A 98,997-nucleotide genomic window follows, 5' to 3' on the forward strand; every position below is an offset into this window, starting at 1 on the left:
TGTTCGTTGGTCATAGGCTTGAGCGCGAATGCGGCTATCTTTGCCAGGGTATCTAGGGCTTGCGACAATGTAGGCTGGCGTGGGTATGTCCGCTTCCAACATGTCCCGCAGCAGGGCAATCTGCGAGTTCACCCGCGAACGCAGATGATCTGCTAAGCGCTTGTCAAAGATCTCCATTGCTTCCCGGCTGCCACCATAGGAGATGACTTCCCTTCCTTCAGATCGGTGGGCACCTCGACCCCTTCCTCGACGAGCAGCAACAACGGTTTCTGCATACCCACTGCATAGCCTACTTCATAAAACACATTAGCGCTAGGGGTGCTAATTTCGGCAATTACCAGTTCTGCCCTTTCAATCAGCAAATGAATCTTGGCCAGCAAATCATGGCCTGCGCCATGCACATCGTCGGCGCGAATCGCCGTAAGGCCCACCGCCTGATGCACCACCTCGCGGATATGCACGAAAAAATCCCACCTGGACTTGTAGGGCATCACCACGAAAACATAGGGCTTGCCCTGGGTAAGCTCTTCAACGATATGCCCAAGAGCATACGATGATTCTTCTCTACGCATAATAACTTCCCTCCTTTAGAGCGCCTTACCGCATAACCCGGCTATGGAGTCGGAGCGGACGGCCTGCAAAGGTCCGCTAGATTTGGGCATGCCGGCCGACATGGTTCGTCCCCCAGGAATTGCTGCCATTCCTTTAGGGTGAGGTTGCGATTGGCAACGCGACAGGCACGGGCTTGCCATGAATCCAGACTCACATCCCAGAGTACGATGGTGCCATCTAGGCTGCCAGACACCAAGGTGCGGCCATCCGGGCTGAAAACTACACTGTCTACAGCAGACCTGTGGCCAATAAGCGGCCTACCTATGACGTGGCCGCTTTTCACATCCCATAGGATAATAGAGTTGTCCTCCGTGGGCGGGGCTACCTGGCCGCTGCCCGATGCCAATACTTGACCATCTGGACTGAAGGCCACACTATGCACCCCTACGCTATGGCCCTTGAGAGGCGAGAAAATAGGTTGACCGGTCGTGGTATTCCACAAAATGACAGTAGAATCTCCTCCGCCTGATGCTAAAATATAGCCATCCGGGCTGAAAGCAACGTTGTTGACCCAAAAACTATGCCCGCGCAATGGTTGGCCAAGTGGCATCCGTGTGGCAACATCCCAAAGGATGATCGTTCTGTCCATGCCACCGGAGGCCAGCATCTTCCCATCTGAGCTGAATGCCACGCCTTGTACCTCTGCAGTGTGACCGGTTAATGGCTTACCTAGCGCTTGGTGCGTAGCGATATCCCAAAGGATGATGGTTTTGTCCGCGCTGCAGGAGGCTAACATCTGCCCATCCGGGCTGAAGGAAACGCCCATGACCGATCGTGTATGGCCTGTCAAAGGTTCGCCAATGGGTTGCTGGATCGCAATATCCCAAAGCATGACAGTGTTGTCCTCGCTTCCAGATGCCAACATCTGGCCATCTGGACTGAAGGCAAGGCTGGTTACGAAGGACTTGTGTCCCTTCAAAGGCTGGCCAACGGCTTGGCCTGTCACAGGATTCCACAAGATGATGGCATAATCCTTCCCCCCTGAGGCAAATGCTTTGCCATCAGGGCTAAAAGCGAGGCCCCCGGTATAACCAGCCTGCCTGATGACAAGCCGGGCAAGTGGTTGGGACAAAATCTGCTTCGTGTCCCATAACATAATCAAGTTCCCGCTGCCTGCGGCCAGTGTTGCTCCATCAGAACTGAAAGCTATAGTCGGCACTCCTTCGGCATGCCCAGTGACCAGCGCACCCAACGCCTGATGCGTATGCGCATCCCACAATGTTACCGTGCCATGTCCGCTACCTGAGGCCAACGTTTCTCCGCTGGCATTGAAAGCTAGGCTGAACACCCCATCGGTGTAACCAATGAGAGGGATCTCACTTATTGCATCCCCAGATGAGACATCCCATATCATGATGGCGTCATCAGCATCCCCACCTGACAACAGCGTCTGCCCGTCTGGACTGAAGGCTATGCAAGTCACATAATGGCTGTGCCCCTCCAGGCGTGGCATCAGTAGCTTGCAGGAGGCAACGTCCCAAAGAACAATGGTGCGATAGGCGCCTGCTGCCAATATGCGTCCATCCGGGCTGAAAGCGATTTCCTGCACCATTCCCCAGTGAGGCCCAAGCGGCTGACCAAGCGCTTCTCCCGTTGCTACGTCCCATAGAATCACAGTCTGGTCATCGCTGCCAGACGCCAACGTCTTCCCATCTGGACTGAAGGCGACACTGAGCACATGGTGTTTATGTCCCTGAAGGGGAGCAAGGAGAGGCAAGCCAGTCCCTACATTCCACAGGATAATGGAACCGTCGGAACTGCCTGACGCCAGCATTTGTCCATCCGGACTGAAGGCCACGCTGTTAACTGCGTCAGTGTGCCCAGTGAGGCATCGTCCGCTGGATTCAGGATGCGCTATGTCCCAGAGCATAACGCTGCCATCCGCACTGCCTGAGGCCAGCATATTTCCTTGCGGACTAAAGGCCACGCTGAACACGTAAGAGGTGTGGCCATGCAGAAAAGCAATAAGCCCCGGGCTGTGCTCTAATGCATCAAGCAAGCTGGCTCTAGCTTCTACCGTATCGGTAATGCGGCTGGCCTCAACAGCCAACAGCAGCGCTAGGTCAAGCTGGTCAGAAAGGTAAGTTCGCGCCTGCGCTGCCAACTGGCGAGATAAAGCGATGCGACGCTGTTGTTCTGCATTATCCTTCTGCTGGATTGCCTCAGCTTGCGCCGTAGCGCGTACTCTGGCTTCCTCAACAGCAATAGCCTTCGCCTCCAGTGCCTCGTTGCGCTGGCTCCAGGCAACCAGTGCCAGAACGGTTGACACTACCAAGCCCAATGACACCGCAGCAAGCGTGGCCCTCTGCCGCTTTGTTGCTGTCTTGCGGCTGGCAAGGATGTACTCCACATGCAGCGGAGTTGGCGTGGGTGCTTTTGTCGCGCCTTGGCTCAACCATTCCTCTGCCTCCTGGAGATCTCTGCCGCGCAGCGCAAAGCTATTGTCCTGCCCTTTACTGTCCCACTCTTTAGCGCGCACGAGGAGCCGCGTATGCGCGCGCACCCAGTCGAAATCCGCTTGAATCGCTCGCACTAGCTTGTCGAAAGCCTTCTGGAAATCGTCCTGTTCGCGGAAAAATATCCAATTGAGCGAAGCTATTTCAGGTGGCAGAATTTTGGGGTCTATATCATGCAACAGCACGGGTACCAATCGTTTGTGGTTCCTGAGGCCGTGCTCGATCTCTCTGCGGCAGACCTCCGAATGGACCGACGTCTGGCTGACAATGAATACCAGTATATCAGCCCCTTCAATGGCCCGATACACCTCTACCAGCCAATCTGCACTGGGGGGAATGTCCTCCCAATCAACCCATATGTCAAGACCCCTGGCTTTCAAGGCTTCGTAGAGCACACGCGCAAAAGCAATATCTTTTCGTGAATAAGAGATAAAGACGTCTGACATTTGGTTGCCTCCCAGGCTTTGTTCTTAATGTCCTCTCCAATAAGGAGGGCTTAGCAACCTTGCGCAGCCACTTCACTGTTCCAGCTTCTGGTGCAATTGCTGGTAGTATTCCTCATCGGCAGGGGAAATGTAGATACCGGCTCGCTTCATGCCGGAAAGGATTTCATACGCTCGTCGCCACCACTCAAGGGCTGCGGGGTCACCAGAATGTTCCAGGACATCCGCGATCCAGCAACAAGCTACCCACAGGTCACGCTGCCATTCGGCGTTGGAGGGATCGGCTGCAGCCAGCCGTTCGGTTATGGTGAGGCTGGCACGGTACTCAGTCAGCGCACCTGCCAAGTCCCCCTGCGTCTGCAACACGCGTCCTATGTCCTGGTGGCTGACCGCCAGGTCCTCTTGCCACAGGTCATTGGAAGGGTCAGCCGTCGCCAAACGCCCCAAAATTGTCAAACTGGCGCGATACTCCGTCAGCGCACCCACCAGGTCCCCTTGCACTTGCAACGTCCCACCTACCTTGCTGTGGCTGACTGCGAGTTCACGCTGCCAAAGAGCGTTGCTCGGATCCTCTGCCGTCAGACGTTCCATAATCACTAGGCTGGCTCGATATTCTACTAGGATGTCCAGCCGCCCCGTCGGCTCCAGTAGTTCCCGTAGGTCATACAACAGGAACTCCAGCACCGACTCCGCCTCTAGACGCGACCGCCTTCTTCCGCTGCTCGTTGGCATACCACGCCAGTCCGGCAAACACCAGTACCAGAACCAAAGCCACCGCCACTGTCATCTGCAGGCGACGAATCTGGCGCTGCGCATCGCGCTGCTTCAGTACATCAAAACTCACCCCCAGCATCCCCGCCAGCAACTTGAGCTTGGCATTGCTTTTACCATCGCCTTATGGACGGGCATCGGCTGCGATGGGCTCGATCTGCTTCAGTGCCGCTGGAAAGCACTCCTGTGCATTGCCACTGTGAGGTTCGCCATCCACGACCAACGCCAGGACGCGGTCGCTGCGTCCTAACTCGCCAAATACCTCGATCTCGCGATTCACCCACTTAGACTGTGCCGCATGCGGCGAGCAAACAATGATCAGATAGCGCGAGGCGCGCAAGGCGTTCCCGATTTCGCGCCCCAGGTCGGCAGTCGCCGCGAGTTCCGCGCGGTCGAGGAAAACGGGGTGGAAACGCTTTGGAGCAGGCTCCCTCGCCGGCGTTTCGTGACCGACCAACTGCGCTGGTATACCATAGGTCTCAATGGCGCGGTGCAACCACCTGGCCCACCTTTGGTCCTTGCTGCTGTAACTGATGAATGCCCAGCATCGGTATTCCTGAGCAGCGTGTGTTGTTTCAGACCTGGACAATTCCTTTTCAGTAAAAAGCCTTCCATCGGGCCTCTAGTTCAGACGGTACACTTGTAGCCCAGCCCGTGCGAGGACGCGCGGCAACTCGCAAACCATATTCCGATCCTTTTCTTTCTCGTATTCAGGCAGCTCCTCCCAGGGAACCAGGATTGGGCTGGTCTTTCGCTTCATGTTTTTGGGACCTAGAGCATAGGTCCAGCCCGCACGTAGCCGCTCTTCGACAAAGCGCTGATGCTCCATCTGTGCCATCCGCTCCACTTCTTCCGCTGTAAACTGGAACCGTTCCGCATCCCAATCGGTTAATGGTGCTATACCATAACCGACCGCCTTTAACTTCACCATAATGTGCTCCGCCTGGCACCGGTTCGATTCCCTGAGCTCCTCTGGCAATTCCTCCCAAGGGACCAAGGAAGGGTTAGTTTCAGGAATCTCACCTAATTCTTGCTGATGCCGCACATAGCTCTCGTGAATGGCGCGAGCCAGTATTTCATGCGTACCTCCGAGGATCAGCTCTGGGCTGCAGGTCCGATCCAACAACCCAAACGCATGCAGTTTGTCGCAGTCATCCCCTTGGGAACCGCGCAGAAGCATTGCCAACCCACTCTCATGTGCCATGCGCACCACAATGGGAATTCGTCGCCCTCTGATGCACTGCAGCAGCGCCAACCCCGCTCTCAGGCCCAGAGAATCATTATCCAAGCACACATATATTGCCGTTACATCGCAGCGCCCCTCAGAATCGAACAAAAATGGGGCTTGCTCGAACTCAGGCCAGCGGATATCCATTTGCAGAGCAACTAACTCGCAGGCATTCCTCAATTTCGGATAACGTAGGTATAGCAACTCCGCTTTACGCTTTGCTTCCCAATCCACGATACTCATCCGCAAAGGGCCATTGCTTGGTGCATATTTGCTCCACCAATCTCTGGCCATATGAACCACTAGGCTCTCCCCCATACGCCCCAGCCCAACGACCAGCACATGGGGCTGATGCATCAATAAGCCGTCCATATTAGTGAAGGGTGGGTGTTCCTGCAAAAGAAGGCGTGCTCCGCGGTCGAAGATATTGAATAACTCCAGCCGATACGAAGGAAATGGTGCGATTTCTTGCTCGCGGAGCAAGTGGTACAGTCGCGGATCCACGATATGAACAAAGCACTCTACTGGACGTCCTTGTCGCTGTGTAGCCAGCTCTTGCACGCGAACAGCAACTTCGGCATTTGTGCTGTCATCTCCACAGACAGAGAGCACATACTTCGCTTTAGGCACTCCTGCCCACCGTAGTAACTCGCGCTCCCTGGCGTTCCCTAGGACCACGATTGCGTCTTCTTCCCGGCATAGTGCGATGAAGTCGTTGCCCTCGTCCTGCTCGATTACTACTACATGTTCTCCTTGCTGCAGAAATCCTCGGGTCAGGAGCAAACCCATGCGTCCCAACCCGCAAATCACCACATGATCGTGCATAAAACGCAGGCGCAACGACTGTAGTTGCTGATAAAATAAACTCGCCAAAGCCTGCCAGACAGTATAAGCAGCAATTGCCGGTGCCAGCAGCCGCGCTACTTGCAACTCCCAACTGATCGGTGGAGAGACTGCGCCAGATTGCAGAGGAAAAAGCTGCAAAGTAAGGTAGAGGAGATCAAGAGATGAACGTACCTGACCGAGGTCTGCAAAATGCTTGATGAATCCAACGTACCCCAGACACAATGTCACCAGCCATAGTCCGAGCGCCACAAACCACTGATGTTCATACCATTTGTGCAGAATCTTTCGCAAGATTGTGTGCCATCCTTCCTGCATTCAATACATCTGATTTTCCGTGTCCACCCTGCACTCTCGACCTTTCGCTTCTCTTTTACCTCAACACTTTGGCACTCAAAGTGCTGAATATAAGAAAAACGATTGCGTCAAGAACGCGATTGAGGAGGCACTGCTCACTATTTGATGCCATAATGGCTGCCGAGTTTGGAACTGACTGTGAATTACCTGGCTAAACATGGGGATAAAGAGCTTGCCAGATTCACGCGCACGCATTATTTCGTGCCTTGCCTGGTCGGAGCTAAGCGAGTGTACGGAGACAATGAGCACAACACTAGCAAGTTGTTCGAGAGCTCGTCCTGTTTGCACCACATAGGAGATACTAGGGATGCTAGCTCGTTCATGGTACCAAATGGCATATTCGCCTGCCTCCCAGCCCTGTGCGATCTCCAATGCAACTTGGGCAGTTTTTTCCATGTGCCTGATGAAAATATCGGCCATTGGCCGCTCCTATCGCGCCGCAATGGGCCGTGGCAACTAGATAATTTCCACGGAGAAGATCTTAGTATCGCATCAACTCAACGATACACGATGTAGATATTATCATATGTTCAGAATCACGTCAACTTTTCGTGGTATGCAACCGAAAATCAAGTTTAGCAAATTCCATATTCGTTCGATATCAATAACTGATTAATGTACCTTAATAGTAACAGTAGAGGATGTTAACAAGTGGAGAAAGGTTTCTATTTCTTCACAGTTCTCGGTCGAATACCATTCTTAGTGTTTATGCGGAGCGAGTACTACCAGGGGTAGGCGGACATCAACAGAGCAGAAAACGAGTTGTGCACACAAGCTGTGGATAAATGCAGAACAAAGTGCAGTATGGCGCAAAGTTATGAATTGCAGAATACCACGCTAGCACTTGAGAGGATGTAGAAATTGCACCCTACAGTTAGGGGAGCAACGCGCTAGAGAATATGGGGCAAAAGAATTCCAAGGGGATAGTTACCCCCAATAGCGATGTAGTTATCCACAATAATCAGGTAGTTATCCACAAGCTATGGCTAATGGGTTGTGGATACACGCTCTTTGTACAATTTCTCTCTAATAGCAAACACCTCTCGGCGCAACTGGTCATCCTCTTCTATGCCGATCTGAATTTTCTCACAGCCATAGAGCACAGTTGTGTGATCTCGCCCGCCGAGCATTTCACCGATCTGAGGAAAAGAACAACCGAGCTCTTCTTTCAGTAGGTACATAGCTACTTGACGGGGAAGGGCAATGGAGTGACTGCGCTGTCGGCTCTTTAACAAATGTAGATCTAGACCGTAATATTCACAGACCGCTTCCAGCACTTGATCAGCCGTGAGCGACTCAGCCCGTGTCAGGATTCCCCTTAGTGCTGCAGCTGCCATCTCTACAGTGGGTGGTACCTTGGTCAATACAGCGTGTGCAACCACTCGATTGAGCGCTCCTTCGAGTTCACGTACGTTGCTTGGAAACTTTCCGGCAATGTAATCAATCACCTCAGGTGGGACTTGAACAGACTGTAGTTCAGCTTTTGCACGCAGGATAGCAATGCGAGTTTCTAGGTCAGGAGGCTGTATGTCAGCGATAAGACCCTGTTCGAATCTAGACTGAAGGCGTTTTTCCAGTGGCTTGATGGCCCGTGGCGGACGATCACTGGACAGCACGATCTGTTTTCCTGCCTGGTAAAGCGTGTTGAACGTATGGAAAAATTCTTCCTGCGTGCTCTCTTTACCAGCGATGAATTGAATGTCGTCGATAAGCAGGATATCAACCTGGTTTCGATATTTAGCCCGGAACTCTTCTGTACTCTGTGCGCGGATAGCGTTGATCAACTCATTGGTGAAAGTCTCGGAGGAGATATATAATACAAAGGGAGTGGTGGCCAGGGCCATATTGCCAATAGCTTGTAACAAATGGGTCTTGCCTAAGCCAACACCCCCATAGATAAAAAGAGGGTTATACTTCTTTCCAGGGTTTTCTGCCACAGCTCTGGCGGCTGCGTGTGCCAATCTATTTGAATTGCCAACGACAAATGCATCGAAAGTAAGCTTCGGATTCAGTCCTGTATACTCAAGTGATCGTTCTGAATGCCTTGTCTTTGGCGTTGTATTGGCAATGTGAGCCGAGAAAATAGGGGCTTCTTCAGGTTGAATCTTTAGAGGCGCCTTTTCCTGCGCGGTTTTCCTGCCATGCCGTGCATGGACGATAAACTTGACATCTACTGTGTGGCCGACGATGCCTATTAGGGTGCGTTTGATGGTGGTGAGCAGTCGGTTCTCTAACCAGTCTTTGGCATAGGCGTTGTGCACTCCAATCACAAATATTCCATCTTCATAGCTAATCACGTGGGTGTTTTTGACCCAGGTATCAAAGGTGGATTTGGTTAACTGCAATTGCAACTCACCGAGCACTGCTTGCCATGCCTGATCTGCGTTCATAATCGTGTCTCCCTGCCGTTTGCTTTCATCAAGTAAAACACAATCAGAGAGCCAGGGTTTGCACAGAATACCTGTCTAATGGCGACAAGAAAGAAGAGCAAAATGAGGAACATAATTGCTCTATGAAAACGTCTATAATTATGAAGGACGCGGAAAGGAGTCCCTCCACTACACTGCGTACGATTGTAAACTGTGGGCTTCTTTTTGGCAACGCCAGACCAGCCGCTACTAGCGCCTCTTATCAAGTTGTATCTTAAGCAGGGATACAACCTGTAGTAGGTTAAAACGAAAGCTAACCTAATTGTATAGTTTTCGCTTTTGGTAACTTGGGTAAAAGATGCTTATCTAATTTTAAGAATTCTTATCGTCAACGTTGGGGAGGAGCGAGTAGTTTTTCATTATCACAGTCCAGACTTGGAAGTCTAATTCATCATCCTTTTGGTACAAATGCGCCGATTCATATTCATAGTTTTCATTCTATCATTTATATCCCTGGTAATGGCGCTCCTTTTCATGTTGCATCCTCGGCAGGTTCGTGGAGTAGTCAGCGATGCACTAACTGGTGAGGGCATTTCTGGTGCGGTTATTCAAACTGATGAGAGTACCCACTATTCGGATAGAGGAGGCAGCTTCGCTTTGGGCTGGGTACACGGCATGCGAACCATTGCTGTGTATGCGGATGGTTATCAACCTGTGCAGATAGAAGCGCCCAAAGAAAGATTCCCTGGCGAGACTGTTCATTTGACTGTATCCTTAACGCCAACCATTCTATCAGGGGTAGTGCGTGATGCCGAGACAGGGGTTCCTTTACCAGGTAGTGCGATAGCGGCGGGACTTCTTTCTAGTATTGCCGATGAACAGGGGTACTATGTCCTACAAAGGCTCAAAACAGGGACAGTACTAAGTGCATCCATGCCAGGTTATGAGCCTTGCGCCACGATTTTCAATGGACAGAAAGCACAAGATTTTGCCCTACAGCCTACAAAGACCAAAGTAGAGGTATTGGACCTTTACTCCGGACAACCTATTTCTCATTCGCTCGTGCTATGTGGTTCTGCCCAGTTCGTAACGGACGAAGATGGCATCGTGATTATCAAGCGTCTGCTCGATGGAGCGCATCTCTCTATCCAGGCTGCTGGGCATGAGGCAGTGGATTATACCTACAATGGGGACGATGACATTTCCGTCAGGTTGCGACCGAACACGCTCAAGGGCACAATCAGAGATAGTACAGACGGTCATCCCCTAGCTGGTGTCGCAGTGACGGTGATCTCAGCCGGCGAGGTGGTTACTTCTACAATCACCGACGCAGATGGACACTATGCTCTGCAAGATTTGCCTGCTTCGTCTATACTCGTCGTTGCAGCGGTGGACTATGATCGTTTGGAGATGCCGATTGGCCCGGTCACGGAGATGGACATCAATCTGCAGCGATTCGAGGTCAAGGGGATCTATATGCCCTTGGGTCTTTTGACCAGTGAGAAAAGGGTACGCGAGCTCATCGAACTAGTGGAACGCACGGAGCTGAACGCAATTGTCGTGGATGTGAAGAATGACCGCGGTTGGCTGGCCTATCCCAGTGCTTTGCCCAAAGCGCAGCAAAGCGGAGCGTATCAACCCAAAGTAATGGATATCAAGCAATTTCTGGCACTTTGCAAGGAGAAGGGAATTTACACCATTGCCCGACTAGTAGTTTTCAAAGACTCAACCCTGGCTGCTGCTTATCCAGAACTGGCAGTCCATAAACCTGATGGCGAGTTATGGGTTGATTTCGAGGGTTCAGCATGGCTCGACCCCTTTCTGGCAGAGGTGCAAGATTACAACATTGCCATCGCCAAGGAAGTGGCTATACTCGGCTTTGACGAGCTACAATTTGACTATTTGCGCTTTCCATCGGATGGGGACGTGAGTACGCTCCGATATGCGCAAGAGAGCACACCGGAATCGCGTTGCAAGACCATGCGCGAGTTCTGTGCTCGGTTACGCAGCGAGCTTGAACCGCATGCGGTGCTGCTATCGGCAGATCTCTTTGGATTGACCGTCTGGGTCTCACCAGAAGAAGACATGGGCATTGGGCAGCGGGTCATTGACATCGCTCCCTACATGCACTATATCTCGCCCATGCTCTATCCAGCGACTTTTGCCAGTGGCAGCCTGGGCTACGAGGAACCTCTCTTATATCCCTATGAAGTAGTCTATCGCAGTTGTATTGAGTTGACTAATCGCACCAAGACTCGCGTGCGTCCCTGGCTGCAGCACTATTCGTGGAACAATGTAACCTACGGCATAGAAGAGATGCGCTTGCAAAAGCAAGCAGCAGCCGATGCCAAGACCTATGGTTGGATGTTCTGGAACGCAGCTGGCAGATATGAAGAACAGTCTTTTGATATGGCGAAAAGGGAGTAATCGGGTTCAAGCTAAGCTGGACATGAGTTTGTGCAGGGCTTCCATGGTCGGCTCGATCACATAGGGCTTGCCCACAGCCTGGATAGCGCTCTGCACATCCTTGAGTCCGTTGCCCGTGACCAGCACCACAATTCTTTCCTCGGGATTGATCTGTCCTTGCTGAAGCATCTTGCGTAGGCCGGCAAATCCGGTTGCTCCCGCCGGTTCAGCAAAGATCCCCGCACCCTTTCCCAGTATGCGTATGGCTTCCAGTATCTCCTCGTCGCTCACGGCGACGAATTGCCCACCTGTTTGCCGCACAGCACGCAGCGCTTTTATGGCATCGCGAGGCACGCCCACGGAGATGCTGTCGGCGATGGTATTGGGTACAATGGGGGTAATCGTCTCCGTTCCCTCCTGCCAGGCCTTGACCAAAACCGCGGAGCCTTCCGCCTGTACTCCAATGAGTTGTGGCAGACGTTCGATGAACCCCAAAGCATATAGATCCCTTAGCCCTTTCCACAGTCCGCCGATGATGCAGCCATCACCCACTGAGACAAAGATCTTGTCCGGGGGTTGCCATCCCAATTGCTCGCAAATCTCCAAGGCAGCGGTCTTTTTCCCTTCGGACAAGTAAGGATTATAGGCGGTATTGCGACTGTACCATCCGTACCGGGCGGATGCTTGCAGGCACAGGTCGAAGGCCTCATCGTAAGTGCCGCGCACCATAATGACATTCGCACCAAAGACGAGCAATTGGGCTACTTTCGCCTGCGGAGCGCGCTCTGGGACGAAGATATACGTGGTCAATCCCACGCTGGCTGCCAGCCCGGCCAGGGATGAGGCAGCGTTACCGGTAGAAGCAGCGGTCATGATGTCTTTGCCGTGTTCCCTCGCCTTGGCAATGCCTATGGCACTGGCACGGTCTTTGAACGAAGCAGTGGGGTTGCGTCCATCATCTTTGATATAGAGATGCATTAGTCCCATCTGTGCTCCCAAACGAGGTACGTAGTAGAGCGGAGTCCAGCCTACCTGCAAATTGGGAATCCATTGCCGGTCTGCAATGGGCAATAGGTCGGCATAGCGCCAGATGGAATAGTCGCGATTATCGGCGAGATGTGCTTTGGACATGCGCTGTCCAATAAGCCGATAGTCGTAAACGACATCGAGGATGCCCTCGTTGCCATGTTTGGGGCAGACATACTCTACCTCATGCACCGCGTATTCTGCGCCGCAGAGCACACATTTCAATCCCAAGACGTGTTTCAATGCTCAACCTCCTTTCTGTCCGAATTATAGATGCTGTACACCGTGTGTCAATTGGTCACAGAGCCGCATTTTGCAAAAGCACAATTCTTGTGTAAGATTTTGGCACTCTGAATCTGGAGGACATCAGTGCCAATTGTGGACGTGGAACGATCAGGAGCTCTCTCAGTCGTCCTTATGTCCATACTGATATTGCACAGCCCTTGTTGGTGGAATCAGCTCACACACAAAAGATTGTAAAAGGATACCGGAGCGGGATGCCGTTTCGTGCGCATCTTAGCTCCGGTATTATGTAATATACTGATTGATCCACACAACTACCAATCAGGAAAGGACACGATGAAGGATACCATTCTTCGCCAGCTTCTCAGACGGATCGTACATGATTCACGGGCCGAGAATACTGCATATATCTTTTCGGTGATTCTCTTGGTGGTCAGCCTATGGCTGCCTCCTTTCTCTGTGGGGAATCGCATCTTTCACTATGATTATCCGGTGATTTCGAAAATGGGTGGTGCTTTGACTGCATCCGATGGGGCCCAGATTTTGATCCCTGCAGGAGCGCTAACTAGGCAACTCCGTTTGAAAATGACAGTTCTATCTGCGCTCGAGTTCATTTCTGGTGCCAAAGATAGAGCGTTGCGTGCAGCAGTAGAAGCCCTGTCTGCGGAGCCAATTACTCTGCGTAGTGATGTCTACCGCTTTCAGGCGTATGGCCCCTCTCCAGAGGAAGCCATCCTGACTTTGCCTTTGCCACAGGATTTATCTCCTAATGACGCAGATGTCTATGCCTGGGATGGGCAGCGGTGGATATGGGTGCCGGCGCATGTGATACCAGAGGACGGTGTGATCGAAGCACATCTCGATTCCATCTCAAGCCTGGTAGCGGTAGCCCAGGTACAGCCCATGAGACCCGCCATAGCCACGGTACTGGCTGCTGAAAATCGCGTACCTGAAAGGGCAGCGGGCCTTTTGACCGAGATCAACCAAGCAGGATTTTACGTCAGCGGCGATGGTTCTGTTTACGATGTATTAACTGCAAGCCGGCCTAGTATGCAAGGCTACCTGGTTATGCCCGTTGTCAGCAATCGCAAGGATGGCGTGGTCCAGCCACAAGTGCTGACCAATATCCTCCTCAATTCCGAGGCACGCAGCAAGAACATCGCTGCGCTTACCGCCCTGGCGGTAGAAGGGATGTACACGGGCGTGCAGTTGGATTACCAGGGACTCGATCCTACTTTGCGTGAAGAATATGTTTCCTTTGTGCAAGAGTTAGCGGATGCTTTACACAAGGAGGGCAAAATCCTTTCCATCCGCGTGGCACAGGCCAGACAGGTAGCAGAGGATTGTTGGGAGACGGGTGCTTATGATTGGCGAGCATTGGGCCAACTGGTGGATGTTCTGGTCATCCCAGCGCTGGAATCTCCAACAGCCTGGGCTTCAGGTGGCCAAATGGAGGCGCTTCTCCGCTGGGCTGTGGGCGAAGTGAACCGCACTAAGCTACAAATTGCCCTGTCTGTGTCTTGTTGCCAGATCGTGGGTGAAGTGGCTACCAGAATTTCTTACGCACAAGCCTTGTCCGAGCTTGCTCAGGTGGCAGTCGAGGGTGACAAAGAACTGGTAAGCGGTGGCGAGAATGTGGTTTTGGTGCTACCTGTGTTACAGCAATCTGGTGGATTGCAGTACGATCAACAAGCAGATGAATATTGGTTTACCTACGAGGATGAGCAAGGTAGAAGTTGCCAGATTTGGTTGGAGAATGCAGCCAGTATGGATCGTAAGCTGCAGTTAATTGCTGACTACAACGTGCGTGGCTTGATCTTCGAAGATTTGCTGAACACACAGAATGATCAGCGCATATGGGATTTGGTAGCGCATTTTAAGGAATTGCACATCCCGTCCATGGAGAGCGATTTCACCGTTGTTTGGACGGTAAAGGATCCCGCGGGTGGGGAATCCAGCCTTGAGAGCTCTCTGTTGGAGGGGCAAGGGGAAGGGCCTTCTAGCGAGAGCAGCAAAGTGGCAAGCCAAGGGCTTACTGGTTCGAGTTACGTCTGGGAAGCCCCTGCGACACCGGGCAGTTATTTCATCGCGGCGGCTATTTCCGACGATGGCGGACGCACAACAAACGTGCGTAGCAATGACATTAGCCTGCTGGTTCCCAGCCCAACTCCTACACCTACACCAACTCCCACGCCTGCGCCAACGCCTACACCTACACCGAAACCAACGTCGAAGCCACAGGCAGTCTCAGCTGCTCCGAGTCGCGGGCCAGGCTTTGACTATGGCATCCAGGGGGATGCGATTACCGATGCAGATCATGGTCGGCTTTTTGGGCTGATCCATCAATTAGGCTTTCGTTGGTACAAGCAGCAAGTGGAGTGGTTCCGCTACAATCCTGCACCCGGACAATATGATTGGGGAGCGCTGGATCGTATCGTGGACAGTGCGAATGCTGCGGGCATCAAGTTGCTATTCAGCGTGGTCAAGGCCCCAAAATGGGCTCGCCCGCCTGAAGATACCGATGAAGGCCCACCGGCTGATCCAAATACTTTTGGGACTTTCCTACGCGAAATGGCAGCTCGCTACAAAGGGCGCGTGCAAGCCTATGAAATCTGGAACGAACAAAACCTGTATTACGAATGGGGTGGCTTGGGGGGTAAGCTCAATGCGCGGAAGTACGTCGAGCTTTTGAAGGTGGCGTACCAGGCTATCAAGTCTGTGGATCCTAATGCCACTGTAGTGTCAGGGGCACTTACGCCAACGGGCTACAATGATGGGAACATTGCCATTGATGACCGCATCTATTTGGAGCAGATGTATCAAGCGGGCTTAAAGAACTACTGCGATGCGATAGGTGCACATCCCAGTGGTTACAACAACCCGCCAGATGTTAGGTGGGAGACCTATCAAGACCCAACCGCTACCTTTAATGCCAAGGGGCATCCCAGTTGGTTCTTCCGGGGTACGATGGAGAGCTATCGGAATATCATGTTGAAATACGGCGATGGCGCAAAACGGATCTGGCCTACAGAATTTGGCTGGGCTTCTGTGGAGGGCTTGGGCGTGCGGCCCGCTACCGGTTATGAATACGCTGCGGACAACACAGAGATGGAGCAGGCACAGTTCATCGTTCAGGCCTATCAACTGGCTAAGAGCTGGGGCTGGGTGGGACCCATGTTCCTGTGGAACCTCAACTTTGGCCCCATTTGTGGGCCTCAGAATGAAAAGTCCGCTTTCGGGATTATCCGACCGGATTGGAGCATGCGTCCGGCATTTGCTGCTTTGGTCAATATGCCCAAATAGTGCGTCTGCATCAGCAACTTCGCAACCTGGCTGCAAAGACAGGTCGCAGAGCACGGGAGTTCCCCGTGCTCTGTTTGTGCTCGGCCTATAAGTGAACGGTAAAATACGTGAAGGAGCATTTTTGTGACTGAGACAAGACCAACTGGCTTGCTTCCAAACCAAAGCAAAGGATCGGTAATTTTATGGCTTGCGCTTGCCATGGTGATCATTGGAGTGATAGGACTGATCTGGCTGCTGTTCTTCAACCAACCTGCCACGCCCTCCGTTCCCGTTGCTACCCGTACGCCACGCCCAACGTTTACCAGCGTGGCACAGGTAACTCAACCCACTTTGCTGCCAGCAACTGCTGCGCCTGCATCGCCTACTGCAACACCGATGCAACCAACGGTAATACCTGCGTTGCCGACCATTACTCCTGTGCCACCGACGGCGACATCAGCGGGACCAACCCCAATACCTACGGCCACCCCCTTGCCCCCAGTTCCACCGCCAAAGCCCATGCGCATGAACTCCCCCGAATATGGCATGCAGGCTTTCTTGTGGTGGCGCCCGGAGGTTGCCAGCCGGGATATGGGCATGATCAAGGAAGCCGGCTTTACCTGGGTCAAGCAGAATATTGGCTGGCGCGATGTGGAGGGAGCAGCCAAAGGCGTGTTCGATTGGAGCCGAGTGGATTGGATCGTGTATGAGTGTAACAAGCTCGGGTTGGACCTCCTGGTACGCATAGACCATCAACCTCAATGGGCTGGAGGCAATTTTCCAACCAATGGCCCACCCAATAATTATGCTGATTTGGGTGATTTTCTGTACACAATGGCCAGCCGATACAAAGGGCGTATTCGCGCCTACGAGATCTGGAATGAGCCCAATCTGGCCCGTGAGTGGGGCGGCCGTCCTCCTAATGCAGCGCAGTACGTGCGGTTGTTGCGGGAAGCATTTCGGCGCATCAAGCAAGCGGATCCGACTGCGATGGTGATTAGCGCGGGACTGACACCAACAGGAACCTACTCTCCTGAAGCCACACCTGACGATGTCTATCTGGAGCAGATGTACCAGGCGATGGGAGGCAACAGCGATGGCTACTTTGATGTGTTGGGAGTCCATGCTGCGGGCTATAAGGCACCACCGGAGTTAAGTCCTGACGAGGCTGCACAGAACCCTTACTATGGCGGTCAACGCTTCTTCTGTTTTCGACGGGTTGAAGATCTCCGCCGCATCATGGAGAAGTACGGCGATGCCGACAAACAAGTTGCTGTGCTTGAATTTGGTTGGACGAGTGACCCAATTCACCCTGACTATTCGTGGCATGCTGTCGATGAGGAGACGAAAGCAGATTATTTTGTGCGGGCATATAAATGGGCAAAGGAGAATTGGTCGCCCTGGATAGGATTGATGAGCCTCATCTACATCGCTGACCCGGATTGGACGCCAGACGACGAACAATATTGGTGGGCCATCTCTGAGCCTGGCTACCCAGAGTTTCGTCCACGTCCTGCGTACGTTAAGCTGAAAGCAATGCCGAAGTAGTTAGGACTCTTTACGTGGTGATCACGAGGCGAGTTTACACTTTCTTTGACAATAGAGGTCATCTGCGATATACTCATAGCTGGTGAAGTCCATTTGCACAGGAATGTCTTTCAACTAATTAGCTGACAATGTTGACAGCGTGGTGAGGGAATGCGTATCGTAGTAGAGGGTGGTCATAAGTTAGAAGGCGAGGTATCCATTTCTGGTGCTAAGAACGCCGCTTTGCCCATTTTGGCAGCGACGTTGCTCACTCCCGATGAGTGTCTGCTGGAAAACTTGCCGGATATCGAAGATATCCGCACCATGATCGCATTGTTGCGCAGCCTGGGAGCTAATGTCAGGGTGGAGAGTGCCCACAGTGTGGCAGTCAAGACAGGGAATTTGACGCAGTCTTCTGTTCCGCCCGATCTGGCCACCAAGATGCGAGCCAGCTTCCTCATTGTGGGTGCACTGCTGGGACGTCTAGGACAGGCTGAGGCACCTCATCCCGGTGGCTGTGCCATTGGTACCCGACCTGTTGGTGTTGACTTAAAGGGTTTTCAGGCGATGGGCACCAAGGTGGACCGTCTGAATGGCAATTATGCTCTGCGCGTACGTAAGTTGACTGGCGAGAGGATTTCTCTGGACTACCCCAGTCACACGGGTACAGAGAACCTCATGCTGGCTGCATGCCTGGCAGACGGCACTACCATTATCGAGAATGCCTCTGTCGAGCCAGAAGTTGTTGACCTGGCTAGCTTTCTCAATGCGATGGGTGCGCGCATCTACGGTGCTGGTACGGGCATTATCCAAATCGAGGGTGTGCGTAGATTGCACGGTGCTGTTTATCGCGTGATGCCAGATCGTCTGGAAGCAGGGACTTTTGCCATTGCTGCCGCGATAACGAAGGGAGACGTAACCATCCAAGGGCGTGTTGCGCGATATTTGGGCGCTTTGAGCAGCAAACTCACCGAAGCAGGCATATTGGTAACTGCGGAAAAGGAAATATACCGAGTAAAGGGCCGCGAGCGCCTTTCCGCTATTGATATACAGACCTTCCCTTATCCAGGCTTTCCGACCGACTTGCAGGCTCCTACAGGCGCTTTGTTGACACAGGCGCATGGCGAGAGTTCAATCCATGAGACAATGTACGATGGCCGCTTACTGTATGCGGGTGAATTGCAGAAAATGGGTGCCGATATCAAAGTGGAAGGACAAACCGCCTTGATCAGAGGGCCAAGCAAGCTGCGAGGTTGTGAAGTAAGGGCATTAGACATCCGTTCGGGTGCTGCGGTGATCTTGGCCGCTCTTGTCGCAGAGGGGAAGACTGTGGTTTCGAACATGGGCTATGTAGACCGTGGCTATGAGGGAATTGACCAGAAACTGAATTCACTAGGAGCCAGGATTCAGAGGGTTGCAGAAGCTGGCCAATAGGTTTTTGCACTGATAGAGCAATAGGAGGTTGAATGCTCACAAAGCAGATAGGCATTGATCTTGGTACAGTAAATGTGTTGGTATTTGTGCGCGGCAAAGGCATTGTGCTGCGTGAGCCTTCTGTAGTCGCCGTTTCTACCAATGACAGCCGTATTGTGGCTGTGGGTGAAGAGGCTCGCCTGATGCTTGGACGTACACCAGAAACGATTGAAGTGATACGTCCCATGCGCGGGGGCGTCATCGCTGACTACGTCGTCACGGAAGCCATGCTCCGCTATTTCATTGCCAGGGTTTGTGGGCGTTTTCGTCTGCTCCGTCCAGAGGTAATGATTAGCGTGCCAGTGGGGGTTACGAGCGTGGAAAGCCGTGCGGTGAAGGATGCGGCTATCCAGGCAGGAGCCAAAACTGCTTATCTGATTCCAGAACCACTGGCTGCTGCTCTTGGTGCTGATATGCCGGTTCATACTCCAACGGGCAACATGGTCGTGAATATCGGTGGAGGCATTAGTGAAGCAGCTGTTATATCAGTCAATGGGATTGTCGTTGCGAACTCTGTTCGCGTCGGTGGTATTAAGATTGACGAAGCCATTGCAACTTATATACGACGCAAGTATAATTTGTTGGTCGGAGATCAAACTGCCGAGGAGATCAAGATTCGCATAGGCAGCGCGTTGCCCCTCGATGAGAAATTGAAAATGGAGATACGTGGTCGGGACCAGGTGACCGGTTTGCCTAAGACGATTACCATCAGCTCTGCTGAGATCACGGAAGCCATAGTCGAACCTCTGGCTGCTATCGCTGCCAGTGTGAAGGCAGTCCTAGAAAAAACCCCGCCTGAACTGGCTTCGGATATTATTGATCGCGGTATCGTTATGACTGGTGGAGGCGCATTGCTGCGTAACGTGGATCGTTTCTTGACTAAGGAGACTGGGGTGCCTTGTCACGTGGCAGAAGATCCATTGGCATGTGTAGCGATAGGTGCTGGGAAAGCTCTGGAACGGTACAATATATTGAAACGCAGTTTGCCTGCATTGTAGATTCTGTCAGCACCCGTTGGGCCGGTGAAGCAGATATAGGGCTTGTGTACGTGCATCCTTGCATGTAGGGAGTTACATCTGTTCGAGGTTAAGATAATAGGTCATGCTCTGTAGGCCGATGACCGGGTCTATGTAATGTACTTGCACGCTAGGTGGCAGACGCAAAGGGATGGGGGCATAGCTCAAGATAGCCTTGATGCCGGCATTGACTAGAGCGTCAGCGACGCCTTGAGCTTCGCTGGCTGGTACAGCAATGATGGCAATGCGTATCCCCTGCTCCTGAATTACTTCGTGCAGCTTGGTAACATCGAGGACTTTCAATCTCCCAATCTGACGCCCGATTTTCTGCTTATCCTTGTCTAGGACAGCCGTGATTTCAAAACCACCTTCTTCAAAGCCGCTGTAGCGCATGATGGCTCGTCCGAGATCACCAGCACCGATCAAGGCTACCTTCCAGCGTTGGCTTACTTGCAAAATTTGCCGTAGTTGTTCCTGCAGGTGTTGGACACTGTACCCAGTCCCTTGTTTGCCAAACTCGCCGAAATAGGACAGGTCTTTGCGTATCTGGGTGGAACTGATACCCAGCCTCTCTCCCATCTCTTGCGATGATGTCACAGTTTGTCCTTGTTCAGCCATCAAGTTCAGCGTGCGTAGATACAAGGGTAAGCGTCTGATAACAATCTCCGGGATTTCCAAGGGATTCATCGGTGCCTCCTGGAGCGTGATACATCTTCTCTAGTAGGGGTCTGTAGTATTATATATTTTAGCACAAATCTGGCATTTGCCCAAAATTAGGCGAGCTTCGCTAAATATGTTGCTTGTATCAAATGTGTTTGCTTCGTTCTGAGCTCTGACCGATGTACGGGAATGTTTACAAGGAATTGCCGCGGGATCAGTAGCAGCGCATGAGGAGGTGATGGGCATGCCATTCAATTGCAGGGAGCATTTCATACGCCTGGTGGTGGGGGCCGCAATGCTCTGTATTTTGGTCAGTTGTAGCTCTACGGACCTACCTCCTGAAGGCAAAGACGCGCTAGATGAAGCCATTGCTCGACTGGCTGGTACGAAGGTAAGCTACAACATCGTATCTGCTCAAAAAGCACCGGGAACACCAGGAGAACAGGTCGTTGTCCCCCAGCAGTCATCCAATACTGGAATCTTCGCCTGTCCACCTGATTCCGGCGATCGAGAAACCTGGTGCGTGGTGATTGGTCAGGAGGTTACAGACAAGATAGGACGCCATTACTCCCACTTCTTGCTCAGAAGACTGGGCAATTCCTGGTATGTGGAGGAACTGACCGAGGCAGAGGCGCGCCGTTTTGAGTACGTTGGCTGCAGCAACTGGAATGCCCAGCGTTAAAAACCGATTACGTGCCGAACTTCATGTCAGGCGGGCTGTATGCTCGTGTCCAGATATCAGCATATGCAGCAACTTCTGCTTCCCACCGTTCATCGCCCCAAGCTAATTCTGGCTGGACGATGGCGCGAATGCGCTCCATAAGAGGCAGCGCACCGTGTGGCAAAAGCAGACCAATGCGCACCCGTCGCAGTAGTAGATCATCCAGATGGACCACTCCTTCATGGCGCGCTGCCCAGCGCAGCTCGGCCCATAGCGTATCTGTTTCTGGGATAATATCCAACTCATCGGGTTTAGCTGCTGCTACAAGTGCCGCAGCATGCATACCATAGCGCCCTAAAAGGCGTTGGCGTGCATACGTGTCCAGCTTTGTGGAGCCATTTAGGTCGGGTGGCACCGGATCAAACATGGGAGCATGGCCATCGGGATTGGGCATCGCGGACCAGACACGTTGCGCTGTGCGCAGTGCGTCCAATGCCATCGGACGGAAGGTGGTCAGCTTACCCCCAGTGATCGTAACCAGCCCATTCTCCTCTAAGACAATGTGGGCACGCGATTCTTTGTGTGGATCCACCCCTTTTCCCGAGGCAACGATAGGGCGTACCCCAGAGAAGGTCGCCATGATATCCTTTGTCTGCAGACGCAAAGACGGGAATTTGGCTTCCAATGCCTCCATAATGTATTCGATCTCGTTGGATTCCACACGGGGTTCTTCGTCAAGCGGCTGCCTGTGATCCAGATCTGTGGTCCCGGCAAGTGCAGCTCCCTCCCAGGGGAGGACGAATACAGGGCGCTTGTCGCGAGGATGAACGAGGGTGATCGCCTGTGCCACAGGCAGGCGCCAGGCAGGAAAAAGGAGATGGCTGCCACGCGAGGGGCGAATGCGCGGTTGTCCACCCACCTGAGTGCGTAACTGGTCGGCCCAGGCACCTGTCGCACTGATTACCACTCGCGCCTCTAGCTCCAGCGTGCGTTCAGTCAGCCTGTCACGCACCACCACTCCCCTCACTTTTCCGTCATGTCCTAAAAGCAAGTGTTCTGCTGCGGCATAATTCAGAGCGACACCCCCAGCATCTACTGCTTCAAGGATAAGTCGCAATACAAGCCGTGCGTCATCCGTCACGGCGTCGAAGTAACGGTATCCACCCTTGAGCCTTTCTCGATTGATATGGGGCGCAAGCATGAGAAAATCATCGCCTTTGTAATAGCGATGCGCCCATTTGTGCCCAAACAAATCGTATGCTGCCAGCCCGATAGCTGCAGTGCTGTGGCTTGGGGACTCTCCTCGATAGATCCCAAACAGAAAACCTAGGGGATTAATCAGCCCTGGAGCCTGGTTCATCAGCCATTCTCGCTCCCGCACGGCTTGGCGTGTTACGCTATACTGTCCCTGCGCCAGATAGCGGAGACCACCGTGAACCAGTTTGGTCGAACGGCTGGAAGTGCCCCAGGCGAAATCATTCTTCTCAATAAGCAGCGTGCGCAGGTGCAGATGTGTTGCCTGGCGTAGAATACCTGCACCTGTGATACCGCCCCCAATAACGATGAGATCCCAGGGCTGATCGAGTTGGGACCAGACATCGTTGCGCCAATCACCTTGCCACATTGTTATGCTCCTAAAAATGGATTCAGGTACGGGATGCCCAAAAACGTGCTACAGCGCAGCCAGCATCCCCATCATTCCTATGCTTCTATTGCTCAATCAGTTTCTTAGGGTTCATGATACCATCTGGGTCAAAGCATTGGCATAGAGCGTGCAATGCCGTCATGCCCAATGCGCCCTTCTCCGCAGCAAGATAGGGCAAATGGTCAGTGCCGATGCCATGCTGATGAGTGATCGTTCCACCGGCCGCTACAATCGCTTTGCTGGCCGCTGTTTTCAAAACTTGCCAGCGGCGCAATGTTTCCTCAGGGTCACCACTCTCAGGGATGCGGTAGAGATAGGTGGTATAGACATTAGAGCCCCATGGATAGGTGTGAGAGAGATGGCTAAACACAAGCACTCGCTCTCCAACATCCTGCAATCCATTGCGCAGAGCTTGTTCAATCACCTCAACCATGTGGGTGATGTTGCTCCATTGCGTGGCAGTTTCCAAGGTATCGAGGGCGTAGCCCATCTCCCATAGGGTATTGCGCAAATACGGTGTGCGGAACCTGCTCTTGCGCCACTGATTGCCAAAGAGCTGTCCGAGGTGCATACCGCGGTATTTCCTGGCCACGGCCAGTGCTTCCTCGCGGCCGAGCCGCACTGACGTGGTGCTTCCTGTGATGCCTATGATGAGCATACAGCGCTGCTCACCAACTCCGCGCAGCCGCAGCAACTCCTTGAGCAGGCGAATAACTCGTTCGTGACCAGCTAGTGCGAGCGTTGTTTCGGTCTCAAGGGGTGTGCTCAAGCGCAGCATGGATAGCGGAAGCCGCGCTTGCATCATCTCACGCACTGCTTCCTGACCCTGCCCAAAGTCTGGGAAAAAGACTGCGCGAAATTCTTCACACTCCGGTAACTTCCTGACGCGTACGGTTGCTTCGGTAAGGATGCCCAATCGTCCTTCAGAGCCAAGCACAATCTCACGCAAATCTGGCCCAGCTGCCGAGGCAGGGAATGGAGGCAAGATCATGGTGCCAGCAGGGGCTTCTAGTCGTCCTCCAGCGAACATCGCCTCTATCCGGCCATAGCCCAGTGATTGCTGGCCATTCGAACGGGTGACGATCCAGCCGCCAAGACTGGACAGTTCGAAGGACTGTGGAAAATGCCCCAGAGTAAAGCCGCGTGCTCGAAGCTGTGCCTCTAAATCAGGGCCGAAAACGCCTGCTCCAAAAGTAGCTAGGTGGCTGATCTCGTCGAAATGCAGCAATCGGTTCATTCTGCCCAAATCCACAGTCAGTACTGGCGCGTCTCCAGGTAAGACATTGATATGCCCAACCACGCTGGTTCCCCCACCGTAGGGAATCAGATGGGCTCCAACGCGGGACGCGTAGGCGAGTAGCTCTCTGACTTGATCATTCGTGGTGGGATAAGCCACTCCGTCGGGAAAGGCTGGAATACGCCCACTGCGCAGGGCAATCCAATCCGGCAGGCTCTGGCCACGAGCATGGTATACACGCTCGAGCGGGTCTGTGTTCACTAGGGGATGGGGTGGCAGGCGGGAGTCAGGTACTGAGGCAATTACCTTATCTAAAGTAGCATCACGAGGTGGTGAAGCTGGCCCAATCCTTTCTTGCAAGAAAGGTACTGCTGAATCCGGCAAGGGATAGACAAACGTCTCATCGCCCCATCCATTCCATCGTCTCATACGGGTTACCTCCTTTGGCAGCCTTGCTCCTTTGCTAAATTATAATGTTCAAGCCCGTCTTGACCGCGGACGGGTATGCGAGGCTTTTGTTTTTGTTCCTGCTAAACTGACTTACTGGGATGACATGGCCCGTGCAAATTCAGCGACGGCCTCATCAGAGAGCGGGTCATGGCCCATCGCCAAGAGCACGGCCAGTGGCACGGATATATGATGGGCTCCAGCCAGCAGCGTTTTGACTGCTTCTTCTGGCGATTTGATGCTGGCTGCCAAAACCTCCGTGCCCCGATCGACAGCCTTGCAGATGCGCACCAGTTCCTTGACAAAAGCCAAGCCATCGCCGCGCAAGCGTGTGGTCCGATTCACGTAGGGCAGCAGATATGTCGCGCCAGCTTCGCAGGCCAGGTAGGCCTGTGCCGGGCTAAACAGCGCTGTAACTGCTACAGCGACTCCCCGATCTGAGAACTCGGCTACAAGGGCCATGTTCTCGGTGGAAGCGGGGATTTTGAGCCCTATTCGACCTAGATGCGGGGGGAGATCCTGATCATCCATTGAGTTATCCACCCATTTGGCAAAGTGCTTGTCGTTTTCTTTCTGGAATTCGTCGTTTAGACGGAGAATCTGCTCAGCCTCTGCTCGCCGCTCCGAAACGGTTGGTGCGGTCAGTTGATAAAATACGTTTCCCGAACAGATATGGCACAATTCGCGGAGAACTTCCGTTGTCGGGCGCTTTACTTTAGCCAAGAGCGCCGGGTTTGTGGTGATGCCGCGGACAAAGCCCAGGCTCATTGCCTGACGCGCTTCATCCGGAATCGCAGAGTCGAGATAGATGCTCAAGAGCACCTCCTATGGAACGCTAAAATAATATATATGCACATTGCGAATGTTGCATTTTGCTCGATAGCCATTAAATGCTCTTCAAACCATGCCCAGTTAGGGGCAGTACTGTCAGTTCCTGCGCACGGAAGCGCTGACGTAACCGCAACAGAGCAGCAAAAGGCACAGCAGCCGTCGGTTCTACATACAGACCACGCCTAGCCAAAGCTTCTCTTGCGGCAAGGATCTCCTCGTCATTCACAGTCAACACAGCCCCACCGGATTCGCGCACAGCCCTCAATACATACCTACCCCAAGCTGGTCGGGTGACCGAGATGCCCTCTGCTATCGTCTTGTCAGGTTGTACCTCTTGAGTATCCTCCCATCCATTCTGCCAGGCTGTAAACACAGGAGCACAAGCCTGCGCCTGCACGGCAAAGAAACGCGGCATGGTGTGCAGGGCTCCTGCCTCCTGCATTCTCTTCACTGCCATGTAGGTGGAAGCAATCAGCGAGCCATGTCCTACGGGGAGGAGCAGATTGTCGGGCATGCGCCCACCCAACTGCTCAAACAACTCGTAGCCCATGGTCACCACGCCCTCGAGGAACATGGGGTGATATGCATGGCTAGCGTAGTACGCTCCGGCGCTGACCGCCTGTAAAACCGCCTCCGTTGCGCGTGGACGAGGCCCCTCTATAGGGACGAATTCTGCCCCATAAACCTCGATCTGAGCACGTTTTGCGGTTGAGGTATGTGCTGGGGCAAAGATGCGCACTCGCAACCCCGCTCGCGCGCCATAGGCTGCTAATGACGCTCCAGCGTTGCCGGATGAATCATCCACGACATCGCGAATACCCCACGCGCGCAGGAAGCTGACCAACAGAGAGCTACCCCGATCCTTGAACGAACCGGTGGGGGACAAAAACTCTAGCTTATACCCCACATGTAGGCCATCCCACTCCTCTAGTAACAGTGGGGTATTGCCTTCGCCCATGCTCACTGGTTCAGCATTGGGGGCCATAGAGGGAAGGAGTTCGCGATAGCGCCATACCCCTGTTTCTTGTGGGCGGACAGCCGCAAGGCGGAACTCAGGGACGTCTTCTACGAAAAGCGGCTGACCACACGGACAACGCCAGCGCGTCGTTGGCCAGGTTTCTCTGTATCCGCACACAGCACAGTAAAAGTTCATGCGGCTCCTACGTCCGCTAGCACCAACGCTAGCGCACCGATCAAACCTGCATCATCTCCGAGTGCAGCAGGGACAATGCGAATATCACGCTGTGCTGCAGCGATAACCCGTTCCGCGATGACAGCACGCATTGGCGCAAAAAGCAGCTCGCCAGCCTTGCTCACACCACCTCCTACGATGATACACTCTGGATCGAAGGCATGGATAAAGGAAACCAGCCCGATACCCAGGTAGAAGGCAGCGCGTTGCATGACTTGCAGAGCCAGCGCATCTCCCTTTTGAGCAGCCTCGACCACTTCTTTAGCGGTGATGCGCGCGGTCTCATCCCTGACCATTTCCCATAGCAGCGAGGATTCGCCTTCTTGCAACAATTGCATCGCATGACGGGCAATCGCCGGCCCCGATGCTAATGCTTCCAGACAGCCAATATTTCCGCAGTTGCACCGTGGTCCATTGGGCTCCACGATGATATGCCCCAATTCTGTTGCCCAGCCATGAGCTCCTAGCAACAGACGTCTGTCCTCAATGACCCCGGCTCCGATCCCTGTGCTAATGGTCAGATAGATAAGAAAATTTGTCCCCTGACCTGCGCCAAAGCGATGCTCCGCCAAGGCGGCGAGCTTGGCATCATTGCCCACATAGATAGGTACATGCAACTCCTGTGCCAGCATGTCACGAAGTGGCCAGTTCTCGAAACCGGGCAAATTGGCTGCTTTGGCGATCACACCGGTGCAGGGATTCACCGCGCCCGCCGTGGCAACTCCGATACCCAGAACCTGGCTACGCTCAACTTCTTGCAGCGCTTGGCCAATGCAATCCACCAGACGGGACATGACACGGTGGGCTCCTTCGTGAGCCTGGGTCAGAGTGCTGACGCGTTTGAGCACTGTACCCTTTTCGTCAGCCAAAACGGCACGTATCTGGGTCCCACCTAGATCCACGCCCACGACGAATCTTCTCATAAGAGCTCCCTTGCACCGAAGTGACATCAAGTATACTGTCATCCTGAGCGTCCGGCAAATGTCGCTCATTGAATTACCAACTTGCTGCTCCACTTTGACTCCAAAAGAAAGCCGTGTTACACTTCAGACCAAGACAACTGCTTCATCCGTGATAGGCCATTAGTTAGCCGGCCCGATGTGAATTATGCGGAAGGGAGAGACCGAAAATGAAAGCAGTGATGTTTCAGTTTAGCATTCCCCGTTATTTGCTCACCTTGGCCCTTGGCCCGCTCATCTCTTCAGCCTACTATAGCCCTCTCTCCTGTGTACAACTTGTCGAAGTGCCCGAACCGCGCCTGCTGAACGACCACTGGGTCAAAATCAAGACTCGATATGGCGGCATCTGCGGCTCAGATATCAATCTAGTGCAATTGTGCGATAGCCCTTCTTCTTCCCCCTATTCCTCCTTGCCTTTTATTTTTGGGCACGAGAATATGGGCGTGGTTGCTGAAGTGGGGACAGCTGTGGAGAACCTGGCTGTTGGTCAACGCGTCATTGCGGATCCTTTGCTGCCTTGCCCCACTCGTGACCTTGAGGAGTGGTGCGCCCATTGTCAGCAAGGAGAATGGCCCCGCTGTGAGAATTTCCGCATGGGCACGCCAGGTGTGGGGTTCCAGTTAGGCAATAACATCAAGGTGGGCGGGAGCTGGGCTCCGTATTACCTGGCTCATCCCTTCCAACTCTTCCCTGTGCCAGACAATGTTTCAGATGAGAATGCGATCCTGGTAGATGCTTTTGCTTCTGCACTGCACGCGGTGATGCGCAATCGACCGGTAGACCAGGAGATAGCCCTGGTTATAGGCGCAGGGATGATGGGATTGGGAGTGGTAGCCGCATTGCGTGTCACAGGGTTCAAAGGCTCGCTTCTGGTGGTAGCCAAGTATCCTTTCCAGGCTGAATTGGCCCGACACTATGGCGCGGATGAGATCATTGACAGCCGCTGCGATGTCTATGCGGTTATGGCCGAGCGGACCGGTGGCACGTTACACAAACCAGTGCTGGGCAAGCGCGTCATGATGGGCGGTGGGGCACATGTGGTCTATGAATGTGTCGGGATGGATGAGACCCTCGATGATGCCTTGCGCCTGGCTCGTCCCGGCGGCAAAGTAGCGCTGATTGGCTTGATTGGAGCAACCCAAAAAGTGGATTGGACCTTTGCCTGGCTAAAGGAGTTGACTGTGGCCGGCACACTGTGTTCCAGCACCGAAGAATACGCCAATGAGCGCAAGCGGTGCTATCAACTCATCCTGGATTGGATGTCCAAAGGCCAATTGGACCTGACTCCATTGCTCACCCATCGCTTCCGCTTGGAAGAATACAAAAAGGCACTAGCGATGTCCTTTCACAAGAGTCAACATGGCATGGTGAAAGCAGTGTTTGAGTTCGTGGGTTAGCAACTGATCCTCTCGCGAGCAGTTCGTATAGGAGGGTATCTTGTCAAGGAGGAGCGAAAAATGAAACTAGGCAGTCCAGAATATCTCGAAGAGGTCAAGAGACGCAGCAATGCCGATGCAACCTATTGCCAGATGATCAAGAACGATTACGAGTCCTATACCCTGGTGCTACAAGCCGAACCTAACAAGGGGGTCCAGGACACTCTGAGCATTGGCTTCCAGGTAGATCACGGACAGATTTCTGACATCTGGGTGGGGGAACGCCAGACTGATTTTATCCTGAGTGGGCCTTATGGTGTATGGGTGGACATTTTGCGAGGTGCATTGAATCCCAACAAAGCGCTGACGATGCGCAAGCTTAAGATCAAAGGGAATATCCTGCAATTGCTGCGGGGGGCTGATTCTACCATCCGCTGGGTGGAAATTCTGCAGACTATTCCAACAGAGTTCGAAGGCGCATACGCTCAATATAACTTTTCAGGACGAGCTACTGTATAGTTGCAATTCGTTGCACGCTGCAGCATTGTTTTTGCAGAGTGATAGGAGGATTCGATGGAAATTAACCTAACCGGCAAAGTAGCGATTGTGACAGGTGGCGCTTCTGGCATTGGGCGCGGGATCGCCGAGATGTTTGCCCGGCTCGGAGCAGCAGTGGTCATAGCCGATCTTGACTTGTCTGCAGCCAACGATGTGGCTAACGCACTGCAAGCGACTGGCCTTCGCGCTATGGCTGTGGAAGTAGATGTACAGAATGCCAGCCAGGTGGAAAACATGCTGGATCAGACTATAGAGCATTTTGGCCAGGTGGATATTCTGGTCAACTCAGCCGGAGTAGGTTCGGAATCGCCGATCATCGAAATGCTAGAAGAAGAATGGGATTGGGTGCTAGGCGTCAACCTAAAAGGCACCTTCCTCTGCACCCGCGCAGTGGCCAAATGGTGGATAGAACACAAACACCCAGGAAAAATCATTAACCTGTCCTCTATCAATGAGACGGTGCCATTGGCTGGTGAAGCGCACTATTGCGCCTCTAAAGGCGGGGTCATGATGTTCACCCGCGCTGCTGCTCTGGAGTTGGCACCATATGGCATCCACGTCAATGCCCTGGCGCCGGGCATGATCGAAACTGCGCTGACCGAGGAAATTACTCTTATCCCCGAACTACGTCATGCGCATCTCAAACAAATCCCCTTTGGACGCTATGGACAGCCCGAGGACGTGGCCAAAGCGGCGGCTTTTCTGGCTTCGGAGTGGTCGGATTGGGTGACCGGCCATAGCCTGTTCGTGGACGGTGGGATGCATCTTATCGGTGAGGAAAGCTACTTGTGGGCTATCGAGCGTGCTATGATGCACCATGATCGTATCCCGAAGGTGCCTATGTGCTGGCCCCCTGGGGCATTGGGAGATAAAGCCTAAAACGTGGGAGTAAAACGTAAGGGGAGAAGGGAACAGAACATGGCGGGGGCACGTACAAAGTGCGTGGGTGAAGATAAAGGATTCAAGGTAGTAGCATGGCTATTGGCATTGACGGCGTTGTTGACCGTCGTTTTTTGGGTTGTCTTTTTCGCTGACTATGCTGCACAGGATGAATCATACTTCGCCCAGCAATGCGGCGCATGGCTGCTCTGGGAGCGTTCGTTCCCTGCTGCTGACCTCTGGATGGCCTCTGCCTGCCTTGTCGGGGCGGTTGGACTGTGGAAACGTCGGCCGTGGGGATTGCTTTTTGCCCTGCTGAGCGGCAGTGCACTCATCTTCCTGGGATTGATGGACGCCTTGTTCTTCTTACAGAATGGACTGTACTGGCCGGTCAACGCTGATGTGATGATTGAAGCAGTTATTCACTTGTGGGCGCTGACTTTCGGGCCATTCGTTATTGCCTATACGTGGCGGCGACGCCAGCAGTTGCTGGCTGAGTAGTATAGCCTGTCCCACAGTTACCGCCTGGATGACTCGGGCAAGAGTCTGCTGCGCACTTCGTATCGCAACTGAGGATGAGTACACGGCCCTTCCGTATTATTCCTTAACGCGGGCTACTGGTACTGGATGACCGACACGGTCGTTGTGCTACCCCCATCACCACAATACGATGTCCACCTTGACCATGAGGAGCTACCCATAACACGAGGGCAGAGGGGACTTGTACGCACCCTCTGCCCCTTGGCACATTGGGAAGCAAAGTGCTTATAATTCACATGGGGAGCCTAGATAATAACAAATGCGCGGAGATGAATGTATGGGATCTACAAACGGAATGAACCTCATTGTGTTGAAATGCCCACAGTGTGGCGCAAGTCTCCCACCAGGAGCGGCAGACTACACGGTCTGTCAGTATTGCGGCTCAAGCCTTGTCTGTGGAAGCCGAGGCAGCGAAGGTGGTGCGCCCTCCTATGGGCATCCGCGAAGCGCTGTAGGGACTCGTAGTGCCGCGTTACTGCGCTCAAGCGCAGAACCTGCAGATTCTGAGCTACGAACCACCGCCCGATTTCCCTCGGCTGGCCAAGTCCGAAGCCGCCATCAGCGGTGGCTCGGCGGAAAGTAGCAAGTTGCGCATTCGTTACAATTGGCGGGGACAGCAGTTCGACGAGGACATCTACGGCATGGTGGAGATCTTCCGCGCCCCGCTGACCACGATGTTCGGCGCGGCTGAGATTATTGTCTGGTTTGTGGATGCGCTTTTCTCCTTCCGCACTGCAGATGAGGAACTTTCCCTTAAACTTGTTCATTTGACACTCCTTTTAAGCGTAAAAGCGCACTGACAAGGACTGAAGACACTTGGGGAAAAAGCAAGGGCATGGTAAAATGGAGGTGGCGGTGCTATGGACAGTCAAGGGGTCTATGCTCGATGCTACTGATATAATGATACCACAGAAATAGGGAGAGGGCAAATCAGCGAGATTCATGACAGATTGTTGGCTCAGAACAAACGCAGTGTACTGTGCATGAGTAGTCTGGATCCCGTCTTGATCGGGCTCGTGCAATAAGAAACCGTATCTTACGCAATTATCTAACCGCACTCGTAGAAAGGGGATAGGATGAAAACGACTTTGCTCATAGACAGCACGACGACCATACCCCAGAGCGTTATAGACGAATATGGAGTTCCGATGATTCCTGTGCCTATCCAGGTTGCAGGCAGGGAATATCGCGACGGAGTTGACCTTACCCTGGAAAGATTCTGTGATCTGTTGGAAACCTCGAAAGATCGTCCCACCACGGCCGTACCTGGCTTGGGAGAATTCGTCTCCTTTTACGAACAACTGTTGCAAAGATACAAAAACATTGTGTATCCTGCTCCCAGCCCCAGGCTCACTGGTATCTTCAATGCTGCAGTCCAGTCGGCAAGGAGCATCGAGGGAGCCAAAATTGTGGCAGTAGACCCTCCTGAGGAATGGGGCACCGAATTATACGTGGTTCATTCTGACGATCCCCAACTGCGGGAGCGACTGTCCAAGGTCAGCAAGGAAGATGCTCCAGTGATCGCTGTCGTGAACACCGGCTACGTCTCAGGCGCTGCGGGTTTGATTGCAATGGAAGCACTCAAAGCCATTCAGGAGGGACTTGAGCTGGACGAAGTGGTCTATAGGATGGCTGCAGTCAAACCCCAAACGGGCATTTACTTTATCCTCACAACCCTGGACTATGTGGTAGATCGCGTGGGACATTTGCGCGCGTTGATCGGCACCTTGCTCAAAATAAAACCGGTATTGGCCATCAGGCAGGGCATGGTTGAGGAAGAAATCAAGGTCAGAGGCGAAGGCAAGGCGAAAAGAGCGCTGATTGAATTGCTGAAACAACGCGTAGGCGATAGAGAAGTAGATGTGTATGTGCTACATTCGCTGGCGCAGGCAGAAGCAGAAGATCTCTTGGAACAAGTAAAGAGCGAACTAAACGTCAGAAATTGGTGGCTTGGTGGTATCGGTTGTGCGGTCAGCCGATACACTGGCCGGGGCGGACTGGGGATTGCTTTCATCGCAAGGTAGGTTGCTCTGGACATCCATGACGGGCTGTTCCGTAGATTCCCCGAGGAGCCTTGCCTGCTCAATGTATTCCAGCGATTGATGCCGGAAGTAGGTATTGTACAGTTCCGCATAGTGGCCACCTGCGGCCAACAATGACACGTGGTTGCCTTCTTCGATGATCTGGCCATCGCGCAGCACGATGATGCGATCTGCGTGGCGCACAGTGGAGAGACGATGGGCAATTACGATAGCCGTCCGATCACGCATCACTTCCTTCAATCCTTCCTGAATCTGTGCCTCGGTGAATGGATCCACGCTCGCTGTGGCTTCATCGAGGATGAGTATGGCTGGATCCTTGAGCAGCACGCGGGCCAGGGCGACCAGTTGCCGTTGCCCCATAGATAGGTTAGCGCCTCGCTCACCGACATCCGTATCCAGACCAGAGGTTAGGTCGTTGATCCACTCCCCGTTGCCGATGCGCATAGCGGCTTCTTGTACCTCTTCGTCGCTTGCTTCTGGGCAGCCATAGCGGATATTGTCGCGCACTGTGCCGGAGAAGAGGAAGGGCTCCTGTGGCACCAGCCCAATGTGACGGCGGTACTGGCTGAGGTCCAGTCGGCGGATATCTCGTCCATCAATGAGCAGATCTCCTCCTTGAAACTCGTAAAAACGCGCGACCAAGCGTGCCAGGCTCGATTTGCCTGCACCCGTGTGTCCCACAAACGCCACGGTTTCTTTGGGCTGAATGAGCAGCGAGAGATCTGGTAGCACAAGATCATCGCGGTGATAGGCAAAGCGCAAGTGCCGAAATTCTATCCGACCTTCCAACTCTGGCACTGGCTCGGCGGCTTCCTGCACCACGTTCGGTTCCGCATCAATCAAGGCGAAAACTCGCTCTGCTGCGGATAGCCCATCCTGGAACTGGCTCCAAAAGGAGGAGATGTTCATGATGGGCCACCAGAAGAAACCTATAGTTTGCATGAAAAGCACCCAATTGCCGGGGCTGACGGCACCTGCGCGGGCGGCCAATCCCCCTGCGTAAACCAATATGGCTGTGCCAATCCCTGACGCGATGCCCATAATGGGAAAGATAGTGTTGAGGGTCAAGCCACGCCGCAGTCCAACCTGGAAAGCCTGTCGGTTCTTGGCTGAGAAGGCGTCGTACATTGCTTGCTCCTGCCGGAAGCTTTTGGCAATCATGATGCCACTGATGCTTTCTTGGATTTCGGCGTTGATCTTGGCCGTGACTTGTTTTGCGTGTAGGGTCACGCGCCGTGCCACACGACGGAAACTGAGAGCGATGGCAGCAGCAACGGGCGTCATGAGCAATAACAGGAGAGTCAGTCTTGGCTCAATCCGCAGCAACCAGATGGATAACAGTACAACCAGCAATACCTGGCTGAGCAGGTCTATGCTCAAGGTGACCACGGTAGAAAAATCCTGCGTATCCGACGTGATACGACTGACGATCTTGCCTGATGAATGCTCATCGAAGAAGGAGAGGTCATGCCTGACCGTGGCATTGAACACATCCTCGCGCAATTTGAGCACCACATCCCCCACGACGCGCGCGGAAAACCACTGGCGGATGTAGTTGAACACCCAAGCCGATAATCCTAGCAGCAACACGCCTCCAGCAAGGAGCCAGATGACCTGCATGGAAGGACGCTTCATCAGACCGTCAATGGCACGTGAGATGAGGATTGGCCCGCCAGTTGTGGCCACAGAGTTCAACGTCAGCGTGATGGCCACCAATGTCATCTTGCGCGCATGGGGTCGAAAATAGCGAATGATGCGCTGGAGCAACTCTCGGTCGCTATAAGTGCGGTCGTAAGCCTCGGTGTCGAGTCCGTCTAAGATAAAACCCATCTCTTCTCCTGCTCAATCGTAACGCGCAAAAATGCGGCGGTATGTTTCGCAGCGTGCCATCAGCTCTTCGTGCGTGCCTTGATCTACCAATTCGCCGCGGCGCAAGACCAGAATATGATCGGCCCAGCGTATCTGGCTCAGTCGGTGGGTAATTAGGAATGTAGTCCGCTGGCGGCTGATGCGCCGCATAGCGCGTTGAATGAGATCCTCTGTAGCGCTATCAATCGCGCTAGTGCTATCATCCAGGATCAGAATGCGCGGGTTGGTGAGAAAGGCACGAGCAATTGCAATGCGTTGGCGTTGTCCACCAGAGAGATTCACGCCACGTTCACCCAGTTCGGTGTCGTAGCCATTGGGTAGATGGGTGATGAACTCATCTGCCTGTGCCTCGTGAACTGCTCGTTCAATTTCCTCTTGCGTGGCGTCGGCACGCCCAAAGGCAATGTTGTCGCGGATACTACGCGAGAAGAGGAAGACGTCCTGTTCGATGGCCGAAATCTGCGAACGCAGCGACTCCAGGCTCCAATCCCGCACATCCACGCCATCCACCAACACCCGGCCGCAGGTGACATCGAAAATGCGGTTGATAAGCCTGGTGAGAGTGGTTTTTCCGGAGCCTGTTTCTCCCACAATAGCGACTGTCTCCCCTGGATAGGCGGTGAAGTTGATGTTCTTCAGCACAGGCTGACCGTTGTAACTGAAACTGACGTTTTCGAACGTGACCTCGCCACGAATGGGTCGAGCAACGCCCGCTTTGTTCTCATCCAGATTCGTTTCCGTATTGATGAGTTCAAGGATGCGCTCCGCCGAAGCGATCCCGAGCTGTACCAAGTTGAAGGTGAAGATGGAAGTGAAAGTGACAAAACGCAGCGCACCCATCAAGCCCATGAAGGATACAACCTGACCCAGAGTGATCACATTTCCGCGCCAAAGCGACAGAGAATCCAATAGCGCTGCCGCCCAGGCGATGCTGAAGACCAGCATGGGCAGATAGCGAGCTTCGATCTCCCCTTCTTTGACAAAGTAATCGCGGTAGAGGCGGGCATCGCGTGTGAACTTGGCCCATTCGTGCCGCTCCTGGACATTCGCTTTGACCACTTCGATGCCCGCGATGGCTTCCGTGAGCCCAGCGTTCATCACGCCGAATTGCTCCCGCAAGGCCATGCTAACCGGTTTGAGGCGGCGGTTATAATCTGCCACAGTGATTACCAGGAAGAAGAGGAAGACAAACGGAACGAGCAGCAGCCGCGGATTAAGGCGGGCAATTAGGACGATAGGCAAAACCGTGCCGAGCATCGAATCCATAATCAGCATCACACCCGGGCTGAACATCAAATTGAGCATATGCACATCGTTAGTGGCACGGGCCATGATGTCCCCAACGCGCTGTCGCCCGTGAAAGGTCTGGCTCTTGCCCAGCAAACTGATGTAGAGTTCTTCGCGCGCATCGCGTTCGATGTACTGCGCTAGGAATTCCATAGAATAGTTGCGCAATAGACCGGTCAGCCCTTGTCCAATGGCGGATCCAACAATGCTCAGTGCCACGCCAAGCAATGCCATAGTGCTCCAACCGGTCGTCGTGATCACATCAAAGGCTCGCCCGACAAAGACCTGGATATAACTGTAGAACGCGTTGTTAAGGACCGCAGCCAATAACCCAAACACCGGCAGGTGTAGATAGCGTAGCACGTGCGCCACAATCCAGCGTACTGGCCCCGAACGGGGATAACGGTATTCATTTGCAACGGTGAATTCCCGCTTCTCCAATACTTACCCCAGGTTGAGATGTCCAGGTGACAAAGCCAGAAATAAATTGTACTGCGAACCAGAGTATAGGCAAATTTATTTTGCGCTTGCGCAGCGTTTATCTCATGCTTGTTACCTGTTCAGCAATGTGGATAGCATTCTACAATCGAAGCAATCTATCAAATTCGCACACGGAGAGCTTTTTGCAGAAATGGGCTTAATGGGATAAATTGAGTTCCAGATAAAGGGCTATTGCGTGGGTCAGAGATAGCAACTAGGAGGAAAAGATGCCTATTGAAGGATATATTGAATACAAGCCGCGGGAATACTGTAAGGATGTGCAATGCCCGGTGCAATTAGCGCTGGATGCACAGGCACCCAGCTCAGAAGAGACCGAGCGTATCCGGAAAACATGCCGCATGGATTGCAAACACACCACATGGGAATTTCACCACTGGCTGATAGAGAAGGGGTATTTGATCGTTCGCCCTGAAAGGTAAAGTTTGACAGATTTAGGATTATGGCGTATCTTGGCAGTGCTCGCCAGGCGCGGCACCGTTCTATTCATAAGCATACGCACCAAGTTGGAACCATTCGATCAGGTAGGAGGGAATTGAGATGGACTGGGGAATGAAAAATCGTCTCTCGCAATTGATCCAACCAGATGGACACTGTTTTTTCTTGCCGATAGACCATGGCTATTTCCAAGGGCCAACTCGCAAACTGGAAAAACCGGGCGAAACGGTTAAGCCACTTCTGCCGTATTGCGATGCTCTCTTCGTTACCAGAGGTGTGTTACGCGCATGTATAGATCCTGCCAACAGCAAGCCCATTATCTTGCGCGTATCCGGTGGTACAAGCATGGTCGGGAAGGACCTGGCTCATGAAGGGGTCACCACTTCGGTACGTGAGGCTATCCGTCTGAATGTGGCTGCAGTGGGGGTGTCCATATTCATCGGTAGCGACTATGAACATGAGACGCTCATGAACCTGGCAAATCTCGTCAATGAATGCGAGGATTACGGCATCCCCGTTATGGCAGTTACGGCGGTAGGCAAAGAATTGGAAAAGCGCGAAGCGCGCTATCTCGCTTTGTGTTGCCGCATCGCAGCCGAATTGGGCGCCCGTGTGGTCAAAACCTACTGGTGCGAGGATTTCGACAAAGTGGTGAATGGTTGCCCTGTTCCGGTGGTCATGGCTGGCGGCCCAAAATGTGAAACAGAGCTCGAGGTATTCGAGTTTGTCTATGATGGCATGCAGAAAGGGGCCATAGGGATCAACCTAGGCCGTAACGTTTGGCAGAATGACCATCCAGTTGCTATGGCCAGGGCCTTGCGTGCCATTATCCACGAAAACGCTACGGCTAAGGAAGCTCACGACCTGTTCAATGACATTAAGTCTGGCAAGCAATAGACCCTCACATAAAGAGGTATGGTGTATAGCGAGGATACCATGCGTGTAGCTGTGTATTACAATAACCAAGATGTGCGCCTGGAAGAAATGCCTACGCCTCAGATTGGCCCAGGCGAGGTATTGGTCAAAGTGATCGCCAGCGGAATCTGCGGCAGCGATGTGATGGAATGGTATCGCATCAAAAAGGCCCCCAGAGTGTTGGGACACGAGATCACGGGCGAGATCGTTCAAGTTGGGGAGGGGGTGAAAAACTACCAAGTCGGCGATAGGGTTTTTGTCTCCCACCATGTCCCCTGTAACACCTGTCGTTACTGTCTGAGCGGCTATCACACAGTTTGTGAAACGCTGCATACTACCAATTACGATCCAGGCGGCTTTGCTGAATATATCCGTGTTCCGCCGCTCCAAGTTGAGCGAGGTATTTACTTGTTGCCCGATGAGGTATCGTTTGAAGACGGTGTGTTCATTGAACCGCTAGCCTGCGTGGTGCGTGCCCAAAGGATGGCCCGTCTTCAGGTGGGACAAACTGTGCTCATCCTCGGCAGTGGCATGTCGGGACTGCTGCATGTAGCGCTGGCACGTGCATCTGGAGCAACAAGAATCATTGCCACGGATGTGAATGACTACCGCCTTCATGCGGCACAACGTTTTGGGGCTGATGTTGTCATGCATGCCACTGAGGATGTATCTGCCCGTTTACGTCAAGTCAATGACGGTAGGCTGGCAGACCTAGTGATTATCTGCACCGGAGCTTACGCTGCCTTCATACAGGCATTGCAGTCTGTAGAACGTGGTGGAACAGTGCTGTTCTTTGCTCCCACAGAGCCTGGTGTTACTGTTCCCGTCCCGGTCAACGATTTTTGGCGCAATGGCATTACGCTAATGCCCTCTTACGGCGCTGCACCATTTGACCTTGCTTTGGCCCTGGAGTTGATTCGCGCACGCCGGGTGCCCGTGCGAGATATGATTACCCATCGCCTCAGTCTGGCTGAAACAGGGCTGGGTTTCCGACTTGTCGTCGAAGCCAGAGAATCGCTCAAGGTGATTATTGAGCCTCAAAGGTAACACACCAGGAAGAATTAACGACTGATTAAGATGACCAATGGAGGAACCTAGCACTTGTGGACCCCCCATCAACCAAGCTAAACGCTCTTTGTACTGGAGGTTATGATTGGATGCCATGACTTTGCATCACGATAGCATCATTTTCGATGGGCATTGCGATACATTGCTCGAGGTCTTGGCGGGAAAACGCAAATTGAACGAACGTTCCACAAAGGGTCATATTGACCTGCCTCGCTTGCGTGAAGGTGGAGTAACCGCTCAAGTTTTTGCTCTCTTCATCGAAGACCAGTACCTGCCAGCGAGGGCAGCCGTGCAGACCTTGCGTTTGTTGGATGCGCTTTATAGTGAACTTGAGATCAATGCCGATTCGCTTCTGTTGGCCACGAAAGCAGAGCACATTGAGCAGGCGAAGAAAACGGGCAAGGTGGCTGCGGTGGTGGGCATCGAGGGTGCAGAGTCTCTTGAAGGGGACCTACATCTGCTGCGCATGTTCTACCGTCTGGGAGTACGTTTGCTCACAATAGCCTGGAGCCGTCGCAACGAGGCTGCGGATGGCGTTCAGGAAGCGCGTACGGGCGGCGGCCTGACCAACTTTGGCTTGAAACTAGTCGAAGAATGCAATCGCTTGGGTATCATGGTTGATGTCTCACACCTTTCTCCCGCTGGGGTCAGAGATGTTTTGGAAGCAAGTTCTCAGCCAGTTATTGCCTCGCATAGCAATGCCTATGCCCTGTGCCCACATCCCCGCAACCTGACTGATCAGCAATTGGTTGCTTTGGCAGAGAAGGGCGGTATGGTCGGGGTCACCTTTGTGCCCTCTTTTATCGCAGAAGACCGAAAAGAGGCTAGTTTGGAAAAGTTGCTCGATCACATCGATCACATTGTCCAGGTTGCTGGCATTGACCATGTGGGCTTGGGCTCTGACTTCGATGGGTTCAGTCCACCTCCGCCCCTTGGCCTGGAGGATGTAACCTGTTTACCTGGTATCACGACTGGTTTGCTCCGCAGAGGATATGCGGAAAATGAAGCGCGCAAAATACTGGGAGGTAATTTCCTGCGCGTATTTCGCCAAGTAGCAGGATAACCATAGAGGATACAGGCTTTTTCGTTCGTAATTCAGTTGCGCTATAATGTGTCATCACTTGCTTTATGGAGGAACGCAGAACTGTGAGCGTATTTCATAACATGAACGAGCTTCAGCCGTCTCGCTTGATGACCTTGATCTTGTTGATTGCAGTAAGCACGGTTTTCGGTGTGGCTTGCGGTTCAAGTTCTAATCCTGGAAACATCCCCCCCACGAGAACGCCTAAACCAACCTTTACCATTGAGGTACATGCTCCGACGCCGTATCCTTCACCAACTCCAGAGCCATCGCCCACGCCGACTGCTACTATTACTCCCACGCCTACACCGACCGTGAATCCGTATTTCAACCCACTGACTGGCGAGTTGGTGCAGAATCCCTCAGTACTACAACGGCGCCCGCTCCTGGTACGCATTGGTAATGATCCCGAGGTCCGCCCGCAATCAGGGCTTTCTGAAGCGGACATGGTCTATGAAGAGGCAATGGATGGCTGGACGATAACCCGTCTGACGGCTATTATCTGGAGCAAGGACCCCAGAGAACTGAAGCCGGTTCGCAGTGCACGGCTGTTCACTATTGATTTGGGCTACATGTTCGACGGAGCCCTTGTCCACTCTGGCGCCAATGACCAAGTTCGATGGTTGATCTCACGGTCCACTATTACTGACCTGGATGAGTACTTTCATCCAGATCCCTACTATTGGCTCCAGCCTCAAGGCAAATGGAAAGCTTACCCATGGATGGGACGAGTAGCAACGAGTGCACAAAGGGTTCGGGATTACCTAGCCAAGACAGGCAAAGAAAAAGCGGTACGCCTTGAAGGCTTCTCCTTCTCTGCAGCAGATGACCCGCCTCCCAAGGGCGAGCCTGCTACCTATATCCTGATACCTTATCCGCGAAGGGCTCTTGTTGAATACCGTTATAACTCGGATGAGCGTGTTTACAAGCGCTTTGTCCAAGGCGAGCCTCATACGGATGCATTGAATGGGCAGCAGCTTAGCGCGGCTAACGTAATTGTTCATTATGCAAAGTATGAGGAGACGGATGTCAAGGATGTCAATGGTGCTCCCACCTTCAATATTGTATTTTCTGGTGAGGGGCGCGCACAAATATTCCGCGATGGGGTGATGATTGAGGCGAAGTGGGTCAAACCAGGTACGTTGGATTTCTGCAAATACGTATACCTAGATGGGACGCCGGTGCCGTTACGACCCGGTCAAACATGGGTGGAGGTAGTGCCTACTGACTATCAAATTACCTACAAAGCCGACTAAATACCCTTGTGAATCTATAGCAGATGCAAATGTGCTACCGCAAAAGGAATGGATAGGGCTCCCATACCCAATATTCGAAGGTAAGGTATGGGAGCCGCTTTTGTTGGCTTTGGGATAACCTCAGAAGAGGTTCACACGCAGTGTGTGGGCCTCTTTTAGCGCCAAATTCCTTCCATAGCATGTCCTACCATCGTGGACGCTGGTTGCAGATCCAAGGCCTTAGCAATGGTGGGGGCAATGTCTAGGATATGCACTGAGGGTATCATTCTTCCCGATATCAAGCCATTGCCAGCAGCAATAAAAATGCCATGCATCTCATCTAACCCTGCATCGAAGCCTACTTCGGCATAATATGGCGAGGGCAACAGAACTTTTTTGACCCACAATTCGTCGGACAAGGAATAACCTGGTGCTGCTTGAGCAAATACATCGCCGGAACAGGGCGCGTCCAGGTGGATTGTGCTCAGATCTTGCTGACCGAGGATACGCGTAAACACTTGCTGTCCATTCTCATCTTGTATTCCCTCTAGTGCTTGTATAATCTGTTCCTGTACCTTTTCATAATCCTCTGGTGCCACCGCCCCTGGCCATTCTCTGCCTTGCAAATTGATGTAGATGTGAGCGCTGCCTCCGCTGGTCCAAGCCCAGGCCTTGCTCTTATTTTCGTCCACTTTGTCTCCTGTTGGGCTGGTTTTTGTCTGTAGCAGTCGTACATTGAGCAGGATTCTATTCACATGTACTGTCGTGTGCACCGGTATCATGCCATGAGCCGATAGAACGAAGATGGCGGAATCCGCAAGGTTGACAAGTCCTAGCAGGTTTTTGAGGTTTCCATCGGCTACAGTATGTGCTTTCTGCAAATAAGATGCGTATAACTGCGCCTTGTCCGCATCGTATTCCTTTTGATGCTCATCCACCAGAAGGAAAGGACGGGCACACTGAGCGATAATATCTTGTACAGTGAGCAACAAATCAGGGTGGTATGTTTGGTATACGTACAGCACGACATCCATCATCCATTTGGCCCTGCGTTCGGCCATTTCGTAGTATTGTTGCGGTGAGAGCCAGCCTTTCTGCAGGGCTTCGATATCAGGAGCAGGAGGGGGGAAGCCAAACTCGGCATTAATCGCTTTCAACAAGTCCGCTGGATAGGCCTGGTTATAGCAAAGACGACTTTGGTACACGGTGGCTGTAATGCCTACAGAGGCAGTAAACTGAAAATAAGCGCCGCTATGTAAACGAGGGCTGACCGTTGCGGAAGCCCATTTGCCCATGCGGAGCTCGGTGCATCCATTTGATACATCGTGGTCATCATCCAACAGCAACAGGTCATAGTGATCAGCGGCGTCATCTTGGGTATCCACGGCTAAAACATGAAACACAGCCACAGTGCTGCCTTCTTGGCTTGTGATATGCAATGCTCCCTCCTTCAACGGGCTGAAGGAGGGGGGAGGGTCTCTCCAGTTGCTTGCTTCCTGCAGCGTGATGACATGCTGTGCGGCCGGGATATCGCTCTCGGCGGTGGTAATCATGTAGTCAGCATGCACATCGGGTCTGTCAGGGAAGGCAACTGGCCAAAACAACGTGGCAGTCGTCAAACCACTGCGCATCGCTGTGCGCCAAATCGGTTCTGGCAGCGCAGAGATTTCTTCCCATAGGTCGTCGTGCCTTTGAAAGATGTTCTGTGTCAGAGGCAACTTATCGGCCACTAGACCGATTTGGCTAGGGAGAACTCCGGTGCTCAATGAGAGATAAGTGATAGTTGGCAAAGCCGGGTCTACAGTTTGCATATATGCCGCCGTGACGCCACGCTGGGACAGCATGGCGAGATTGGGCATTGTGCCTTCCTGCATATAGCTATTTAGCCAATCAGGGCGCGCGCCGTCCAGAGCGATGACCACTGCTCCCTTTTCCCCTCTGCCACTTGTGGTAAGATGCGCCTCCAGTGCTGCTAAGGTATTCACAGTGGGCAAGACTGCTGGAATAGGCGCACATGCTTGAGCGGGCTGGCATGAATTGGCCAGCAGAATCCAAATGACTGCCCATATCAAGATAGTCCTGTTTTTCATGGTTGCTCTCCCGCACGGCAAATTACCTGGCGAGCAGGTTGTCTGCAGCAACATCTGCAGCCGCAAGAGCCTCTGCTGGCTCGGCTTGGCTTTGGCATACAGCAAAGGCAGCGTTCACAAGCAATTCGCGAATGCTCTGCCACTTGGGCACGGCCGGCTCCGATTGGGCATACGCCATCAATTGGCAAGCTGCCTCATATTGCGGGTTTTGTTCGAGGTAGCTTTTCATCTCCTCGATCTCTGGACTGGACTTGTGCAGTGGAAGGGAACCGCAGGACAAGGCCCACTGCACGTCATTCTCGCGCTGCAAAAACCACTTGAGAAACAGCCAAGCGGCCAGTTGCTGCTGAGGTGTGGTGCGCATTATGCTCATGGCGTAGCCTTGCACATCTACGACTGGTTCGTCCGTGAGATAGGGCATGGGCGCAATGCTCCAGGTAAACTCGGCTTTCTTAGTCTTGGGATTCAAAATCGCTTGTGAATATTTAGGCAGGTCGCGTGTTGAGCCAAACGCAAACAAGATCTTTTCTGCAGCAAAATCCGCCAGGATTGTGTCTGGCTCGGGTGCATAGTAGGCACAGCCATCTTGAATCAAATCTCTCAAGACGGATATGGCGGAAATGACCGGTGAACTGTCCAGTATAGCCTCTCCGCTGCGTAAATCAATAGGCGTACCTCCCAAGCCTGCAATCCAGTTGACTAGCACAGGTCCATTGGCGGCATACGCATAGCCCCACGTAGCGGTTTTTTTGTCTCGAGCCGTATTGCACAGTACCCTGAATTCATCCCAAGTCTGAGGAGGGCTCTCAACTTTGAGTTTTTTCAACCATGTTGCGTTGTAGAACATTACCATAGCATTGCTATCGAAAAACAACCCGAGGGGTTGCTTGGTATGGACGGAGAAACACCCGGTTTCCAATGCAATGGGCCACAGGTCGGCCAGCTCCGCCTCACTCAATCCATGCTGGGCATTAGCGATGTATTCAGTTATTGGCACGACCGCATTAGCCAGAGCATACTCGGCAATTTGCTCACATGATGCGATGACGATGTCCGGAGGAGTTCCTGCGGCGATAGCAGCCTGCACTTCCTTATGCAGTGGGCGATGGAATTCTACGCGTACTCGTATGCCATAGGTGTTGCTTATCTGGAAAGTAGAGGCCAAGGCAAGCAGTGTTGTCTCTCTCTCAGCGGTAAAGGAATGCCATAAATGTATCTCACAGCCTGAGGGATCGAGTACCTCAATAGGAGGCGTTGTAGGCGAGGGCGCGATCGTGGGCAATACTGTGGGGGGAGGAGAAGGTAGTGGCTCGGGCGACAATGGTGACAATGCACAGGCCCCTACCCCGCTCGTTAATAAAACGAACACCAGTGTAATGAACCATTTCTTGTTCTTCATCGAAAGTTCCTTCTCGATCATAGGCACCGATAGTGAACTCTGTAATGTAAAGCACCTGATTGTGGGTAGGATTATAAAACAGAATTAATCTGTGCACAAAGTTCGGGAATAGAAAGGTACACACGATACGTTCTGGAATAAAGGCGTTAGTTCGCACAACTACTTGGTACGTTATCCTGAAACACCATTCTGAGACGCGAAGCCCCCCTATTTCTTAGAGACTGAAAGTGTTGAAAAGGCTCTTGTCATACTGAGGCACAAAAGCCCATTAACGATGCGGAACGAGGGATTCTTCTTCACTCAGATGTCGCCCTGAGAGGTAAAGGGATGACAGTGGAGGGCTTTGCCAACACCCTCAGCGTTGCCAAGTGATGAGCAAGATGGTATAATGGGGTTGCAGGAGGTGAATATGCATCGTGAGTACCCCAAGGCTCCCATTGTGGGCGTGGGAGCCGTGGTGGTCAGACAGGAAAAGGTCCTATTGATCCGTCGCGCTAATACCCCTAACCGAGGTCAATGGAGCATCCCCGGCGGAACGGTCGAATTAGGCGAAACCTTGGCTCAGACTGCCATTCGGGAGGTACGCGAGGAGTGTGCAATCGAGATCGAGCCCGGCGATGTGCTCTCCGTATTCGATCTGATTCAGCGGGATACAAACGGACGCATCCGTTATCACTATGTGCTGATAGACCTCGCGGCCCGTCATGTAAGTGGGGAAGCAGTTGCAGGGACCGACGCGGTGGAAGTGTGTTGGGCAGATGAAATGGACTTGGGAAGATTAGACATTATCCCACGCCTCCTGCCTGTCTTGCGCAAAGCACTGCAACGGGAAAGCCAGCTACCCAACAGCCACTGAAAGGTCAAGAAGGTGCAAAATGGCGGTAGAACTCGGTATTGTAGGGTTGCCTAATGTGGGCAAATCCACGCTTTTCAATGCCTTGACCAGGGCGCATGCTCTTGTAGCAAGTTATCCCTTCACCACTATCGAGCCCAATATTGGTGTGGTTCCAGTGCCTGATGAAAGGCTGCACAACATTGCCGCCATCGTCAAGCCGGAAAAGGTCGTCCCTAGCACGTTGCGCGTGGTGGACATTGCCGGGCTGGTCAAAGGGGCAAGCAAAGGGGAGGGACTAGGCAACCAGTTTTTGAGCTACATTCGTACAGTGGATGCCATAGCCATGGTAGTGCGCGCCTTTCGCAATCCCGACATCCCCCATGTTACTGCGGAATTAGACCCTATCCAAGACGTTGAGACTGTGCAGCTCGAACTCATACTAGCTGATGTGGCTACGGTAGAGCGACGGCAGGAAAGAACAAAAAGCGCAGCAAAAGGCAAGCTTGCTGAGTTCGAAGCCGAACTCGCTGCTTTGGAAGCATTGCGTCAGCATCTCAATCAGGGGCTCCCAATCCGTGGCGCAACCTTGTCGCTACTGGAAATGGAACTGGCCCGTGAAATGAATCTGTTGACAGCAAAACCTTGTCTCTACGTAGCAAATGTGGGTGAAGAGGATTTGCCTGATGGAGGTCCCTTGGTAGAGCCATTGCGGCGCCTGGCTGCTAAAGAAGGAACAGAACTCGTGGTCATCTGTGCCCAGTGCGAGGCGGAGTTGACAGAATGGCCCGATGAAGAAGCCATTGGCTACCTACGTGAGTTAGGAGTGCAAGAACCAGGCCTCAATCGCTTCATCAAGTCCGGATACCGTCTCTTGAATTTGATCACATTCTTCACCATCACTGGCGGAAAAGAAGTGCGTGCCTGGCCTATCCAGCGCGGCACTGCTGTCATCGAAGCTGCTGGCCGCATCCACAGCGATATGCAGCGCGGCTTTATCCGTGCTGAGGTGATGAGTTACAACGATCTGGTTCAGTCTGGCTCAGCGACTGCAGTGCGCGAAAAAGGTTTGTTGCACCTGGAAGGTCGGGATTATATCGTGCAGGATGGGGACATCATTCATATACGTTTTAGCGTTTAAGAACATGTGAATTGGCTCGTAGTGAGCGCTTTAGCACTTAAAAGACGAAGCCCTCATAAGCATAGCCGAGTGGTACGCTCCATCAACACGAAAGCTTTTTAACGCAATCCGTCCTTTACTGACCGGTTATTTTCAAACGTTCATCATTTGCTGGCCTCGAGCACTTGCCGTGCAATGACCAGGCGCTGGATTTCACTTGTCCCCTCGCCAATCGTGGTTAGGCGGTTGTCACGGTAGATGCGTTCGACATCGTACTCCTTCATATAGCCGTATCCGCCGTGAATCTGGATGGCTTTGAAACAAGCCCGTTCGGCAGCCTCAGAGGCATACAACTTAGCCATAGCCGCTTCCTTGGTAAAGCGCACTCCTTTATCCTTGAGCCAAGCAGCGCGGTATACTAGCAATCGCGCCGCCTCGATCTCGGTCGCCATATCGGCGATCATCCACTGGATAGCCTGGAATCGAGCAATAGGTTGGCCAAACTGCACACGCTCCTTGGAGTATTTAAGCGCTGCTTCAAAGGCGCCCTGTGCCAGCCCAACAGCCATAGCGCCAATGCTGATGCGTCCGCCATCCAAAGTGATCAAGAACTGCTTGTACCCCTCACCTGGTTGGCCAAGCAGGTTTTCCTTCGGCACACGGCAATCTTCGAAGAAAAGCTGCGAGGTAACCGACCCCTTGAGCCCCATCTTCTCTTCATCGCGTCCAGGGCGAAAACCTGGTGTTCCCTTTTCTACGATAAAGTTGCTAATGCCCCGTGTGCCGGCCGACTTATCCGTAACCGCAGCAATGATGACCACATCAGCAATGGAACCAGAGGTGATGAAAATTTTTTGCCCATTGATCACCCAGTGATCTCCGTCCAAGACCGCTGTGGTCTTGATGGCAGCAGCATCGGAACCTGCTTCTGGCTCTGTAAGGCCAAAGGCAGCCAGTCCTTGGCCAGAAGCCAATTTTGGCAGGTATTTACGTTTTTGTTCCTCGGTGCCAAAGCGGTAGATGGGATACAAACCCAAGGAGGTATGAGCGGCTAAAGTGATTCCAATGGATCCCGAGACACGAGAAATCTCTTCCACAGCAAGGGCATAAGATATAGTATCCGCGCCAGAACCTCCATACTCTTCGGGAATGGGCAAGCCCATCAGCCCCAGGCTACCCATCTTGCGGATGATCTCCCAGGGGAATTGCCCAGTTGCATCGATTTCTCTGGTGATTGGCCGGATTTCCTTTTCGGTGAAATCATGCACCATTCTGCGGATCATCTGTTGTTCTTCAGTCAGTTCAAAGTCCATTCAGCAATCTCCCTCTTCTGTTAGCATAGACCAAGCAATTCTGAATACTAGTTTTCGCTTATTACTCCTCACTCATTACTCGCTATCCGTCACTTGCCAATCGCAATGCCCGTTGGGTCTATCTCCCGCAGAATGCGACGTTCTTCGGCAGTAGGTGGTTCCGTCATCTCGACGTGCTCTGGAATCAGGATCTCAAACTCACTATTCTCCTGAATTTGTTCTATGGTTACGCCAGGATGGGTTGCGAGGAGCATGAGCCTTTTGGTCGTCTCATCGAAGCCATAAAGGCCAAGCTGTGTAATGACTCGGTACGGCCCGGTGCCTGCAGGCAGACCAGCCTTCTCTCGTGCGCCAGGCCCTGTCAGATAGCCTGGTGTTGTGATGAAATCTACCTTCTTCAGAAAGCGTCGTTTTTCCTGACGCATCATGATAATAGTCCGCCAGGAGAAAGACCCCACATCATTCGCGCCACCACTGCCAGGTAGGCGGGCTGTAGGGTGATCATGCTCACCGATAACCGTGGTATTGATGTTGCCATACATATCAATCATCGCTGCGCCAAGGAAACCGTAGTCGATGTATCCCGACTGTGAGATAGACATCACGTCGTGCATGCTAGAAGCAGCAACAGCCTGGTAGAAAGTCCGTGATTCACCAACCGAGATAGGCAAGACCGGTACTCGCGGCCCTATTCCGCCGGCTTCGAAGATGATCAGTAGGTTGGGAGCGTGTGTCCGTTGTGCCAGCATGCCTGCAATCATTGGTAATCCTGTCCCCACAAAGGCAGACTTTCCGTCTTCCAACAACCTGCTGGCTACCACGGCTAATAGTTCTGTGGGCGTATAGTCTGCTTGCATGATTTACTCCTCCTTCTTCAGCCAGGGTGCCCTCATGGGTGCTCGCAGTTCCTCCACCTGCTTCAAATATTGCAGCTTGCGTAGCCCTCCTACGAGTTCTAGATACTCGTTAAAATCTTTGGTCCCGTGCACATATTTATCAAAATATTCTTTGGTGCCTTCTGGTGTTTTGGACAATTGTAGCCACTCACCAATATGCTCCTCATCAAAGAAATAGCGCAGGGGCATCTGGCATGGATGGGAACCATAGGGCACTTCCACCACTGCATCCACAAGGAAGAACGGGATGACAGTTCGCCACGGGGTCCTGCGGATCTCTGACTCGGGGATAATCTCCTCTGTAGTCAAAATCAAACGCCTTGCTGCCCGAGCGAGCTCGAAGTCTTCGATCAGTGTGCCGTCAATTTGGGCATTGCCGTATATATCGCAGCGCGGCACATGGATAAAAACCACATCAGGATAGCAAGCAGGCAAGAGACAGATCGGCTTGCCACTAAATGGATCTTTCACGACTTTGGCTGAACTGTGCTTAAGCGTGTCCGTGCCAAGCATGTTCCGTGTGGGAATAAAGGGCACGCCCATCATCCCGGCAAGAAAGCGCCATTGATAGGCAGCATTGCTCAGCTCTGCGATAACCCTGCACTGCCCCGTCTCTACAGCTCGACGCGAAGCGGGTGATAAACCACGTAGTTCGTGGCCAAAAGCATAGGCCACTTCGATGCGATCCACACAGCCCGAACCAATCAAGATGTCCGCATCATGTACCGCCGTCTTGCCAGCCAGGATTAGGTTTTTCTTCCGCTGGCGGATGATCTCGTACACGGCAGCCATGGAAACGCGGATGTGGCCAAATCCACCAAAGGCAATGTAAGCGCCATCGAAAACGTATTTCGCCACGGCTTCCGCTATGGTCGTGCGCTTGTCTTTCAGATTCCGCGATTTGTTTTCGCGGATCCAAGCACGATGCTCGTCTGGGTCATGCCAGCCCACTAACTCTCCGCAGCCTTCTGCTAGGATCTCCATACCCTCCTCCCTGTTACAGGATTCCGCAAGACCCCAAAAGGGTTGAGAAACGCCTCTTGGGGTCTCGTGATCGCTCAAGCGTTAACTGGTACAAAGTGCACAATATCCAGAATGGATCCCTCGCGTTCACGCTTAGGTTTGAAAACGGCTTTGACTCTCATGCCAATAGTCAGTTCATCAAGGCCCACCTTGCCTAAACGATGGACCAACACGCTATCCGCACCATCCAACTGGATAAGAGCCAGGATTTCTGGTTCCTCAAGCGGAGAACCATCAGGAGCGATGAGCAAAACGGTGAAGCTCTGTACTGTCCCTTCAGGGCCTACCTCCACCCATTCATCCAGTTTCGAGAAACAGCGTTCGCAATAGATGGCGGGGGGCACGTACGTGTAATCGCATTCTGGACAGTGCGTGCCCACGAAACGGGCATTGTCCATCATCTCGCGGAAGAATCTCTCGCCCGCCAGGCCGCAAGTGTAGCGTCCTTGGATGGGCATATCTCCGCGCCAAACTCTTGCTTGAATATTCTTGTCTACTTTCTCTAGCAAGGCCATGGGTTTCCTCCTCACTCAACAGGTTTGAAGTAGAGGATATCGGTGATGGCGCCGATGCGTTCCGCGGCAGGTTTCCATACCGCCTTGACTTTCATGCCAATTTTGACCTGTTTGGGGTCTACCTCGCCCAGCAGGTGCAAAATACCCATGCCTTTGGACGCCCCGGCGATCTCGATAACGGCTGGGATCAGCGGTTCTTCAAGACGTTCCATATCCCATCGCACATGGCAGATAGAGAAGGTGTTCACCACTCCGTGATCCTCCAGGTACACCCATTCGTCCATGGGTCGAAAGCACCACTCGCAAAAGATGCGCGGCGGCACCACGGTGCGCCGGCAGCGGTGACAGTGTACTCCAATAATACGTCCTTCCTTTAGCTCTGCCAGATAGCGGCCAATGGCAATGCCTGCATCCCAGGCATATTGCGCATTTGGCTTCCATTCAGTGAAAAGTACCTTTCTCTCCGTAAAGTCGGACTCGCGTAGCCCTACACCAGGAAACTCTTTGATCTTGGCAGTCATTTTCTCCTCCTATCCCCCAATCCCCAGGATGATCACGGTGCCTACCTGCATCAGGTCACCCCAAGCCTGGGCCAGCCCAGTGATGGGTTTGCCGGGCACTTGTCGTTTGCCAGCCTCGCCCCTTAGTTGCCAGAAAATCTCAGCGACCTTCATCAAACCTGCAGCGGCGATGGGGTTGCCCACTCCCAACAGTCCACCCGAAGGGCAGACGGGCATGTTGCCAGTACGCGCGGTCACGCCTTCCGCGGTTAGGCGTGGGGCTTCACCCTTATCCGCCAGAAGCAATCCTTCCAAATGGTGCAGCTCCTTGTAGTCGAACGGATCGTAAGGCTCAACGACATGGATCTCTTTGCGTGGTTCGCGAATGCCAGCCATCTCATAAGCCATGCGCGCGGCATACTCCACGTACTTGGGATAGTACAGGTCTCGGTTCGTCCAGTACGCAGTGTCCAATGACCATCCCACGCCTTTGATCCACACTGGTTTATCTGTGATACGCTTGGCTACGTTTTCTGCGGCAAGTACCACGGCCACAGCGCCATCCGTGACGGGGCTTACATCCAATCGTTGCACTGGCCAGGCCAACACCTCGGAGTTCAAAACATCCTCTACCGTGATATTCGGATCGCCCAGCAGCGCGCAAGGGTGATCAGCCGCATTGCGCTTGTTCTTCACCGACACCAGAGCGATATCTTTTTTCTGCAGGCCATATGTCTGCATGTAGCGGTTCATTTCCAAGGCAAAAATCCACAGCAAGTTAGGTCCCAGCGGACGCTCGGTGGTGTGGTCGAAGATGGTAAGAAACGCTCCCTGTGGATGAGGCTGGCAACTGGACATCTTTTCCTCGCAGACGACCAGGCAGACATCGAACAGGCCAGAGGCGACATGATACCAGCCCTGAATCGGAGCAAACACCCCAGTGCCACCCCCCACATACGAGCGCATGAATGGCTTGCGCCAAGCTCCCGCTCCATCGCTCAGGTACTCGCCCTTCATGTGCACGGCGTCAAAAGCATCTGGAGCGGTGCCAAGCGCCACGGCATCCACATCATCCAGGGTGAGCTCACAAGAATCCAGCGCCATTTTCGCAGCCTCGTAGGCTAATTCCCTGCCGGTTTCCTGGGCGCGTCGGACGAACTTGGTCATTCCTGCACCAACTACGGCTACCTTTCTCAGACCCATTTTGACCTCCTCTCAATTGCACAGGATGACTGCGGCGCCGCTTGTTGTGGGCAAACCACGCCAAGCGAAAGCCAGGCCAGCCTCTACATCGGGCAGTTGATGCTGGCCCGCCTCGCCGCGCAGTTGCAGCACTACTTCTAGCAGCCGTGCCAATCCAGAAGCATCCAGCAAATGACCCATCCCCAAGCTGCCCCCAGAAGGATTCACCGGAAAATCGCCCCCAATCTCAGTAGCCCCATCCTCGGTCAGCATCCCGGCTTCCCCTGGACGACAGAGGCGTAACGCTTCCATATGCTGTAGTTCTTTGTAAGAGAATGTATCGTCAATCTCGGCAAAATCTAATTCCTGCCAAGGAGTTCGGATGCCAGCCATCCGGTAGGCCGTCTCTCCCGCTTTTGCTGCATAGATAGCGTTCATCCAATCCCTGTTTTCCAGAGAGAACGAATCGTTGCACCACCCTACACCTCGAATCCATATGGGTATATCGCTCAGTTCTTCCGCTCGTTCTCTTGCAGCCAGGACCATGACAATGGCTCCATCCGCACGGGGACTCATATCCAGTCGCGAAAGGGGATAGGAGACTATCTCAGATTGCAAGACATCCTCGATAGCAATGTTGGCTCCGTACGCAGCAAGGGGATTGTACAAGGCGTTGTGCTTGTTCTTCGCTACTACCAGCGCGCATTGTTCCCTGGTAGTGCCCGTCTCACACAGGTAACGGTTCATCTCCAAACCAGCAATGAAATGGGGATTGACCTGCAGGGGTCGGTTGTACACCGGGTCCATCGCAAAGGCCATGATTTCATCGGGAGTAAGGATGTTCGATGCCTTGCTATGAGCCTCCACTGCCACAATGTCCATCGCCCCGGTGAGGATCTGTAGGTACGCGGCAATGAAACCATGCAAGCCTTCTCCGGAAATGGTATGGACTGGTTTCAGCACCGCCCCCAGTTGGTCGGGGACATACTCATCGAAAATGCTCGTGCCTTCCGTGAAATCCTCCGCTACAGTCACAAAACTCTCGATATCGCGGCGCGGATCTACGCCAGCATCTTCATACGCTTTGACCGCTGCCTCGTACATCAGTTCCTTGTATGACACTTCTGGCGTCAAGGCACGGAAACCAGAATAGCCTACGCCAATAATAGCTACTTCTCTAGGCATAGCAGACCTCCTCTCTGAGTAGTGAATGGGGCACAGAATACTGTTTCAGCTCTCGATACGCTTCACCTCCTCTCCTGGAACAAGGATTCCCGATCCCGTTCTTGATCATCTACCGAATCTTGTGTTGAGCACGTCCTGTAATGTGGGCCGTCCAATCTCCTGCAGTTCGTAGCGCACGCGTTGCGTCGGGCGGTTGATCTTGACCACGCGCCGCAGATCAATAGGCGTGGCAACGATGACCATGTCGCATGGCGTGACATTGATGGTTTCTTCCAGCTCCTGAATTTGCCTGGCTCCATAACCCATAGCCGGCAGCACAGAGCCGGTATGAGGATATTTCTGATAAGTCTCTGCGATAGAACCAACTGCATAAGGTCGCGGATCTACGATTTCTGCCGCCCCAAAGCGCCGCGCAGCCACAACGCCCGCGCCATAGGACATCTCGCCATGAGTCAGAGTAGGACCATCCTCCACAACCAGGACTCGGCGTCCTCTGATTGCCTGTGGGTCATCAACAAATATGGGGGATGCCGCATCCACCACGACAGCACGGGGGTTCACGGCCAAGATGTTGTGTCGGACTGTCTCCATCTTATCTGGCTCTGATGTATCGATCTTGTTGATGACGACCACATCTGCCATGCGCAAATTGGCTTCGCCAGGGTGGTACCGCAGCTCGTGTCCAGCTCGATGGGGATCCGTAACAACGATATGCAGATCAGGCTTGTAAAATGGCAAATCGTTGTTGCCGCCATCCCACAATAGGATTTCGGCCTCTTGTTCCGCTTGACGCAGAATTCGTTCGTAATCCACACCTGCATAGACAATAGTGCCTCTATCCAAGTGAGGCTCGTATTCCTCGCGTTCTTCGATGGTGCATTCATACTTGTCCAGGTCTTCATAACTGGCAAACCGCTGATAAACCTGTTTAACCAGATTGCCATAGGGCATGGGATGTCGCACGACAACTACCTTTTTCCCCATCTGACGCAGGATATCCGAAACACGGCGCGTCGTCTGGCTCTTTCCACTGCCGGTACGAACAGCGCAGACGGAAACTACCGGCACTTTGGCTTTCAACATAGTCTCTTTGCTCATCAAACGGAAATCTGCACCTACAGCCAAGACCTGTGACGCTTTGTGCATCACGTATTCATGGGGCACATCGCTGTAAGCAAAAACTACCTGGTCTATATCCCGCTCGCGGATGAGCGTTTCGAGCTCGCTTTCAGGATAAATGGGAATGCCAGCGGGATAGAGTTTACCAGCCAGCTCTGGGGGGTATGTGCGTCCCTCAATATTGGGTATCTGCGTGGCAGTGAAAGCAACCACCTCAAAAAGGGGGTTATCACGGAAACAAACGTTAAAGTTATGAAAATCGCGCCCTGCAGCGCCCATGATCAACACGCGTGTCTTCTTCATCGAAGCATCTCCTCTTAATCAAGCAGCCCCAAAAGCCTTACTGCTAGGAAGCCCCGCATTCCGCAGCAAGCAAGGCACCAGCCGCAATGCATACCAACCGCGTCTCAGGCGGGTCAGCTCGTGAACCAACCACCAGTGGTGCTTTGCCCCCGACCACCAGGCCAGCCATGCGGCCTCCAGCAAAGTAGGTAATCCCTTTGGCCATGATGTTAACCGATTCCACATCCGGCCCCACCAGCACCTCAGCATAGCCCGCTACCGGCCCGCCGCGGCCACGCTGTCGCGCAATCTCTGGCGACACGGCCGTATCTAAGAGAAAAGGCCCATCAACAAGCGCACCCTCGGCCAGCCACCGGTCTTGCATGGCCACAATCTCTGCAATTTCAACCGTCACAGGCAATTCTGCAAAAACCTCATCAGTTGCTGCCAGAAGGGCCACTTTAGGCTGTTGAATGCCAAATCCACGCGCCACGGCGATGCTATTGCTGATAATCTCGATCTTTTGCTCTTTGGTAGGATAAAGCACGACACCGCCATCCGCGATGAAGAGCAAGCGGTCGAAGCCAGGCACTTCAAAAACGCCTACGTGAGAGATAAGGCGGTTCGTTCGCAGCCCAGCCTCACGCGCCAATGCCGCGCGGAGAAAGGTGCTGGTTGGCAATTGCCCTTTAATCGCTACTTTGGCATCGCCCGTGGCTACAAGGCGCATGCTTTTCTCAGCTGCTACTGCCTCATCCAGCTCATCCACGATGTGCATCGTGGCGAGATCTAAGCCACGTTCACGTGCTATCTCGTGGATGCTCTGAGCACACCCAACCAATGTAGCGTCAATAATGCCGCGTACTTGAGCCTCACAAGCAGCTTGTAAAACTTCATATTCATGTGCTGCAGTGATCACCACCGGGACTGGCCCCACGGCAGCGGCTGCTGCGAGCAATTCCTGGTAATTTTTGATGGGGGGCATTCCAAAGGCTCCTTTGACCTTGGATAGAATGTAATCAGATTGTAAAGGCGTTGCTCACGAACGTCCCCGATAGGCCAATTTGGCCAATAGAATACCCACTTCATACATCAGCAACAAGGGCAGCATCACTAACCCCATATTAAAGGGATCAGGAGTAGGTGTGATGACTGCTGCGAGCACTGCAATAATCAGAATAGCGAATTTACGATTCTGTGACAGGAATTGGGGCGAGATGATGCGTAAGCGAGCCAAAAAGTAAAGGATCAACGGTGTCTCAAAGATAACCCCAGACCAAAAGAGAAGCGTTGTCACAAAGGAAATATATTCGCCGATGGTCCACTTGGCCTCCACCAGATCACCGCCGAAGGAGACCAAATAACGCAAAGCAAAGGGTAACAATACGAAATAGGTGAACAGCACTCCCAGGATGAAAGACAGTGTGGCTGCTGGAACGATAATACGCACGTACAGTCGCTCGCTGTTCCGGAGCCCTGGCCATACAAATTGGATCGTTTGATATACGATAACCGGCATCGCCAAAATGCTGCCAGCCAAAAGCGCCACTCTGAAATAGGTGACAAACATTTCCGTGGGCCGTAAAAAAACTGGCTTGATTCCTGCTGGAGCGATGAGGATGCGCATGATCTGAGTAGTGAAAGCAAAAGACAGGGCAGTCGTGATCGCTACCGCGATCAGGCATTTCATCAGCCGCTGACGCAGCTCCTCAAGGTGTTCGATGATGGTCATCTGCACTTCATTTGCCATAGACGCTAACCCTTAGCTCATCCTCCTCGGCTAAGCTGTTTCTAGTAAGTACCTCACCTCTGGCTCACAGCGTTACGCCTACTCTGTAGACACTGCGCCTCGATTCGACACCAGTGTGCCTAGCACACCATTGACAAAACGTCGCGAACTATCGCTCCCAAAGAGCTTGGCGAGTTCCACTGCTTCATTAATCGCCACTTTAACTGGCGTTTGCCCATCCACCGTTATTTCGTAAACGGCAATGCGCAATATGTTCCGGTCCACAATAGCCATCTGCTCCAGAGGCCAATCGGTTGCAATGTTCTGGATGATCTCATCCAGTTCCTGAAGGTGCTCTAATACCCCCAACACCAATTGTCTGGCAAAAGTCCTCCCCTCAGCAGGCAGGGGCTTCTCTTCGAGACGCTGTGCCAGAACTTGTTCTGCGGGATGGTTTACACTATCTACTTCGAACAAGGTTTGCAGGGCCACGATGCGGGCCTGACGTCTGGTCTTCATTTTCGAACCCTAGGCTTCGCGAGCCTCCACATCCACGATGTGCACATTCACTTCACTAACAGCCATGCCCACGATTTCACGGATCGCACGACTCACTTTGGACTGTATTTCTCGACTTAATTGCAGCATATTGACATCGGTAGCAGCTACAATGTAAATATCCAGAATCACTGCGTCATCAATGACCTGCACCTTGACACCCCCGCCTTGGCGTGCACTCCAAAGCCGATGCACTCCCAGCGGGCTCATTTGCACCACGCCTGGTACTGAGAGCGTGGTCTGTCGGGCAATCGTTGCCAAGACTGTCGGAGAGATCACTACTGTGCCCAATTTCCGTTCCACCACTGTGCCTTCTCCTTTGCAATCACTGCCGTCATTGCATTGCCAAGCCGCCATCCACAGACAACACTTGTCCTGTGATATAACTGGCCTCGTCCGAAACCAGAAAAGCCACGGCATTGGCAATGTCCTCTGGAGATCCGGGACGCCCAAGGGGCGTCATTTCTATACCTTTTGCGACTAGCTCTGGGGGCAAGATAGCGGTCAGATCCGTAGGGATGTAGCCTGGGGCTACTGCATTGACCGTGATGTTGCGCACCCCCACTTCCTTGGCCAATGCCTTGGTAAAACCAACCAGACCTGCCTTGGCGGCGGCATAGTTTGCCTGACCCGGATTGCCAGCCAACCCGGCGATCGAAGTGATGTTGACGATACGGCCGTAACGTTGTTTGAGCATCGGACGCTGGGCTGCTTTGGTGCAATTGAAAGCCCCTTTCAGATTGGTGTTGATTACTACGTCCCAATCCTCTTCAGACATACGCACCAACAGGGTATCACGGGTAGTACCCGCATTATTGACCAAGATATCTAATCGACCAAAGTGATCCAATGCACTCTGAATCAGCCTTTGTGCGTCGTCGTAGATGCTGACATCAGCCTGCACAGCGATCGCCTCCCCCCCTATGGCGCGGATGTGCTGCACCACTTCCTCTGCCGCAGCCTGATTGCTGCGGTAGTTAACCACCACTTTTGCTCCCAAGCTGGCCAGTTTAATGGCAATGGCTCGACCAATACCACGGGATGCTCCAGTTACGACTGCTACCCTGCCGTCTAATTCCCTCATGTTTCCACCAACATTTCGATTTCTTGCACAGTGCCCGCGTTGAGGATGCACACGCTACGGTCAATACGCTTGATCAGCCCGCTCAATACATCCTTTGGCCCAATCTCGACGAAAGTTTGCACTCCGTGAGCAATCATATAGCGCACAGATTCCACCCAGCGCACAGGCGAAGTGAGATGCTGCACCAGTTCACGACGGATATCCGCTGGCTCCACAATAGCGGAGGCAGAGACATTGCTCACAATGGGCACTTGAGCTTTGTTCAGGGTCAACCCATTCACGATAATAGCAAAGGATTCTGCTGCAGGCTCCATCAATGGGGAATGAGAAGCAATATTTACCGCTAACGGAACAACCCTTTTCGCCCCTCTTCCCATAGCCAATTGCAGTGCCTTTTCTAGCGCAGGTTTACTGCCCGACAGCACAATTTGCCCCGGTGCATTATCGTTGGACACCCATACGTTGCCTACTTCCTCGCAAATAGCACGCAATGGTCCAACTTCAAGACCCAACACCGCGGCCATAGCTCCTGGCTTTTTGTCTCCAACTTCTTTCATCAAACGCCCTCGCTCGCGAACTAGCCGCAGGGCTGAGGCGAAATCAAGCACCCCGGCTGCAAACAAAGCCGTGTATTCACCCGTACTGTGCCCAGCCACAAAGGCTGGGGTTCTGCCTTGGAACCAGCCCTCAGAGGTCGGGCGTTTTGCCTCTACCTGCTCTTGCAAAACAGCCCATAATGCTGCGCTGACGGTGAGCATGGCTGGTTGAACATTGACCGCATCCATCAGTTCGTCATCTGGCCCCTCGAAACACAATCTAGAAAGGGGGAAATGAAGGATGGCATCCGCTTCTTCAAAAAAGCACTTTGCTGTCGGGTAGCGGTCATACACATCGCGGCCCATGCCTACATATTGAGAGCCGCTGCCAGGAAAGACAAAAGCCAATTTGTTCTGTGTTGCTATGGACACTGCCTCGCTGTTCATTGAGAGCTACAGCTATCGGTGACATGGCGCGGCAAATGCAGCAAGAGATCCTCAGCCTCTGAGATGATGCGTTCGATTAATTCAGCAACGCTAGGAATATCATGAACCAGGCCACAACTTTGCCCAGCCATAAAAGACCCTTCTACTACATTCCCTTCCACAGCCGCCAGACGCAGCTTGCCTGTTCCAAACTCGATGAGCGCCTCTTCACTAAGCTCCTGCTTCTCCATCTCCTCGAATTTGCGTGTCATGGGGTTACGCAGAGCACGCACGGGATGGCCCAGGCTATGCCCCGTGGTGATCGTGGCTCTGTCGCCAGCTTTGACAATCATGTCCTTGTAGTTCGGGTGCACTGTGCATTCTTTCGTACAGATAAAGCGCGTGCCCATTTGTATACCGACTGCTCCCAACGCAAGCGCTGCTACTAAACCGCGCCCATCAGCAAATCCCCCTGCCGCTATAACAGGAATCTGCACTGCATCTACAACCTGGGGTACCAGGGGCAATGTCCCCACATCTCCGATATGCCCCCCCGATTCGCTGCCCTCTGCTATCACCGCATCTGCACCAACTCGTTCGAGTCGTTTGGCAAGCGCTACGGATGCTACCACCGGTATCACCAGGATGCCCGCTTGTTTCAATATGGGAATGTAAGCGCTGGGGTTCCCTGCTCCCGTGGTGACCACTGGCACCTTTTCGCGCACGCAGATCTGGAAAACATCCTGAGCAAAGGGGGAAAACATGGGTACGTTGACCCCGAAGGGCTTACTGGTGCACCTCTTGATCTCACGTATCTGCGCCTCAACCAAATCAGGCGGGGCATTCCCTGCCCCCAGGATGCCTAAAGCTCCTGCTTCAGAGACCGCAACTACCAGAGGAGGGGTTGAAACCCAAGCCATCCCCCCTTGCAGAATTGGATGTTCAATGTCTAGTAAGTCACAAAGAGGCGTTCTAATCATGTAATTCCCTTCTTGCCTTGATGCCGTCTGCCTCGAGCTAACAGAAAGGCTCGTTAGGCAAGGTTTCGATGCCTAAGATTCTTTTTTAGTCTTGGTCTTGATCTCGATGACCTCGGTGCCCTTGTAACTGCCACAAGATGGGCACACGTGGTGCGGACGACGCAATTCATGGCATTGCGGGCAGGGCACCAATTTAGTCGTTTTCAACGCCAGATGGCTGCGCCTGCGATCACGTCGTCCTTTCGATATTTTCCTTTTCGGTAATGCTCCCACGACGTAAATACTCCTTTCCAGATAGGCTACAACAAGCCATGCAAGATCATCAGTCTGGGATCGCTCTCCTCATACTGACAATCACATGGCCCCTCATTCAGATTTTTTCCGCACTGCGGGCATAAACCTCGGCATTGTGGGCTACACAACGGCGCTATAGGTACGCCTAGCAGCAAGTTCTGACGCACCACCTCCGTAAGATCAAGAATGTGATGCAAATCCGTCCTGGTCGCCTCGTCCTCACCGACCTCAAGAGGCAGCAGTGCGCCGGTCAATATATCTACAGAAGGACGGAAATGCTCCTCTAATTCCAGCACAACGGACACGGTAACCGGTGTCAAACACCGCCGACAAGGTACTCGGATCTCCGTCTGCAAGTGACCTGTCACAAGGATCCCACTGCCAGTACGCAAGAGCCTAACCCTGCCAAGCAGCATTGAAACAATGTCTAAATCCTCGTCAATGCCAGTGATGTCCTCGTCGAGATCATATTCCCTGCTAGCACCAGCAGGAGATTTGAGCAATTGAGCTACATTGAAGCGCATAGCATCAACACCTATTCAAAAATACATGTGCCAAGGCGTTAGCCGCAGGACGCATTGTAGGACACAGAAGGTATTGTGTCAAACATCGCAGCATAGACATCGGGTCTTTAATGAGTTTGCTCCGCTTACTCCGAGGATGATGGCATACGTCTCCTGCGCAGTTGCTCTAGACCATTGGAAGTGGTCTTCAGCAAAGAAGACAGCTCAGTCTCCAATTGGCTGAGGATGCCAATGGCATACTCATCTGCACCCTTGCAAATGTCTTCCGCTTGGCGCCTGGCCTCTGCTCTAATGCTTTCTGCCTCAGCGCGTGCTGCCGAAACGATCTCGTGCTCATCCACCAAACACGCGGCTTTTTCATGCGCTTCTTCGATAATGCGTTCGGCCTCCTGTGCAGCCGTGGTTAATATCCTTTCTCGATCCTGAAGCAGGTCATTCGCGCGTTTCACTTCCTGGGGAATAGAAACGCGCATTTGGTCAATGAGATCGAAAAAGGCATTTTCATCCACAACGGTTTTGGCCGTAAAGGGGATACGCCAGCCTCCGTTGACAAGAGCTTCCAACCGATCAACAAGGGTCAGGATGTCCATAGTGACTACCGCCTTTCACAGAAGGATATAAACCCCGAAAAGCTCACGCACATGGTATACACTTAAAACGCGCACATAGGGCTCTCATGCCTGCTATGCAATAAAACTGCACAGGAACTGTCTTTGCTCGGTCTTGAAATCAATCCCTAATCCCGTAAGGACACAATCTGCACCTTCGAACCCGCATCTGACCCGAGGAGATGAAATTTCTCTTTCAAAGCCTCGGCTACATGCTTTGGAACCATGGCATCTATGCATCCTCCCACCATGGCAATTTCCTTGATAACGCTGGAACTCAGAAAAGTGTATTCCTGGCTAGTAATCAAACACACCGTGTCGATCTCAGGGGCCAGCTTTCGGTTCGTCAATGCCATCTGAAACTCCAACTCGAAATCCGACAAAGCTCTCAACCCGCGCACAATAACACGTGCTCCGACACTGCGAGCGAATTTGACCGTCAAGCCGCTATAAGCCTGAACAGTAACATTCGGTAGCTCCTTCAGTGCTACCTCCGCCAAGGCTACCCGTTCCATGGTTGAGAACAGTAGATTCTTAAGCGGGCGATCATAGACCGCCACGATCAAGCGTTCAAAGAGAGGTGCGGCGCGGGTAGCGATGTCTATATGGCCATTGGTGATAGGGTCAAAAGTGCCCGGATAGATTGCTGTAGTCATCCCTTCCTCTTTCTCAGCTTAGATCGGTTTCCCTCCCCCAGAACTCACGTACTCTTTGCGCCAGCAATTGATGCTCGGGTTGGGACATGGTGGGATCCTGGTAAAGCAAATCTTGCGCTGCGCGACGTGCTTGCTCCAGGATACGGACATCCCCCATCTTTGCCACCTTCAGGTCAGGCAATCCGCTTTGGCGCGTCCCAAAGAATTCGCCAGGGCCACGCATCTTGAGGTCTTCTTCGGCCAACAGAAAACCATCGTTTGTTGTTTCGATGATCTTCAGCCGATGTTCGGCTTCAAAAGACGGTGACTCGGCTAACAGCAGACAGTATGACTGATGTTCGCCGCGCCCCACGCGTCCACGGAACTGATGAAGCTGAGCTAGGCCAAAGCGATCAGCTCCTTCGACCAACATCACGGTGGCATTTGGCACATCAATTCCCACTTCGACTACCGGAGTTGTCACTAGTATATCATATTCTCCATTGCGAAAGCGCGCCATGACTTGTTCTTTGTCTGAACTCTTCATTCGCCCATGTAATAACGCCAATTTGAGGTCAGGGAACACTTCATCCCGTAGACGCTCGTACTCATCCACTGCCGCTTTGGCTTCGATCTTCTCGGACTCCTCAATCAACGGGCATATGATGAAAGCTTGCCGACCCTTTTCGATCTGCCCACGCAGAAATGCGTATGCTCGCTCTCTTTCCCGAGGTGCAAGCCATTTGGTGATGATTTTCTGGCGATGAGGAGGAAGCTCATCAATAACAGAGAGATCTAAATCACCGTAGATGGTCAGGGCCAGAGTGCGAGGGATTGGTGTTGCACTCATCACCAACATATGGGGATTATACCCTTTCTGGCGCAAGGCAGCTCGCTGGGCAACGCCAAAGCGATGCTGCTCATCCACAATCGCCAAACCCAGATCTTTAAAAATAACCCCTTCCTGGATTAGAGCATGAGTACCAACGATGATATCTACTTCGCCACTTGCGATCTGACGGCGCCCTTCCTCTTTCTCTGCCTGGCTTAAACTACCTATCAACAACCCAATTCGTGTCTGAGCCATTAGATGAGCAGCCATCTCTGCATGACCTTGGAGTGCGTCTGCTGCATTCTGCAGCAGGATACTTAGTGTTCGGCAGTGTTGTTCAGCAAGTACCTCGGTTGGAGCCATCAGTACCGCTTGCATGCCATTTGCCACCGTTACCAGCATCGCTCCGAGTGCTACAACTGTCTTACCAGAGCCCACATCGCCTTGCAAAAGGCGACTCATAGGATGGGGGCGTTGTAAATCTTCCGTGATTTCCCGCAAAGCACGCTGTTGAGCTGCAGTCAATTTGAATGGCAAAGCATTTACAAAAGCGTCTAATAGCGCTTGATCTACAACCATCGGTCGGCCTGGCTGCTTTTGCCAGGCAATACGTTGGCTCATCACTCCTAATTGAATCAGGAGAAACTCTTCAAAGCAGAGCCGTTGACGAGCACGCGCCAAGGAATCCCAGCTATCGGGGAAATGCACCTGCTGAATAGCTGTGGCTGCATCAACCAAATGATAACTCTGACACAGCGAGGGAGGCAGACAATCCACCAGTCGCGAGGCCCATTCTTCGATGGCGGATTTGATCAAGGAACGCATACGCCGTGCAGTCAACCCGGATGTCAAAGGATACACTGGCACTAAACGTCCTGTGTGTACCAAGTCGCCTGTCAAACGTTCCCATTGGGGAGATTGGAACGTCAAGCGGCCCAAATACTGGTCAACACGGCCGCTGAGAACAATCTGGCGACCCTTTGTCAACTGCCGTACGAGATACGGCTGATTGAACCAGATCGCTTCTACGAAGCCAGTGCCATCGGAGATTATGGCTCTGGTCAGAGTCTTACCACTACGTGTTTGTTGGTTTTGCGCTTCCTGCACTATGCCAATAATCGTTACTTCCTCGCCGTACCTGAGTTCGCGGATGGTTTTCAGATTACTGAAATCGTCATAACGGCGTGGAAAAAGGTAGAGCAGATCTTCCACTGTATGCACGCCAAGGTGAGCTAACCTACGAGCCAAAGCAGATTGCACGCCTCGTACAACGGTCACTGGAGACTTGAGTCCAGAGCTGGATTGCACTGGCCGGGTCCGCTCCTTGCGCTGTGCATTGCTCTGCGCAGGCTGATGCTCTTCCCTTGCATTTTGTCCACCGATGGAGGATTGCAGCATTTCCAGAGTCTCCTGGATAGCAGCGAAGCGCTCCGCAATAGGCTTTTGGGCGTATCCCTGAAGGCGTGCAACGACCTCAGTCACCTGATTCTGCCGGTCCGGGGGTTCTGCTTCAGCCTTTTGAAGCCAGGTAGCCACAAATTTGTCCAATCCGCCAATGACAATGCGGTTCTGGCAACCATCGGTGCGTTCTTCGCTCAGTATTTTGATCAACTTATCGAAATCTAAGCCCATAGTTCTCGCATATCCACAGCAGTGAATGCTCGCGTTTCATCCTATCCCTTCGTAGACCACTACACCCAAGGCATCTGGCCCTAAATAAGTAGCAAGAGTCGCTCCATAGGGTTTGATATCTAGATTCTTTTGAGGAAAGGCATCGGAAAGACGCTCAAAAAGCATTTGTGCATCATCTGAGGAACGTCCTTGCAGGATTACGACTTTTTCGAAATATGCGAACTCAGCTACAAACTCAAAGAGACGATCTACTGGCCGTCCTCGGGAGCGAACTTTATCCAGCGGCATGATCTCGCCTTCTTCCACAATCATGAGCGGTCTAGGGCCTGGAAAACTATCAGCAAACGAGCGCCTCCTGACGGAATGAACGTATCGTTCCAGATACTCCAAGTTTTCGGCGAAAAAGACCATATAAAGGCGAGGAATCATCCCCCGGATTAACCGCACAATCTCTGCAACTGGGGTTCCTCGTTGGGCAGCCTCGGCAGCAGCTACTACCAGAGTCTCAAGTCCCCAGGATATCATTCGTGAATCAAAGACCGTGATCTTACTCCGGCCTAGAAATGCTCTGGTTGCTTCTTGGGCTGCCTGTACTGTTTTATTCAGTCTTGAGGAGAGATGGATGGACAAAATCTGGTCTGTGTTCTTCATCAATTGGCTGTACACGCGCTGGAACTCCTCTGAAGGAGGAGGTTCAGCAGTGGGTAGAAACCTGCTTTTGCTCAGTTGTTGGTAAAATTCGTTCCGATCTATGTCTACTCCATCAGAGTAGACCTTGGACCCAAAATTGATCTTGATAGGCACGACAGTTATACCTAGTTCAGCGGCAAGGAGTGGTGAGATGTCGGAAGAACTATCGGTCACTATCCTGATCATGCTCGCGTCCTCCTCTAATTATTCCACTGAAATGATATAGTGGTAATACGGTTGCTGGCCTTCCACCAACTCGACTTCTTTGTCTGGGTAGCGCTTCGCTATCCAGGAAATAAGACGCTCAGCTTGCTCCTGAGTGACTGCCTCGCCCCAGTAGACGGTTATGATCTCGTACTGCTCCATATCTATCCTCTGCAACACGGCCTGTGTTACCTGTTGCAGGTCATCGTTAGCCTCAACCAGCTCACCATTGAGCAATCCAATGAATTGCCCCCTCTGAACTTGCAGACCATTGATTTGAACCGAACGGATGGCATTGGTGATCTCTATGGTCTGGATTTGAGAAGCTGCTCGCTCCATCAGGTCTGCGTTGGTTTTCAGGTCGCTCTGGTAGTTAAAAGCTAATAGAGCTCTGATACCTTGCGGTATGGTCTTGGTTGGAACAATCACGACTTCTTTTTCGGACATCCGCTGCGCCTGTTGCGCGGCCAGGATGACATTGGGATTATTTGGCAAGACAATGACCTTATCAACGGGCAGGCTGGATATGGCTTTCAGCAGCTCTTCAGTGCTAGGGTTCATAGTCTGCCCACCAGGTACCGTTGCTCCTGCTCCTAGGCTTTCGAACACCCGCCTAAGTCCATCTCCATTAACCACTGCCACAATTTCAATATCGCTTAGCGGTTGGGTTGTGGAAACAGGGCGTTGCTCCTGCCTCTGTTGTGCCAGAAATTGCCGATACTGTACCTGCATGTTTTCCACCACTACATCGCGCAGAGTTCCCTTGCTAGTCGCGTAACTGATGATACGCCCAGGATCGTCTGTATGCACATGTACTTTGATGGTGTGCGCATCCCCAACAACTAGAACGCTTTCGCCCATACTCTCTATCGTGGCTTGGATATCTTCAATAGGTAAATTCTCCCCCTCGATAAGAAACTGTACGTCGTAACCATATTCACCCTCAGAAAGTGCTCCTTGCTCCAACTTTGTCGCTGCTCTGATTTCTAGCCTTAGCGGTATTTGCTCTCCGCGCAAGTGGCGCAAAAACCCCTCTAGAATGACGTATAGGCCCTGTCCGCCGGCGTCAACCACGCCCGCTTCTTTGAGCACAGGCAGCAGTTCGGGCGTGCGCGCTAAAGCATCCTTGGCACGTTCTACCGTCCGTTCCAGCACGTACAGGGTGTCATTGCTGTCCGCTACAGCGGACATAGCTGCTTCAGCAGCCTCACGCACAACGGTCAGAATTGTCCCTTCAACTGGCCGCATCACCCCTTTATAAGCAGTCACAGCACCTTCGCGCAAAGCAAGTGCCCAGTCAGAAGCAGTAGGTTGCTCTTTGCCATCCAGGTACTTGGCAATTCCCCGCCATATTTGGGAAAGGATCACGCCCGAGTTACCACGTGCACCCATTAGCGCTCCATGCGCCAAAGCACGAGTCACAGCCGCGATCGAGTTCTCCGAAACCGTAGATATTTCCCGTAGAGCAGCCTGCATGGTCAAATACATATTGGTACCCGTGTCACCATCGGGCACGGGATAGACATTGAGCGAATTGATGAAGTCGATATGTGCCTCTAACCAGGCCGTGCTGCTTTCGATGAGTCTCTTTAGCTCCTGTCCATCGCAAGCGATTGGTCTATCCTCTTTCCTATTCGTAGGTGGTAACGAATGCCTGCTCGTCTTGCCTACGTCATCTTGTCCGGTCAAAACCTTACCTCCATCCCAGCGCTCATAGTACGTGATGAATTGCTCGTCACGTCCTACTCACTGCTGTTCGTGCTGACTCTCAGACCCTGTATGTGAACGTTGACTGCCCCAATAGGAACACCTAGAGCTTTCTCTACGCGGAATTTGACATTTTCCATAATGTTATGCGCTACTTCGCTAATGCGGACCCCGTATTCCAAAACCACGTATAGGTCAATGATGATCCGCTGTTCTACCACCTTAACTTGTACACCTCGGCGGTAATTATCGCGGTGCAATATCTCCGCCAGACCGCTGCGGAGTGTAGGGCATGCCATGCCTACTACGCCATAGCACTCCAGCACTGCTGCAGCTGCTAGCCCTGCAATAGCTGCAGGTGAAACTTCAATTCGGCCTAATTTGCGCTCTTCAGCCATTTATACACTCCCTGCTCCTCGAAAAGATGCGGAAACAGCGCTCAGCATGTCATGCTTCATTAGCGCTCTTCATGACATTGAGCACATTCTCCTTTGCCATAAAAACTTGCCTAAAATGCGTTTTTGTGGTAATATATAGTGCTTTTTCCAGTATATTTTATTTACATGCAAAAGAGGTAATGTCCAATGTCAGTAAAATGCGATATCTGTGGAAAGGGACCACAGTACGGTCATAACGTAAGCCATTCCAAAAGAGCTACGAATCGTCGCTGGTTGCCCAATATCCAAAAAGTAACCGTTCGAGATGGCAATACAATCAGGCGTCTGAACGTGTGCACGCGCTGCCTTCGTACATTGCATAAGGCTTAGCTCCTCGCTGTCCTCGGAAAGCCAGCACCCGCAAGTGCTGGCTTTTTGCTTGAAACACCTTCGATCAGACTTCGATGCTCCTCCGTATTCTGGAAATTGCCTCTGCCACAGGCTCTTTCGTACCAAATATAGCCTGTCCAGCTACAAGCACAGTGGCTCCTGCTGCTACAACTAACGGCGCAGTCTGAAAATCAATCCCTCCATCTACCTGGATAGCCGCGAACGAGCGGCGTTCATCCAGCATGTGCTTTACTTGTCGAATCTTATTGAGCATGCTGGAAATAAACTTTTGTCCGCCGAAGCCGGGATTGACCGTCATCACCAGAACCGAATCCACATCTTCTAGAATCTCTTGCAAAGACATTGCTGGCGTGGCCGGGTTGAGCACCACGCCGGCTTTTGCACCATAACTCTTGATCTGTTGGATCGTACGGTGCAGATGTGGACAGGCTTCCACGTGCACGAGGATCCAGTCTGCTCCTGCAGAGATAAAATCAGCAATGTAACGCTCTGGCTCTACGATCATGAGATGGGTAGGCAACGGCAAAGAGGTGACGCGGCGCACAGCTTCAACAATTGCGGGGCCAAATGTGATATTGGGCACAAAACGACCATCCATCACATCAATGTGAATGTAATCAGCCCCTCCTGTCTCAGCCTCTTTCACCTGTTCCCCAAGGCGTGTGAGGTCTGCGGACAGAATGGATGCAGCTATTTTGACTGGTGGTCCACCCTTCATAAGGCCATAATACTCCGTTTTTGCCAAAAAAGCAAGAACTAATCCGTTTTTCGCTGACGCGATCGCAGTTGGCCACATCCCGCCTGTATATCAATACCACGCCCCAATCGCACGGTGTTCGCGATCCCCATGCGATTCAGCTCGCGTCGGAAGGCAAAGATTCGCTGTCGTGTGGAGGGCTGATAATCGCATTCTCCAGTAGGATTAAGCGGGATGAGATTCACATGGCAGAGCAAGCCGCGCAGCAGTTGGCCCAGTTCCCTCGCTTGCTTTGGGTCGTCGTTAACGCCCTGAATCAGTGCATACTCAAAACTTACCCGCCGTCCGGTTCGCTGCACGTATTCTTGACAGGCTGCGAGCAACTCTGCTAACGGATAACGTTTGTTGATAGGCACCAGATGGTCTCGCAGCTTGTCGTTAGCTGCATGTAGCGAGATCGCTAGCCCCACAGAAAGCTCTTCCTGAGCCAAGCGACGAATGCCTGGCACCAACCCAACTGTGGAGATAGTAAATCGCCGTGCTCCCAGGTTGAAGCCTCGATGGTCATTCAAAACCCTTATAGCATGCAAGGTCGCTTCGTAGTTGGCCAGAGGCTCGCCCATGCCCATGAACACTACATTGGTAACGGTGGCTCCCCGCTCTCGCAGTTGCTGAGCAAAATAGAGCACCTGTCCCACGATTTCGCCGCTGCTCAGGTTGCGCTTGAATCCGCTTTGGCCCGTGGCACAAAACGGGCACCCCAATGCACAACCCACTTGGGTTGAAAGGCACACCGTATGACGCCCCTCATAATGCATGAGCACGCTCTCTATCGTCTCACCGTCCTGCAACTGCAACAATACTTTTGTCGTCAGACCATCAGCAGAGGTTAGGGTTTCTAGAGGCAGCAGTGGCTGGATGATAGCCAGGTCATTCCACTTGTGACGTAGAGGCAACGGCAGATTGGTCATGGCGGTAAAATCGAACACCAACTCACGGTAGATCCATGCGAAAAGCTGCTGAGCGCGGAACGAAGGCTCACCCTGTTCGGTGACCCAGGACGCTAGTTGTTCATAAGACCAATCAGTGAGCAAAATGCTCGCTGTCATCCCGCAATCCTTCACGCCAGGCTCGATGCAGTGCAGCAACGTCTTCATAGACTAGATCGGGCATAAGCGATGAATGAGCCAACTGCTGACGGTCCGTCACCCCGCTCAGTACGAGGATAGTGACTAGTCCCATTCGCCGCCCGCCCAGAATATCTGTATCGAGACGATCGCCAAGCATAGCCGTTGTCTTCGGTTCAGCCTGTAGTTTCTGAAAGGCGATCTCAAAGATGATTGGCTGTGGTTTGCCGATAATCAGTGGGGCAGTGTCCGTAGCGGTTTCAATCGCCGCCAATAGTGCTCCCGCACCTGGAGTCAACTCGCCTTCAGAAGGGAAAGTCTTGTCCGGATTGGTACCAATGAACAGAGCACCTGCTCGGATGGCGCGAGCCGCAGTTGTCATCTTCTCATAATTGAAATGGTAATCGAGCCCCACCACCACATACGCGACGTCGCTATCTTTGCTGAGCACAAATCCCTTCTTCTTTAATTCGGCTCGCACACCATGCTCACCAATGAGATAGACCTTGGTGCCAGGTGGAGCGACTCTGGCCAAATACATGGCAGTGGCCTCACCTGAAGTCAAAATTTCTTCCTCCACTGTTTGTATGCCCATGCGCGCTAATTTGGCAACGTATTGCGACGCTGTGAGTGTCGAATTGTTTGTGAGCAGGAGGCAATGCACGCCTATCTGACGCAGAAAATGGAGAAATTCGCCTGCCCCTTGGATAGGCGCATTCCCGCGGTAAAGAACTCCATCCATATCAATGATCAAACTGCGCAGTTGGGTCAACTTGGGAATAGTCATCTTGCTTTGTTCATCCCTTCAGAGGCTTGTTGTTCTGCTTGTATTCGCTCCAAGAGCCTTCGATAATCGGCATCTGTGTCAATGTCGCAGCAAATTTCCGGAGACTCCACTTCGACAGGCACCACCTTATCTTCAAAGCGTGCGATTACCTGCCGCCCGCCTATGTCCCCATGTAGAGCTTTCAGCTCGGGAAAAAGGCAGCGGTCGAACAGAGCAGGCGGGCTGCGCCGACCCTCACAGGAGGAGGCGACGATTGGCTTAGTCGTGCGATAGTACGCTAGTAAGATGCGCTCAAGTGCTGAACTTGTCACTAGTGGCTGGTCAGCCAGGACAAACAGGGCAGCTTCTGATCGGCGATCAATCGCCTCAAGTCCGGCACATATAGAGGAACTCATACCTGCTTCCCACTTCTCATTCCACACTGTGCGGCAAGCCGATGGAATGCACGGCGTGATTTGCTCTGCGGAGCATCCAAGGACGACTATGACCTCGTCTACGCTGGTAGCCATCACCGCATCCAGCACATGCTCAATCATGGTTTTTCCCGCAATGGGCAAAAGTTGCTTGGGCATTCCGAAGCGTTTTGAAGCTCCAGCCGCCAGGACGACAGCCGAGACCCGACGCCAGCATTCCATGACGGGGTTATCAGTTGCCGCTGCACCGATAAGCACCCTATCCAGGGGGGAAGCAGCCTTAATCTGGCGCGCTATTTGGCGGGCAATAGCAAGTGCCCTATCATCCTGCACCTTATTGATGAAAGGCATCACACGAGCATGAGCAGGAGCCCCTTTGAGTGCCCCCTGTTCATGGACAAGGAGTTTTGCCAGAACCGAAGCGTTGATCACTTCCCCAGGTGTCAAGCCAGTCAGCTCGGCAACCAGTTGAGGACGGTGAACCGCTTCTTCGCCAAGTGTACTGCCAACCACATCTACCCCCACGACGGGCACGAACAGAGTGGTCTCGATGGGCACTACTGGCTCATAGGCTGCGGGAGCTTTGAGCGACCGCCCCTTGGCTCCGTCAGCCTCAATGATGATTGCATCTGCTAGATTTATCAGAGTCTCAACTAAACCTAGATCAATGCCCTTCAGTTTGTTCTCTGTCTCAAGACGCTGGGCAGCCAATGTGATCAGGCTGTTATGGTGTAGAGACTCCTTGACTAGACACAAAGCTTCTGCTGGGTCGCTAGATACAACCAAATCTTCCATTGGTCCAAGGGATGGTGGGCGTATCATGGTCGTGGTGGTCACGATCACGTGCCAGCCAAGGCTGACCAACTCACGGCCTAAGCGGCACATGGCCGTGGTCTTCCCTCCTGCTCCCACGAAGGAGATCACGTCGCCCTTGTGAACTTGCAATGCTTCCCAGAGTTGCATCTCTATCCATGAGGAAAAGGTAAGAAGGGCAGAGAGGTAGTAACGCCATGAAGAATCACATACATTTCTGCCGCTTCAATCGGAGAGAAAGCCCCTTGAAATTCTTGTTTCAATGCCATTGTCTTGAGTCGGAAGTCAGAAGACGAAAAAGTCATTTTCAACCGATCATTCTCAAAAGCCACCTCATTTGCTCCGTCAGTTGTAAAGAGATGTGCTTCCTTCCCATTTTCTCGCCTTCTGATAACCCACCCCTTGTGCATTCTCTCGATGTAGAAAGCATTATCCTTCTCCAACGCGAAATCACCTGCATTGAAGAACAGCCTTGGCTTTTCGCGATAGGGTTTTCCTTGGTGCACACAGAAGGTAGCGCAGTTACCGCACTCATTGCAAAAATCGTCCACATGAATAATCTGCCGAACTTGCTCGAGTTGAAACAGGCGCTCCCCTGATACAACCAGCTTGCCATTGTGGCAGGAGAGTACAGGCATTGCTGCCTTCATCGGCGAGATGATGAAGTAGGTGTAATTGGCACGGTTGGGGCAGACCTCTACACATTTGTCACAAAGGGTGGAGCATTGCAGGCAACGAGCGGCTTCGTTACGCGCCGCATCCTCGCTCAGCGTTTGCTCAACTAATTCAAAATCATTACAGCGGGCAACGTAGGGTGCCTCAGGTCTATGCGGCATTGCTTTTCTGGCACGAGCGCGTTTGATCTGCACAATCTCTGTCTCCGAGAGCTCCGCCACTCTGATCGGCAACCACTCAAAGTGGATGCCCAGCTCGGTGCAAATGGCTTCGGCAGCACGCTGCCCGTCGGCGCACGCCTCTATAACCGTAGCCGGCCCTCGCACGGCATCACCGCCGGCATATACACAGCCCGCCTGTGTCTGTCCTGTCTGGGGATCAACTGCAATAGCTCCATCTGGACGCAGAGAAACCGCGCTGCCATCGAGGAAAGCAATGTCCGGTCTTTGGCCAATGGCCACAATGATGGCATCGGTTTCGATCTCGAACTCGCTCCCTGCGATTGGGATTGGCTTCCTCCGTCCATCTGCCTCGGGATCGCCTAATCTGTTGCGCACACACTCTAATCCAGCCACTCGTCCGTTCTTCACGATGACCCTGGTGGGGGAGGCAAGTTCTATCAATGTGTTGCCCTCGGCAAAAAACGCTTCTTTTTCTTCCTCGGTAGCCGGCATCTCGCGTTCTGTTCGCCGATAGACCACTGTTACCGGTTTGCCTGTAATCCTTCGCGCAGTCCGAGCAGCATCCATCGCGGTGTTTCCACCACCGATGATGAGCACTTTAGAGCCCAGGTTCGGCTTCTCCCCCCACGCTACTCGTTCCAACAAATCGAGGGCAGCAAAGATGCCGGTAGCCTCTATTCCTTCGATTGTTAATGGGACATCCTTTTGGAAGCCACAGGCGATGTATACAGCATCAAAACCCTGCTTGAGCAGCTCTTCCGGCGGCGAGGTGATGGGGTGAGAAAGCTCGATGTTGACTCCCATCCGGGTGATGCGCTCGATGTCCTTCTGCACAATAGATGGGGGCAGTCGGAAAGAAGGGGCGATCGTCAGCATGCCCCCGGGTCTATCTTTGGCTTCATAGATGGTTACCTGGACGCCGTTCAAAGCTAGGAAATACGCTGCAGCCAGCCCAGAAGGGCCACTGCCAATAATTGCAACCCTTCGGCTACGAGTAGAACTAGCCTTATGCTCATTTTGTTCCTTCACTAGCATCGCAGCATTGCCTCTCTCAGCGGCAACTCGCTTGAGCGCCCGAATTGCCACAGGCTGTTCGTAATTGTTGCGGGTACAGCGGATTTGGCACAGGTGCGTGCAGATATACCCAGTTACGCCTGGCAGTGGATTGCGTTTGAGCACAACCTCAAGCGCACGATCGTACTCTCCCTGGGCAATCCACCAGATGTACTCCGGCACATCCTGATGCACTGCGCATTGCTCCTTACAAGGTGCTGCAATACAGTCAAACAACCCCAAGCCCGACTCAACCTTCGGCAGCCCGTACGGGTGATAACTCTTTTTATAGCGGAGATCCTGCAATGCATCGTTGGCTGCTTTCTCCAGGTTGGCCAGTTTGTCTCGGGCGAGTTCCTCCAAGCTGGCGACGCCTTGGTCATGCATCGCCTGTTCCAGATTCTCAAGAGACTGGAGAAGTCGAGAATAGCCGCCCGGTTTGAGCAGGTCAGTAACGGTCGTGACCGGATAAGCACCAGCTGCCAGGATCGTGACCACGTTAAATGCATCTGCCCCTGCCGAATATGAGACGCGCAAGTCGCCTTTGAATTCTTGCGCTAATTTGTGGAATAGGTTCATAGTGATGGGGTAGAGGGCCCGTCCTGACATGTACATCTCGTCTCCAGGGAGAAGCCCCTTGTGGTTAGCCATCGCCAGTGTATTGCTCAACTTGACCCCAAAGGTCAGACTATGCTCAGCCGCCACTTGTTGTAGCGTCCGAATCAATTCCACGGCGCGCTCGTATTGCAGATCATGTTCGAACACAGCATCTGGAATTTGAATCTCACGGAAACCAAGATGTTCATGGAGGATCTGCATCACCATGTCTTTGCCCAGCAAGGTGGGGTTTAATTTCACTGTAGTGTGCAGTCCTCTTTCCTCCAGCAGATAGCGTACAATCCGTTCGATTTCATCTGGTGGGCAACCATGCATCGTGGAAAGAGTGACATTGTTAGTCAATTGAGTTGGGATCTCAATGTCGGCAAACTGGGGGAAATGTGTGCACAGGATATTCTGGATCTCCGCAATCTCCTCGGAAGCATCCACCATCCGCTCCATAAAGCGCGTCATGGGTGAGCTTTGTATTCCGTTCAAGTTATAGCCAACGCTCATGTTGAAGATGGTTCCAAGGGGGACCTTGCCCTCAAAACCAAGCAGTCGGTGCAGGATATGAATTAGCACCCATGCCTTGATGTATTCCCGTGCGGACTGATCCAGTTTGAGTTCCTGCGACCACTCGACGTTATAGCCCTCATCCTCCATGTCAATGCATGGGCGAGGAATCTCGAGCTCATCCATAATCTGCACAGTCTTGAGTTCGATAAATCGTCCGCCCGAAAGCCAAGCACAGACAATGTTCTGTGCCAACTGCGTGTGTGGTCCTGCCGCTGGGCCGATTGGAGTAGCCAGGTAATGCCCAAACATATCCTTTACCGCATACAGGCTATCCTTTTTGGGTATGTAGAACAGAGAGCGGTGAATGCCAAAGATGGATTGGTTTCCCTCGAATTCTTTGAGTATCCAACGAAGTAAAACATCGAAAGGTTGGACACGCATTTTGTCAGACATGCCCCCTCCTATAGGCTGGCGATCTGAAATGCATATTATGGCTTGATACTCGATACGGCAATTAGAGTCTTTGTCCTTATTAGCCTTTCCTCAATGCTACGTCCTCTTCAACTTGCACAACGGCTGTGGCAATGGCCCAACTGACCAGTCCCCAAGTTCCTCCGCAGAGCACAATCGCCAGCAAAATATTTGGTAGAGATAAATTGTTTGCCCGCCATAGACCCACAAGGGTCAAAACAATTGCCAAGATGGCGAAAAAGAGCCCTACCTTAATGGGGCCGCTTAGCCGGCCTTTTCGTCCTTTCGTTCGCTGTGCCATAAGTTTATTTCCTCCTAGCGCTCCGCGCTTCTACAGCCGCTGCCAGAGCTTGGCTGCCAGCTCACGAGCCTTCGCCCCGATCTCCTCTTCATCCAACGTCTTCAACTCGCGTTTGTGCATGAGTACTTTGCCCGCGACGATCGTCGTGCTCACGTGAGCTCCATCCACACCGAAAATGATGTGCCAAGGCAAATTCCCCTCCGTCAGCGGTGTGGGGGGAACATAGTCCAGGAACACGATGTCAGCATAAGCACCCGGTGTGAGCTCTCCCAGTGGTTTAGAGTAGAAAAGCCCGGCCGTCTGCGCATTGTGCTGCACAGCCATTGTCAAAACCTTATCCGCACCAAGTACCCGAGGGTCCTCGCTAGCCAGCTTGTGCAATAGATAGGCTGTTTTCATTTCGCTGAACATATTGTTCGAGAAGCCATCGTTGCCCAGACCAACCTCGATACCATTCTCCAACATCTTGGGCACATTGGCCACCCCGACGGCGTTGTTCATGTTGGAGCGCGGATTGTGCACTACCCGCGTGCCTGTTTCTCGCAGGATGCCCATCTCGTGGTCGTCTACATGAACGCAGTGCGCAGCGATGGTTTTGGGTCCCAAGATACCGCGTTGGGCTAGGCGTTCCACTACACGCTGGCCATACTTTTTCAGAGAATCGTGCACGTCCGCAATACCTTCTGCGACATGAATGTGGAATCCAGCATTGAGCCCCCTCGCCATCTCGACCGCACGAGCCAACGTCTCGTCTGATAAAGTGAGGGAGGCATGCAATCCAAAGGTAGCGGCGAGCAATCCTTCTTTGCCTTTCACGCGTTGAATGAAGCGAGCATTCTCATCCAAGCCTTCCTGCATCGCCTCTGGCCCATCTCGATCCGAGACCTCGTAGCACAGACAACACCGTAACCCCGCTTGAGTCACTGCCTCCGCGATGGCATCCAGCGAGTAGGTGATAGCGTGTGGGGAGGCGTGGTGGTCAAGGAGCGTGGTCGTGCCATTGCGCATGGCATCAATCAGACACACGAGAGCGCTATAGCGGATGTCTTCGATGGTGAGTGCCTTGTCCAAACGCCACCAAAGGCGTTCCAGGATTTGCGGAAAATCGGCTGGCGGCTCTCCTCGCAGGCTCATGCCCCGCACAAACAGGCCATAGAAATGGGTGTGGGCGCAGATCAAGCCGGGCATCACAAGCTGCCCCTGTGCATCAAGTGTATCCTCCTCAGGATACCGAGCTCTCAAGTCTGGGGTAGTTGAGACGTCTGTAATTGTGTCGCCTTCGATCCGTAATGCACCATCGGGTATGATACGCGGGTTTGCTCCAAATGTCACCAAAATCCCATTAAGGATTAGCATTTTCACTCCTTTCTACAAGTACACCAAAGCAAACGATTGTCTGTGATCTGATACGTTATCTGGCCACTGTTGCTCAGATGGCTCAAATAAGCGTGGAGCGTTGGCAATAAAAGATAGTATTCCCGGATATTGCGGATCTTGATCCCATAGTGCTGACAGGCAGCTCTCAAAAGACTACTGACTTCAGCGGGTGCTTGAGCGAGGTAGTTCTCGATAAAATTCAGAACATCCATTATTTGTGCGATATTGCGCTTGATAAGGCCGGCAATATCGCGTTCGAGTTGACCATGCCCCAATACGTAATACGCACAGGAATAATGGCGCAGTTTTTCCAGGCTTTCCAGGCGCTTGGTAACGCTATAGGCGTACGAAATAGCCGTGTTCGCTAATTCCGCTTCTCCAGCCAGAATATCCCCCGTGAAAAAGACATCGTTCACAATATAGCCGGTATGACTGCCCGTGTGACCTGGTAGGGGTACAACCTGCACTGTTATCCCAGCAATCTGGATTTCACCTTCGGTCACTACCACATCTGTAACACAAGGTTGAGGGGCAAAGCGAGGCGTACCTAACTCGACAATGGGTTCAGCCCCACCAAATACACACATAGCACCCCATACAGGACGCTGTAATACAATCGAATCATACACAGGAGCATAGACTTTAGCACCGGTATGCTCGACTAGATAAGCATTGCCTCCCACGTGGTCACCATGACCATGGGTGTTGAGAATGGCCACCAAATTGAGGCCTTGTTCTTCCAGAATCTGCAACAACAATCGTCCAGAACGCTGCCCAACTCCTGTATCAATCAGGAGAGCTTGCTGTTCCTCGCCTATAATGAGGCCAATGTTGCTTGCACCAGGTAGGTAATAGACGTTATTAAGGATATGTTGTAGTGGCAAAGCTTCGTCCTCTGCGCTGAGTGTTCACTCTACTGAAATTATACAGGACGCCAAAGCAAAAAGCAAGATGGATACCTTTCGGGCGGTGCACTTTAAAGCTGATGTCCTGCTAAGCCGGTGGCTTTCTTATCACGCTGCTCTATCCCCGCATCCCGATATTTACCCAAGCTTGCAGTAGGACCTATTCCAATCATTTGGAAATGCGGGGTTTTTAGGTTATAATTATTCAACTTTTGAAGATGAAAGGAGAAAGAAAATGAGAAGAGTTCTTGGTACGTTGATATTGGTCATGCTCTTGCTTATGGTCGCTTGCGCTGGTCCAAAGGAACCCACTCCTACACCGTTGGTAAAGGCCACGATGACCGCGCCCAAGCCCGCGAGCATACCAACTACAGTGCAACCTACAGCAGAAGCTGAGGAATATAACTTTGGACAGGCGACCGGCCTGGCTGGCCTGAATAGTTACCGCATGCATTACACCTTCAAATGGGAAACTATGAAGGCTGGGCAGAAAGAGACTGGTTCCTGGGATGTGCTCGAAGAGCGGGTGAATCAGCCATTAGCACGCCGCCTAGTATGGACGAGCACCAGCGCGGAGGAAACGAGTACACTCGAAGTGATTCAGCTCGGGCAAGATAGTTACTATATCAACACTGGGTCTGGCTGGCTAGCCATGACCACCTATGGTGAAGATCTCTTTGGTGGCAATCGCTTCTTGAGCGACCCATTTGGTGTGATTTCTGGAAATAGGGGCAAGCTAATGCAGAGAAATGTATTGGTCAACGGTGTGCCCACCAACCGCTATGTCTTTGATGAGAGCACTCTTGGATCAGCCGTCGGCCTTGGCGTTATTGCCAAGGCCAGTGGTGAAGTATGGGTATCTACAGAATTCAACGTAGTAGTCAAGTACACAGCGCATTACGAAGGCAAAAACCTGGCTATTGGCGGTGGTGATGAAGGCGCGTTTGACACGACCTTTGACCTCACCGATATCAATAAACCCATCACCATCGAGGCACCGGAGGGGGTGAAGCCCGCTATGCCTGTAGATATCCCGATCATAGACGGCGCTACCGAGCTCAGCGCAATTTCTGGCTTTATCAGTTTCAAGACCACGAAGAGCGTAGAAGAGGTCAGCGCTTTCTATGCCACTCAAATGCCTGCCAATGGTTGGAATAAGGGCGAGGAGGCAATCCCCGGCATGATGTCCTTCACTAAAGATGGCCGCACCGCTCAGATCATGATCCAAGTCGAAGAAGGCAAAACCATGGTCGTAATAATGACGGGTGAGGAATAGCTAGCAAGTCTGACAGGTACTGACACGGCTCACAGGGACAGGAAAGCACGCTTTCCTGTCCCTTGTTTTTATAGCGGCATGATAGCGAGCCCAGACAGAGGATCAAACTACTAACTAAGCCTAAGCTGTATAGTTACTGCTCTTACCAGTACTGTTTCGGCATGACCCATATCATCATTGCCTTGCCTTTTCCCTTGAAGGATGATATACTGGTAAACGTCCAATCCCAGGTGAGACACTGACATGCACAAACCGCCTGTGAAACCCATCTTCCTATCTCCACATCTGGATGATGCTGCTCTATCCTGTGGTGGTCTCATCCATCAACAAGCGCAGCAGGGAATAAGACCACTGGTTATTACCTGTTTTGCTGGCGTGCCGGACTACTGCGTGCTCTCACCTTTTGCGGCCTGGCAACATCAGCGCTGGGGGGAAGTGCGTGATCCAGTTGGACTCCGACGCAAGGAAGATGCTATGGCGATGGCTTGTCTATGTGCAGAGTACGAACACTGGGATTACCTAGACTGCATTTACCGCTGCCATCCTGTTACTGGCGAGTTTTTCTATACTGCTGAGGAGGCCTTGTTCGGCCCAATAGCGAGTGAGGAGCTCTATCTCATTGACGAATTGGTTGCGCGTCTGAAAATAACCCTTTCTATTGAGAGTACGCACCTTTATGCACCCTTGGCTGTTGGCCAACACGTAGACCATCAAATTGTATTTCAAGTTGCGCTCCAATTGCGGCGTCTTGGCTTCACAATGCAATATTACGAAGACTATCCCTATGCCGAGGATAGCGAGAGCCTTGCCAGCGCTCTTGGCTCATGGCTCTCTCCTCCCTCGTCTTTCGTCTTGGCACTGAGTGAGGAGGATATAGAGGTTAAGATCGCTGCAATCCGACATTACCGTTCACAACTTGCCATGCTATTTGGCGATGAATTCGCTATGGCAAAGCGTGTCAAAACACGCGCTTTGGCTGTGGGTGCTGGCCATGGCTATGGAGAGAGATATTGGCAAGGAGGCATAAAGGAAAGACGGGATGCGTAGCAAGCGATTTGTCCTACACTTGCTGGTTCTCATCGGGGGTGCAGCCACGATGGGCGTTGAGATGTGTGCCTCGCGCCTGCTTGCTCCCTACTTTGGCAATTCGTTGCCGGTGTGGGGGCTCCTGATTGCCTTGATATTGGCATACCTGGCGTTGGGTTATTTCATTGGCGGACGGCTTGCTGATAGCCATCCGCAGGCGAGCTTATTGTATCGGCTATCGGTTTGGGCGGGTTTCACCATTGGATTGATTCCCTACCTAGCTCGCCCTATCCTGCATTACTCCGTTATTGGCTTTATAAACTATCAAGCTGGAGCAGTATTGGGTTCTTTGCTAAGCGTCCTAGCACTATTTGCCATACCTTGTATTTTGTTAGGTTGCATTTTCCCCTTCGCGATACGCCTCAGCATCGATCAGGCATTATCCAGCGGGAACGTAGCTGGACGCATCTATGCTTTATCCACCATGGGCAGTCTCCTGGGAACTTTTAGCAGCGTTTTTTGGCTTATCCCCACCTTCGGCACTCGTCGCACTATATTTGCCATTTCACTCTCGTTGTTGACCACTGCCATCATCGGACTGTTCCAAACTGCTGGGCGTCGGGCGCTGCTTTATATTTTGTTATTGGCCTTTATTGTGGCACTCCAGTTGCTACCTCAGGGAGCGATCAAGCCAACGGAGGGTTTGATCTATGAGATGGACTCGGCATACAACTATATCCAGGTGCTTCAGAATGGGGAAGAGATTGTCCTCAAATTGAATGAGGGAGAGGGCATCCAATCGGTCTATCATCCGCAACAGATATTGACCGGGTACGTGTACGATTACTTTCTCCTGGCTCCTTTCTTTAGAAGCGGGCAACCTTCACCACCCGTAAGCAGCTTATGTTTGATTGGCCTGGCTGGAGGAACGACGGCACGGCAATACAGTGTGGTATTCGGGGCGCTCCCGATAGATGGCGTCGAGATTGATCCTGCCATTATCGAAACGGGGCAGCGCTTTTTTGGTTTGAACCTGCCCAACTTGCATATCGTCGTGGAGGATGGGCGTTATTACCTGACGTACAGCAGAAAAGTCTATGACGTGGTTATCGTGGACGCCTATTGCCCTCCCTATATTCCCTTTCAATTCACCACAGTCGAGTTCTTCCAGCAAGTCCGTGACCATCTTACCACCGATGGTGTAGTCGCTATCAATGTAGCACATACCGAGACAGATTACACCCTCGTAGAAGCCATCGCCAGCACTTTGAAAGCTGTCTATCCCAACGTGTACATCGTGGACACACTGAGCAATCTCAATAGCGTTGTGATTGCTTCGCGTCAGCCCAGCGATCTCGCTACTATCCACACTAGACTCTCTAGCCTGAATGATCCCATTTTGAGCAACGTGGTTTCCCGTGCTGCAGGTCGCATACACGAGTTTTTCACACCCTATGCACTCACACTCTGTGATGATCATGCTCCTGTGGAACAAATCGTGCACATGAGCATTGTTCGCTATTTTCTTGGCCAACCAAGTCGGGAGGTGGAGTGGTGAAAACCTCAGTGTTTTTCAGAATTGCGCGCACCTTGTTCCTAGTGTGCACTCCTCTACTGCTTCTCCTATCCAACCTGTACTTGCTGGCTACTCCCACCTTTATCCGCTATGAGTATGGTAAGCCGAATTTTCCGCCTGCGACTCGGTACGGCGACGCCGAACGCCTTTCCTTGGCGGAAGCGACATTGTGGTACCTGCGCTCCAACGAAGGCATTGATTATCTCATGAACCTATGCTTGCAAGGACAATCCGTTTACAACGCGCGTGAGATCAAACACCTGGTGGATGTAAAGCGAGTGATGAGCACTGCTTTCTGGATACACCGGATATGCGCTCTATTATGGGGAGTGACCGCTGTCTTTGTCTGGCGTCACCCTCACGAGAGGAGTGGAGCCCTGCGGGCCATCTACCAGGGCAATCTGGCGCTCTTTCTGTTGTTGTTCGCCATCGGCGTCTTGGCCTATGCTAATTTCGATCTGTTTTTCACCGCTTTCCATCGTCTCTTCTTCGAAGGAGATTCTTGGCTGTTTGCCTATTCAGATACACTGATTCAATTGTTTCCAGTGCCATTCTGGATTGATGCCACCTGGATGCTGGCCCTGCTGGCGATGGGCGAATGCCTCATCATAGGTTTGGCAGCTTTCACCTTGCTGCGCCGTTTACATGTCTGATTAGGACAGTAAGACAAGCTCATCTGGTGGCGTAGGAATCCCTCTAATATTTGTTTCGCCTGAAAGGAGCTGGATGATCAGCATTGAAGAAGCCCGGTCTTATTACTCCGGGGTGGATGCTGCGCATAACTTTGATCACGTTCTGCGCGTTCTGAAGCTAGCCGAGCGCATTTGCGAAGCGGAAGGTGCGGATATGGAAATCCTTCGGGCTGCTGTTTTGCTGCACGATGTGGCACGTGTCGCAGAAGATGAAGGCGGACCATGCCATGCCCGTGAGGGGGCAGAGCGAGCACGGGCAATCCTGGCTGGCCACCCAGCAGAGAAGGTAGAAGCAGTTGCCCATGCCATCGCGACCCATCGCTTCCGTGACTCAGCTATCCCCCAGACATTGGAAGCGCGCATCCTTTACGACGCAGATAAACTGGATGCTATTGGTGCGATCGGGGTGGCCCGTGCCTATGCTATTGCTGGACGGCATGCGCAAAGGCTATGGGCTGAGGTGCCTCGAGACTATGCCCGACGAAGTACGGACGAAGCGCGCGGAGATGTAGCGGACGCACAGCACACGCCAGTCCATGAATATTTCTTCAAGTTATCCAAACTCAAGGACACGCTGTTCACTGCAACAGCACGAGCAATTGCCAGTAGCCGTCACGATTTCATGGTCCAGTTCTTTGAGAGATTAGAGCGAGAAGTAAAGGGCGAGCTATAATAGTGGCCCACGCCAATTTGCGGGTTATTGACAATTGTCCATAGATAGTGTAGAATATCATCGTCTTAAGCGTGATCAATAATAGCAAATGATTCTAATTGTCAAATCTTTGGCCGTTCGGCTACGCCGGGGCCGGACTAGGAACTGTACACTGTTCAGAGTATTGTTGGGACAAGGAAAACTCTCATTGGCATAGTGATGTAGCGGCATCGCAGGGAGAGTAGAGGCGACTGTTTTCTCTGATCTTGTGTGGATCCGCATTGGTTCATGGCGGGTCTTGTAGATTTCTGGCACTCGGTTTCCGACTGCATTTGGCGAAGCTGAACACCGAGTGCTTTTGTTTCATGAAGGCAAACAAGGCATTATGGAGGATATTACATGAGCAACGATCTCGCTCCCGTTGAAAAGAGATCCGGGCCACCAGGAGGGGATCAGCATACTGCTGACCTGTCGGCCGGATCAACAACGGAGCAACAATCGCGTCCCTCGCCGTCCGCTCACCAAGTGATAGAGATTCCCCCGACGGGGAACTCAACCATTGTGGAGCAGCAAGCCTCTGCCAAAGTTGGGCCTGAGCCGATGGCAATCAAGCCTGCTCAATACCCGACTGAAGAGGAGGTGCCCTCCGCAGCACCTGTTAGCAATACGCAGGTACAATCCGCTGCAATGCAGCAAGTGATTCCTGACGAGTATACGTATATGCGGCCTAAACGAGGGGAAATACGTTTGGGAAAGATTATGGTCATCAGACAGGACAGCATACTGGTAGACCTGGGTCTCAAGCACGAAGGTGTTATCCCTGTAGAAGACTTGCAACGGGTGGGTCAAGACGTGATAGGGTCCGTTTCTATTGGAGATGAAATACCGGTTTATATCCTCAGACCCGAAGGTGGGCCGGAGGGCAGTATTCTCGTTTCCTGGTACCGCGCCCGGCAAGAGCAAGATTGGCTCGACGCGCAACGGCTGTATGAAACAGGTGAAATTTGGGAAGGAAAAGTCAAAGGCTACAATCGAGGTGGGTTGATTGTACCGTATGGCAAAATCCGCGGATTTGTTCCCGCTTCACAGATCACGGGTATATCACGCAATATGAATACAGCCAACCTACAGGAACGATTAGCCAAGATGGTGGGACAGAGCTTACATCTCAAAGTGATCGAAGTCGACCGCCAAAACCGCCGCTTGATTTTCTCTGAGCGCACAGCGCAACGCGAGTGGCGCACCCAGCAACGTGAAAAACTGCTTAACGAGCTGCAAGAAGGAGCCCGTTTGAGAGGTGTAGTGAGCAATATCTGCGACTTTGGAGTTTTTGTTGATCTGGGCGGCACGGATGGCTTGATCCACATCTCCGAATTGTCTTGGCATCGTATCAAACATCCCAGCGATCTGGTTAAGATAGGCCAGGAAGTGGAGGTTTACGTACTACGCGTCGACAGAGAAAATAAACGGATTGCGCTGAGTTTGAGACTAACGGAACCAGACCCCTGGCAAGTTGCCATGGAGAAGTACAAGGTAGGGCAAGTGGTAACCGGTACGATTACCAAGCTCATTGCTTTTGGCGCCTTCGCCGCGCTTGATAACGGCATCGAAGGGCTAGTTCATATCTCTGAACTAGCAGAAATTCCACCCAAACATCCCGGCGAGGTAGTCAAAGTAGGCGATACCTTACCTATGCGGGTTGTAAAAATAGATGGTCAACGGAAGAGAATAGGGTTGAGCCTGAAACGCGTTTCGGAAGAGGAAAGGGCTGCATGGGAGGAACAGCGCATGGCAGAGGCTGAATCTGAAGAGGAGGCTAAGCCCAGCGAGGAGGTACAACTCGCAACGCAAGAGTACCCTGCAGGGACAACAGCAGCTGAATTCTCTGATGAAATCCTGCCCGAAGGGCCCTCGCCAGACGAGGATGAAGATAAACCTCCTGAGTAAAATGCGGGTATCCACACACCTTCTTCGTGCAGTTTTTGTCAAGAATACGAGATAGCAGTAGCAAGGGGGGCAATTCAGTGATGCTTGACCTTGTGAGCACCAAAAAGAGGCTGCAAGAACAACTGAAAGAAGCACTGAAAGAACTCGAGCAATTGGATCAGCGGCTGCAACAGAAAGCAGACTATGGGCATGGCAAGGGAGACCCTGCCATCTATGAATGGGAATTCACCCTAGCCTTGCGTCAACAAGCTCAAGCGCGCGTAGAAACGATTCGCCAGGCTCTGCAGAAATGTGAAGAAGGACGTTATGGAATCTGCGAACGATGCGGAGAACCCATAGATCCGGAACGTCTGGAGATACTCCCGCTAACAACTTTGTGCATCAAATGTGCTCGAGCCAGTCGCGCTTGACTTCTCTATCAAAAATCGGCTGCCCAGAGCATGAGCAGCCGATTTTCTTTTCCTCTTAACGGGTATCCTATTAACCTTAACTTTTTTCCCTCTGACCAGCCAATATCGGATATAGGGCGACAAAATCTGCCAAAACGATCAATCCCCACCAGTATTCAGCTAGCGCTGCGATTGCTGATGCCGCTAATGCTAGGACTCCTGTAGTTATCCCCGTACGTCGGCTAGGGCGTGGCCTGAAATACACGAGCAAAGTGATTAACAAGCCATAGACAATAGTCATCATCCAGACAAAGAACAAGGCTGTGTCTTTGGTAAGGGGAATCACTCCTTGGGGATATACGTAAAAGACAGGAGCCTCGTTCACAAAGTTTACGTGAATGCGTCGGATGATAGTGAGGAAAAGCATAGTGTATTGACCTATGGCAGCCACAGCTCCCCAAAGCAAACTTGTCAGTACCTTATCTTTTTGCGAAACTGTCACGGAGGTCATCCTTTTCTACCTTCCTTGTCGAAACGTAATCAGCCATGCATTGTTCACGCTAAAAGTGAAAAAATTATAGCCAAGTACTGCATCTTTAACAAAGTTGCCACAGCATGAAATGCTGTTATAATAGGCAACATCAATGGGAAAATATCTCTGTGGATAGAGCGGACCATGCTCAGGTTACACATTTTCAATACCGGCTGGGCCTCTGTGCAGGAAAGACAACTTTATGTAGGTGGCAGCACTGCTACGCGCACCTTGCCGGTGTTATCTTTCGTTATTGAACACCCCAAAGGCTTGGTTGTTTTTGATACTGGGCTCAACGCTTCTCTTGCTCTCCGCCCAAGGCAGTACGTAGGCTGGCCAAGCAATCCTTTGCTCCCATTTCGCTCCTCGCCGGGGATGAATCTTTCAACCCAAATGAGAGGCAGGGGACTGCCACCCGAAGAAGTGGCCTGTGTGGTGCTTTCTCACTTACATTACGATCATACAGGCGACCTGCGCGCCTTCTCCAAGGCGCGGCTTATCGTGGCTCGGCTAGAATGGCAGGCAGCACAGTCACCTCTTAGACGTTTCAAAGGCTATCTGGACAAAGAGTACAGTGGACTAGCTTTTTCCTTAATAGACTTTCCCCTGTATTCAAACCGCACGCCCAATAATGCCCTACAAGGCCAGTATGGTTGGGACTTGATGGAAGATGGCAGCCTGATCCTGGTGCCAACATTTGGGCATACCCAGGGTCACCAATCGCTGCTTGTCTTCCTCCCCTATGGAGTGATACTTCTCGCTGGAGACGCCGTGTATGTGCGCGAGGGTTATGCCAGACCTGCAACACAGCCTCATGCACAATTTCCCGAAAGTGCCTGGCGTACTCTCATCGGCATACGGGCACTGGCAAAAGGCGAGCCCAATGCCATCATTTTGCCCACGCACGATGACAGTGTACTACATAGGCTGCAGCGACCTGACATCGTAATAGACGTCGTGCGCATAACCTGATAGGGCCATATTGCCTATCCATTATCCGGATAGAACCCAGGTTTGCACAGTACCTCCATAATACGCGTGTCGAAGAAGGACTGTACATTCGCGGGAAGAAGCACAATCGCAGTGTCTGCTCCACGTCCTGTGCCGCCAATGGCAATGGCTGGCTCACCTACCTGGATGAGACCAGCATCGGCAGCCATCAAAGCAATCTCACAGGCTACCTTCATGCCCTCGCCGAAAATGCGCAGAGTATAGGCAACAATCTCCTCTAGTTCATAAGTCTGCAGTTTCTTACGCACAGCACGCCCAATTCCACCGAAGGCATGTTGACAGGTCAGGATGCGCCCGCCATTGGCTTCGATGAGTTTGCGATTTTCATCGCTCAACTCCTGGTAGTTGGGCTTTGTGAAACCGGTGCAATGCGTTACTGCGATGAGATTATAGCCCTTGAATACCTCCGAGGCCCGCACACCAGTCTGTCCAGTAGTGGTAGCCACTACAATAGACTTGATGCCAAGCTGTTCTGCGCGCGCTTTAGCAATTTGCAAGACGCGCGCTGTATTCCCTTCGCCCGGCTCTTGAAAATAAGTGCATGGAATGGTTGTTTCGTCCATTTTTCATCTCCTGAGACTGAAAGATAGGTGTGTTTGGAATGCATTTACGGCATAGCATCATCATTTTGTTCAGAAGAATGCATGCGCAATCCAGCACGGAAAAGATTGATCTTGACTTTGGGGTATTCCTGCTCCAGCATGCGAATCAAATCCTTCATCAAAGCGCGGCGTGAGTCCAGGCTATGGGCGCAAGAAGTAGCTTGAAGTGGAAAGGCACAGGCTTGCGCAAAACGCATAATCCTCTTTTCGGGCAAATAGATCATTGGGCGAATGAGTGTGAATTGCCCGCCGAAAAATGGTCGCTTGGGATACAGTGTCTCGACCCGGCCGTGAAAGACCAGATTGAGCAAAGTCGTCTGCGCCGCATCATCAGCATGGTGCCCAAATGCAACTTTATTGCATCCCAAGCGTTGAGCGGCCTCAAAGATTGCCTTCCGGCGTAGGTATGCGCAACGAAAACAATCGTTGGGTCGCACACCTACGTCAACGACTTCCAGAGTCTCCAGATGAACATCCACTCTCTCCAAAGCATCGCGCGGATCGACCTCGGTGCACGGCGCTCCATCAGCTTTGTGCATTCTAACATGCACTGCTATAGTCTCGTATCTCTCCAGGGCACTCTGCTGTCTGAGCAGCAGCAAGTACAGCAATGTAAGGCTATCTTTACCACCAGATACAGCGACTGCAATGCGATCTCCGTCTGCGATCATCTGATAATCACGGATAGCCTTGTTCATGCCTTTCAGCAGATAATAGGCTAGCCTATCTTTCAGCGAGAGATCGCATTTGCCCATGCCGCTATACCTGCACAAAATTGGGCTGGCCTAGAGGCCAGCCCTGCTCATTCAGCCAGATCCATGAACTGGCTTGATTCCCTTGTAGATCTGCCCCCGTGTCAACAAACGCAAGATCGTCTCCGGTGGCTGCTTGTCTATACGCTCGTGCAATTCAAGGATGGAAAGTGGCTTGTTGCCATTGGCTAAAAGAACGCGGAAAATACTCTCGATAAGCGGCGTATCCGGAGTAATATAGTCTGGCTTGGTACTGCAACAAGCACGGATAGCTTCCCATACTGCATCCACTCTGGTTACTTCCGCTGTCTCGGGATCAATCAGGTCCACCATCTGTGTCTCCGGTGTATCAGCGAGAGTTTTGCTGCACTCTGGACATAGCAGCTCTTTCATTAGCACTCGGATGTCTTTGTTTTGTTTCTCCCACCAAGAGAAATCGATATGGAACTTGGTATTAACAGTTGGTTTCAGCAGTTTCATGGATTGTGACCTTCGTGGTTGAGTCCATAAGGATAGACTTGATCGATGATCAAATCTTGGCGGCGTGAGCTTGGACGACGGCTCATTTCCTCTGGTGTATTATAGATGGTACCGCGCAAAGATTCATCATACACCCAGTTGCCATCGCCAACGGGGTCGAAACAAGCATGACGGGTCAGTTCGGCAAAAAGCGGGACCGCGCCACAACGTCGGGTCAAGTTCACGGCGGAATAAAGTGCTTTGGCATGCACAAGACCCTGTCCGCTTAGCTTGGCCAATTCAGGAAAGATCTCGGTAAGATAATCGAAGAGAGGCGGGGCTTTTTCAGCCGCGTTTAGCCATAGGCGATCTAGTTCTTCCACTGGACCTTCATCAATGAGCAAATGCTTATCATAGCGGCAGGTGTAGGCTTTTTGCTGCACACTAAAGGTCAACCGATTGTTGAAAACCTTTGCCTCTTTAATCCATTCGCGCCTGCGTTTCCCTTCCTCGTAGCTAATAAAGAAAGTGAAGGGCTCATTTCCACGGCGAAGCTCAATGACGCTACCAATGGGTAATCCGTGGCGGTGATACCATTCCCCCAGTCCCCATGCATATCTTTCCGCGGGCACCATCCAACCTGGTATCTCTTCCCTGGTTCGTTGGTCAATGAAAGTAACCATAAATCGCTCGGCTGGGATCTCTGGCAGCAAGCTTAGCGCTTGAGGAGTAAGAGGTAAAGTGCCCTCACGGCGGTGTGGGTAGATCAAGAGAATCTGCGCGCTGTCCACACTGCCAGGAGCCATAGCAGGCATTGTCTCAAGTTGATCCGCTTCATCCTCGATTTCTGCCACAAAATCGTGCAATTCACGGTTCAGCCATTCGCCTCCCTGCGCGCGGTATAGCGGTATTAGACGTGTTGGCTTATAGAGCGCACTCGCTGGCATCAAATTAGCCAGGTACCAGGTTGCTTTGTCTCCAGCACCGATTTTCACAAAGCGCTGATCTTGGCTCAAAGCATAGCCCAAGGCGTAAGCCTTAGCTGATGCATTCGCTTCTGCCGGCAATTCTACCTCTTGAAGCAATTGAGTGATGCTCAAAGGACGCCCTTGTACATCGATCATGGCCTCAGCAATGTTCAAATGAAATGGAGTAACCTCAGGCATCAGTCCACGAAGGAACCACTGTCCGTCAAAATGAACGAATTCAGCGCTTTGCTGCAGCGCCACCTGCAATCGTTCACGCACAGTTGCCCCATACTGCTGATACAGTTGCTCTGGTGACAAAAGACCAGCGCTCTCTTCAAACAGCGCCGCACTCCGATTCAAAATATGGTCCTGCGTCAACTCTGCAGCAAACTCCCTGGGTGTGCTTTCATTTTCCAATTGTACCTGGATCACACGAAAGGAGCCATAGCGTGGATTGTGCCCTTCCCGAACCGACAACACCTCGCCAGAAGCGTAATCAAAGACAGGAAACACAAGCCGCTGGCCAATTTCATATTTATCTCGCGGCTGATAGATCGTACCTTTTCCAGAACTTGATAGCGCTTCTTCTTCCCTTTGGCAGCGACGCTCAATAATTCTCAAACAGAGTTCGTCAATACTGCGTGGTTCGTTTTCTTCCACAAACCACTCGTAAAGGTATTCTATATCCTCCTTGTGTACAGCAAACTCGCTGAGCCAATACTCAGCCGTCTGGGTTTGCCGTTTCTGTTGAAAAATCACTAGCCCTCCATATTATGTCCAAAGATAATCAGACTCACTGCTTCACACCAGCACAAAATTTAAGTTCGTTCTTTGGTAAACAGAGCGTGGATATCAAAAAGAAAGGCTTTACGTTCTCCACATTGGCGGCAGATCACATCTACCCGATCGTAGTGCCACCCGTGGGCATCCTGCAATAGGGCCTGTATGCGTATCTTCCATTGCCCCCCGCACACCGGGCATGGATGTGCTGCCAGATAGTTATGTTCTTCATTTACACTATTGACCGGTATAGCCCCATTATAATCGATCGACATGATCCCACCCCAACATGAAAAAGGCCTGAGATATGCAGACCTATCGTGCTCAGGCCTTTCACAGCAAAGCCTGTTCGTAGGCAATCAATCTATATGGTGATGACTTCATAACATGGGCGAAACAGGACTCGAACCTGTGACCTTCTGAATGTAAGTCAGACGCTCTCCCAACTGAGCTATTCGCCCTTTCATCTTTTATTATAGTAGTATGGCCAGTCTTTGTCAAAAACACGCTGCGCTGAACCTTGGGCATGAGTTGGGACATTCCCGTAAGATCTCAATTCTCTGCCACTCTGAGTGGAGCAAAGAGACTCCAAGAGACTGGGTTCTTCGCCGCCGCGTGGTACAGAACAATACTTCGAAGCAATAAATCAAGTGGCTGTCCGAACGAATGCCCTAACCTTAGGGATATTGTGCCAAGGATATCAGAGTCCAATGCTGCTAAGCAACGGCATATCCAGCATAGTGCGCAGGCCAGGAGCCGCAGTCAAAATGCGGGGGATGGCGTTGACGACAATCGCTGCAGTAGCTATATCCCCTTGTACCCCTCGCAGAGCGGAAGATACCGATTCAGGTCCCTCTAGATCTATAAAGTCGCCAGCATCGGGCGCTTGTAGTGCCATCTTTAACTCAAGCGTTATACGTTCCTGACCAGCCACATAACCTCGTACGATCTGGTGCTGACCCTGCACTCGTCCTGCCGCCACTGAACCCAAAGCGCTGTCCAGAGCACAAGGAGCAATTACCGGGTCCAAAGTTTGTTCTATCCGTTCCGCCTCCCACTTCAACCCAGCAGCAATCATCGCCACAGATTCAGGTAAACCAATGTGGCCCAATCCTCCTGCTGCTTTGCGGGCTGCAAATTCCTCTGTGGTCATATTGACGCCCACTTTCTGCTGCAATTGCTTGCGGCGAGTGGAAAGGTCTACTACACGACGCACGCGAACCCTCGTAACTGATGGACAAACACCTGAAAGGATAAGGACAAGAGTGTCCATAATAAAACCCGGGTTAATGCCCGTTCCCAGAATGGCGATGCGATTGCGCCGAGCTACTTCGTCAATCTGCTGCGCTTCCTGCGGGTGGTGGAACCAAGGATAGGAAAGTTCCTCACAAGTGGAAATGACGGGTAGTCCCGCTTCGCCCAAGGCCACAAATTGCGGCAAGATGCTTGCCAGGTGCGAGCCCGTGGCATGCAATGCGACATCGGGTTTGCATTTTTCCAACGCTGTAGCGAGGTCCTTTTGCACAGGAACGCCCACTGTTCGCCCTATTTCGGCTACATCCCCGAGGTCTTTTCCTGCTTTGGCAGGGTCGATATCTACTGCCCCGACAGATACAAGGTCAGGCCTAGAGGCCACCACCTGGGCAATGCGTATCCCAATGGGTCCCAGTCCGTAATGCAATATACGAATCGGTTCAGACACGGTAACTCTCCTTTATGAGTGGTTTGTCGTGATGGTTATTCGAGCAACGCATAGATTATACCACAACATTTTGGTTAAGTGACACGGTGGTTTGAAAGACTGGGCTTTGTCGCCTATAATCTGCATGGTTCTATAGTTTGTTTGCAGATATGTCTAGATAGCCGTGTCGAGCAAGAGCCTATTTGGGCTGCGTAGCTAGAAATTACAGGCATAGATCGTGCCTACTGGAAGGAGAATATACTCATGAAACGGAGCGCCCTTCTCACAGTGCTCTGCCTATCTGTAGTGCTGCTGTTTGCTAGTTGTGACCAACCCCGTCGCTCAGCAGTGACGCCTGGCACTCCTCTGTTGACCTTCGAACGCAGCGGTGGCATCGCCGGTTTTCAGGACAGGTTGGTTATCGGCTATGGTGGCGAATACTATTTCGTACGCTCCGGACGCCCCGAACGTATTGGTTCGCTTCGTTCGGAGAAATATGCCCAATTGGAGAAGTGGATGGAACGCGTTGCGCCCTTTACCTTGAGATTAGAGGACAATCCAGGTGGGCCAGATAACCTCGTTCGCCTGTTGGTGTGGACCGGTCCGGGTCGAGCAGTGCCCGATGAGGCGCAACAGCGAGAAATCCTGAATTGGGCCAGTGGTCTGTTAGATGAGCTCACCGTCTCAATAGATTAGGAGCAGTGTTGATTCACAACCTGGATGGGTAGGCTGCGAGGAGAAGCAAATCCCATAGACGGAGAGATACCTCGGATGAATTTGTGAGGGATGAACTTGGGTACTGAGATCAGTCCGCGCCATGTGATTCATGTGGATTTGGATGCCTTCTTTGCTTCGGTGGAGGAATTGCTCGATCCTTCTATTGCCGGAAGGCCCATTATCGTGGGTGGCGACCCGACTAAACGAGGCGTAGTCGCCTCTGCCTCCTATGCTGCTCGCGCTTATGGCGTGCGTTCGGCCATGCCGATATCGCAAGCGCTGCGCTTGTGCCCCCAGGCCATTGTGCGCCATGGCCACCGCGAGGCGTATGAATCCTATTCCAGGCGGGTGATGGCTATCCTGGCTGAGTACACGCCCCTGCTAGAGCAGATCTCGATAGATGAAGCTTTTCTAGATGTGACGGGTTGTGACCAGCTCTTCGGTCTACCAGGAGAGATAGCACGGCGCATTCAACAGCGCATCCTTTCCGAATTGGGTCTCCCTTCGTCTCTGGGTGTGGCGAGCAACAAGTTGGTAGCCAAGGTAGCCTCCACTTTGGCCAAGCCACGCGGCCTGCTTGTCGTGCCACTAGGTGAGGAGGCTGTTTTTCTTGCTCCCTTGCCTATTGAGCGCCTATGGGGAATCGGCGAAGTGACTGCGGAACGATTGCGCAAACTTGGTATCCAAACTATTGGTCAATTGGCGGCACTGTCTGATCAGCAGATGAAGATGCTGTTTGGTTCAGCAGCCGACGAAATGCACCGGCGTGCTCTGGGTATAGATGACACTCCAGTAGGTGTTGAGACACGACGCAAGTCAGTCAGCCAGGAGCATACTTTTCCACGCGATATTGGGGATGTAGACGTATTGCGCCGCTACTTGCTGGAGATGAGCGAAGAGGTAGCAGCACAACTGCGCAAGAATGGCGAATGTGCACGTACGATCGTGCTCAAAATGCGTTATCCCGATTTCAAGACGATTACGCGACGGGTCACGCTGGTGCAACCTACAAACCTGACCGAAGTGATCTATGCCCAGGTCACAGCATTGTTACAGCGAGAATGGAAGAAGGGCGACCTGATACGCCTGATTGGTCTGGGGGCAATGGGTCTTGTACAGGCGCAGCAGCTCGAGCTTTTCGAAACGCCCTCAGAGCGGCTGACCCAACTGAGTCGAGCAGTGGACGAAATCCGCAGCAAGTATGGCGACCATGTAATCCGTCGAGCTTCCCTACTAAAACTCGATGAAGAATAGCTTTAACATGGGGAATGCAGTATAATGCAAAATGAAGGAGTAAAACAATGCCAGAAAGACCGCTGATGGTGCTCTTAGATGGCAACGCCTTGGTACACCGCGCTTATCATGCCATTCCACCGCTGACAAGCCCGGACGGCGAGCCGACGAATGCTACCTATGGCTTTACTTCTACATTGCTCAAAGTGCTAGACGAACTCAAACCACAGTACGCTGCAGTAGCTTTCGATGTGGGACGCACTTTCCGGCATGAACAATATCCAGAGTATAAAGCTACACGAGTAGCGATGCCAGACGATCTGCGGGTGCAACTTGACCGCGTCCGGGATGTAGTTGAGGCGTTTAACCTTCCCAGCACAACGATGGAGGGTTATGAGGCTGATGACATACTAGCCACTCTCGCCCAAAAAGCGGTAGAGCAAGGCCTGGATGTGGTCATTGTCACCGGTGATACGGATACTTTTCAACTCATTGGCCCTCACGTGAAGGTGTTGTTGTCAGGACGCAAATTTACGGATGCTAAGATGTATGATGAGGCTGCTATTCGCGAACGGTACAGGTTGGAACCAGAGCAACTGGTAGACTTCAAGGGGCTAAAAGGCGATACCTCAGATAATATCCCAGGCGTGCCTGGCGTAGGCGATGTCACCGCCACGCAACTTTTACAGCAATTTGGTAGCATTGAAAATCTGTATGCCCATCTCAATGAAGTGTCTGCCAAGTTGCGTGAGAAGTTGGAAGGGAAAGAGGCAGATGTCCGCCGCGGCAAGGAGCTCGTTCGCTTAGTTTCCGATTTGCCCATTGACCTCGATTTGGACAATTGCCGACTCAGTGCCTATGACCGCTCAAAAGTAACAGCACTGTTTCGTGCGTTAGGCTTTCACAGTCTCTTGCAGAGGTTGCCCAAAACGGAAGAACAACCTACGGCCCAATTACCGCTATTTGCTGGGCAAGCAGGGGTGGAAGTTGAAAAGCCCGCGTTGGGGCAATATCACCTGATCAATACCGAGGAGGGCCTGCGTAATCTGGTTGCCAAGATACGCGCGCGCGGCGCATGTGCACTCGATACTGAGGCCAACTCGCTGCGTCCGGTGGAAGCCGAATTAGTGGGGATAGCCATAGCCTGCCAGGAGGGTGAAGGCTACTATATTCCTATAGGTCACACGCCACAGGTCTCCTCTATGTCGCAACTGCCCATCGAGTTTATCCGTGAACAACTTGGTCCAGTTCTCGCTGACGCGACTATCGCCAAGTACGCGCACAATGCCAATTACGACCTCATCGTGCTGAACCAGCATGGCATAGTAGTGCATGGCCTGCAATTTGACACGATGGTTGCTGCCTATTTGCTGGATCCCTCAGGACGCAATCTGAGTTTGAAAGGACTTGCCTGGCAAGAATTAGGTGTGGAGATGACCACTATTGCGGAGCTCATCGGCAAAGGCAAGAACCAACTGACTATTGATCAGGTCGCTATCGAGCGCGTGTTCCCCTACGCGGCTGCTGATGCCGATATGACCTTGCGTTTGGTTGCACGGCAAGAGGCACAACTAAAGGAAAAACAGTTGTGGAAGCTATTCACTGACATTGAGATGCCCTTGGTTTCCGTTTTGATTGATATGGAATGTACAGGCGTTGCGCTAGATGTGGATCTATTGAAGAGAATGTCTCGGGAACTGTACCAACGCCTCAATGAACTGGCGCAACAGATACAGCAACAGGTGGGTTATCCCTTTAACATTAGCTCCTCCCAACAGTTGAGCGATGCCCTTTTTATCAAGCTCAGGCTGCCCACCACAGATATCCCGCGCGGGGCGTCAGGGTACTATTCTACAGCAGCCGAGGTACTAGAACGATTGAGAGGTGTGCATCCGGTCATTGATTTGATTCTGGAACACCGGCAGCTCTCCAAGATCAAATCCACTTATGTAGATGCCCTTCCTCTGATGGTGAATCCGCGCACTGGTCGCTTGCATACTTCCTGGAACCAGACGGCCACTGTAACCGGACGCATTTCATCCAGTGAGCCAAATTTACAGAACATTCCCATCCGCACGGATATTGGGCGACGTGTGCGCCAGGCCTTTATCGCACAGCCGGGCTGGAAGCTGCTCGGTGCTGATTACTCGCAAGTAGAATTACGCATCCTGGCTCATGTCTCTGGTGATGAGAATTTGTTGGCCGCCTTCCATCGGGGAGAGGACATCCACGCCAGCACAGCGTCACGTATACTTGGTGTTCCCATTGAGCAGGTAACGCCAGACATGCGCCGTCTGGCCAAGACCATTAACTTCGGTCTAATTTACGGCATGAGTGACTGGGGGTTGGCTGCACGGACTGAGCTCTCACAGGAGGAGGCTGCGCAGTTTATTACAAAATACTTTGCACAGTATCCACGCGTACGGGAATATCTGGCACGCATCAAGCAACAAGCGGCTGAGCAGGGCTATGTCGAGACTTTGCTGGGTCGGAAGCGGTATTTCCCCGAGTTAAAGTCAGGGAGTAAGGCGCATGGCAGTCTAAAAGCTGCAGCACTGCGCATGGCGATCAACCATCCCATTCAAGGTACTGCAGCAGATATCATCAAGATTGCGATGACCCATCTGCACGATGAGCTGGGAAAGCATAACCTGCGCAGCAAGATGATCCTGCAGGTGCATGATGAGTTGGTGTTGGAAGTGCCGGATCACGAGCTAGATCAGGTTAGCTCTTTGGTCAGGTCTGTGATGGAAGGTGCCTATCCACTGGATGCTCCTTTGAAAGTGGATATCAAAATAGGACAGAATTGGGGTGAGATGTGAAACGTGATCAGGGATGAGATAGCCAAACTAGTTCACAAAGCCATCGAAGAAGCACAAAAACACGGCAATCTGCCCAAGTTTGATATCCCTGAGATACCTGTGGAGCGACCCAAGCAGGAGGGGCACGGGGACTTGGCAACGCCAGTGTGCTTGCAGTTAGCCAGTCTAGCGCGTATGGCACCGTTGCATATCGCTCACATTATTGTACAGCATATGTCTCTCTCGGATAGCCTGGGCAACGTTGAAGTAGCTGGGCCTGGCTATATCAATTTTTCTCTTTCTCCCAGCTGGCTAGCTCGGCAGGTAGATGTGATTCTGCAGGCTGGCGATAGGTATGGTGATATCGAACTAGGTGGGCGACGCAAGGTCCAGGTTGAGTTCATCAGTGCTAATCCTACTGGCCCGCTGCATATTGGCAGCGGTCGCAATGCGGTCGTTGGAGATGCTTTGGCCAATGTACTTGCCGCAGCGGGGTACGATGTACAACGCGAGTATTATGTAAATGATGCGGGTACGCAGATGGGATTGTTCGCAGAAAGCCTCTATGCTCGTTACGCCCAAGCGCTGGGTCAAGATGAGCCATTGCCTGAAGGGGGGTATCAAGGCTCCTACATGGTAGAGATGGGTCAGCGCGCTGCCCGCGAATACGGTCCACGCTTTCTGAACATGGAACGCTCCGAAGCCTTGAAAGCATTGGGTGACATTGGCCTTGCCTACACCTTGGAATCCATTCGCGCTGATGTAGCCTTGATGGGCATCCACTTTGACCGCTGGTTTTCCGAGCGGACGTTGTATGAGGATGGAACTTTCGAGCACGTGATGGCTTTGCTTCGTGAGCGGAACTATATCTTTGAGCGCGATGGGGCAGTGTGGTTTGCTGCCACCGCCCTTGGCGGGGATAAGGATGAGGTTATCATCCGCTCTGGTGGGGCTCCAGGCTATTTTGCTTCGGACATTGCATATCACTACAACAAGTTTGTGTGCCGTGGCTTTGATTGGGTGATCGATGTGTGGGGAGCAGATCACCAAGGACATGTACCGCGGATGTATGCCATGATGCGTGCATTGGGTCTCGATCCACAGCGCCTGTCCATTATCATCTATCAATTGGTCACGCTTAAGCGCAGAGGGGAAGTAGTGCGCTTATCCAAACGCACAGGTGATATGATCACTTTGCGCGAGGTGTTGGAGGATGTTGGCGCAGATGCCGTGCGCTTTTTCCTGCTTTCGCGGGCTGCAGAAAGTCAGATGGACTTTGATCTGGAGCTAGCCAAAGAGCATTCCAACGAAAACCCGGTGTATTACATCCAGTATGCACATGCTCGCATCAGCAGTATTTTGCGCGTGGCTCAGGAGCGCGGGCTGGAACGGGGAGATGGTGATGTCAGCCTACTATCTCATCCGATGGAACTGGCCCTGATCCGGCGCATGTTGATGTTGCCAGAAATCATCGAATTGGCTGCCACGAATCTAGCGCCACATCACTTGGCTGCTTATGCACTGGATTTAGCCAGCCAGTTCCATGTCTTTTACCGCGATTGCCGGGTGGTGTCTTCTGACCCGGCGGACTATGAGTTGACCCAGGTACGGCTAAAGCTAGTTCGTGCAGCCAAGATTGTTCTGGCAAAGACTTTGCGCCTGATGGGCATGACTGCACCAGAACAGATGTAGAGTTGTTGTGTGTAGGCGCGCAAAATCAAATGATAATGTCACTGACACGTGATGGTTCTATCAAATGATAAAGACACCAGGCTGCCTCGCTCCTTTCTAAGTAGGTATCGGTATGTGCAGCGTGTCCAACACGTTTTCGGT

Annotated in this window: 90 protein-coding genes and 1 tRNA gene (1 of these 91 cut by a window edge); 32 read left to right on the top strand and 59 right to left on the bottom strand. The window is 52.4% G+C overall.

Going from position 1 to position 98,997, the window contains the following annotated elements:
• The 9 genes from H5T67_02830 to dnaA form a co-directional block, all read right to left on the bottom strand.
• On the bottom strand, nt 1-177 hold the 5' portion of the coding sequence (locus H5T67_02830) for a hypothetical protein (GenBank protein MBC7244254.1). The gene continues 624 nt to the left of window position 1, outside the view; the window shows 177 of its 801 coding nt (coding positions 1-177); it begins with the start codon at nt 175-177; its stop codon lies off the left edge, out of view.
• Nucleotides 153-572, bottom strand: a complete 420-nt coding sequence (locus H5T67_02835; GenBank protein MBC7244255.1) for a hypothetical protein — start codon at nt 570-572, stop codon at nt 153-155. The genes H5T67_02830 and H5T67_02835 overlap by 25 nt, the downstream gene beginning before the upstream one ends.
• A gap of 41 nt (nt 573-613) precedes the next feature.
• Complete coding sequence (locus H5T67_02840) at nt 614-3,514, bottom strand: TIR domain-containing protein (protein MBC7244256.1); 2,901 nt, start codon at nt 3,512-3,514, stop codon at nt 614-616.
• Between the two features lie 72 nt (nt 3,515-3,586).
• Nucleotides 3,587-4,195 (bottom strand): hypothetical protein, encoded by a 609-nt coding sequence (locus H5T67_02845; protein ID MBC7244257.1) that lies wholly within the window; start codon nt 4,193-4,195, stop codon nt 3,587-3,589.
• Nucleotides 4,173-4,355 (bottom strand): hypothetical protein, encoded by a 183-nt coding sequence (locus H5T67_02850; protein ID MBC7244258.1) that lies wholly within the window; start codon nt 4,353-4,355, stop codon nt 4,173-4,175. The genes H5T67_02845 and H5T67_02850 overlap by 23 nt, the downstream gene beginning before the upstream one ends.
• Before the next feature lie 51 nt (nt 4,356-4,406).
• Nucleotides 4,407-4,871: a toll/interleukin-1 receptor domain-containing protein gene (locus H5T67_02855; GenBank protein MBC7244259.1), complete on the bottom strand. Its 465-nt coding sequence runs from the start codon at nt 4,869-4,871 to the stop codon at nt 4,407-4,409.
• A 33-nt stretch (nt 4,872-4,904) separates the two neighbouring features.
• On the bottom strand, nt 4,905-6,647 hold the full coding sequence (locus H5T67_02860; GenBank protein ID MBC7244260.1) for an NAD-binding protein: 1,743 nt from the start codon (nt 6,645-6,647) through the stop codon (nt 4,905-4,907).
• A 99-nt stretch (nt 6,648-6,746) separates the two neighbouring features.
• Nucleotides 6,747-7,130, bottom strand: a complete 384-nt coding sequence (locus H5T67_02865; GenBank protein MBC7244261.1) for a TIR domain-containing protein — start codon at nt 7,128-7,130, stop codon at nt 6,747-6,749.
• A gap of 566 nt (nt 7,131-7,696) precedes the next feature.
• Nucleotides 7,697-9,100: a chromosomal replication initiator protein DnaA gene (dnaA, locus tag H5T67_02870; protein MBC7244262.1), complete on the bottom strand. Its 1,404-nt coding sequence runs from the start codon at nt 9,098-9,100 to the stop codon at nt 7,697-7,699.
• A 513-nt stretch (nt 9,101-9,613) separates the two neighbouring features.
• Between dnaA and H5T67_02875 the strand changes: the two genes are divergently transcribed.
• The gene (locus H5T67_02875) at nt 9,614-11,506 is read left to right on the top strand and encodes a carboxypeptidase regulatory-like domain-containing protein (GenBank protein ID MBC7244263.1); all 1,893 of its coding nucleotides are present in this window, start codon (nt 9,614-9,616) and stop codon (nt 11,504-11,506) included.
• Nucleotides 11,507-11,512: 6 nt separating this feature from the next.
• On the opposite strand, the gene H5T67_02880 is transcribed toward H5T67_02875, so the two are convergent.
• Nucleotides 11,513-12,754 (bottom strand): threonine synthase, encoded by a 1,242-nt coding sequence (locus H5T67_02880; protein MBC7244264.1) that lies wholly within the window; start codon nt 12,752-12,754, stop codon nt 11,513-11,515.
• Nucleotides 12,755-13,090: 336 nt separating this feature from the next.
• On the opposite strand from H5T67_02880, the gene H5T67_02885 reads away from it, so the two are divergent.
• The 4 genes from H5T67_02885 to H5T67_02900 all read left to right on the top strand — a co-directional run bounded on the left by H5T67_02885 (nt 13,091) and on the right by H5T67_02900 (nt 20,034).
• A complete protein-coding gene (locus H5T67_02885) occupies nt 13,091-16,057 on the top strand; it encodes a beta-galactosidase (protein ID MBC7244265.1) in 2,967 nt (988 codons plus the stop codon).
• 123 nt (nt 16,058-16,180) lie between these two features.
• Nucleotides 16,181-17,584 (top strand): cellulase family glycosylhydrolase, encoded by a 1,404-nt coding sequence (locus H5T67_02890; protein ID MBC7244266.1) that lies wholly within the window; start codon nt 16,181-16,183, stop codon nt 17,582-17,584.
• Nucleotides 17,585-17,734: 150 nt separating this feature from the next.
• Entirely contained in the window at nt 17,735-18,997 is a 1,263-nt protein-coding gene (gene murA, locus H5T67_02895) for a UDP-N-acetylglucosamine 1-carboxyvinyltransferase (GenBank protein MBC7244267.1), read from the top strand.
• A 32-nt stretch (nt 18,998-19,029) separates the two neighbouring features.
• Nucleotides 19,030-20,034, top strand: coding sequence for a rod shape-determining protein (locus tag H5T67_02900; protein MBC7244268.1), 1,005 nt, complete (start codon nt 19,030-19,032; stop codon nt 20,032-20,034).
• Nucleotides 20,035-20,106: 72 nt separating this feature from the next.
• Here H5T67_02900 and H5T67_02905 read toward each other — a convergent pair whose 3' ends face one another.
• On the bottom strand, nt 20,107-20,739 hold the full coding sequence (locus H5T67_02905; GenBank protein MBC7244269.1) for a redox-sensing transcriptional repressor Rex: 633 nt from the start codon (nt 20,737-20,739) through the stop codon (nt 20,107-20,109).
• A gap of 217 nt (nt 20,740-20,956) precedes the next feature.
• Here H5T67_02905 and H5T67_02910 point away from each other — a divergent pair, with 217 nt between their 5' ends.
• Nucleotides 20,957-21,394: a hypothetical protein gene (locus H5T67_02910; GenBank protein MBC7244270.1), complete on the top strand. Its 438-nt coding sequence runs from the start codon at nt 20,957-20,959 to the stop codon at nt 21,392-21,394.
• Between the two features lie 7 nt (nt 21,395-21,401).
• On the opposite strand, the gene H5T67_02915 is transcribed toward H5T67_02910, so the two are convergent.
• From H5T67_02915 to H5T67_02935, 5 genes are all read right to left on the bottom strand, one after another.
• Nucleotides 21,402-22,997: a glycerol-3-phosphate dehydrogenase/oxidase gene (locus H5T67_02915; GenBank protein ID MBC7244271.1), complete on the bottom strand. Its 1,596-nt coding sequence runs from the start codon at nt 22,995-22,997 to the stop codon at nt 21,402-21,404.
• A gap of 85 nt (nt 22,998-23,082) precedes the next feature.
• Entirely contained in the window at nt 23,083-24,684 is a 1,602-nt protein-coding gene (locus tag H5T67_02920) for an FAD-binding oxidoreductase (GenBank protein ID MBC7244272.1), read from the bottom strand.
• A gap of 111 nt (nt 24,685-24,795) precedes the next feature.
• Nucleotides 24,796-25,518, bottom strand: a complete 723-nt coding sequence (locus tag H5T67_02925; GenBank protein MBC7244273.1) for a transaldolase — start codon at nt 25,516-25,518, stop codon at nt 24,796-24,798.
• A gap of 70 nt (nt 25,519-25,588) precedes the next feature.
• Complete coding sequence (locus H5T67_02930; GenBank protein ID MBC7244274.1) at nt 25,589-26,686, bottom strand: threonine synthase; 1,098 nt, start codon at nt 26,684-26,686, stop codon at nt 25,589-25,591.
• Nucleotides 26,683-27,648, bottom strand: coding sequence for an ROK family protein (locus H5T67_02935; GenBank protein MBC7244275.1), 966 nt, complete (start codon nt 27,646-27,648; stop codon nt 26,683-26,685). Before H5T67_02935 ends, H5T67_02930 begins: the two co-directional genes overlap by 4 nt.
• A 206-nt stretch (nt 27,649-27,854) precedes the next feature.
• Between H5T67_02935 and H5T67_02940 the strand changes: the two genes are divergently transcribed.
• The 6 genes from H5T67_02940 to H5T67_02965 all read left to right on the top strand — a co-directional run bounded on the left by H5T67_02940 (nt 27,855) and on the right by H5T67_02965 (nt 33,061).
• A complete protein-coding gene (locus tag H5T67_02940; protein MBC7244276.1) occupies nt 27,855-29,081 on the top strand; it encodes an alcohol dehydrogenase catalytic domain-containing protein in 1,227 nt (408 codons plus the stop codon).
• 60 nt (nt 29,082-29,141) lie between these two features.
• Complete coding sequence (locus H5T67_02945) at nt 29,142-29,579, top strand: SCP2 sterol-binding domain-containing protein (GenBank protein ID MBC7244277.1); 438 nt, start codon at nt 29,142-29,144, stop codon at nt 29,577-29,579.
• A gap of 54 nt (nt 29,580-29,633) precedes the next feature.
• Nucleotides 29,634-30,497 (top strand): 3-oxoacyl-ACP reductase FabG, encoded by an 864-nt coding sequence (locus tag H5T67_02950; protein MBC7244278.1) that lies wholly within the window; start codon nt 29,634-29,636, stop codon nt 30,495-30,497.
• Nucleotides 30,498-30,536: 39 nt separating this feature from the next.
• A complete protein-coding gene (locus tag H5T67_02955) occupies nt 30,537-30,998 on the top strand; it encodes a hypothetical protein (GenBank protein ID MBC7244279.1) in 462 nt (153 codons plus the stop codon).
• A 503-nt stretch (nt 30,999-31,501) separates the two neighbouring features.
• Nucleotides 31,502-31,837 (top strand): hypothetical protein, encoded by a 336-nt coding sequence (locus H5T67_02960; protein MBC7244280.1) that lies wholly within the window; start codon nt 31,502-31,504, stop codon nt 31,835-31,837.
• Nucleotides 31,838-32,113: 276 nt separating this feature from the next.
• Nucleotides 32,114-33,061 carry a DegV family protein gene (locus H5T67_02965; GenBank protein MBC7244281.1) on the top strand — a complete coding sequence of 316 codons (948 nt, stop codon included), beginning with the start codon at nt 32,114-32,116 and terminating at the stop codon, nt 33,059-33,061.
• On the opposite strand, the gene H5T67_02970 is transcribed toward H5T67_02965, so the two are convergent.
• Nucleotides 32,966-34,909, bottom strand: a complete 1,944-nt coding sequence (locus H5T67_02970; GenBank protein ID MBC7244282.1) for an ABC transporter ATP-binding protein — start codon at nt 34,907-34,909, stop codon at nt 32,966-32,968. The two genes, H5T67_02965 and H5T67_02970, sit on opposite strands and share 96 nt — an antisense overlap.
• A 12-nt stretch (nt 34,910-34,921) precedes the next feature.
• Complete coding sequence (locus H5T67_02975; GenBank protein MBC7244283.1) at nt 34,922-36,676, bottom strand: ABC transporter ATP-binding protein; 1,755 nt, start codon at nt 36,674-36,676, stop codon at nt 34,922-34,924.
• A gap of 266 nt (nt 36,677-36,942) precedes the next feature.
• On the opposite strand from H5T67_02975, the gene H5T67_02980 reads away from it, so the two are divergent.
• From H5T67_02980 to H5T67_03000, 5 genes are all read left to right on the top strand, one after another.
• Nucleotides 36,943-37,155 carry a hypothetical protein gene (locus tag H5T67_02980; protein MBC7244284.1) on the top strand — a complete coding sequence of 71 codons (213 nt, stop codon included), beginning with the start codon at nt 36,943-36,945 and terminating at the stop codon, nt 37,153-37,155.
• 118 nt (nt 37,156-37,273) lie between these two features.
• On the top strand, nt 37,274-38,068 hold the full coding sequence (gene lsrF, locus H5T67_02985) for a 3-hydroxy-5-phosphonooxypentane-2,4-dione thiolase (protein MBC7244285.1): 795 nt from the start codon (nt 37,274-37,276) through the stop codon (nt 38,066-38,068).
• A 39-nt stretch (nt 38,069-38,107) separates the two neighbouring features.
• Nucleotides 38,108-39,133, top strand: coding sequence for an alcohol dehydrogenase catalytic domain-containing protein (locus tag H5T67_02990; GenBank protein ID MBC7244286.1), 1,026 nt, complete (start codon nt 38,108-38,110; stop codon nt 39,131-39,133).
• 115 nt (nt 39,134-39,248) lie between these two features.
• Entirely contained in the window at nt 39,249-40,217 is a 969-nt protein-coding gene (locus H5T67_02995; GenBank protein MBC7244287.1) for a membrane dipeptidase, read from the top strand.
• Nucleotides 40,218-40,300: 83 nt separating this feature from the next.
• The gene (locus tag H5T67_03000; protein ID MBC7244288.1) at nt 40,301-41,491 is read left to right on the top strand and encodes a DUF3048 domain-containing protein; all 1,191 of its coding nucleotides are present in this window, start codon (nt 40,301-40,303) and stop codon (nt 41,489-41,491) included.
• A gap of 155 nt (nt 41,492-41,646) precedes the next feature.
• On the opposite strand, the gene H5T67_03005 is transcribed toward H5T67_03000, so the two are convergent.
• Complete coding sequence (locus tag H5T67_03005) at nt 41,647-43,560, bottom strand: alkaline phosphatase family protein (protein MBC7244289.1); 1,914 nt, start codon at nt 43,558-43,560, stop codon at nt 41,647-41,649.
• A gap of 22 nt (nt 43,561-43,582) precedes the next feature.
• Nucleotides 43,583-44,959, bottom strand: a complete 1,377-nt coding sequence (locus H5T67_03010) for an extracellular solute-binding protein (protein ID MBC7244290.1) — start codon at nt 44,957-44,959, stop codon at nt 43,583-43,585.
• A gap of 409 nt (nt 44,960-45,368) precedes the next feature.
• On the opposite strand from H5T67_03010, the gene H5T67_03015 reads away from it, so the two are divergent.
• Together H5T67_03015 and ychF are read left to right on the top strand one after the other, a co-directional pair.
• Nucleotides 45,369-45,815, top strand: coding sequence for an NUDIX hydrolase (locus H5T67_03015; GenBank protein MBC7244291.1), 447 nt, complete (start codon nt 45,369-45,371; stop codon nt 45,813-45,815).
• A 19-nt stretch (nt 45,816-45,834) separates the two neighbouring features.
• A complete protein-coding gene (gene ychF / locus H5T67_03020; GenBank protein MBC7244292.1) occupies nt 45,835-46,932 on the top strand; it encodes a redox-regulated ATPase YchF in 1,098 nt (365 codons plus the stop codon).
• A 143-nt stretch (nt 46,933-47,075) separates the two neighbouring features.
• Here ychF and H5T67_03025 read toward each other — a convergent pair whose 3' ends face one another.
• The 23 genes from H5T67_03025 to H5T67_03135 all read right to left on the bottom strand — a co-directional run bounded on the left by H5T67_03025 (nt 47,076) and on the right by H5T67_03135 (nt 67,763).
• Nucleotides 47,076-48,224: an acyl-CoA dehydrogenase gene (locus H5T67_03025; GenBank protein ID MBC7244293.1), complete on the bottom strand. Its 1,149-nt coding sequence runs from the start codon at nt 48,222-48,224 to the stop codon at nt 47,076-47,078.
• Between the two features lie 89 nt (nt 48,225-48,313).
• Nucleotides 48,314-49,081 (bottom strand): 3-oxoacid CoA-transferase, encoded by a 768-nt coding sequence (locus tag H5T67_03030; protein MBC7244294.1) that lies wholly within the window; start codon nt 49,079-49,081, stop codon nt 48,314-48,316.
• A 3-nt stretch (nt 49,082-49,084) separates the two neighbouring features.
• Entirely contained in the window at nt 49,085-50,104 is a 1,020-nt protein-coding gene (locus tag H5T67_03035) for a CoA transferase subunit A (GenBank protein ID MBC7244295.1), read from the bottom strand.
• Between the two features lie 74 nt (nt 50,105-50,178).
• Nucleotides 50,179-50,658, bottom strand: a complete 480-nt coding sequence (locus H5T67_03040) for a Zn-ribbon domain-containing OB-fold protein (protein MBC7244296.1) — start codon at nt 50,656-50,658, stop codon at nt 50,179-50,181.
• 11 nt (nt 50,659-50,669) lie between these two features.
• The gene (locus tag H5T67_03045) at nt 50,670-51,179 is read right to left on the bottom strand and encodes a Zn-ribbon domain-containing OB-fold protein (protein MBC7244297.1); all 510 of its coding nucleotides are present in this window, start codon (nt 51,177-51,179) and stop codon (nt 50,670-50,672) included.
• A gap of 9 nt (nt 51,180-51,188) precedes the next feature.
• The gene (locus H5T67_03050; protein MBC7244298.1) at nt 51,189-52,361 is read right to left on the bottom strand and encodes a thiolase domain-containing protein; all 1,173 of its coding nucleotides are present in this window, start codon (nt 52,359-52,361) and stop codon (nt 51,189-51,191) included.
• Between the two features lie 12 nt (nt 52,362-52,373).
• Nucleotides 52,374-53,525 (bottom strand): acetyl-CoA acetyltransferase, encoded by a 1,152-nt coding sequence (locus tag H5T67_03055; protein MBC7244299.1) that lies wholly within the window; start codon nt 53,523-53,525, stop codon nt 52,374-52,376.
• 105 nt (nt 53,526-53,630) lie between these two features.
• Nucleotides 53,631-54,947 carry a GTPase gene (locus H5T67_03060; protein MBC7244300.1) on the bottom strand — a complete coding sequence of 439 codons (1,317 nt, stop codon included), beginning with the start codon at nt 54,945-54,947 and terminating at the stop codon, nt 53,631-53,633.
• A gap of 43 nt (nt 54,948-54,990) precedes the next feature.
• Nucleotides 54,991-55,911, bottom strand: a complete 921-nt coding sequence (locus tag H5T67_03065) for a phosphate butyryltransferase (GenBank protein MBC7244301.1) — start codon at nt 55,909-55,911, stop codon at nt 54,991-54,993.
• A gap of 54 nt (nt 55,912-55,965) precedes the next feature.
• A complete protein-coding gene (tatC, locus tag H5T67_03070) occupies nt 55,966-56,676 on the bottom strand; it encodes a twin-arginine translocase subunit TatC (protein ID MBC7244302.1) in 711 nt (236 codons plus the stop codon).
• Nucleotides 56,677-56,754: 78 nt separating this feature from the next.
• The gene (gene nusB / locus H5T67_03075; GenBank protein MBC7244303.1) at nt 56,755-57,174 is read right to left on the bottom strand and encodes a transcription antitermination factor NusB; all 420 of its coding nucleotides are present in this window, start codon (nt 57,172-57,174) and stop codon (nt 56,755-56,757) included.
• 9 nt (nt 57,175-57,183) lie between these two features.
• Nucleotides 57,184-57,516, bottom strand: a complete 333-nt coding sequence (locus tag H5T67_03080) for an Asp23/Gls24 family envelope stress response protein (GenBank protein MBC7244304.1) — start codon at nt 57,514-57,516, stop codon at nt 57,184-57,186.
• Between the two features lie 31 nt (nt 57,517-57,547).
• Nucleotides 57,548-58,297 carry a 3-oxoacyl-[acyl-carrier-protein] reductase gene (gene fabG / locus H5T67_03085; GenBank protein ID MBC7244305.1) on the bottom strand — a complete coding sequence of 250 codons (750 nt, stop codon included), beginning with the start codon at nt 58,295-58,297 and terminating at the stop codon, nt 57,548-57,550.
• Nucleotides 58,294-59,280, bottom strand: coding sequence for an ACP S-malonyltransferase (gene fabD / locus H5T67_03090; protein MBC7244306.1), 987 nt, complete (start codon nt 59,278-59,280; stop codon nt 58,294-58,296). Before fabD ends, fabG begins: the two co-directional genes overlap by 4 nt.
• The gene (gene fabK / locus H5T67_03095) at nt 59,277-60,239 is read right to left on the bottom strand and encodes an enoyl-[acyl-carrier-protein] reductase FabK (GenBank protein MBC7244307.1); all 963 of its coding nucleotides are present in this window, start codon (nt 60,237-60,239) and stop codon (nt 59,277-59,279) included. The genes fabD and fabK overlap by 4 nt, the downstream gene beginning before the upstream one ends.
• Before the next feature lie 72 nt (nt 60,240-60,311).
• Nucleotides 60,312-60,512: a 50S ribosomal protein L32 gene (gene rpmF, locus H5T67_03100; protein MBC7244308.1), complete on the bottom strand. Its 201-nt coding sequence runs from the start codon at nt 60,510-60,512 to the stop codon at nt 60,312-60,314.
• Between the two features lie 26 nt (nt 60,513-60,538).
• The gene (locus H5T67_03105) at nt 60,539-61,057 is read right to left on the bottom strand and encodes a DUF177 domain-containing protein (GenBank protein ID MBC7244309.1); all 519 of its coding nucleotides are present in this window, start codon (nt 61,055-61,057) and stop codon (nt 60,539-60,541) included.
• Between the two features lie 125 nt (nt 61,058-61,182).
• Entirely contained in the window at nt 61,183-61,647 is a 465-nt protein-coding gene (locus H5T67_03110; protein MBC7244310.1) for an ATPase, read from the bottom strand.
• A 146-nt stretch (nt 61,648-61,793) separates the two neighbouring features.
• Nucleotides 61,794-62,321: a pantetheine-phosphate adenylyltransferase gene (coaD, locus tag H5T67_03115; protein ID MBC7244311.1), complete on the bottom strand. Its 528-nt coding sequence runs from the start codon at nt 62,319-62,321 to the stop codon at nt 61,794-61,796.
• A 13-nt stretch (nt 62,322-62,334) separates the two neighbouring features.
• On the bottom strand, nt 62,335-64,764 hold the full coding sequence (gene recG, locus H5T67_03120) for an ATP-dependent DNA helicase RecG (GenBank protein ID MBC7244312.1): 2,430 nt from the start codon (nt 64,762-64,764) through the stop codon (nt 62,335-62,337).
• A gap of 36 nt (nt 64,765-64,800) precedes the next feature.
• Nucleotides 64,801-65,640 carry a DegV family protein gene (locus H5T67_03125; GenBank protein ID MBC7244313.1) on the bottom strand — a complete coding sequence of 280 codons (840 nt, stop codon included), beginning with the start codon at nt 65,638-65,640 and terminating at the stop codon, nt 64,801-64,803.
• 18 nt (nt 65,641-65,658) lie between these two features.
• Nucleotides 65,659-67,347, bottom strand: coding sequence for a DAK2 domain-containing protein (locus H5T67_03130; protein ID MBC7244314.1), 1,689 nt, complete (start codon nt 67,345-67,347; stop codon nt 65,659-65,661).
• A gap of 53 nt (nt 67,348-67,400) precedes the next feature.
• Nucleotides 67,401-67,763: an Asp23/Gls24 family envelope stress response protein gene (locus tag H5T67_03135; protein MBC7244315.1), complete on the bottom strand. Its 363-nt coding sequence runs from the start codon at nt 67,761-67,763 to the stop codon at nt 67,401-67,403.
• 186 nt (nt 67,764-67,949) lie between these two features.
• On the opposite strand from H5T67_03135, the gene H5T67_03140 reads away from it, so the two are divergent.
• Nucleotides 67,950-68,132, top strand: coding sequence for a 50S ribosomal protein L28 (locus H5T67_03140; GenBank protein MBC7244316.1), 183 nt, complete (start codon nt 67,950-67,952; stop codon nt 68,130-68,132).
• A 64-nt stretch (nt 68,133-68,196) separates the two neighbouring features.
• On the opposite strand, the gene H5T67_03145 is transcribed toward H5T67_03140, so the two are convergent.
• The 8 genes from H5T67_03145 to H5T67_03180 form a co-directional block, all read right to left on the bottom strand.
• Nucleotides 68,197-68,871: a ribulose-phosphate 3-epimerase gene (locus H5T67_03145; protein ID MBC7244317.1), complete on the bottom strand. Its 675-nt coding sequence runs from the start codon at nt 68,869-68,871 to the stop codon at nt 68,197-68,199.
• Nucleotides 68,872-68,909: 38 nt separating this feature from the next.
• The gene (rlmN, locus tag H5T67_03150; GenBank protein ID MBC7244318.1) at nt 68,910-69,959 is read right to left on the bottom strand and encodes a 23S rRNA (adenine(2503)-C(2))-methyltransferase RlmN; all 1,050 of its coding nucleotides are present in this window, start codon (nt 69,957-69,959) and stop codon (nt 68,910-68,912) included.
• The gene (locus H5T67_03155) at nt 69,934-70,764 is read right to left on the bottom strand and encodes an HAD family hydrolase (protein MBC7244319.1); all 831 of its coding nucleotides are present in this window, start codon (nt 70,762-70,764) and stop codon (nt 69,934-69,936) included. The genes rlmN and H5T67_03155 overlap by 26 nt, the downstream gene beginning before the upstream one ends.
• The gene (gene yqeC, locus H5T67_03160; protein ID MBC7244320.1) at nt 70,761-72,140 is read right to left on the bottom strand and encodes a putative selenium-dependent hydroxylase accessory protein YqeC; all 1,380 of its coding nucleotides are present in this window, start codon (nt 72,138-72,140) and stop codon (nt 70,761-70,763) included. The genes H5T67_03155 and yqeC overlap by 4 nt, the downstream gene beginning before the upstream one ends.
• 2 nt (nt 72,141-72,142) lie before the next feature.
• Complete coding sequence (gene ygfK, locus H5T67_03165; GenBank protein ID MBC7244321.1) at nt 72,143-75,469, bottom strand: putative selenate reductase subunit YgfK; 3,327 nt, start codon at nt 75,467-75,469, stop codon at nt 72,143-72,145.
• Nucleotides 75,470-75,548: 79 nt separating this feature from the next.
• Entirely contained in the window at nt 75,549-75,788 is a 240-nt protein-coding gene (locus H5T67_03170) for a hypothetical protein (protein MBC7244322.1), read from the bottom strand.
• Nucleotides 75,789-75,818: 30 nt separating this feature from the next.
• Nucleotides 75,819-77,144: a putative aminohydrolase SsnA gene (gene ssnA / locus H5T67_03175; protein MBC7244323.1), complete on the bottom strand. Its 1,326-nt coding sequence runs from the start codon at nt 77,142-77,144 to the stop codon at nt 75,819-75,821.
• A gap of 2 nt (nt 77,145-77,146) precedes the next feature.
• Nucleotides 77,147-78,049: an MBL fold metallo-hydrolase gene (locus H5T67_03180; GenBank protein MBC7244324.1), complete on the bottom strand. Its 903-nt coding sequence runs from the start codon at nt 78,047-78,049 to the stop codon at nt 77,147-77,149.
• A gap of 256 nt (nt 78,050-78,305) precedes the next feature.
• Between H5T67_03180 and H5T67_03185 the strand changes: the two genes are divergently transcribed.
• The 7 genes from H5T67_03185 to H5T67_03215 all read left to right on the top strand — a co-directional run bounded on the left by H5T67_03185 (nt 78,306) and on the right by H5T67_03215 (nt 85,649).
• A complete protein-coding gene (locus H5T67_03185; GenBank protein MBC7244325.1) occupies nt 78,306-79,346 on the top strand; it encodes a hypothetical protein in 1,041 nt (346 codons plus the stop codon).
• 243 nt (nt 79,347-79,589) lie between these two features.
• Nucleotides 79,590-80,393: a PIG-L family deacetylase gene (locus H5T67_03190; GenBank protein MBC7244326.1), complete on the top strand. Its 804-nt coding sequence runs from the start codon at nt 79,590-79,592 to the stop codon at nt 80,391-80,393.
• Nucleotides 80,386-81,930 (top strand): fused MFS/spermidine synthase, encoded by a 1,545-nt coding sequence (locus tag H5T67_03195; GenBank protein ID MBC7244327.1) that lies wholly within the window; start codon nt 80,386-80,388, stop codon nt 81,928-81,930. The genes H5T67_03190 and H5T67_03195 overlap by 8 nt, the downstream gene beginning before the upstream one ends.
• Nucleotides 81,927-82,601 carry a TIGR01906 family membrane protein gene (locus H5T67_03200; GenBank protein MBC7244328.1) on the top strand — a complete coding sequence of 225 codons (675 nt, stop codon included), beginning with the start codon at nt 81,927-81,929 and terminating at the stop codon, nt 82,599-82,601. Before H5T67_03195 ends, H5T67_03200 begins: the two co-directional genes overlap by 4 nt.
• Before the next feature lie 73 nt (nt 82,602-82,674).
• Nucleotides 82,675-83,313 (top strand): HD domain-containing protein, encoded by a 639-nt coding sequence (locus H5T67_03205; protein MBC7244329.1) that lies wholly within the window; start codon nt 82,675-82,677, stop codon nt 83,311-83,313.
• A gap of 378 nt (nt 83,314-83,691) precedes the next feature.
• The gene (locus H5T67_03210; protein ID MBC7244330.1) at nt 83,692-85,239 is read left to right on the top strand and encodes a S1 RNA-binding domain-containing protein; all 1,548 of its coding nucleotides are present in this window, start codon (nt 83,692-83,694) and stop codon (nt 85,237-85,239) included.
• Nucleotides 85,240-85,319: 80 nt separating this feature from the next.
• Complete coding sequence (locus tag H5T67_03215; GenBank protein MBC7244331.1) at nt 85,320-85,649, top strand: TraR/DksA C4-type zinc finger protein; 330 nt, start codon at nt 85,320-85,322, stop codon at nt 85,647-85,649.
• A gap of 76 nt (nt 85,650-85,725) precedes the next feature.
• Here the strand turns inward: H5T67_03215 and H5T67_03220 are convergent, their stop codons facing one another.
• On the bottom strand, nt 85,726-86,130 hold the full coding sequence (locus H5T67_03220) for a hypothetical protein (GenBank protein MBC7244332.1): 405 nt from the start codon (nt 86,128-86,130) through the stop codon (nt 85,726-85,728).
• Between the two features lie 174 nt (nt 86,131-86,304).
• Between H5T67_03220 and H5T67_03225 the strand changes: the two genes are divergently transcribed.
• Complete coding sequence (locus H5T67_03225; protein MBC7244333.1) at nt 86,305-87,132, top strand: N-acyl homoserine lactonase family protein; 828 nt, start codon at nt 86,305-86,307, stop codon at nt 87,130-87,132.
• Between the two features lie 14 nt (nt 87,133-87,146).
• Here H5T67_03225 and H5T67_03230 read toward each other — a convergent pair whose 3' ends face one another.
• The 7 genes from H5T67_03230 to H5T67_03260 all read right to left on the bottom strand — a co-directional run bounded on the left by H5T67_03230 (nt 87,147) and on the right by H5T67_03260 (nt 92,434).
• Nucleotides 87,147-87,734 carry a hypothetical protein gene (locus H5T67_03230; GenBank protein ID MBC7244334.1) on the bottom strand — a complete coding sequence of 196 codons (588 nt, stop codon included), beginning with the start codon at nt 87,732-87,734 and terminating at the stop codon, nt 87,147-87,149.
• Between the two features lie 44 nt (nt 87,735-87,778).
• Entirely contained in the window at nt 87,779-88,528 is a 750-nt protein-coding gene (locus H5T67_03235; protein ID MBC7244335.1) for a hypothetical protein, read from the bottom strand.
• Nucleotides 88,529-88,579: 51 nt separating this feature from the next.
• Nucleotides 88,580-89,005, bottom strand: a complete 426-nt coding sequence (locus tag H5T67_03240; protein ID MBC7244336.1) for a hypothetical protein — start codon at nt 89,003-89,005, stop codon at nt 88,580-88,582.
• Nucleotides 89,002-90,711: a hypothetical protein gene (locus H5T67_03245; protein ID MBC7244337.1), complete on the bottom strand. Its 1,710-nt coding sequence runs from the start codon at nt 90,709-90,711 to the stop codon at nt 89,002-89,004. Before H5T67_03245 ends, H5T67_03240 begins: the two co-directional genes overlap by 4 nt.
• Before the next feature lie 59 nt (nt 90,712-90,770).
• Nucleotides 90,771-91,007, bottom strand: a complete 237-nt coding sequence (locus H5T67_03250) for a hypothetical protein (GenBank protein MBC7244338.1) — start codon at nt 91,005-91,007, stop codon at nt 90,771-90,773.
• A 113-nt stretch (nt 91,008-91,120) separates the two neighbouring features.
• A tRNA-Val gene (locus H5T67_03255) sits at nt 91,121-91,193 on the bottom strand.
• Nucleotides 91,194-91,432: 239 nt separating this feature from the next.
• Nucleotides 91,433-92,434, bottom strand: a complete 1,002-nt coding sequence (locus tag H5T67_03260; protein MBC7244339.1) for a dihydrodipicolinate reductase — start codon at nt 92,432-92,434, stop codon at nt 91,433-91,435.
• Nucleotides 92,435-92,677: 243 nt separating this feature from the next.
• Between H5T67_03260 and H5T67_03265 the strand changes: the two genes are divergently transcribed.
• From H5T67_03265 to H5T67_03280, 4 genes are all read left to right on the top strand, one after another.
• Nucleotides 92,678-93,109, top strand: a complete 432-nt coding sequence (locus H5T67_03265; protein ID MBC7244340.1) for a hypothetical protein — start codon at nt 92,678-92,680, stop codon at nt 93,107-93,109.
• 90 nt (nt 93,110-93,199) lie between these two features.
• Complete coding sequence (gene dinB / locus H5T67_03270; protein ID MBC7244341.1) at nt 93,200-94,384, top strand: DNA polymerase IV; 1,185 nt, start codon at nt 93,200-93,202, stop codon at nt 94,382-94,384.
• A 47-nt stretch (nt 94,385-94,431) separates the two neighbouring features.
• Nucleotides 94,432-97,185 (top strand): DNA polymerase I, encoded by a 2,754-nt coding sequence (gene polA, locus H5T67_03275; GenBank protein MBC7244342.1) that lies wholly within the window; start codon nt 94,432-94,434, stop codon nt 97,183-97,185.
• 3 nt (nt 97,186-97,188) lie between these two features.
• Nucleotides 97,189-98,856: an arginine--tRNA ligase gene (locus H5T67_03280; GenBank protein MBC7244343.1), complete on the top strand. Its 1,668-nt coding sequence runs from the start codon at nt 97,189-97,191 to the stop codon at nt 98,854-98,856.
• The last annotated feature ends 141 nt before the right edge of the window (nt 98,857-98,997 follow it).

This window comes from Chloroflexota bacterium, from assembly GCA_014360905.1.
Taxonomy (GTDB): Bacteria; Chloroflexota; Anaerolineae; order UBA2200; family UBA2200; genus JACIWX01.

Bases quoted from the DNA above. Each gene is read 5' to 3' on its own strand.
- H5T67_02965 (MBC7244281.1), top strand. From the start codon at position 32,114: ATGAAAACGACTTTGCTCATAGACAGCACGACGACCATACCCCAGAGC.
- fabD (MBC7244306.1), bottom strand. From the start codon at position 59,280: ATGAACAGCGAGGCAGTGTCCATAGCAACACAGAACAAATTGGCTTTT.
- recG (MBC7244312.1), bottom strand. From the start codon at position 64,764: ATGGGCTTAGATTTCGATAAGTTGATCAAAATACTGAGCGAAGAACGC.
- H5T67_03210 (MBC7244330.1), top strand. From the start codon at position 83,692: ATGAGCAACGATCTCGCTCCCGTTGAAAAGAGATCCGGGCCACCAGGA.
- H5T67_03045 (MBC7244297.1), bottom strand. From the start codon at position 51,179: ATGACTGCCAAGATCAAAGAGTTTCCTGGTGTAGGGCTACGCGAGTCC.
- H5T67_03065 (MBC7244301.1), bottom strand. From the start codon at position 55,911: ATGCCCCCCATCAAAAATTACCAGGAATTGCTCGCAGCAGCCGCTGCC.
- H5T67_02945 (MBC7244277.1), top strand. From the start codon at position 29,142: ATGAAACTAGGCAGTCCAGAATATCTCGAAGAGGTCAAGAGACGCAGC.
- murA (MBC7244267.1), top strand. From the start codon at position 17,735: ATGCGTATCGTAGTAGAGGGTGGTCATAAGTTAGAAGGCGAGGTATCC.
- H5T67_02835 (MBC7244255.1), bottom strand. From the start codon at position 572: ATGCGTAGAGAAGAATCATCGTATGCTCTTGGGCATATCGTTGAAGAG.
- H5T67_03035 (MBC7244295.1), bottom strand. From the start codon at position 50,104: ATGGAGATCCTAGCAGAAGGCTGCGGAGAGTTAGTGGGCTGGCATGAC.
- H5T67_03265 (MBC7244340.1), top strand. From the start codon at position 92,678: ATGAAACGGAGCGCCCTTCTCACAGTGCTCTGCCTATCTGTAGTGCTG.
- H5T67_03205 (MBC7244329.1), top strand. From the start codon at position 82,675: ATGATCAGCATTGAAGAAGCCCGGTCTTATTACTCCGGGGTGGATGCT.
- H5T67_02900 (MBC7244268.1), top strand. From the start codon at position 19,030: ATGCTCACAAAGCAGATAGGCATTGATCTTGGTACAGTAAATGTGTTG.
- H5T67_03195 (MBC7244327.1), top strand. From the start codon at position 80,386: ATGCGTAGCAAGCGATTTGTCCTACACTTGCTGGTTCTCATCGGGGGT.
- H5T67_03215 (MBC7244331.1), top strand. From the start codon at position 85,320: ATGCTTGACCTTGTGAGCACCAAAAAGAGGCTGCAAGAACAACTGAAA.
- polA (MBC7244342.1), top strand. From the start codon at position 94,432: ATGCCAGAAAGACCGCTGATGGTGCTCTTAGATGGCAACGCCTTGGTA.
- H5T67_03105 (MBC7244309.1), bottom strand. From the start codon at position 61,057: ATGCGCTTCAATGTAGCTCAATTGCTCAAATCTCCTGCTGGTGCTAGC.
- H5T67_02990 (MBC7244286.1), top strand. From the start codon at position 38,108: ATGCGTGTAGCTGTGTATTACAATAACCAAGATGTGCGCCTGGAAGAA.
- coaD (MBC7244311.1), bottom strand. From the start codon at position 62,321: ATGACTACAGCAATCTATCCGGGCACTTTTGACCCTATCACCAATGGC.
- H5T67_03015 (MBC7244291.1), top strand. From the start codon at position 45,369: ATGCATCGTGAGTACCCCAAGGCTCCCATTGTGGGCGTGGGAGCCGTG.
- H5T67_03050 (MBC7244298.1), bottom strand. From the start codon at position 52,361: ATGGGTCTGAGAAAGGTAGCCGTAGTTGGTGCAGGAATGACCAAGTTC.
- H5T67_03155 (MBC7244319.1), bottom strand. From the start codon at position 70,764: ATGACTATTCCCAAGTTGACCCAACTGCGCAGTTTGATCATTGATATG.
- H5T67_03235 (MBC7244335.1), bottom strand. From the start codon at position 88,528: ATGGGCAAATGCGATCTCTCGCTGAAAGATAGGCTAGCCTATTATCTG.
- H5T67_03060 (MBC7244300.1), bottom strand. From the start codon at position 54,947: ATGAAGAAGACACGCGTGTTGATCATGGGCGCTGCAGGGCGCGATTTT.
- fabG (MBC7244305.1), bottom strand. From the start codon at position 58,297: ATGAGGGAATTAGACGGCAGGGTAGCAGTCGTAACTGGAGCATCCCGT.
- fabK (MBC7244307.1), bottom strand. From the start codon at position 60,239: ATGATTAGAACGCCTCTTTGTGACTTACTAGACATTGAACATCCAATT.
- dnaA (MBC7244262.1), bottom strand. From the start codon at position 9,100: ATGAACGCAGATCAGGCATGGCAAGCAGTGCTCGGTGAGTTGCAATTG.
- H5T67_02875 (MBC7244263.1), top strand. From the start codon at position 9,614: ATGTTGCATCCTCGGCAGGTTCGTGGAGTAGTCAGCGATGCACTAACT.
- H5T67_03135 (MBC7244315.1), bottom strand. From the start codon at position 67,763: ATGGCTGAAGAGCGCAAATTAGGCCGAATTGAAGTTTCACCTGCAGCT.
- H5T67_02905 (MBC7244269.1), bottom strand. From the start codon at position 20,739: ATGAATCCCTTGGAAATCCCGGAGATTGTTATCAGACGCTTACCCTTG.
- H5T67_03125 (MBC7244313.1), bottom strand. From the start codon at position 65,640: ATGATCAGGATAGTGACCGATAGTTCTTCCGACATCTCACCACTCCTT.
- dinB (MBC7244341.1), top strand. From the start codon at position 93,200: ATGAACTTGGGTACTGAGATCAGTCCGCGCCATGTGATTCATGTGGAT.
- H5T67_03240 (MBC7244336.1), bottom strand. From the start codon at position 89,005: ATGAAACTGCTGAAACCAACTGTTAATACCAAGTTCCATATCGATTTC.
- H5T67_03225 (MBC7244333.1), top strand. From the start codon at position 86,305: ATGCTCAGGTTACACATTTTCAATACCGGCTGGGCCTCTGTGCAGGAA.
- H5T67_03005 (MBC7244289.1), bottom strand. From the start codon at position 43,560: ATGAAAAACAGGACTATCTTGATATGGGCAGTCATTTGGATTCTGCTG.
- H5T67_02935 (MBC7244275.1), bottom strand. From the start codon at position 27,648: ATGAGAAGATTCGTCGTGGGCGTGGATCTAGGTGGGACCCAGATACGT.
- H5T67_03145 (MBC7244317.1), bottom strand. From the start codon at position 68,871: ATGAAGGGTGGACCACCAGTCAAAATAGCTGCATCCATTCTGTCCGCA.
- H5T67_03185 (MBC7244325.1), top strand. From the start codon at position 78,306: ATGAGAAGAGTTCTTGGTACGTTGATATTGGTCATGCTCTTGCTTATG.
- ychF (MBC7244292.1), top strand. From the start codon at position 45,835: ATGGCGGTAGAACTCGGTATTGTAGGGTTGCCTAATGTGGGCAAATCC.
- H5T67_02915 (MBC7244271.1), bottom strand. From the start codon at position 22,997: ATGTGGCAAGGTGATTGGCGCAACGATGTCTGGTCCCAACTCGATCAG.
- H5T67_02910 (MBC7244270.1), top strand. From the start codon at position 20,957: ATGCCATTCAATTGCAGGGAGCATTTCATACGCCTGGTGGTGGGGGCC.
- nusB (MBC7244303.1), bottom strand. From the start codon at position 57,174: ATGAAGACCAGACGTCAGGCCCGCATCGTGGCCCTGCAAACCTTGTTC.
- H5T67_03010 (MBC7244290.1), bottom strand. From the start codon at position 44,959: ATGAAGAACAAGAAATGGTTCATTACACTGGTGTTCGTTTTATTAACG.
- H5T67_02955 (MBC7244279.1), top strand. From the start codon at position 30,537: ATGGCGGGGGCACGTACAAAGTGCGTGGGTGAAGATAAAGGATTCAAG.
- H5T67_03230 (MBC7244334.1), bottom strand. From the start codon at position 87,734: ATGGACGAAACAACCATTCCATGCACTTATTTTCAAGAGCCGGGCGAA.
- H5T67_02920 (MBC7244272.1), bottom strand. From the start codon at position 24,684: ATGAGACGATGGAATGGATGGGGCGATGAGACGTTTGTCTATCCCTTG.
- H5T67_03030 (MBC7244294.1), bottom strand. From the start codon at position 49,081: ATGCAAGCAGACTATACGCCCACAGAACTATTAGCCGTGGTAGCCAGC.
- H5T67_02865 (MBC7244261.1), bottom strand. From the start codon at position 7,130: ATGGCCGATATTTTCATCAGGCACATGGAAAAAACTGCCCAAGTTGCA.
- H5T67_02970 (MBC7244282.1), bottom strand. From the start codon at position 34,909: ATGGGTTTTATCTTAGACGGACTCGACACCGAGGCTTACGACCGCACT.
- H5T67_02995 (MBC7244287.1), top strand. From the start codon at position 39,249: ATGACTTTGCATCACGATAGCATCATTTTCGATGGGCATTGCGATACA.
- yqeC (MBC7244320.1), bottom strand. From the start codon at position 72,140: ATGCAACTCTGGGAAGCATTGCAAGTTCACAAGGGCGACGTGATCTCC.
- H5T67_03025 (MBC7244293.1), bottom strand. From the start codon at position 48,224: ATGGACTTTGAACTGACTGAAGAACAACAGATGATCCGCAGAATGGTG.
- H5T67_03170 (MBC7244322.1), bottom strand. From the start codon at position 75,788: ATGGCACAGCGAACGAAAGGACGAAAAGGCCGGCTAAGCGGCCCCATT.
- H5T67_03140 (MBC7244316.1), top strand. From the start codon at position 67,950: ATGTCAGTAAAATGCGATATCTGTGGAAAGGGACCACAGTACGGTCAT.
- H5T67_02840 (MBC7244256.1), bottom strand. From the start codon at position 3,514: ATGTCAGACGTCTTTATCTCTTATTCACGAAAAGATATTGCTTTTGCG.
- H5T67_03190 (MBC7244326.1), top strand. From the start codon at position 79,590: ATGCACAAACCGCCTGTGAAACCCATCTTCCTATCTCCACATCTGGAT.
- H5T67_02940 (MBC7244276.1), top strand. From the start codon at position 27,855: ATGAAAGCAGTGATGTTTCAGTTTAGCATTCCCCGTTATTTGCTCACC.
- tatC (MBC7244302.1), bottom strand. From the start codon at position 56,676: ATGGCAAATGAAGTGCAGATGACCATCATCGAACACCTTGAGGAGCTG.
- H5T67_02885 (MBC7244265.1), top strand. From the start codon at position 13,091: ATGAAGGATACCATTCTTCGCCAGCTTCTCAGACGGATCGTACATGAT.
- H5T67_03250 (MBC7244338.1), bottom strand. From the start codon at position 91,007: ATGTCGATCGATTATAATGGGGCTATACCGGTCAATAGTGTAAATGAA.
- rlmN (MBC7244318.1), bottom strand. From the start codon at position 69,959: ATGACAGCGAGCATTTTGCTCACTGATTGGTCTTATGAACAACTAGCG.
- H5T67_02930 (MBC7244274.1), bottom strand. From the start codon at position 26,686: ATGAACTTTTACTGTGCTGTGTGCGGATACAGAGAAACCTGGCCAACG.
- lsrF (MBC7244285.1), top strand. From the start codon at position 37,274: ATGGACTGGGGAATGAAAAATCGTCTCTCGCAATTGATCCAACCAGAT.
- H5T67_02980 (MBC7244284.1), top strand. From the start codon at position 36,943: ATGCCTATTGAAGGATATATTGAATACAAGCCGCGGGAATACTGTAAG.
- ssnA (MBC7244323.1), bottom strand. From the start codon at position 77,144: ATGCTAATCCTTAATGGGATTTTGGTGACATTTGGAGCAAACCCGCGT.
- H5T67_03110 (MBC7244310.1), bottom strand. From the start codon at position 61,647: ATGGACATCCTGACCCTTGTTGATCGGTTGGAAGCTCTTGTCAACGGA.
- ygfK (MBC7244321.1), bottom strand. From the start codon at position 75,469: ATGTCTGACAAAATGCGTGTCCAACCTTTCGATGTTTTACTTCGTTGG.
- H5T67_03055 (MBC7244299.1), bottom strand. From the start codon at position 53,525: ATGCCTAGAGAAGTAGCTATTATTGGCGTAGGCTATTCTGGTTTCCGT.
- H5T67_03040 (MBC7244296.1), bottom strand. From the start codon at position 50,658: ATGGCCTTGCTAGAGAAAGTAGACAAGAATATTCAAGCAAGAGTTTGG.
- H5T67_02950 (MBC7244278.1), top strand. From the start codon at position 29,634: ATGGAAATTAACCTAACCGGCAAAGTAGCGATTGTGACAGGTGGCGCT.